Origin of the sequence: Microcoleus sp. BROC3 (assembly GCF_036702515.1) — a bacterium.
GTDB lineage: Bacteria > Cyanobacteriota > Cyanobacteriia > Cyanobacteriales > Microcoleaceae > Microcoleus.
The window spans coordinates 57,672-173,014 of the sequence record NZ_JAUBTQ010000003.1 but is presented as its reverse complement, the minus strand read 5'-3'; the positions used below and the strand labels follow the sequence as shown (position 1 = coordinate 173,014).

At 46.2% G+C, this 115,343-nt stretch carries 81 protein-coding genes, 1 pseudogene and 1 CRISPR repeat array (2 of these 83 cut by a window edge); of the genes and pseudogenes, 24 read left to right on the top strand and 58 right to left on the bottom strand.

The annotated features are described in order from the left end of the window. Both QUB30_RS03195 and QUB30_RS03190 read left to right on the top strand, forming a co-directional pair. Window positions 1–661, top strand: the 3' portion of a protein-coding gene (locus QUB30_RS03195) for a DUF262 domain-containing protein (RefSeq protein ID WP_333328959.1). Its footprint begins 587 nt before the window's first position; only the last 661 of its 1,248 coding nucleotides appear in the window; its start codon lies off the left edge, out of view; the stop codon is at window positions 659–661. A 13-nt stretch (window positions 662–674) separates the two neighbouring features. Next, window positions 675–1,316 carry a HEPN domain-containing protein gene (locus QUB30_RS03190; RefSeq protein ID WP_333328955.1) on the top strand — a complete coding sequence of 214 codons (642 nt, stop codon included), beginning with the start codon at window positions 675–677 and terminating at the stop codon, window positions 1,314–1,316. Between the two features lie 157 nt (window positions 1,317–1,473). Here the strand turns inward: QUB30_RS03190 and QUB30_RS03185 are convergent, their stop codons facing one another. Together QUB30_RS03185 and QUB30_RS03180 are read right to left on the bottom strand one after the other, a co-directional pair. Then, window positions 1,474–2,679 carry a DUF4336 domain-containing protein gene (locus QUB30_RS03185; protein WP_333328952.1) on the bottom strand — a complete coding sequence of 402 codons (1,206 nt, stop codon included), beginning with the start codon at window positions 2,677–2,679 and terminating at the stop codon, window positions 1,474–1,476. A gap of 125 nt (window positions 2,680–2,804) precedes the next feature. Beyond that, window positions 2,805–3,626 carry a Uma2 family endonuclease gene (locus tag QUB30_RS03180; RefSeq protein ID WP_333328949.1) on the bottom strand — a complete coding sequence of 274 codons (822 nt, stop codon included), beginning with the start codon at window positions 3,624–3,626 and terminating at the stop codon, window positions 2,805–2,807. Between the two features lie 119 nt (window positions 3,627–3,745). Between QUB30_RS03180 and leuB the strand changes: the two genes are divergently transcribed. Next, on the top strand, window positions 3,746–4,831 hold the full coding sequence (leuB, locus tag QUB30_RS03175; protein WP_333328946.1) for a 3-isopropylmalate dehydrogenase: 1,086 nt from the start codon (window positions 3,746–3,748) through the stop codon (window positions 4,829–4,831). 207 nt (window positions 4,832–5,038) lie between these two features. Here leuB and QUB30_RS03170 read toward each other — a convergent pair whose 3' ends face one another. Beyond that, window positions 5,039–6,517, bottom strand: coding sequence for a bifunctional orotidine-5'-phosphate decarboxylase/orotate phosphoribosyltransferase (locus tag QUB30_RS03170; protein ID WP_333328943.1), 1,479 nt, complete (start codon window positions 6,515–6,517; stop codon window positions 5,039–5,041). 239 nt (window positions 6,518–6,756) lie between these two features. Here QUB30_RS03170 and QUB30_RS03165 point away from each other — a divergent pair, with 239 nt between their 5' ends. The 5 genes from QUB30_RS03165 (at window position 6,757) to QUB30_RS03145 (ending at window position 13,414) form a co-directional block, all read left to right on the top strand. Further along, entirely contained in the window at window positions 6,757–6,969 is a 213-nt protein-coding gene (locus QUB30_RS03165) for a pentapeptide repeat-containing protein (RefSeq protein WP_333328940.1), read from the top strand. A 97-nt stretch (window positions 6,970–7,066) separates the two neighbouring features. Further along, the gene (locus QUB30_RS03160) at window positions 7,067–7,777 is read left to right on the top strand and encodes a DUF547 domain-containing protein (protein ID WP_333328936.1); all 711 of its coding nucleotides are present in this window, start codon (window positions 7,067–7,069) and stop codon (window positions 7,775–7,777) included. A 244-nt stretch (window positions 7,778–8,021) separates the two neighbouring features. Beyond that, window positions 8,022–9,500: direct repeats of the CRISPR family, unit length 37 nt; unit sequence GTTGCAATCAACCTAAATCCCTATCAGGGATTGAAAC. Window positions 9,501–9,623: 123 nt separating this feature from the next. Further along, the gene (locus QUB30_RS03155) at window positions 9,624–11,024 is read left to right on the top strand and encodes a DUF2157 domain-containing protein (RefSeq protein WP_333328932.1); all 1,401 of its coding nucleotides are present in this window, start codon (window positions 9,624–9,626) and stop codon (window positions 11,022–11,024) included. A 98-nt stretch (window positions 11,025–11,122) separates the two neighbouring features. Beyond that, window positions 11,123–11,821 carry a GDYXXLXY domain-containing protein gene (locus tag QUB30_RS03150; RefSeq protein WP_333328929.1) on the top strand — a complete coding sequence of 233 codons (699 nt, stop codon included), beginning with the start codon at window positions 11,123–11,125 and terminating at the stop codon, window positions 11,819–11,821. A 471-nt stretch (window positions 11,822–12,292) separates the two neighbouring features. Next, the gene (locus QUB30_RS03145) at window positions 12,293–13,414 is read left to right on the top strand and encodes a hypothetical protein (RefSeq protein ID WP_333328925.1); all 1,122 of its coding nucleotides are present in this window, start codon (window positions 12,293–12,295) and stop codon (window positions 13,412–13,414) included. 129 nt (window positions 13,415–13,543) lie between these two features. Here the strand turns inward: QUB30_RS03145 and QUB30_RS03140 are convergent, their stop codons facing one another. After that, entirely contained in the window at window positions 13,544–14,134 is a 591-nt protein-coding gene (locus QUB30_RS03140; RefSeq protein WP_333328922.1) for a methyltransferase domain-containing protein, read from the bottom strand. A gap of 172 nt (window positions 14,135–14,306) precedes the next feature. On the opposite strand from QUB30_RS03140, the gene hemH reads away from it, so the two are divergent. Next, window positions 14,307–15,470, top strand: a complete 1,164-nt coding sequence (gene hemH, locus QUB30_RS03135; RefSeq protein ID WP_333328918.1) for a ferrochelatase — start codon at window positions 14,307–14,309, stop codon at window positions 15,468–15,470. Between the two features lie 314 nt (window positions 15,471–15,784). Here the strand turns inward: hemH and QUB30_RS03130 are convergent, their stop codons facing one another. Beyond that, window positions 15,785–16,396 carry a DUF4126 domain-containing protein gene (locus QUB30_RS03130; RefSeq protein ID WP_333328914.1) on the bottom strand — a complete coding sequence of 204 codons (612 nt, stop codon included), beginning with the start codon at window positions 16,394–16,396 and terminating at the stop codon, window positions 15,785–15,787. A 330-nt stretch (window positions 16,397–16,726) separates the two neighbouring features. Here QUB30_RS03130 and QUB30_RS03125 point away from each other — a divergent pair, with 330 nt between their 5' ends. Then, the gene (locus QUB30_RS03125) at window positions 16,727–18,013 is read left to right on the top strand and encodes a Glu/Leu/Phe/Val dehydrogenase (RefSeq protein ID WP_333328911.1); all 1,287 of its coding nucleotides are present in this window, start codon (window positions 16,727–16,729) and stop codon (window positions 18,011–18,013) included. Here QUB30_RS03125 and QUB30_RS03120 read toward each other — a convergent pair. From QUB30_RS03120 to QUB30_RS03040, 17 genes and pseudogenes are all read right to left on the bottom strand, one after another. Further along, the gene (locus QUB30_RS03120) at window positions 17,998–18,138 is read right to left on the bottom strand and encodes a hypothetical protein (RefSeq protein WP_333328908.1); all 141 of its coding nucleotides are present in this window, start codon (window positions 18,136–18,138) and stop codon (window positions 17,998–18,000) included. The two genes, QUB30_RS03125 and QUB30_RS03120, sit on opposite strands and share 16 nt — an antisense overlap. A 33-nt stretch (window positions 18,139–18,171) precedes the next feature. Next, window positions 18,172–18,654: a hypothetical protein gene (locus QUB30_RS03115; protein WP_333328905.1), complete on the bottom strand. Its 483-nt coding sequence runs from the start codon at window positions 18,652–18,654 to the stop codon at window positions 18,172–18,174. A gap of 12 nt (window positions 18,655–18,666) precedes the next feature. Continuing rightward, complete coding sequence (locus QUB30_RS03110) at window positions 18,667–18,975, bottom strand: hypothetical protein (RefSeq protein ID WP_333328902.1); 309 nt, start codon at window positions 18,973–18,975, stop codon at window positions 18,667–18,669. A 30-nt stretch (window positions 18,976–19,005) separates the two neighbouring features. Further along, window positions 19,006–19,206: a helix-turn-helix transcriptional regulator gene (locus QUB30_RS03105; protein ID WP_333287255.1), complete on the bottom strand. Its 201-nt coding sequence runs from the start codon at window positions 19,204–19,206 to the stop codon at window positions 19,006–19,008. Window positions 19,207–19,523: 317 nt separating this feature from the next. Continuing rightward, entirely contained in the window at window positions 19,524–19,769 is a 246-nt protein-coding gene (locus tag QUB30_RS03100) for a hypothetical protein (RefSeq protein WP_333328898.1), read from the bottom strand. A gap of 60 nt (window positions 19,770–19,829) precedes the next feature. Next, window positions 19,830–23,117, bottom strand: coding sequence for a ribonucleoside-triphosphate reductase, adenosylcobalamin-dependent (gene nrdJ / locus QUB30_RS03095; RefSeq protein WP_333328895.1), 3,288 nt, complete (start codon window positions 23,115–23,117; stop codon window positions 19,830–19,832). Between the two features lie 208 nt (window positions 23,118–23,325). After that, complete coding sequence (locus tag QUB30_RS03090; protein ID WP_333182683.1) at window positions 23,326–23,613, bottom strand: hypothetical protein; 288 nt, start codon at window positions 23,611–23,613, stop codon at window positions 23,326–23,328. A gap of 163 nt (window positions 23,614–23,776) precedes the next feature. Beyond that, window positions 23,777–25,939, bottom strand: a complete 2,163-nt coding sequence (locus QUB30_RS03085; protein WP_333328892.1) for a DUF4394 domain-containing protein — start codon at window positions 25,937–25,939, stop codon at window positions 23,777–23,779. A gap of 575 nt (window positions 25,940–26,514) precedes the next feature. After that, window positions 26,515–28,188 (bottom strand): hypothetical protein, encoded by a 1,674-nt coding sequence (locus QUB30_RS03080; protein WP_333328889.1) that lies wholly within the window; start codon window positions 28,186–28,188, stop codon window positions 26,515–26,517. Between the two features lie 77 nt (window positions 28,189–28,265). Next, window positions 28,266–29,219 (bottom strand): ABC transporter ATP-binding protein, encoded by a 954-nt coding sequence (locus tag QUB30_RS03075; protein ID WP_333328886.1) that lies wholly within the window; start codon window positions 29,217–29,219, stop codon window positions 28,266–28,268. A gap of 498 nt (window positions 29,220–29,717) precedes the next feature. Beyond that, window positions 29,718–30,680, bottom strand: a complete 963-nt coding sequence (locus QUB30_RS03070) for a leucine-rich repeat domain-containing protein (protein ID WP_333328882.1) — start codon at window positions 30,678–30,680, stop codon at window positions 29,718–29,720. Window positions 30,681–30,752: 72 nt separating this feature from the next. Then, window positions 30,753–30,851 (bottom strand): annotated as a pseudogene (locus tag QUB30_RS03065) (ABC transporter ATP-binding protein); the annotation flags it as partial. 145 nt (window positions 30,852–30,996) lie between these two features. Next, window positions 30,997–31,569, bottom strand: a complete 573-nt coding sequence (locus tag QUB30_RS03060; RefSeq protein WP_333328879.1) for a hypothetical protein — start codon at window positions 31,567–31,569, stop codon at window positions 30,997–30,999. A gap of 7 nt (window positions 31,570–31,576) precedes the next feature. After that, window positions 31,577–31,750, bottom strand: coding sequence for a hypothetical protein (locus QUB30_RS03055; RefSeq protein WP_333142514.1), 174 nt, complete (start codon window positions 31,748–31,750; stop codon window positions 31,577–31,579). Window positions 31,751–31,801: 51 nt separating this feature from the next. Beyond that, window positions 31,802–32,011, bottom strand: a complete 210-nt coding sequence (locus tag QUB30_RS03050; RefSeq protein ID WP_333328875.1) for a hypothetical protein — start codon at window positions 32,009–32,011, stop codon at window positions 31,802–31,804. 45 nt (window positions 32,012–32,056) lie between these two features. Continuing rightward, window positions 32,057–33,097 carry an ABC transporter permease gene (locus tag QUB30_RS03045; RefSeq protein WP_333328872.1) on the bottom strand — a complete coding sequence of 347 codons (1,041 nt, stop codon included), beginning with the start codon at window positions 33,095–33,097 and terminating at the stop codon, window positions 32,057–32,059. Between the two features lie 232 nt (window positions 33,098–33,329). Next, complete coding sequence (locus QUB30_RS03040; RefSeq protein WP_333040475.1) at window positions 33,330–33,842, bottom strand: adenine phosphoribosyltransferase; 513 nt, start codon at window positions 33,840–33,842, stop codon at window positions 33,330–33,332. Window positions 33,843–34,079: 237 nt separating this feature from the next. On the opposite strand from QUB30_RS03040, the gene QUB30_RS03035 reads away from it, so the two are divergent. Then, window positions 34,080–35,246 (top strand): pyridoxal phosphate-dependent aminotransferase, encoded by a 1,167-nt coding sequence (locus QUB30_RS03035; RefSeq protein ID WP_333328869.1) that lies wholly within the window; start codon window positions 34,080–34,082, stop codon window positions 35,244–35,246. A 127-nt stretch (window positions 35,247–35,373) separates the two neighbouring features. Here the strand turns inward: QUB30_RS03035 and QUB30_RS03030 are convergent, their stop codons facing one another. Together QUB30_RS03030 and QUB30_RS03025 are read right to left on the bottom strand one after the other, a co-directional pair. Further along, on the bottom strand, window positions 35,374–36,147 hold the full coding sequence (locus QUB30_RS03030) for an RNA polymerase sigma factor SigF (protein WP_333328866.1): 774 nt from the start codon (window positions 36,145–36,147) through the stop codon (window positions 35,374–35,376). Between the two features lie 462 nt (window positions 36,148–36,609). Further along, window positions 36,610–37,452 carry a photosystem II manganese-stabilizing polypeptide gene (locus tag QUB30_RS03025; RefSeq protein ID WP_333328863.1) on the bottom strand — a complete coding sequence of 281 codons (843 nt, stop codon included), beginning with the start codon at window positions 37,450–37,452 and terminating at the stop codon, window positions 36,610–36,612. A 401-nt stretch (window positions 37,453–37,853) separates the two neighbouring features. On the opposite strand from QUB30_RS03025, the gene QUB30_RS03020 reads away from it, so the two are divergent. Further along, window positions 37,854–38,216, top strand: a complete 363-nt coding sequence (locus tag QUB30_RS03020) for a hypothetical protein (RefSeq protein ID WP_333328860.1) — start codon at window positions 37,854–37,856, stop codon at window positions 38,214–38,216. 160 nt (window positions 38,217–38,376) lie between these two features. On the opposite strand, the gene QUB30_RS03015 is transcribed toward QUB30_RS03020, so the two are convergent. The 3 genes from QUB30_RS03015 to QUB30_RS03005 form a co-directional block, all read right to left on the bottom strand. Further along, the gene (locus tag QUB30_RS03015; RefSeq protein ID WP_333328857.1) at window positions 38,377–40,059 is read right to left on the bottom strand and encodes a calcium-binding protein; all 1,683 of its coding nucleotides are present in this window, start codon (window positions 40,057–40,059) and stop codon (window positions 38,377–38,379) included. 1,334 nt (window positions 40,060–41,393) lie between these two features. Next, window positions 41,394–41,555: a hypothetical protein gene (locus QUB30_RS03010; protein WP_242728623.1), complete on the bottom strand. Its 162-nt coding sequence runs from the start codon at window positions 41,553–41,555 to the stop codon at window positions 41,394–41,396. A 7-nt stretch (window positions 41,556–41,562) separates the two neighbouring features. Continuing rightward, window positions 41,563–42,561, bottom strand: coding sequence for a hypothetical protein (locus tag QUB30_RS03005; protein WP_333061938.1), 999 nt, complete (start codon window positions 42,559–42,561; stop codon window positions 41,563–41,565). 361 nt (window positions 42,562–42,922) lie between these two features. On the opposite strand from QUB30_RS03005, the gene QUB30_RS03000 reads away from it, so the two are divergent. Both QUB30_RS03000 and QUB30_RS02995 read left to right on the top strand, forming a co-directional pair. Further along, window positions 42,923–43,204, top strand: a complete 282-nt coding sequence (locus QUB30_RS03000) for a helix-turn-helix transcriptional regulator (protein ID WP_333288626.1) — start codon at window positions 42,923–42,925, stop codon at window positions 43,202–43,204. A 314-nt stretch (window positions 43,205–43,518) separates the two neighbouring features. Continuing rightward, window positions 43,519–44,109 carry a helix-turn-helix transcriptional regulator gene (locus tag QUB30_RS02995; RefSeq protein ID WP_333328852.1) on the top strand — a complete coding sequence of 197 codons (591 nt, stop codon included), beginning with the start codon at window positions 43,519–43,521 and terminating at the stop codon, window positions 44,107–44,109. A 111-nt stretch (window positions 44,110–44,220) separates the two neighbouring features. On the opposite strand, the gene arfB is transcribed toward QUB30_RS02995, so the two are convergent. Continuing rightward, entirely contained in the window at window positions 44,221–44,634 is a 414-nt protein-coding gene (gene arfB / locus QUB30_RS02990; protein WP_333102661.1) for an alternative ribosome rescue aminoacyl-tRNA hydrolase ArfB, read from the bottom strand. Window positions 44,635–44,706: 72 nt separating this feature from the next. Next, window positions 44,707–45,177, bottom strand: a complete 471-nt coding sequence (locus QUB30_RS02985) for a restriction endonuclease (protein ID WP_333328849.1) — start codon at window positions 45,175–45,177, stop codon at window positions 44,707–44,709. A 346-nt stretch (window positions 45,178–45,523) separates the two neighbouring features. Between QUB30_RS02985 and QUB30_RS02980 the strand changes: the two genes are divergently transcribed. After that, window positions 45,524–47,008: an alpha-amylase gene (locus QUB30_RS02980; RefSeq protein ID WP_333328845.1), complete on the top strand. Its 1,485-nt coding sequence runs from the start codon at window positions 45,524–45,526 to the stop codon at window positions 47,006–47,008. Window positions 47,009–47,068: 60 nt separating this feature from the next. Here QUB30_RS02980 and gnd read toward each other — a convergent pair whose 3' ends face one another. Further along, window positions 47,069–48,523, bottom strand: coding sequence for a decarboxylating NADP(+)-dependent phosphogluconate dehydrogenase (gnd, locus tag QUB30_RS02975; protein WP_333328841.1), 1,455 nt, complete (start codon window positions 48,521–48,523; stop codon window positions 47,069–47,071). A gap of 293 nt (window positions 48,524–48,816) precedes the next feature. Here gnd and QUB30_RS02970 point away from each other — a divergent pair, with 293 nt between their 5' ends. After that, the gene (locus tag QUB30_RS02970) at window positions 48,817–49,239 is read left to right on the top strand and encodes a hypothetical protein (RefSeq protein WP_333328838.1); all 423 of its coding nucleotides are present in this window, start codon (window positions 48,817–48,819) and stop codon (window positions 49,237–49,239) included. Window positions 49,240–49,452: 213 nt separating this feature from the next. On the opposite strand, the gene QUB30_RS02965 is transcribed toward QUB30_RS02970, so the two are convergent. The 10 genes from QUB30_RS02965 to QUB30_RS02920 form a co-directional block, all read right to left on the bottom strand. Further along, window positions 49,453–50,049 carry a Uma2 family endonuclease gene (locus QUB30_RS02965; protein WP_333328835.1) on the bottom strand — a complete coding sequence of 199 codons (597 nt, stop codon included), beginning with the start codon at window positions 50,047–50,049 and terminating at the stop codon, window positions 49,453–49,455. A gap of 473 nt (window positions 50,050–50,522) precedes the next feature. After that, on the bottom strand, window positions 50,523–52,388 hold the full coding sequence (locus tag QUB30_RS02960) for an ABC transporter ATP-binding protein (protein ID WP_333328832.1): 1,866 nt from the start codon (window positions 52,386–52,388) through the stop codon (window positions 50,523–50,525). Between the two features lie 106 nt (window positions 52,389–52,494). Further along, the gene (locus QUB30_RS02955) at window positions 52,495–53,106 is read right to left on the bottom strand and encodes a hypothetical protein (RefSeq protein WP_333328829.1); all 612 of its coding nucleotides are present in this window, start codon (window positions 53,104–53,106) and stop codon (window positions 52,495–52,497) included. Next, window positions 53,103–54,251 (bottom strand): AAA family ATPase, encoded by a 1,149-nt coding sequence (locus QUB30_RS02950; protein ID WP_333328827.1) that lies wholly within the window; start codon window positions 54,249–54,251, stop codon window positions 53,103–53,105. The genes QUB30_RS02955 and QUB30_RS02950 overlap by 4 nt, the downstream gene beginning before the upstream one ends. Before the next feature lie 160 nt (window positions 54,252–54,411). Further along, a complete protein-coding gene (locus tag QUB30_RS02945) occupies window positions 54,412–55,020 on the bottom strand; it encodes a Uma2 family endonuclease (RefSeq protein WP_333328824.1) in 609 nt (202 codons plus the stop codon). Beyond that, window positions 55,020–55,376, bottom strand: a complete 357-nt coding sequence (locus QUB30_RS02940) for a hypothetical protein (RefSeq protein WP_333328820.1) — start codon at window positions 55,374–55,376, stop codon at window positions 55,020–55,022. The genes QUB30_RS02945 and QUB30_RS02940 overlap by 1 nt, the downstream gene beginning before the upstream one ends. After that, window positions 55,369–55,713 (bottom strand): DUF433 domain-containing protein, encoded by a 345-nt coding sequence (locus QUB30_RS02935; protein ID WP_333328817.1) that lies wholly within the window; start codon window positions 55,711–55,713, stop codon window positions 55,369–55,371. Before QUB30_RS02935 ends, QUB30_RS02940 begins: the two co-directional genes overlap by 8 nt. Before the next feature lie 339 nt (window positions 55,714–56,052). Beyond that, on the bottom strand, window positions 56,053–58,422 hold the full coding sequence (locus QUB30_RS02930; protein ID WP_333328814.1) for a glycoside hydrolase family 31 protein: 2,370 nt from the start codon (window positions 58,420–58,422) through the stop codon (window positions 56,053–56,055). A gap of 688 nt (window positions 58,423–59,110) precedes the next feature. Further along, window positions 59,111–59,470 (bottom strand): group 1 truncated hemoglobin, encoded by a 360-nt coding sequence (locus QUB30_RS02925; RefSeq protein ID WP_333328811.1) that lies wholly within the window; start codon window positions 59,468–59,470, stop codon window positions 59,111–59,113. A 176-nt stretch (window positions 59,471–59,646) separates the two neighbouring features. Then, window positions 59,647–59,868: a hypothetical protein gene (locus tag QUB30_RS02920; RefSeq protein ID WP_333328809.1), complete on the bottom strand. Its 222-nt coding sequence runs from the start codon at window positions 59,866–59,868 to the stop codon at window positions 59,647–59,649. Window positions 59,869–60,231: 363 nt separating this feature from the next. On the opposite strand from QUB30_RS02920, the gene QUB30_RS02915 reads away from it, so the two are divergent. After that, a complete protein-coding gene (locus tag QUB30_RS02915) occupies window positions 60,232–60,834 on the top strand; it encodes a 2OG-Fe(II) oxygenase (RefSeq protein ID WP_333328806.1) in 603 nt (200 codons plus the stop codon). Window positions 60,835–61,300: 466 nt separating this feature from the next. Here the strand turns inward: QUB30_RS02915 and QUB30_RS02910 are convergent, their stop codons facing one another. Both QUB30_RS02910 and QUB30_RS02905 read right to left on the bottom strand, forming a co-directional pair. Next, the gene (locus QUB30_RS02910) at window positions 61,301–61,702 is read right to left on the bottom strand and encodes a biopolymer transporter ExbD (RefSeq protein ID WP_333328803.1); all 402 of its coding nucleotides are present in this window, start codon (window positions 61,700–61,702) and stop codon (window positions 61,301–61,303) included. Further along, the gene (locus QUB30_RS02905; RefSeq protein WP_333328801.1) at window positions 61,686–62,345 is read right to left on the bottom strand and encodes a MotA/TolQ/ExbB proton channel family protein; all 660 of its coding nucleotides are present in this window, start codon (window positions 62,343–62,345) and stop codon (window positions 61,686–61,688) included. The genes QUB30_RS02910 and QUB30_RS02905 overlap by 17 nt, the downstream gene beginning before the upstream one ends. Before the next feature lie 750 nt (window positions 62,346–63,095). Here QUB30_RS02905 and QUB30_RS02900 point away from each other — a divergent pair. Together QUB30_RS02900 and QUB30_RS02895 are read left to right on the top strand one after the other, a co-directional pair. Further along, window positions 63,096–64,766, top strand: coding sequence for a TonB family protein (locus QUB30_RS02900; RefSeq protein ID WP_333328798.1), 1,671 nt, complete (start codon window positions 63,096–63,098; stop codon window positions 64,764–64,766). 54 nt (window positions 64,767–64,820) lie between these two features. Next, window positions 64,821–65,939, top strand: coding sequence for a hypothetical protein (locus QUB30_RS02895; protein ID WP_333328795.1), 1,119 nt, complete (start codon window positions 64,821–64,823; stop codon window positions 65,937–65,939). A 360-nt stretch (window positions 65,940–66,299) separates the two neighbouring features. On the opposite strand, the gene QUB30_RS02890 is transcribed toward QUB30_RS02895, so the two are convergent. The 16 genes from QUB30_RS02890 to QUB30_RS02815 form a co-directional block, all read right to left on the bottom strand. Then, entirely contained in the window at window positions 66,300–67,442 is a 1,143-nt protein-coding gene (locus QUB30_RS02890) for an aldo/keto reductase (protein ID WP_333328792.1), read from the bottom strand. A gap of 73 nt (window positions 67,443–67,515) precedes the next feature. Further along, on the bottom strand, window positions 67,516–71,922 hold the full coding sequence (locus QUB30_RS02885; protein WP_333328788.1) for an amino acid adenylation domain-containing protein: 4,407 nt from the start codon (window positions 71,920–71,922) through the stop codon (window positions 67,516–67,518). A gap of 128 nt (window positions 71,923–72,050) precedes the next feature. Further along, entirely contained in the window at window positions 72,051–77,675 is a 5,625-nt protein-coding gene (locus QUB30_RS02880) for an amino acid adenylation domain-containing protein (protein ID WP_333328785.1), read from the bottom strand. Then, window positions 77,675–83,695, bottom strand: coding sequence for an SDR family oxidoreductase (locus QUB30_RS02875; RefSeq protein ID WP_333328782.1), 6,021 nt, complete (start codon window positions 83,693–83,695; stop codon window positions 77,675–77,677). The genes QUB30_RS02880 and QUB30_RS02875 overlap by 1 nt, the downstream gene beginning before the upstream one ends. Window positions 83,696–83,716: 21 nt before the next feature. Then, complete coding sequence (locus QUB30_RS02870; RefSeq protein ID WP_333328779.1) at window positions 83,717–86,968, bottom strand: amino acid adenylation domain-containing protein; 3,252 nt, start codon at window positions 86,966–86,968, stop codon at window positions 83,717–83,719. 29 nt (window positions 86,969–86,997) lie between these two features. Continuing rightward, the gene (locus tag QUB30_RS02865; protein WP_333328776.1) at window positions 86,998–88,041 is read right to left on the bottom strand and encodes a TauD/TfdA family dioxygenase; all 1,044 of its coding nucleotides are present in this window, start codon (window positions 88,039–88,041) and stop codon (window positions 86,998–87,000) included. 11 nt (window positions 88,042–88,052) lie between these two features. Beyond that, window positions 88,053–89,630: a condensation domain-containing protein gene (locus tag QUB30_RS02860; RefSeq protein WP_333328773.1), complete on the bottom strand. Its 1,578-nt coding sequence runs from the start codon at window positions 89,628–89,630 to the stop codon at window positions 88,053–88,055. Between the two features lie 59 nt (window positions 89,631–89,689). Then, complete coding sequence (locus QUB30_RS02855; RefSeq protein WP_333328770.1) at window positions 89,690–90,760, bottom strand: HAD-IIIC family phosphatase; 1,071 nt, start codon at window positions 90,758–90,760, stop codon at window positions 89,690–89,692. A 4-nt stretch (window positions 90,761–90,764) separates the two neighbouring features. Beyond that, a complete protein-coding gene (locus tag QUB30_RS02850; protein WP_333328767.1) occupies window positions 90,765–91,949 on the bottom strand; it encodes an acyl-CoA dehydrogenase family protein in 1,185 nt (394 codons plus the stop codon). A 13-nt stretch (window positions 91,950–91,962) separates the two neighbouring features. Continuing rightward, complete coding sequence (locus QUB30_RS02845) at window positions 91,963–92,214, bottom strand: acyl carrier protein (protein ID WP_333328764.1); 252 nt, start codon at window positions 92,212–92,214, stop codon at window positions 91,963–91,965. A 10-nt stretch (window positions 92,215–92,224) separates the two neighbouring features. Beyond that, window positions 92,225–93,079 carry a 3-hydroxyacyl-CoA dehydrogenase NAD-binding domain-containing protein gene (locus QUB30_RS02840; RefSeq protein WP_333328761.1) on the bottom strand — a complete coding sequence of 285 codons (855 nt, stop codon included), beginning with the start codon at window positions 93,077–93,079 and terminating at the stop codon, window positions 92,225–92,227. A 36-nt stretch (window positions 93,080–93,115) separates the two neighbouring features. After that, window positions 93,116–96,271 (bottom strand): beta-ketoacyl synthase N-terminal-like domain-containing protein, encoded by a 3,156-nt coding sequence (locus QUB30_RS02835; protein ID WP_333328758.1) that lies wholly within the window; start codon window positions 96,269–96,271, stop codon window positions 93,116–93,118. A gap of 14 nt (window positions 96,272–96,285) precedes the next feature. Beyond that, window positions 96,286–97,569 (bottom strand): class I SAM-dependent methyltransferase, encoded by a 1,284-nt coding sequence (locus tag QUB30_RS02830; protein WP_333328755.1) that lies wholly within the window; start codon window positions 97,567–97,569, stop codon window positions 96,286–96,288. Between the two features lie 144 nt (window positions 97,570–97,713). Then, window positions 97,714–100,953 carry an amino acid adenylation domain-containing protein gene (locus QUB30_RS02825; RefSeq protein WP_333328752.1) on the bottom strand — a complete coding sequence of 1,080 codons (3,240 nt, stop codon included), beginning with the start codon at window positions 100,951–100,953 and terminating at the stop codon, window positions 97,714–97,716. 316 nt (window positions 100,954–101,269) lie between these two features. Then, complete coding sequence (locus tag QUB30_RS02820; RefSeq protein WP_333328749.1) at window positions 101,270–102,355, bottom strand: TauD/TfdA family dioxygenase; 1,086 nt, start codon at window positions 102,353–102,355, stop codon at window positions 101,270–101,272. Then, entirely contained in the window at window positions 102,352–105,948 is a 3,597-nt protein-coding gene (locus QUB30_RS02815) for a condensation domain-containing protein (protein WP_333328746.1), read from the bottom strand. Before QUB30_RS02815 ends, QUB30_RS02820 begins: the two co-directional genes overlap by 4 nt. Before the next feature lie 596 nt (window positions 105,949–106,544). Between QUB30_RS02815 and QUB30_RS02810 the strand changes: the two genes are divergently transcribed. The 5 genes from QUB30_RS02810 to QUB30_RS02790 form a co-directional block, all read left to right on the top strand. Then, the gene (locus tag QUB30_RS02810) at window positions 106,545–109,499 is read left to right on the top strand and encodes a TonB-dependent receptor domain-containing protein (RefSeq protein WP_333328743.1); all 2,955 of its coding nucleotides are present in this window, start codon (window positions 106,545–106,547) and stop codon (window positions 109,497–109,499) included. Window positions 109,500–109,820: 321 nt separating this feature from the next. Then, window positions 109,821–110,678, top strand: coding sequence for a TauD/TfdA family dioxygenase (locus tag QUB30_RS02805; protein ID WP_333328739.1), 858 nt, complete (start codon window positions 109,821–109,823; stop codon window positions 110,676–110,678). 120 nt (window positions 110,679–110,798) lie between these two features. Beyond that, entirely contained in the window at window positions 110,799–113,000 is a 2,202-nt protein-coding gene (locus tag QUB30_RS02800; RefSeq protein ID WP_333328736.1) for an acylase, read from the top strand. A 7-nt stretch (window positions 113,001–113,007) separates the two neighbouring features. Next, window positions 113,008–114,168, top strand: coding sequence for a PepSY-associated TM helix domain-containing protein (locus tag QUB30_RS02795; protein WP_333328733.1), 1,161 nt, complete (start codon window positions 113,008–113,010; stop codon window positions 114,166–114,168). Window positions 114,169–114,688: 520 nt separating this feature from the next. Then, window positions 114,689–115,343, top strand: partial view of an MFS transporter gene (locus QUB30_RS02790; RefSeq protein ID WP_333328730.1) — the start only. The gene runs 671 nt beyond the window's last position; only the first 655 of its 1,326 coding nucleotides appear in the window; the start codon lies at window positions 114,689–114,691; the stop codon falls past the right edge of the window.

Sequence of the window (115,343 nt, the reverse complement as noted above, 5' to 3'; positions counted from 1 at the left end):
TACTCCGCTATCTCCCCAAGAACTCAGGCAAGCATTGCATCCAGGTGATTTCATCAATTTTTTAGATGACGAATCAATTAAAAATCAGGCTTTAAGAAAAATACTTAAATCCCAAAATCCCGATCCTCGGATGCGCGATGTCGAATTATTACTGCGATATGTAGGATTCCATCATTTTTTATCCGATTATCGCGGTAATCTTAAAGTGTTCCTAGATATGACTTGCAAAAAGCTCAACAAGGATTGGAAAGAGAAAGAAACTGAGGTCAGATATACAGTTAGCCAATTTGAAAAGGCAGTGCAAACAACCACTACAATATTTGGAGAAGAAAATATATTTCGCGTGTGGTTGAGTAGTTATAATACTTACCGAGGCAAGTTTAATCGAGCTATTTTAGATGTAATGGTTTTTTATTTTTCAGATCCAGTTATTAGTGAAGCTGCTGAGAAGAATCCGGCGGGTGTGGAAAAAGCTTTTAAAGAGTTATGTTCATCATCTAATAGCGAATTCAGAGAAGCTGTTGAGAAAAGCACAACTAGCATTCGCGAAACTCATACTCGTCTCTCACTGTGGGGCAAAGCTTTGTTAAAGGTTTTGGATGTAGAGTTTAATGTACCTGAACTCGTAGATAACCATATTATCTTTAACGGTTTGAGGTAAGTTATTGAGAGGTATGCCAAAATCAGTTAGATTTCGTACTCTAACCCAGCAGTTAAATAGGTTAAAAAAACAATTTTTTCCTAAGATTAATCCTCTAGGTTCATATTCCGATCGGCAGCTAGCCTTAACTCTTGCCTACAGAGTTTTAGTTCATGCCGAAATTGAGGCTTATTTTGAGGACAGAGTTTGGGAAGTAGCCCTTAATGCTAAAAATAATTGGGATAGTCAGGGTAAGACTTGCCGTACTTTAATCTGCTTGCTTGGCTTTTCTGGTCAAATGATGGAAGCACCACCAGATACACTGAGTCCAACTAAGGGAAGTAAAGCTTTGCCACCGGAAAAAATAAAAGTCAACAAAAAAATAGATTTAGCTATTAAGAGTTTTAAGCGAAGCATTGACTCGAATCATGGAATCAAAGAAGCTAATCTTCTGGCGTTGCTTTTGCCAATAGGAATAGATACCGATGATTTAGATCCTGCTTGGCTGGCTACCATGAATACGTTTGGGGAAGAAAGAGGTGTTGCGGCACATACTTCAGCTACATCCCCGAAAACTATTAGAAGTCTAAATCCTATAAATGAACTGCGGAGGGTAGAGCAAATTATTCAAGAACTTTTGAGGGTGGATGAGCTGATTGATAATTTAATGAGATAAATGAATAAACCGACACCAATTGTCAAGAGTTTAATCTTTTTGGTAGGCTTCTAGCCGGAACGGGCATCTTGCCCGTTCCACAATACTTTATTTTTTTGTGGCACAGGCAAGATGCCTGTGCTCAAACAGCTTATTCAGAATGGTGCAAAATTTCAGATTAAACTTTCTCTTTCGCAGGCGGAACCAAACCAGTTTTATTCAAACCCGCATCAATCTGCCTGAGCAATTTAAAATCGTCTTCGGGTAAGGAATTAACAGGCGAGTGTTTTTCCAGAAACGAGAATGCTTGCCGAAATTCACGCGGCCGGGAGTCGATCGCACTATCGAAGTGACAAGGTACAATTTTTTCAAAGTCCCAACTCGCCACTTTATCCACCCAATCGAGAGTTTCCCTCGGCGCGCGGTTGAGAATCAAAGTCTGCAAAATCGGCGCGACAAACAACCGCCCTCCTCCCCGCAAAGCCTCAAACGATCGCTCCCAATCTGTTTTCCACTTGAATGGATACAACCCGAAATAAGCTTTCCTAGAGCGTTCTGGCGCGAGGCGCGCGCTGGCAAATACCTCCGACCACGGCGGCACTTCCAGCACGCTGGGGCTAAAATACATGGCAAATAAGGCGATTCTCTGCCACCCTTTGCGCCGATTTTCGTGGGTGTCTGCCACCGTGTCCGAGGCGCTGTCTTTGGCGTGAAATAGCAGCGGGTACGAGTCGAGTTGGACGATCGCCGGCGGATTTTCGGGAATGGAAACCACGGAATCTGTTAACATCAGCGTGCGCGATCGCCTGTGAAATAACGCAACTTCAGCAAATCTGCCCAAACCGAGGTCGAGGGGGCCGAGAATTGCCCAGTCAAATTGATCGGCTAAGGGGGTGTTGCTGCTGTCTTGGGGCAGTACAGAGGTGCGTTTGGCGGGCAAACCCAGCCAACTCAGCGGCAAATTCACGGGGAAACTCCACTGCTGCGGGGCGACAAACACCTGCGCTTCGGGAAAACTCCTCGCAAAGGGGCCGACAAAAACTTTGTGCTCGATGCCGGAAACCGTTGTCAGCAGGATGTACTTAACCTCGCCGTGCTCTGCTACTAACTCTTTTACCAAGCGGATGCACTCACGAGTCGGTGCAACGGGGGCGTAGACGAGAAGGCCTTCGGGTTCTAATTTAATTACTGTCATCCGAATCGGGACGACAACGTAGAAAATGCCTTGTACTTGGTCGAAAGTCCAGATTGTGTCCTTGACTATTTCCTTGCGGATGGTGCGCCGCTTGCTGTAGGGATAGAGGGGGACAACTGGCCAAAAGGCCCAAGAATAGTCCCGAGAATCAATCTGTGCTGATGTTGGTATGCCTTCGCCCTCTGCCACTGCGCGACTCCTTGCCGATTTTTTTGTACGTGCGTGCGATCGAACTGTTTTTATTTTATTTCACTCCTGTTGCGCCGATTCGAGGAGTTGAAAAGGGGTTTCACCAGGCCTGAGTGCGAGAACTATTAAACCAACTGTTCAGGATCAATGCCTAGTTCCCGCAACCGCGCCGCTAGTCTTTCCTCTCGCTGTTGAGATTCTGTCAGTTGCTGTTGAGATTCTAGAACTTGCTGTTGAGCTTCTATCAGTTGCCGTTCCGCCGCCGTTGCTCTTTCACCCGGACTCAAAATCAACCCTCCTTGGGCCGTAAACCACCGCAACCACAACCGATTCATACTCTTATAACTGCCTTGCCACCAACCTAAACTCAACTGCAACTCAGGAATAAATAACCGCCCATCAATTAATTCTGCAGGTTCATAGTGGCCTCCTACAAGATGAAAAGCTTGCAATTCATCCGTGTAGCGACTGAACACAAAATAGTAAGGAATCCGCAAAATTTGTTCATAAACTTGCCACTTAGTCGGAGGTTCCCCAGCTTGCTGAACAGTCCGCCCTAAATCTTCATCTTCAGTGCCCGGCGATAGCAATTCCACCACCACAAACGGATTTACCCGTTCTTGCCAAACTACATAACTCAAACGCATATCGCGCCCTTGATAAAGCCTTGGCACACCCACCGCAGCAAACCAATCCGGGCGTTTATGCCAGCGCGGTTGTGTTGCATCGTAATACAAATTTAGGTCACTCGCTGTAAAGACTTGTTCCGCATCCCATCCCGGCGGCAAAAACGTGAATTCCAAGAGTTGCGGCTGATCTAAATGAAATGTATCTGGCAAACCGGGCTCCTTTGGGTCTTCGCTAGGTAAATCATACATTGTTGGCAAACTCTGCCGGGGGTCTAAAGGCGGTTCAGCTTGAGCAGGCGGGTAAGTCGGGAATGTCATAATGAATTCTGAGGTTGCTTATCCTGATATGATTATAGCCTTGTGAGAATGTCTGGCATTTCCAAAGAATTCCCATTAACTCTCAATCCCAAATCTCAAATCAAAACTCCTAAATCGATATGACTCAAAACTACCGCATCACTCTTTTACCAGGAGACGGCATCGGCCCTGAAATTATCGCTGTGGCGGTAGATGTCCTGAAACTTGTCGGTCAACAATTGGACATCGGCTTTGAATTTCAAGAAGCTTTAATGGGCGGCGCTGCTATTGACGCAACAGGCAATCCGCTACCCGAAGAAACACTCTTAAAATGCCGCAACGGCGATGCAGTATTGTTAGCAGCAATTGGCGGTTACAAGTGGGATAATTTGCCCCGCGAACAGCGCCCGGAAACGGGATTATTAGGACTGCGCGCCGGATTAGGATTGTTTGCAAATTTGCGTCCGGCGACTATTTTACCGCAATTGGTTGATGCTTCTAGTTTGAAACGGGAAGTTGTCGAAGGCGTGGATATTATGGTCATCCGCGAACTCACAGGCGGCATTTATTTTGGCAAACCGAAAGGTATTTTTGAGACGGAAACAGGCGAAAAACGCGGTGTCAATACGATGGCTTATACCGAGTCGGAAATTGACAGAATCGGGCGAGTCGCTTTTGAGACTGCCAGGAAGCGCGGGAAAAGGCTGTGTTCCGTTGATAAAGCGAATGTTTTGGACGTTTCCCAACTCTGGCGCGATCGTATTATTGCCCTTTCTTCAGAATACCCGGATGTCGAACTTTCTCACCTCTACGTTGACAACGCAGCCATGCAGTTAATTCGCTGGCCGAAACAGTTCGATACAATTGTCACCGGCAATTTATTCGGCGACATTCTTTCCGATGCGGCGGCGATGCTAACTGGTAGTATTGGGATGCTGCCTTCTGCTAGTTTGGGAGCAACCGGGCCGGGAGTTTTTGAACCCGTGCACGGTTCCGCACCAGACATCGCTGGACAAGATAAAGCAAATCCCATCGCCCAAGTTTTAAGTGCGGCAATGATGCTGCGCTACGCATTAAATCAGCCGGAAGCTGCTAATAAAATTGAGCAAGCAGTTGTCGAAGTTTTGGATCGAGGTTATCGCACTGGTGATATCATGTCGGAAGGCATGAAACTCGTCGGCTGTCGGGCAATGGGCGATGCTTTAATGGAAGTTTTGCAAGGTTGATATATTTACCGGGTAGGGGCGGGTTTTACCAATAATATTCGACGCACACGCACAATCTCATAAACCCGCCCCCACACAACTAATAACCTATATCAACCTTGACTTTGAACGAAGGGAAAAAATGTACATTGAGTGGGGGCGGGTTTACAAAATTATTAATTTTTAGCCCAGATGGTTGGTAAAACCCGCCCCTACAGGAATTGGGGTTTAATGTTCCGCTGTCAAAAGATTGAATTGCTCGGTATCGATGCGATTTGCTTGATACAAAGTTTGAGCAATTTCCGAAAGCGCTAACACTGAATGGGCGCGATAACCGTTGGCCTGCATCTTATCTTTAACTCCCTGTTCGTGGTCGATTAATACCACGATATCTTCCACATTCAAGCCAGCCGATTTTAACTTAGCCGCGCCTTCCATCACGCTTTTGCCACTAATCAAAATATCATCCACTACGACAATCGTTTCTCCTGCCTGAAAATGCCCCTCAATTAATTTGCCCGCACCGTAAGTTTTCACCTCCTTGCGCGGGAAAATCATCGGGCGTTCCATCCGCAATGCTAAACCGGTTGCTGTGGGTAAAGAACCGTAGGGAATTCCCGCAATGCGATCGAATTTTAAATCCTTGAGAATGTCTGCATAAGCGCTGACAATTTGGTGGAAAATCTGCGGAATAGAGATAATTTTCCGCAAGTCGATGTAATATGGAAATACGGCGCCCGATGCTTGTACGTGGTCGCCAAAAACTACGCAGCCGATGTCATAAAGTTGCAAGATTAAATCGCGGTGAGGTTCGGGTTGCAAAAAGCAAACATCGGGCAGCCACAATTCGCAGGTGGGACTACCTTCGATCGCCCGCAGCCTCTGTTGATTAATATTATCCCGCAATTTCTCAATTTCTCGGCGCGGCTCTTTCTCCGCTAATAAACTCGGGGGGACTGGCAGCAATAAACCTTCACCATTCTTGCTTAAACCGGCCGCCAGCAGTTGTGCGAGGTCGTTTCCTTCTGCAATGCCATTTTCTTCGGCGATGTCTCCTTCGACTAAAATTAGGCGTTCAGGAGCAGCTTGGCGGATGCGCGCCAACATATCCGGCATTACTCCTACTTCTAAACCGACTTTTTCGGGAGTTCCCCAAGTTTGAGAGAGTCGGACTAATTGCAAGTACAAAGGATTTTCTGGCGTCGGGTATTCTTGCACAGCCTCGGCTGAGGGGTTGGCGGTGGCACAGAGTACAAAAACAGTTTTTCCGGCGTATAACAAAAAAGGCGCTACTTGGTCGAATCCGGCATAGGGACTTAAGGTAATAGCGTCAACTCGCCAGTCTTGAAATACAATTTTGGCAAAGACTGTGCTGGTATTTAAATCGCAGTGTTTGGCATCTAAAATTACTGGCAGGTGAGGGGGAATAATTGTTAAAATTTCTTGCAGCAATGCCCAACCGGGAATACCGAGAGATTGGTAAAAACCGAGGGTGATTTTGCAAGCACAAATTAAATCGGCTGTTTGGTCGATCGCACTTTTTAGCTTTGCCAACAAATCAGTTACAAAACTTTGAGTTTCCTCCCCAGTCATAGAAACCAGCGGGGCCAAGGTTTCCGGGTCTGGATCGAGGGCTAAATACAGCAAACTTTGATTTTTTTCAACAGCCGCTAACAGTTTATCGAAAAAGTCGGTTCGTTCCGTCATAATTTGTTAGGAAGGTAAGGGGGAATTAAAAAATTGCAGATCAAAGTGAAAGGGGTGTTGTGCCGGAAGAAACCGATCCCCGTTGAAATTGAAATTAAGAATCTTTTAAGATTGTAGAATGTAAAGAGCAGGAAATCTGTAACTTTGCGAGCAGTTTCATGGGGAATGATTTTCGGCTTGGCTACACCGGTGATTGCACCTAACCCCCAGCACGTCAATTAGTTGCGGTAAACTAACCAGTGTCCGGGCGGCGATTTTATCGGCATTCCCTGCCGCACGCGAGTTTAGCAAATGCCCATTTGCAAGCGGCAGATTTGAGAGAAGCAAATTTTAGGGAAGCTAATTTATCGGGGGCAAATTTGAGCGGGGCTTGTTTGTGGCAAGCTAATTTACAAGGCGCTAATTTGACTCAAGTTAATTTAACCAGAGTTCGTTTAACGGGGCTAATCTAAAAAATACTACCGTTGCAGGTGTTATTTCGGTTGACAGTAGTATTAAATAGAAGCAGAAGTTAAAGCAATGCCCGCCTTATCATAGGGATAGTAATAAATGATCGCTACGATCGACTTTAGGATTTGGGACGAGTTGCTGCAACGCTACGTTGACGATTTCGGCCGCGTCAATTATCGGGGCTGGAAAGCTGAGGGGGCGGATGTTTTGAGGGCGTGGCTGGAAAGTTTGGCGGATTTGGATTTGGCGGATTTTACTGATGCGGATGCGCGGCTGGCGTTGTGGCTGAATGCGTACAATGCGATCGCAATTTCTCAAGTTCTGGAAGTATATCCGATCGCGTCGATCCGTCCCAAAGTTTTGGGAATTCCCAACTGGCTGAGTTTTTTGGATTTTTTCACTCGTTCAAATGTGATTATTGGCTGCAAAAAGTACAGTCTCAATCAAATCGAACACGCAATTTTGCGGCCGGAATTTGCCGAACCCCGCATCCATTTTGCATTAGTTTGCGCTTCTGTCGGGTGCCCGCTGCTGCGCCGGGGGGCTTATTTCCCGGAGTCGGTACGGACTCAACTAGAAGCGGATGCCAGCCGTTTTATTCACAATCCTGATAAGGTGCGATATGATGCCCAGAAAAAGACGCTTTATTTGAGCAAGATTTTTAAGTGGTACGGCGAGGATTTTGTAAAGGCGGCGGGTTCGGTGGCTGAGTATGTGGGCGGTTATTTAGGGCCGGAGGCGGCTGTGGGTGATGGATGGGCGATCGTTTTTTTGCCTTACGACTGGAATTTGAATCGGGTTGATGGATAAAATTTGCGCCTAGGGGTAGGTGTTTTTTTGAGGGGGTAATTTTTTTCGGCTGTATCAGTTGCGTAGTATGGGTTTAAGGCACTTTATGAAAAATCCGACGCAAATGCTGTATTGCTTGCTGTCAAAGGTTTTGAGGTTTGTTTAAAATTTTGCCTCTTGACAGGTCGGTATTGAAAAGGTACTTTTAGTACAGACGCAAACGAACCTTGAAAACTAAATACAGTAAGAGTGTCAGAAACCAACTGTTGCAATCAACCTAAATCCCTATCAGGGATTGAAACCTGTGCTTGCACCGATTATTGATAATGCTCACAATGTTGCAATCAACCTAAATCCCTATCAGGGATTGAAACATCCGGTTGAATCGGTTTTGATTTTGCAGATCACGTTGCAATCAACCTAAATCCCTATCAGGGATTGAAACCTGGCAACCGTGTTATTCGGGGGAACCTCGGTTAAAAAAGTTGCAATCAACCTAAATCCCTATCAGGGATTGAAACACTGGAACAGAAGCGCAATTGTACGCTCCGATATAGTTGCAATCAACCTAAATCCCTATCAGGGATTGAAACACGTATCCTTTAGCTATGAACGGCGACTCTTTGAGTTGCAATCAACCTAAATCCCTATTAGGGATTGAAACACAGCTTCCGCCCAACCAGTTGCTGAAAGATACGTTGCAATCAACCTAAATCCCTATTAGGGATTGAAACATACTATCGCTTATATATCTGTAATAATAATCATGTTGCAATCAACCTAAATCCCTATCAGGGATTGAAACCCATCGTATAACACTGAGAAAGATTCATACGATACACAGTTGCAATCAACCTAAATCCCTATCAGGGATTGAAACTTTTATTCGGGATATCTGCATTATCTGAGAAGAGTTGCAATTAACCTAAATCCCTATCAGGGATTGAAACGGCTGCACAATGTCGATCGGGAATTTTTGCGAAACTGTTGCAATCAACCTAAATCCCTATCAGGGATTGAAACTAAAAAAGCTCTATGCCACGCTTTCTACACTGATTAAAGCCGCAATCAAACTAAAACCCTATTAGGGATTGAAACGCAACCTCACCCGGCTCAAAATAATAAGGCAGTCTGGTTGCAATCCAGCTAAATCCCTATCCGGGATTGAAACTCCCTATGCGGCTATTGATAAACCCCTCTACGGTTGCAATCAACCTAAATCCCTATCAGGGATTGAAACTCGGTGGAGTGTGGGCGATCGTAAGTGGTCGCTAGTTGCAATCAACCTAAATCCCTATCAGGGATTGAAACCAGTTGTAATAATCTGCGATTTATGGGCAGCTTTTGTTGCAATCAACCTAAATCCCTATCAGGGATTGAAACATCAATCGGCTAACAACTTGAATGAAATAATTGATAGCGTTGCAATCAACCTAAATCCCTATCAGGGATTGAAACGACGATTTCCAGGATACGATCAATACAATGGATGTTGCAATCAACCTAAATCCCTATTAGGGATTGAAACACGCCAGCAGTTACGCTCAGCGTTTAGCGTCTCGTGTTGCAATCAACCTAAATCCCTATCAGGGATTGAAACAATTTCCCAATCCCAGAACCCTTACATTTTCCCGGTGGCAATCAACCTAAATCCCTATCAGGGATTGAAACAAAGATTTTACACGCACCATCAAAAATAAATCAATCGTTGCAATCAAACTAAACCCCTATTAGGGATTGAAACTAACCTCAAAACCCAAAAAAGACTTTTGTGCTAGTTCAGCAGGTGTCCCAGCCTCCATCGACAATCAACCCACAAGTGACATATTAAAAACTATCACAGTTCAAATCCTCTGGAATATAAACAATGATTTCAGATAAATTTCGACGGGAGTTGCGCGAACAAGCCAAACTCTGGCAAGCAGAAGGACTCATCGATACTTCATTCTACCAACAACTTTCCGAACGCTACCAATTCAACACACTCGAAACCGCCTCCCGCAACCGTTTCCTCAGCATTCTGATGAGTCTCGGCGGCATTCTCCTCGGTATAGGAGTCATCACCTTTGTAGCTGCAAACTGGCAAGTTTGGTCGCGAGAAGTGAGAGTTGCGCTGCTGCTAAGTCTTTTCGTAGCAGTCAATGCAGCAGGTTTCTATCTGTGGCGCATACCCCCATCCCGAAGCCAAAACTCCAATCTAAATTTGCCCATAACAATAGGGCGAAACAAACTCCTAGGTCAAGGATTGTTGCTGTTAGGAGCTCTGATTTTAGGAGCAAATATGGCTTTGATGGCGCAAATGTTTCACATTGGCGGTTCTTCCTACGGACTTTACCTCACTTGGGGAATCGGCGTGCTCGGAATGGCTTACAGTTTGCGGTTGACTTCCTTGGGCGTTTTGTCCGCACTTTTAGTCGGTTTAGGCTATTGGATTGCCGTGTTAGATTGGTCTTCCAAAGTCGAGTTTTCTTGGCTGGAAGTTTTGGTGCGGCAAATGCCGATCGCAGCCAGTATAATGTTTGTGCCGCTGGCTTATTGGTGTCGATCGCGTGCTATTTTTGCCATAAGTGCGATCGCGATAATTTTTTCCTTACAAGTTTCTATCGTCCAAGGGTTAAATCCAACCTGGGGTGCAGCAATTTTTTGCGCCCTACCGCCCGCTTTGCTGTGGGGATACGACGATGCAATGTGGCCGAAGGTACACAGCAGGCTGTTTCAACCTACCGCCCGCAGTTTAGCACTGCTGTTTCTCGCCGGTGTATTTTATGTTCTTTCTTTCTACGGCTTTTGGCAAGATTCGCCGACTCCTGCACCAACTGAACTCGATTGGATTTTGCTGGCAAATGTGGTTGTTTTGGGCGGTTTCACAGTGTTTGAGTGGCTGCGTTTGGGACGTTTGGAACTGCGGCGACCAAAACAAAAAGCAGTGGATTTGACTACAAGTGCGATCGGCATTTTCATCCTAGCCAGCGCCTTAATACCGCTTTTTCACCTCAATTTTACTCCCATTCCGCAATTAGCGACCTTTCTGTTCAATGTTTTATCATTTCTGCTCGCTGTCGGCTTAATCCGAGAAGGTTTAGCATTAGGAAACCGCAAGACTTTTTGGGGAGGCATGGTATTAATCACCCTGCAAATTCTCAGCCGAGTATTTGAATATAACACAGGATTGTTGCTCAAATCTTTTGTCTTTGTTTTGTGCGGAATTGGCGTAATTGCTGCGGGTTTGTGGTTCGAGCGCCACTTCGCAAAAATCCCCGATGAATAGAAATTATTCATCTCTCTCTTCTCTCACTCAGCGCCCTCTGCGTTCTCTGTGGTTTAATCATTCCGAAACAACCGCAAACAATATAACCCATAAATAACATGAACACCAACAACATTGACTTATTAGTTAAAAATCCAGATACAACAAATCTGTTTCAGCTTCCCCCCGAAGCAAAACGCCTTCCCGCGTGGCGAATGTGGGTTCCTTTGCTCCTGCAAATCGGACTAATTGCCGCCGTACCCGCGACCGCAGTTTACACTTTTATTACTGGCAAAACAGTTGTCCTGCAAACAGTACCCGTAGACCCTTACGACTTTTTGCGCGGATATTACCAAGTTTTGAGCTATAATATTTCCGATCGCACAAATCTCCAAAAACTCCCCGGCTGGAAAGATTTACCCGGTGAAAAAACACCTTGTCCGCCCGGGGTTGCTTGTCCACAAAATACATACAATGTCAAGCCACAAACCAGTTTTTATGTAATCTTAGAAGCGCCAAAATCCGCGACTAATCCCGGCCGCCCCCAAGCTTGGAAACCCGTCCGCGTCAGTCTGGAAAATCCCGTTAATTTGCCCGCCAATCAAATCGCAATTAAGGGTAAATATAACGGTTTCCTGATGGAATACGGCTTAGAAACTTATTATATGCCAGAGGATGAAAGGGAAAAACTCAATCAGGAGATTAGGCAAGCTCAAACGAACCAGCGACAATCTTTTGTGGTAGAAGTAAAGGTTGACAAAACAGGCCATGCTGTGCCTGTGAGTTTGTGGGTGCGCGATCGCAATTATCGATTTTAGCTGATATCTTGCACCATTGTCAGCAACAGGCAAGATGCCTGTTCCACAAAATATAAATTTTCTTGTGGAACAGGCATCTTGCCTGTTCCTAAACAACTAATTGAGAATGGTGCAACATATGAGTTTTAGCCAATCATGCCAAAAGGTCGATCGGGCTTTTGGTCTAGCTTTGAGTATTTTATACCAATTTAAAAAAAGAATGCAACAGTATTCTTGTTCCCCCCCTTGGCAAGGGGGGGCTAGGGGGGGTCGAAGAGTGTTGCACGATTTTAGAGAAATGGTATTAGCTTAGGGATGGGGCTGCTGGTGGGCGATTCCCTACCGCAACAGGCCCGCACCCGCGTTCGGGATAGCTTCGCTAGCGCGGACATTTCAATTGCCGACAACCTAGGAGAATCTATTAAGATATATAAGACTTGTGCAAATCTTGCCAATTCAAGGGCGCAAGTCATGACTCTACTGGAGCTTCTCATGTTAGCCGAGCTAATCTCTGCCAGACGAATACTCAAGACCAAACTCCTCGACTTCTTAGGACTTCCCGAAAATTGCCAAGACAAAACAGATCATCTCGTCAACCGAATTGTATCCCTGCTGGAAGCAAATCCAGCCGAACAAGAAAGATTTTGGGAGACATTCAAAAGTGAATTAGCCGTCGATCCCGTAGAATTAGAAACAATACTCAAGTGTTCGCCAGCAGAACGCCAGCAGTGGATAGAACAAGACAAACTCCCTGTTCTAGAATACCGCTCTTTCCGCAAATCAGGAATCCATTTAGAATATCCCGTTCACGACAGAAGATTCATCTTAAGTCTAACGCCAACCGATATTAATAATTGGCGCAAAGAACCCAAAGGACTGATTAAAAATAATCGCCAAATACCCACCCCAATCAGTACAGAAAAGCCCGAAGAAAACGAACAATCACGAGTAGCTTTTAGTTCAGCTTGGGAAAAAATCATAGCCGACTGGAAAGAACAAGGTTCGGAAGAAATTTCAGCAACCTTCCAGCTAGCTTACTGGACTATTTGGGCGTCGCGGTGGGCCAAAGAAAATCAGCTCAACAGCTTTAAAGCAATTAAATATAAGGAAGTATACGAAACTCACCAGCAGGAATGGTACCAGCGAAAAAATCAAGCTGTCAAGTTACTGATTGAAATGCCTTACGCCATGCTTTACTTCTACCGTCCGGCGGATGCTGACAAATTATATCTAGAACTGTGCGACGACCACCAGGAAATGATGAAAGATGGCTACTATTGGGACAAGTGGGATTTTTTCTATCAGAACCGCAAATGGGTAAATAAGTGCCGCGAATGCGTGTACTCAGAAACCAAAGATTATTACTCGCTTTACTATCTCGAAATCAAAAGCGACAAGTTTCCCGATTTTAGTTTTTCTTTCCACACGCCGTACCCAATCGGCAGAAAATTTTTGCCGCATCCAGAAACGCTGCCTTATGTAGACCACGTAGAGCAAGACGGCATTTTTCGCTTTGGCCGCCCGCTGCTGGAACAAGAGAAAGCTATTCACACAGAAAAGGATGTGTTGCTCAAGTTTGAGGCGGCTTTGGCAGCAGCGAAAAAGTTTGTTTAGTTATGAGTCATTAGTCATTAGTTGACAAGTATAGTAAGATGCGCGCGCCGACCTCAGAAACCGGGTTTCTGCCGAGATTTATCGTCACTCAACCCAAAATTCGTAGAAACCCGGTTTCTTCCCCGCGCACTAATGACAACTGTCAACTGTCAACTGACAACTGTCAACTGACTTTTGAACTTGGATTACTTGAATGCTGCCGCCAGCATAAATTTTGGGTTGTTGAGCTTCTTCGGAATTGTACGATCGCCATCCCACCTCTGCCAACAAACTCCCCAATTCAGTTTCAGTCTCAAATAACCACAAAAATACAGCCAACCCAGGCAAAAATACCGGATTTGTATGCCGATGAAAATCTACCAAAATGAATAGACCACCGGACTTGACCGCGCGGTATACTTCCTGAAAGATTGTCGCAATTGCGCCCGTTGCACTTCGTGCATCGCAACGCTGCTGTGTACTCGTGTCAAACTGACAGTCGGGAAAAGGCATCGACTCGGCAAAAGCTTCTAAATAATAATTGGCTGATGGTACATTTTTCCTTGCCCCTTGCAGAGATAATGGCGAAGCGTCAAGCCCTGTGACATCCTGGGAATATTGCACCATAAATGGCTTAGTTTGACCGCTACCGCAGCAACGGTCTAAAACTTTAGTTTCGGCGCTGACGGTCAAATTTTCCCAGGCTAGTTGACCCAAACGAGCATCGCCACCTACGCTCAAAGCAGCAAGACGCGCGATCGCATCGTAGAGTCACTGATACCGATAACTTAAATCTCTAAAAATTGTTGCCACAGTCAAAATTATGTATACCTTGCTATCGACTTAAGATATTATTAAGTTATATGATAAAGATAAGTAACAGAACTGAGATATTGGGAGAGCTGTAACCGCTATGGGTCGTGTGGGAGTATTGCTATTAAACTTGGGCGGGCCAGATCAAATCGAGGATGTCCGTCCTTTCCTGTTCAACTTGTTTGCTGACCCGGAAATCATTCGCATTCCGTTTCCGTGGATGCAAAAACCGCTCGCCTGGTTGATTTCGACCCTGCGCTTTCAAAAATCCCAGGAAAACTACCGCCAAATCGGTGGCGGCTCTCCTTTACGGCGGATTACCGAGGAACAAGCCGCTTCGCTGCAAGAACTCTTGCAGTCTAAGGGACAGGATGCTCGAGTATACGTGGGGATGCGCTACTGGCATCCTTTTACTGAAGAGGCACTCGCCAAAATTAAGCGCGATCGCATCGAACATTTGACCATTTTGCCGCTGTATCCTCAATTTTCCATCAGCACCAGCGGTTCAAGCTTCCGGCAGCTAGAAGAAATGTGGGGCAAAGATCCAGCCCTCAAAGATATCGAATATACCGCGATTCCTTCTTGGTATCAGCGGCCAGGCTACATTCAGGCAATGTCGGAACTGATAGCCCAAGAACTAGACCACAATCCTCATCCCGATCGAGTTCACATCTTTTTCAGCGCCCACGGCGTCCCCCTCAGCTACGTAGAAGAGGCTGGAGACCCCTATCAGCGCGAGATAGAAGATTGCACTCGTCTGATTATGGAACATTTGAACCGATCGAACGAACACACTCTAGCTTATCAAAGTCGGGTTGGCCCGGTGGAATGGCTCAAACCTTACACCGAAGACGCGATTACCGAATTGGCAGAAAATGGAGTCCAAGATTTGTTGGTAGTTCCGATTAGTTTTGTTTCCGAGCACATCGAGACTCTGCAAGAAATTGACATGGAGTATCGAGAATTAGCAGAAGAATCGGGGATTAAAAATTTCTACCGAGTGCCCGCCCTGAATACTCATCCGGTGTTTATTGAAGCCTTGGCCGATTTAGTCATCGAGTCGATCGAATCTCCCAGCGTTAAATTCTCTGATGTTATACGCCCTTCCAAGATAGTGAAAATGTACCCTCAAGAGCAGTGGGAGTGGGGTTTGACCACGGGGGCGGAAGTGTGGAACGGTCGTGTGGCGATGATTGGTTTTGTGGCACTATTGCTGGAGTTAATTACGGGTCAGGGCCCGCTACACTCGATCGGACTGCTTTAAATTGACAGTTGACAGTTGGCTGTTGACAGTTGACTGTTGACTGTTGACTGTTGACTGTTGTTACAAAGGACTGATGATATCAAATCGGTTGGTATCGGAATTATTCATCTCTCTCTTCTCTTCCTGGGCGCCCTCTGCGGTCTCTGCGGTTAAATAATTCCGAAACAACCGTAAACGATATACAGCGGTTCTTAAAAAAGTGAGGTATGCCCTATGCCCTATGCCCTATGCCCTATGCCCTATGTCCTATGCCCTATAGTACCTCATATGAGAGCTCGAAAGGCTATAACTAATTACCAATAACTAATCAATAATTAATCAGGATCGCGCTTGCTGCGGCGGGGATTTCCCCTATCGCCCGGTATTCCCTGACTTTTGTACCAGCGATACCACTCTTTAGAACTGCGAATTGCCAGCCACAGCAGCATCATCGCAACTAACCCTCCCTGCCGTGGTGCGTCAAAGGCAAACAAAACCAAGGAAATGGACAGAACATCTTGGAGGAAAATCACCCAAATCGGCAAACCCCGCAGCCGATAAAACCATCCTGCTTGTACCAGTTGCAGCACTAAAGCCAACAAACCTCCGACAATACCAATTATCCACAGCATCCAAGGGTGAGCAATAATTTCATCGATCGAACTTACTTGAGCGATCGCAATTCCCATAATTGCTCCTACAAAGGGGCTGAAAATAATTTGCACAATTTGCAGTACCCGCTGTCCCACAAAAGTTTTAGAAGCAAATAACTCTAACAGCGACCAACTCACCAAGATGGTGATAGCCACCTGGGGGGGAACCCCCGACAGTAAGGGTATTTCCGACCAAAGTTTGTCAATCCGCAACAAACCAATTAACAGCAGGGGCAGGGCAATTCTCATACCCCCTGCCGCAGACGCTGAGAGTGCGGCTAGGAGTCCAACCATAATAATAATTCAGTTTCTAACGTCAGCGAAAGCCTCGATCTATTTCAGAATTTAATTTCCCTGATGGCTGGCTGTGATTTGAGCGATCGAACTCAAATTGCGGCTTGAGGTTAAATATCACCTTCTATTGTAAGTGTATCTGCTTAATCGCTGCTTGGCACGGCGAGATTGTCGATCGACACAAGGTAGTTGACTGTTAACTGTTGACTGTTGTCAGAAGAAAAGAGGCAGCATTCAACCAGGATTGTGATTAAATTAGCTTAAGCACCCAAAGCCTTCTTCTCTCTGACAACAGTCAACTAACAACAGTCAACAGTCAACTAACTTCTTATGTCTGATTCATTATTTGCCGATGCCAGCCGCCGATTAGAACGAGCCTTAAAATATGTGTCCCTTTCCGAGGATACGATTGAAAGGCTGAAACACCCCAAATCCAGTTTAGTTGTATCGATTCCCGTGCGGATGGATGACGGTTCCCTGCGAATTTTTCAAGGTTATCGGGTGCGCTACGACAATACCAGAGGCCCCTCTAAAGGAGGAGTTCGCTATCATCCGGGAGTATCCCTTGATGAAGTGCAATCCTTAGCATTTTGGATGACTTTTAAATGTGCAGTTTTGAACTTGCCTTTTGGAGGAGCCAAGGGCGGAATTACTCTCAATCCCAAGGAATTGTCCAAACTAGAATTGGAACGGTTGAGCCGGGGCTATGTCGATGCGATCGCAGATTTCATCGGCCCGGATGTCGATATTCCCGCGCCGGATGTTTACACCAATCCCATGATTATGGGTTGGATGATGGATCAATACAATATTATTAAGCGGCAGCTTTCTCCAGCGGTTGTGACTGGAAAACCAGTGACAATCGGCGGCAGCTTGGGCCGAGATACGGCAACAGCAATGGGTGCTTTTTTTGTAGTACAAACTATTTTACCCAAATTTGATCTAAATCCTCAAGATACAACTGTAGCAGTACAAGGTTTTGGTAATGCAGGTGCAGAAATAGCAGAACTGCTATGGAAAGCAGGTTACAAAGTTGTTGCTGTCAGCGATTCCCAAGGGGGAATTTATGCTAAACAAGGGCTGGACATCCCCAGTATTCGAGGCTTTAAAGACTCTAACAAAGGTATCAAAGCTCTTTACTGCGAAGGTTCAGTTTGCAATATTGTCGAACACGAAATCTTGACAAATGAGCAACTTTTAGCATTAGATGTAGACGTGCTGGTTCCAGCAGCTTTGGAGAATCAAATAACGGAAGCCAATGTTAATGATGTTAAGGCTAAGTTTATTTTTGAAGTAGCTAACGGGCCGATTGATTCTGCTGCTGATTTAATTTTAGAAGCGAGGGGAATTCAAGTAATCCCTGATATTTTAGTCAATGCCGGAGGTGTAACGGTTAGTTATTTTGAGTGGGTGCAAAATCGCAGCGGACTTTATTGGACGCTGGAGGAAGTCAACGAGCGGTTGAAGCATAAAATGGTCGAAGAAACTGAAGCAATTTGGAAAAAATCTCAGGAATTGTCAGTTTCCATGAGAACTGCTGCTTACGTGTACGGGTTAAATCGACTCGGAGAAGCGATGAATGCGAAGGGAACGCGGGATTATTATGTGAAGGGTTGAGAAAAGTGCGATCGCACAATTTCAATCTTTTCTCCTCGTCCAGTAGGAGTAGACTTCGTTTGTGTAGTTTGACCTCGAATTCGCATTCCAGGGGCGATCAAAGCCAGATACGAATTTGAGGTCAAAAGCCATTTCCAATCGGCGAATAATCTATTCTTTCAACCAGGGACTTTTGCTAGTTGATCCGGCTGCAATGGAGGCATCGCGAGCAATTCTTCAACTGAGAAAGGTTGGGGTTGAGGAATTGCAGCTTCAGCGTCCATGAGTTCTTTCATTTTCTCAAAAATCAAAACAGCTTCTGCTTCTGAGTCAGTTAGTTTATCGTAAAAACAAGGTATGGAAAACCAATGCTCAAAAGCAATCTCTAACAAACCGTTAGTTGCTAATTGCACTTGCCAATATCGAGAATATCTGGCATCTACTATCTCAAATAACGGGGCTGGATTGTGTATGGGATAATAAGTATAGCGTTCGTCGCAAATATAATATGATAAATTACCTTGCCATTCAGAGATAGCATAGACAATATACTCTTTACCTACTATCAGTTTAAATTCAGTTTCTTTGGTGATATCTAACGGTGGGTTTAGGTAATTTTCCGGCAAATAAGCCCCTTCGTTGGCAATGCAGCGAATCTTCATAGTATATTAACCTCACTGGTTTTTAGGTGCTATTTTGGGGTATGTACGTTTAATTTTGTACTCAACATTTAGGAGAGTGCGGGCATTTCTATACCAATGGATTTCAACGACAGCTCCTTCGATAATCGCGGTTTGGTTACTAGCCATTTTATACCAATCTTCAGGCTGACCGCCATAGTTGGCAACCAATCTGGGAGCATCTCCTAGCGGTCTCATGGAGCCACCTTGAATCATGATGGCAGGTTGAGCCTTAGCGTCTTGCAGGAGTATTTGCTCTTGTAAATTATGGGGAATATCATCGGGAATTGCACCTCTTATCATGTTGCTATTAGTTACCAAAATTAAAAAAATTTAATCTACCAAATCGTCTAAGGAAAGCTTCAGGAGGTCGCACAATGCTTTCGTCTGTTCGAGATAGAGTTTTGGAATATGTCTGCCCGCTTCCCAATTTTTCACAGTGGTTACACTCACGCCCAATTCATCAGCAACTTGCTGCTGCGTCAAAGAAAGCGATTGGCGTCGCTGTTTGAGTTTTTCCCCCACACTACTCATTAACTATCCAATTTCAGAATTCCTCTGGTTAAGTTGACTTAACCACAATTTGTCCGTAGTATGAGAGGAGAACATCACATTCGTCAGAAAGCCAGTGCGTCCCGGCTACCAACCTATCAGCACTGGCTCTGGCTCCCATACGTATGGAGACAAGTTTATTATGCCTTACAAAGAACGACTTTACCCTTAGGTGCTGGTTCGTTTGCTGCCCAAAATGCAGCGGTTGACAGTTGGTCAGTTCCGCACTCGATCGGATGCGGACGGTTCTCTAGAGATTCTCCGTCGCTTGGTTCCTGGCGGGAAATTCGCGGTGATATTTAACCCCGACCTGCTAGAGTCCCAGCAAGCTGACACTTGCTACAGAACATTCGATCGGTAATTCTCAAAGAACCCCTTCCCGGACATGGGGAGGGAGTCAGATTGTTTTTTTTGGGGATAAACAATTTTGGCTGTAAGAGCGATCGCACTCTCACCCCTGAAAAGCGATCGCCCGTCTCACGACCAAACAGCGATCGCCTCTTCTCCAGAACAGCCTCAATCAAGGCTTTAGCATTGTTGTGCAACTCAAAAAAAAGAAATCCCCAAAGTCAGGGGATTTCTCATACTTAAGCCGATCGCTAAATCTATTTAGTCTCCGGCATCAGACACTTATCGGAATCGCAGCCCGCCGGCCCCGAATCCATCATTTCACCTAAGTCATAGCGACTTAGTGCCGCATGAAAAACATCAATTTCGCGGCGCGCTAAAGTCTCTTCCACCATCTTGGTGTAAATTTCCTTGCTCACCGGTTCAAACGGTAGACGCGGGAAAGTTTCAAGAGCATCAAACCGAGCCAAAAGCGCTGCGGAAATGTAGCCTTCATCATCGCGAATCGCTTCATAAATCCGAGTGCCCAAACTTTCAACTTCATTTTCGCGCAGTTCAATTGTGGCTGAAGTGTTATGTCTGACATAGAACTTTTGCACCTGCATATAAAAGTCCATTTGTGCCGCCGCTGAGAACTTGTTAATGTCAATTTCATCAGCACCGGGCAAGTCAGCCCAACTTACCGCAACAGGTATTTCTACCAGCCATTCTGTACAGCGTTCGTCGAAGGGATTGTTCAGCAAATTGCCGTTTTCATCTTTGTCAGATTGAGACGGAATCACGTTGTATCCGTAGTCGATGCAGGCGAGGGCTACGGGGTCGTTTTTGCCGAAAGTGATTCGGCGAATGAAACGCTGGGCTTTCGGCGGGTGCCACCCCGGCGAAGCACCTGTCAGCAGAGATTTAGTACCCGATGGTTGAACCGTTGTGCAGCGATTTGGGCGTTTTAAGGAATGGCGATCGCAATAATCCCATACTACCCGATTCACAATCTCGCGCCAACCACTCAAATACTCTTCTTCCCGCTGTTTAAAAGCGATTCCTTGCGGAGTTTGCGGGCGGCCTTCCACCCACCAGCGCAGCCACTCAACGCCAAAAGCATGAACGAAGAAATCGAACAATCCCGTGAAAGATACGCCGACAATCGGGTCTAGTTCGCGGCTGTATTGATAGCGGGGTTCAAGAAATGTGTGATTGAGAAGTACCGCGACAGATAGAGCTCCGGCGGTGAAAGCTTCCTCCTGTTCTTTGAAATTGTAAGGATCAATTTGATTGAGGTGAACCTCCGCCAAATTACAGTTTCCCGCTAGGGTATTGCCGAAAACTCCCTTATGAAACTCTGGTTCGTTGAAGCAGTAAGTATCGTGCAATCCTGGTAATTCTTCGACACTTCTGACCACTTGCCATTTACCTTTGTGTTTAGCATTCGTCCCTTTGCTCACATCTAACCGCTGACAAGGAATTTCACCACAGTCAGTAATTTGCAAGTAGTACAAATCCCGACTTCGGACACCGTAATTAGTAATTGATCCTTGATGAGCGCAAAGATTTAGCGACGAACGAATACCACATTTGGTCAAAAGTAACTGAACTCTGAAAGCGCGAGCGCGGTCAGAAATATAAATTCTGATACCATTACTGTGGGTATTCGAGCCGTCCGTATCGGCTAATCCAGCAATAAAATGTAAAATTGCTTGCCGATTCCAGCTCGCAATTACATTTAGTGCTTCTGGGTTAACTTTCAAACTTTTCAGCAACTCTCCAGAAAAGCTCAAGTTAGTTACATCGGTAAAAGCAGGTAAATAGTCATAGCTTCTTTCAGGAAACTTATTTCCTGCTACTGATAATGCCATTTTTTGTTCGTAAAGTCGAACTTTCGCATTGTCATTTTTGTCGGTAGTTCCATCTCCTACAGCCACTCCCAAAGTGTAAGCATAACTTGAATCGATATTCAACCCATCTTCATACTGAATTGTAAAAGGTTCAGTATGAATGCTATATCGACTTGTATCCATCAAGTCTTTGGTTTGAACTTCTCTGTAAACTTTACCAAAGCGATCCTTGACAAAAAAGCGATGATATTCTGTGGCATCCAGATAAGTACCATCACCAAACTTTACACGATAAAGTTTGCGTCGCCCGCCACAAGTATCACTCGCTGTCTTAAATGGTGTGACGCAGCTCCATCTTTTACCATTCCAAATTTCGATTTCAGTTCCAACAACGTCCTTTATTTTATGCAGTCCGTCTCTAGTAATTAGCAGAGTGTCGCCACTGACACAATGAAAATTAGAGCCGATGATTTCACCACACGGGTTTAAGCCCATGCGGACTAACCGATGCTCTAATTCTTCCGCAGTCATATTAGGATAGCGTTCCTGCAACCAATCTTTAGCTTTTCCTTCGTCGTAAGCTTTCAAAAACTCAAGTTTAAGACTCGGTGTTGAAAGTAAATCAACGTTAGATCGAGCTACAGCTTCGCCGGCCCATTGAATCGCACCTTCGCCGCTGTAATACTGTTTGCGGACAGCATCAATACATTCTTCTAGTGTAGGTTTGGTATGGAAAACTCGCGTATGGTTGGCCATTCGAAGGGCATCGCGTTCTGGATCTATTCTCCAGTTGCCTTTATCATCTTGTTGCCACAAATTATTTTTAGCATTTGCCCCTAGTTCGTCATCGAAAGAAAACTGACGAATTCCCGCGCTTCGCCTAATATTGCCGGCAACAATTGTGACCGCTGCTTCATCAATCAACACGCAGCATTCAACTGAATTTAACTGCCGCCCTAAAGCTTTATTCAAAATAGCGGCGCAGCGCTGATAAAGATCGGGCAATTTCACCGGATTTGCTACTCCGCCAAAACCTTTTAAAGGTTCTCCCACCGGGCGAACATCGCTCAAATCGATGAATACTTGAACTTCTCCGGCCAATCTTTCATCTGTGGATAATTCCAGCAAACTTTGATAGGATTTTACCCAACCTTGGCGAGAATCTCCGACATAAATAGTTGCGGTTTTTTCGGCTATTTTTACTTCTGTTTCTTCACGGCGCGACTGGGCGGGTGTAGAGCCGATTTCGCCTTGCATGGTTAGGGTTAAACGGTTGCGAATCGGCGGCAGTTGGTTGATATATTGTGGTTCCAAGACTGCCCCAGTGCCGCAGCCCATCATTGCCAAATCCATCAACAAACCAAACGAACGCCAGTCGAGAATATTTGTTGAGGAGCAATTATATGCGCCGGAAAAATTCTCTGGTTGTTCGATCCATTTGCTGCCACCTACCCACAGCCAGCGGCCTGAAGCGAGGGTTTTGAGCTGGTTTTGCATCCGGTGCAGCAGTTGTGTTTCTTCGGGGGTGAGGTTTCCCAGCTTTTGCAACCCCTTGACTGTTCGATCGCACACTTCGGCCCAAGTCTCCCTTCCCGTCTCGGTACGGCGGCTGTACGTCCTGAAAAATACTGGATTGGCTGCGGGTGCTGTTTCGGGGAAATCGGACAGGTTGCGTTTCTCGCTGGCACTCGATCGCTCTAATTCTCGAACCATAGGTTGTGTACTGACGTGTCGGAATATATCAACAGACTACGAATATACAACAGGATTCAGATTTAGGGTAAAAGGTTAATATATTTGACAATTTGCACTAGATATGGGGCACAGAAGTGTACAAGCTCGATCGGGCGATCGGCTCAAAACTTGACAAAAAAACCCGATTTCTTCCTGAAACCGGGTGAATGGCAAATCTTGTCAATTGTCAATCCTTTGTCAATAAAAACTCAATATTGGGTAACAGCGGGTCTTGAACAACGCCCACACCGTTAAATCCCCAACGTTCGAGTAGCTTTTTTACCTGAGAACCGGAAATCGATTCTACTCCGAATCGATCGGCAACATCAGCAGCGTGGGCGTTGAGATAGCTCAAAGCCTCATAGTCTTCGCGAAACATCAGCAGGTAACTCACTGCCGCATCTGGATTGGGATTCGCGGACAGATATTTGCCGTCACTGCGGGAACGTAGCAAGTAAAAAACTTGAGATAACATATTATCTTGGTTGGCAAAATAATATGTTACCTCAAATTGGGAATTTGGAATTGCCCAAACGATTTTAGACTGACAATTTCAGATTGTAGAAAAGTTGAGTTTCTTTCAAGTTTCTACCTAAAAAGTACATAATTGATGCCTAAAATCGCTGGGAATCTAGCAGTTAAATCAAAGTCAGTGCCAAACCTTTAAATCCCCTGCCGTCGCCAATTTGAGCGACGATCGAAGCCTGACCAGTCGTCAAATTAATATTGTACAGGCTGGAAACTCCGGCAACATCGATCGCAGCCAAAGCTGTCTCGTTACCGTTAACACTCCTGATATCAAAGCCGAGAACAGTCCCAGCATCAATTCCCAAAGACCCGATCGTATTCAACACTCCATTATTCGGCGGATCTTGACGCACCAAAACATCTAAATTGGTGTCAATTGCAAACAGCGTTGTCGAAGTTGCCCCGGCAAAGTTATTCACATACGCAGCCCCTCCAGCCGCGCCGGGATTGCCAAAATTGCGATCGCCAGTCCGGTAAGCCAAATTCCCGTCGAGTTGAACTCCCCCCGTCAGCGTGTCAAAATCCACAAGTGCCCCAGTATCAGGGTTGAGGCGGGCGTTTTGACCGGCTTGATTGACAAACCGAATTCGATCGACTGTCGGATTGAAATCAAAACCCGCAGCCCCCGGAGTTAGGGGAACAGCAAACTGTCCGCTACCGACTGAACTTGCTTGCCCAGTCACCGGGTCGATCGCGTACAAGCGATTGCTAGAACCCACACCGTATAACACACCGTTAGCGGGGCGAAAATCAATTCCCAGCAAACTCTCTCCCGGCTGCAACCCTGTAACTGCCACGTCGCTGAGAATTGCCCGCGGTGCCGCCTCGTTAAAACCGACAATTGTTTCAGCGCCATTTCTGACAGTTAAAGCGTAAGCTGTAGGCAAAGGCAAAGCCAAACCGTTAATCTGTCTCCCGTCGGCAATTTGACCCGCGAAAGAAGCTTGACCGGTACTTAAATTGATATTGTACAAGCCCGAAACGCCCCCAACTTCCAGCGCCGCCACTGCCACCTCGCGGCCGCCAATACTCCTGACATCAAAGCCGAGAACGCTAGTAGCATCAACTCCCAAAGATCCGATCGTATTCAACACCCCATTATTCGGCGGATCTTGGCGCACCAAAACATCCAAATCGCTGTCAATTACAAACAGGGTTGTCGAAGTTCCCCCTGCAAAGTTATTCACATACGCAGCCCCAGCGGCAGCCGGAGAACTGCCAAAATTGCGATCGCCAGCCCGGTAAGCCAAATTCCCGTCGAGTTGAATTCCCCCCGCCAGCGTGTCAAAATCCACAATTGCCCCGGTATCCGGGTTGAGGCGGGCGTTTTGATCGGCTTGATTGACAAACCGAATTCGATCGACCGTCGGATTGAAATCAAAACCTGCAGCCCCCGGAGTTAGGGGAACAGCAAACTGCCCGCTACCGACTTGACTGGCTTCCCCGGTTCTCGGATTGATAGTATACAAGCGATTGCTAGAACCCACACCGTAAAGCAAACCGTTAGCCGGCCGATAATCAATTCCCAGTAAACTTTCTCCCTGCTGCAATCCAGTCACGGGCAAATCTGAGATCACACTTCCGGGATTGGAAAGACTAAAACCGACAATCCGATTAGCAGGAGTTAAAGCATAAGCCGTTGTCCGCGCTGGAGGCGGGGGATTGGGAACAACGCTGCTAATAGTATTAGTGAAATTTGCCTGGTTAATCGCACTTTGTCTCACCCCTCTGAGAGTAGCGAGAAATTCTCCAGTCACCCGGTCTTGAATAACAGTATCGTTTCCAGCTTCGAGAATATTTAAGTCGCTAAAACTGAGACCTTCCCCCAAACCGATTAAATCTGTACCGGGTGCAAAATCGGCGATCGCGTCCGCATTTGCCAAATTAACACCGCCGCTGGTACGGAAAGGGTCAGCCTCTGCGTAGCGCCTCAAAACAAATACGTCTGCCCCGTCTCCCCCTATCAGGATATCAGTATCTCTATCCCCTGACAAAACATCATTGCCGGAGTTTCCCGATATAGAATCGCTGCCTTTTCCGCCCACTAAAAAGTCGTTATCTTCACCGCCGTTAATAGTGTCGTTATCTAAATCTCCAAACAGCGAATCTTGACCTAAATTGCCCTCAATTAAATCGCTTTGTTTTCCTCCATAAATGCTGTCATTTCCAGAGTTTGCCGCAATAGTGTCATTTGCCATCAAACCAAAAATCAGGTCATTTTCAGGAGTTCCTGCTAGCAAGTCTGCTTGTGCGGTGCCTCTAATGTCTGCCATGCTCTAATCACCCTCTAAATTTTATACTTCCGTGGCCTAACGGCGGCGGTATTCTCAGTTAAAATATCACAAATTCGCACTTTTAGGATAGTTTTTATTATTTTCAGCTTTAGGGGTGGGTTGCAATAAAAGTATTACACGCAACTAAAATGATATATAAACCCGCCCCCCGATTCAAATAAACCCACTCCTAAATACAGATCACTTAACCGTATTTTATAGTTGGCTGTGTAGCCAAGGGCGATCGCAGCTCAACTGCAAACAGGCAAGCTGAAATTTTTAGCGGTGCGAACCTATGAAATTTTGTACTGCGTTCATTAGTAATATACGCTGACTCTATAATTTTGGATCTGTACAGTCAGAAATTATTTTTCAACTTTAATCTTAAAGCCTGCGAAGGTGGGCTTTGTGTGTGTAGCGGCGATCACCATCGCTCAATATAAAGTGGAGTATAAATGCGGAATTGGCATAATAAGTTAGTTGAACAGTCGTTTTCAGACGACTTAAGCTTTCAGGCAGGGGTTTAAACCCCTGCCTGAATCAAAGTTTCACGTTTGAACCCTTCCCCTGCTTTTTCAAGCTTTCAGCAGTGCTTTAGAAGCTGATTCCCCTGCGAGTTTCAGTTGTGACCTCAATTTGAAGTTCAACAAAACCAAGACAGTCCACTGACTGAGTATGGATAGCAAAATCGTATTTCCTGACACGGGTGCCAAAGACGGCAACAACCAAACGCCAAGAAATGTTGAACACAACCACAAAAGAGGAGCTTTTTCTGGGGTGAGCAATAGCATAGATAAAATCACAGATGGCAACAAGATAGCGCTGCCGACTGTCCCGACGGCCCAAATTTCCTGATTTCTGGTTTTTGTAAATAGGAATAGTTGGGTGATGCCTGCGTAAATTAGGATAAGATTCAGGCAGAGGATTAGACCCCAAAATCCATTTTTCTCAGGTTTTTCCAACAGCGCCCAAGGTGTTAAAATTATTACTGAGCTGAGTAAATTGATGGCGATCGCAACTACAGCCGGACTTTTATCGCTCCAAATTAAATCGAGTAGTGGGTAGCGCCGCCACAGCTTCTGATTGCTGGGAACAATTTGTTTCCGATACCTCGCCCAATCGTACAATGATTGTCTGTCAGATGTTAAAGCTGCAATTAAAGCTAAGAACATCAGCAAATTCAAGATAAGTAAACAGAGGAGATTACCGTTGCCTGCTGGGGGGTCTGATTGGAGTGCAAACCCTAAAAATATTACCTGACAGCAGATAACTAGCAAATAACTTTGCCGCTTGCTCAAAACTGTAGCACTGGGATTTGGAAAGCGGCGCTGCCATCCCTGCCACATCCAGTAGGTTCCTGTACCACAAACCAAGAGACACAAAGCAATGCCACTCGCAATATTTGTACCCACTGGCGAGTAAAACCATTGCAACTTGTCTAAGTTTTCAACTAACGAATCGAAATCAGTTTTATCAACTCGAAAAAGCGGATATCTCAGGATAGCAAGGGGAGACAAAAAATGTAACACATCCCAAGCAGCTCGCGTGAGCGGGAGCCAAGAAATCCCAAACACCACAAAAACCGTAGCGCTAGCCAACCAAGGTTGAAATCCTCCCAACCAACTGGTTGTCAATCCAAATAGCATCGCACCGCTGTAAAATAAAGCACAGCTAGCTGCAACTGCTATGTAGAAACATAAAATTTCATTCAGGGGTATTTGACCGGCTAATCCAGCGTACAAATGCAGCGGTACTGTCAGAATTGCTGCTAGATACAGTAAAATAGGGACGCCCATAATTTTGCCGAGAAAAATTGTTTTGGCAGACTGGGGACTGAGGCGAATAAAGTTGAGGGTGCCGCGGCGTTCCTCCTTGTCTAAGTCGCTGACCAGCAGATAAGTCCCTGCTACTAATAGGGCTAACACGCTCAATATGCTCAGCCAAATGAATATCTCTAACCACCACTGCGACCAGTCAATGGCAAAGTTGCCCAAGGCATCTCTGACGCACTGTTTCTCATAGGAACTGGCATTTTTGAAAATGCAAAATCTGTGATAGATGGGGTAAGTGTACTCCCCATTAGCAGGGGGAACGGGTATCTGGGCGCTGAAATACATGAACAGCAGCAGTTGACCGCTTAGGGAAAGGGCAGAGACGATCGCCATATTGCCAATATTCAAGCGACCTTTGATTTCTCGAAATAACTGGGGATTCCAGTTGCCTATTTTGTCTAGTAAGTGGAGTGTCATTGGTTATTGGTGATTAGGAATGGGTGACGACTCAGTTATAACTCACTGTTTATTCTGGTAAACCGGAAACGAGCAAATTATGATGCTTGCTGGTGTCCCATCTTGAGGAAGATGGTTTCTAAGTCTTCTTGAGTGCAGTGGAATTCGGTTAGGGGAATGTTGGCGGCGACGAGTTCGCGTAATAAATTTGCCGCATCTTCCGGGCTTCCTGAAAAATCAACGCACACCTGTTGAGTTTCCGGGATTATTGCCCAATTTTCCACCCAAGGAAAGTTTTTTAATGCCGATGTTAGCGCTTCTAATTTATTTCCTAAAACCGACATGAAAATTTGCTGGCGGCTGAGGCGTTTGTAAAGTTCTTGTAAAGGTGCGCTTTCGACCAGATATCCGAGTTCCATGATACCCACCCAGCTACAAAGTTCGGCTAAGTCGCTGAGGACGTGAGATGATATGACTACGGTCATGCCGGCTTCTTGCAAAACTTTGATAATTTCGCGGAACTGCATTCGGGCGATCGGATCTAAGCCGGAAACGGGTTCGTCTAACAACAGCAACAGCGGTTCGTGGATAATAGTTCTCCCCAAACTCAGGCGCTGTTTCATCCCCCGCGAGAGGGTGGAAATTAAGCTGTTGCGCTTGTTGGTGAGTTGCACGAGTTCTAACACGGAGTTGATTCGCTCTCGGCGGCGCGGTTGCTGGAGGTTGTAGAGTCGGGCAAAATAGTCTAAATAATCCCAAACAGTCAAGTCGTCGTAGAGGGGAAAGTCGTCGGGAAGAAAGCCGATGCGCTGTTTGAGAATTGGGTGAGATCGATCGCGCAACAACCTATCTCCATTGATATAAATTTCCCCTGTAGTCGGTTCCTCAGCCGCCGCCAACATCCGCAGCAAAGTAGTTTTGCCGGCACCGTTGGGGCCGATCAGTCCGCATACTTCGCCTGCTGCTACTTGCAAATCGATGTCATTGACGGCTATATGGCGATCGAATTGTTTCGTGAGCCCGCGAGTTTCTATTGCTAGTTGTTTTGCCATGTTTGGAGGGTAAGAGAAATTTGATCGGGTAATCTCTGGCATGAACAGTCCTAGACGCATCAAAACCAAAGAAACCGGGTTTTTGTCGTTTTTACGGGCTATAACGCGTCTTCTCACAAAAAACCCGGTTTCTGGCCACCCGTGCGTAAATCTCGATCGAAATAGATGTCTACAGCTAGCCTAGCTCGTTCTTCCAGGAATTGTCATCTCGTTTCTGAAATTAAAACAAGGACATTCTCGATAGCTGAAATCCTTGGTAATATTAAGTCTTCCTTCTTCCAGATAGCTGATTAGGTATGACATCTGATACGCGCACCCTTTAATCCGTGTATCCGTGTTGATCCGTGTAGTGCCTTCCTTCTTTTTTCTGCCGGTTTTTAAATGCTTGAAATTATGCTCCTAAAGCAGTGTTAATCTGTGTAGTGCCTTCCTTCTTCCTTCTGCTATATCAAGTCTTCACGGAAAATTCATGGGGATTGATGTTATCAGATTAGTGAGCTAGCCAAGGGAGCTGATGTCAGTAATTTTACCGTTGAGATGCAGTGTTGTCAGATTGGTGAGCGATCGCAACGCGCTGATGTCGGTAATTTCATTCTTGTCCAGATGCAGTGTTGTTAGATTGGTGAGCGAGCCGAGAAAGCTGATGTCGGTAATTTGATTGAACCTGAGATCCAGTGTTGTCAGATTGGTGAGCGAGCCGAGAAAGCTGATGTCGGTAATTTGATTGCCGTAGAGATTCAGTGTTGTCAGATTGGTGAGCGAGCCGAGAAAGCTGATGTCGGTAATTTGATTGTGGTTGAGATACAGTGTTGTCAGATTGGTGAGCGAGCCGAGAGAGCTGATGTCGGTAATTTGATTGTAGCCGAGATCCAGTTCTGTCAGATTGGTGAGCGAGCCGAGAAAGCTGATGTCGGTAATTGGATTGAACCCGAGATACAGTTCTGTCAGATTGGTGAGCGAGCCGAGAAAGCTGATGTCGGTAATTTGATTGAACCCGAGATGCAGTGTTGTCAGATTGGTGAGCGAGCCGAGAAAGCTGATGTCGGTAATTTGAGTGTTGTAGAGATGCAGTTCTGTCAGATTGGTGAGCGAGCCGAGAGAGCTGATGTCCGTAATTCCAGTCTCGCCGAGATCCAGTGTTGTCAGATTGGTGAGCGAGCCGAGGGAGCTGATGTCGGTAATTTGATTGTTGTTGAGATGCAGTGTTGTCAGATTGGTGAGCGAGCCGAGGGAGCTGATGTCGGTAATTTGATTGCTGAAGTCGGTAAGTTCATTGCCGCTGAGATCCAGTTCTGTCATGCTTGAAAGTATCTGCTCCGCTTCTTCAGCGTCATCAGTACTAGCCTTTTTTAACAACACTTTAACTGTGTGTCTTGCCCCTTCTGAAAGACTGTCCATATGCCTGCACCAGTCTGCAAAGCGGCTAAAAATCATTGGCTCGTTTGATTGTTGTTCTGACATAAAACACTCCTAGATGGGGAATGGGGCATGGGGAATGGGGCATGGGGCATGGGAATACCGTTAACTGTTGGCTTCGCCTACGACTACTTGCAAATCGATGTCATTGACTGCTATATGGCGATCGAATTGTTTCGCGCTCCCGCGAGTTTCTATTGCTAGTTGTTGTGCCATGTTTTGAGGGGTGAGAGAATTTTTATCGGTGCATCTCTGGCAGGAACAGGACTATAGTGATTTCCTCCCTTTTGCATAATTCCCCGATCGTATTATGGCCGGCGCGATGAGAAGTTGTTGGGTGATGGTGCGATCGATCGCACTTTTAGGGTAGTTTATCGCGTAGTAAAAGCCAAGTGTTGAGTTTTTCATCTAAAACATATTTATCAGTATCAGAAAGTGCTGCAATAACTTTCAATCGATTTTTAAGTTTTCTTAACTCGCGAATTTCTGCAATAGGTAGCGTTTTCCAATTAGCAGCCTTTTTTTCGACATCTTCCTGCGACTCTTTGATGTGATCCCAAAACCATTCTAAAATTAAGTTAACATCGAGAACAGGATGATCGGAAATTACTTCCTGTTTTTCTATCATCGCAGCCCGCAACATCATTGAGGAAATCGTAAAAGACTCGCCACTACCTGGTTTTTTCCGATCGGCATCATCGGCTTTGCGATCGTAAATTGCGATTGCTACTTCTGCCCATTTGCGATCGCACAAACCGGAACCATTTTGACCTTTTCGAGCCTTAGCCGAGGCAACATCGGCTAATAATAGCCAGTTAAACCCTTGTGGTTCGGTGGTTTGACCTGAAAATATGTTGTTCGCCCAAATCAGTACAGATTCGGCATTTTGTTCGAGAATGCGATCGAGGGATATTGTCGTAGGAGATTGAGTCATAATTTATCTACTCCACATATTCGATATCAGCATTATTTGTATCAACTCCTTGCTGCCTAAAGGCTGCAATTCCTAGTTCTAAGCTCTCTGAATTGGGTCTAAAATGCCCGCTGTGATTGCTGATTGTTAGCAAAATATACAAACCGTTGGTGCCGACAATCTCGGCTTCTCCCGCCGCCAAAACAGGCTGACCGCGAGTTATAACCGTATGGTAAATTTCATTGTTAACATCTCAAAATTTCGGAATTATAAGGAGTTCTAGGTTGGTTGTCACTGCCCATTTGACAGTACCTTCATTAATTATATCGTCAAATCCTGCTTCTCCCACTTTAATGGGTCTGATACCTAACTCATCTGCCGATCGAATTTCATCATTTAGCGTCGCGGGGGACTGATTGGAAAAGCGAGGGCTAGGAAAATTATTTGAAAATGATTGTGTCACAACCGAATTTAACGAGAATCAAATTTATAGTCAAATATGATTCTATCACTTCAAATCTTCCAGCTTGATCCGAGGATCGACAGCTTTCAGCAGCAAATCCGCCAACAAATTTCCCACAATCAACATCGTCGCACCCATCATCAAACTCGCCATTACTAAATACAAATCTTGATTGTTCACCGCCTCCAAAGTCAGCTTTCCCAAACCCGGCCAATTAAAGAAAAATTCCGCAATAAACGCACCGCTCAACAAACTAGCAAACTCAAAACCCAACAGCGTAATCAACGGATTAACAGCATTCCGCAAAGCGTGAACGTAAATTACTCGATCGTCCGGCAAACCTTTAGCCCGTGCTGTTCGGATATAATCTTGACGCAGCACGTCCAAAAATTGTCCGCGCATCAATCTTTGCAAACCAGCAAAACCAGTAAGGCTGAGGGCGACAGTTGGCAAAATTAAGTGCCAGCCGTAATCGAGGATTTGACCCCACCAAGGTAAGTCTGCGTGGTCAATGCTCGTCATTCCTCCGACGGGAAAAAGAGGCGAAGTATTTTGAGCAAAAAATAGCAGCAGCAACGCTGTGATAAAACTCGGAAATCCTTGTCCGGTGTAGCTGACTACTTGCAGAACTCGATCGACTGTGCGGTTTTGATTGACGGCGGCGACAATTCCCAAGGGAATCGCGATCGCCCAAGTTACAATCAAAGATGCGATCGCCATCAACAGCGTCGCCGGTACTCGTTCCCACAGCAGCGAAGCTACGGATCGCTGATACACAAAACTCGTGCCAAAATTCCCCCGCGTCACAATTTGTTGCAGCCACAGCCAATACTGCACAATAGCTGGTTTATCTAAGCCGAACTGCTGTTCGAGTTGCTTGAGTGTCTCCGGCGAAATCTTCGGATTTTGGCTCAAAGTATCCAAGTAATTTCCCGGTGCTAGCTCAATAATTGCAAAACAAAGAGCCGATGCCAAAAATAGGGTTAAAAGTGCCTGCAAAAGTCGCTTTAAAACATAAGTAAATGTTTCGCCACCAAACAGAGAATTCAACTTTCGCCAATTTCGATTCAATTTAATAGAAGTCATAGGATTTTAGATTTTAGATTTTAGATTTTAGAGTTGAAGAATTGTGAATGATATTAATTCCGGTTGCATCGGAATGATTTAACCACAGAGAACGCAGAGATAGCAGAGAAAGAGAAGAGAGAGATGAATAATTCCGATGCAAAGGTCAAGGATATTATTTGTCAGTAGTTTTTACTCAGCAGTCAACAGTCAACTGTCAACAGTCAACTGTCAACAGTCAACAGTTAACTAACTAATACTCCACTAGCGTGACGATCGGCACATCCGGCAATTTCTGCCTGCCGCCCAAAGCCTGCAATTCAATGATAAAAGCAAAACCGACAAGCTCGCAGCCAGCTTGCTCTAACAATTTAGCCGTCGCCGCCGCTGTTCCGCCAGTGGCGATTAAATCGTCCACAATCAGCACCCGGCTGCCGGATGTCATCGCATCTCGGTGCATCTCCAGCCGATCGACACCGTACTCCAACTCGTACTCAGCAAAATGAACCGCACCGGGCAGTTTCCCTGGTTTGCGGACAGGAATAAAGCCTATTCCCATTTTATAAGCCAACGGCGCGCCAAAGATGAAGCCCCGCGATTCCATGCCCACCACATAGTCAACAGACATTGCAGAGCATTTTTCGGCTAAGCTGTCAATGGTGTAGCTGAGCCCTTGCGGGTCGCGTAACAAAGTTGTAATGTCTCGAAACAGAATTCCCGGCTTGGGGAAATCAGGAATGTCGCGAATCAGAGATTTGAGATCCATAAGCTTGCAGATCGGCGTTGAGGGTAACGAGGCATCAAAAATGGTACAATAATAACGTCAAAAATTAAAAATTAAAGAATAAAAATTAAAACTAAGAGCTTCTTTAATTTTTATTCTTTAATTGCTTAATCCTTTACGTACTATGTAAACAAATGTCATAATTCCCTAACAACAGGGTTGAATATCAACATTTGTCACCCTATGATCGAAAGTCAAAAATCTAATATCTAAAATCCAATGATTAAGTTGGCAGCACGAGTGGGTGAGGTTTCTCCTTCCATAACCTTGGCGATCGCCGCTAAGGCTAAAGCCATGAAGGCCGAAGGGATTGATGTCTGTAGTTTGAGTACGGGAGAACCCGACTTTGATACCCCCGAACACATTAAAGCAGCGGCAAAACAAGCTTTAGACGCGGGCAAGACTAAGTACGGCCCTGTGGCTGGGGAACCGCAGTTAAAAGCTGCGATCGCGCGCAAACTCCAATCCGACAACAATCTCAACTATCAACCAGAAAATATCATTGTCACCAACGGCGGCAAGCATTCCCTCTACAATCTGATGATGGCTCTGATCGAGCCTGGAGAGGAAGTAATTATTCCGGCTCCCTACTGGCTAAGCTACCCTGAAATGGTCAAACTCGCTAGCGGCAAGCCAGTAATTGTACGGACTGATGCTTCTACAGGATATAAAATTACACCGGAACAACTGAGTCGAGCGATTAATCCCAAAACCAAGTTATTTGTACTGAATTCGCCTTCTAACCCGACGGGAATGGTGTATACTACGGCGGAAATCAAAGCGTTGGCTGAGGTGATAGTCGATCGAGATATTTTAGTCGTTGCTGACGAGATTTACGAAAAAATTATATATGACGACGCCCAACACGTCAGCATCGGTTCCCTAGGCCAAGAAATCTTCGATCGCACCCTGATCAGCAGCGGTTTTGCTAAAGCTTACTCGATGACAGGCTGGCGAGTCGGTTATTTGGCCGGGCCGAGCGAATTAATTAAAGCCACCAGCACCATTCAAGGTCACAGTACATCAAATGTGTGTACTTTTGCACAGTACGGCGCGATCGCAGCTTTGGAAAGCAGTCAAGAGTCTGTCGAAACAATGCGTCTAGCTTTTGCCGAAAGGCGTCAGGTAATATTTGAATTACTCGATGCTGTCCCTGGAATTAGCTGTATTAAACCAGACGGTGCTTTCTATATGTTTGTCAACATCAGCAAGACTGGAATGAATTCTTTGGAATTTTGCGACGCTTTCTTAGAACAGCAGCAAGTAGCAGTTATTCCGGGGATTGCGTTTGGTGCAGACGACCATATTCGCTTGTCTTACGCCACCGATTTAGGCACAATTAAAAAAGCCGTAGAAAGGCTCGATAAATTTGTCCGCAGCATCTAAAAATTAGTTAGTAGTCTGTTGACTGTTGACTGTTGACTGTTAACTGTTAACGGTTAACTGTTAACGGTTGACTGTTAACTGTTCACAACTGACAACTGACAACTGACAACCAACAACTGACTAATCACTAAAGCTGTTTAGTCATAATCTCTTTGAGCAAATCCAGCCCCTTCTTAACTCGCCGAGAAACAGTCACCGCACTGATACCCAAGCGTTCGGCCGTTTCCTTCTGCGTCAAATCGTAGAGAAAAACAAACTCCAATATCTCGCGAGTCCGTTTTTCCAACATAGCCAAAGCTTGCTGTACGCGAATTTGATCCTCTTGCGCCAACTGAAAACTCCGATACTTGCTATCGGGCACCAATTCTCCCAGACAAGTAGCCCCCTCATCTTCATCTTGCACCGGCGCGTCCAAACTCAGAGGCGATCTGTTGAGATGGGCCAGTTTAATTTCTTGCCATTCTTCTACAGAAACCTCAAGCACTGCTGCTACTTCAGCATCCGTAGGTTTGCGGTTGAACTGCACCTGCAAATCCTTGATCGCTGCGACAGATTTGCGTTCCAAGGACTGCCAGTGGCGGGGAAATCGCACAGAAGGGCTTTTGTCCCGCAAGTAGTGCTGAATTTCGCCCCGTATGTAGGGAATTGCAAAGGAACTAAAAGCGTGCCCCTTCGCGATATCAAACCGCTCGATTGCCCTGATCAACCCAATACACCCGACTTGCAGCAAATCGTCGTAGCTTTCACCGCACTGGTTGATCCAGTGGTAAACTTCTTTTCTGACCAGTCCAATATTCAGTTTAACTAACTGATTGCGGATTTCATTAGATCCAGAAAGTTGGTACTCGCGCAACAATTGCAAATTTTCGCTTTTTAGCTCGTTCGGCACTGTGGTAGACATGGCGGCATAAGGTTTGGTAGAGCAGAGGACTGAGATTGCTTTAGATCGAGTTTCCAATATAGTCTAAAATAATTTACCTTTAGGTAGTGTAATCCTAGCACTTAATAGGTGTGATAGCGGACACACCTGTTGAATTTTGGGAAGACGCAGCGATTTGGCGGGGTCCTCTCAAGCTATGCGGCAGAAGGTATAATTTTACCAGGTAGAAGGTATTCGGCACAATCCCGAATTTAACCGGGATTTTTTAACTCTAAATTATAATCTGAAAGCTGTTTGAAAACAATACTTTAACTAATTAAAAATCATAACTTAATAACTGGCAAGTGATAATAATTTTATCATAATTTTAGTCATCAGTCAACAGTCCTAAGTTATGTTGCTCAAGACTGTTGGCTAATGAAGGGCGAGCAGTACCTTTAAGGAAAAAAACTACTCAAGTTCGATCGATCCAGAAAGCCAATTTTACGAGACAGAAGGCTCAATGCGAGCGTAAAACAAACCCCGAATTTTCACGTCCAGAGCCGGTCTAGCTCCCAAATCAGTATCAGAAGGCTGCGTACTCTCAAAAATCCCGCCAATTTCGCCAGTGGCGTTGTTAACTTTAGCAACTTGGAGAGAAATTTTACCCGCCTTGGTGCGAGTGTCAGCCACCTTAACATTAGCCCGCACCCGTTTGGAATTGTCACTAGCCGGAAGCGCTACAGCATTGTCGTAGCCAGTCGATACCCCGCGAGCTTTAGGGTCTAAAAAGCCTGCGCTGCGGTAAGAAGGAACGTTAAACTCCCCTCGCAAATCGGTGGAAGTATTGATAGCAACCACTCCCGGTTCTGAACTGGCCACTAGCTGTTTAATGGTAAACAAGAAAGGTACTTGCTCTCCGCCCGGTAACTGAATCGTAATAGCTTGAAAATCCAAGCCGTCTTCTTCTGTGAAAGTCAGAGTTCCGTCAGTACCGACCTTGAGCGTACCTTGAACTTGGTCAATGCTAGACGTGAACCGGGTCAGCAATTTACCAGGCACAAATTCCGCTTCTTGGCGTTTGTTTGCTGGTTCTTCCTTCACAAAATAAGTTGTGGGCTGCAAACACAAACCAGTCAGTTTATAGGTGCCGCCCGCTTCGATGGGGATCGATCCCCGAGAAGTTTCTGCCAAGCTAGGGCAGTTATTAGCCAATCCAGTACCTCTAATCTGGTCGTAGGTGAGCAACTCGGTAGTCGCCACCGTCGTGTCAGGAGCAGAAGAACAAGCAACCAGCGCACTCATGCAAAATGCTAAAAGTGCAACAATTAAAGCACGATATTTCATTGCAAACCTCAATATCCAAGATCGGATTATATTAAGAAAAAGCCCTACTTCGAGCAAAATATAATTGCCCGCCGGCAGGCTAGGCCAGCGCTTCGGGCAGCATTTAGATCCCGATCCCTCGCTTCACCGACACCGGCATTGACTTAAACAATCAAGCTAGTGCGCCGTGAAAATAAGCAAGAACTTATGATTTCTCAATCATGTTCCGATCGCAGCCCAATACACATGGTACGACGGGTTGTGCTCTTTTCCTGACTTGGACTGCAAATTAATATTGCTTAAGTCAACCTACTTAAGTTACTTTGCTTATGACCCCGAATGGCGATCGCCACTAGCTCGATTAGTCGGCTGACCAAAAGGCTGGGGACAAAGGCCTTGTAGATTTCAAAGGAAGCAGCAGTATGGACAACGGCAAAGATTTAGAGTCAGAAAAGTTGCAGTCTCAAATGCAATCGCTGACAGAGGCGATTCGGACTTTAGCCGAAAGTTGTCATGGAGACAGTCTGCTGCTTTTGGCCCTGCTGCGGACGCTGGAAGCTTCGCACCGGGAAATTCGGGACGGTTTATTTCAAGCGTCTTTTCCCGACAACCGCCAAGCACTTTACAAACTGCTCAGGAATATTGAAGCCAATGGCGGCTGGCCTTACATCCACCGCATGAAACTTAGATCGCTCTTGGGGTACACCCAACAATTATCTCCCCTAGAAGATTCTCCAGCCGAGTCGCCAGAAGACTCGGCCGATACTCCGCAAGACATTAAATAGTCAGCACTTACGCACAGACTCTACCTGTAGGGTGCGCACTTCGCACCTTACCACTACAGATAGTGTAAAAAATGATTCCTGGCGTAAGTCCTCATAGTTTTGAGTTATGAGTTTGTGAGTTTATGTAAAACTCAAAACTCATAACTGAGCTGCGCGGCATCTAGAACCCAAATGGTGTAGGAAAAGGTGTAGGAGCTAAGGGTATCGGGGTCGGCACCGGCGTCGGGAACGGCGTCTGGTCGAGCAGGGGCAATAGTCCGCGAGTCGGCGTTGCAGCAAGAGAACTCATTGACACCAGAGGCGAATCCTCAGGCGCGCTAACTGTAGGTGCAGTAGGAATCCTCGAAGCAGTCGGCGTCGGAGTCGGTGCTGCTGTGGGAGTCGGAGTCGGCGTCGGAGTCGGCGTCGGAGTCGGTGCTGCTGTGGGAGTCGGAGTCGGCGTCGGAGTCGGTGCTGCTGTGGGAGTCGGCGTCGGAGTCGGCGTCGGAGTCGGCGTCGGAGTCTCAGTCGGAGTGGGAGTCGGTGTGGGAGTCGGTGTGGGAGTCGGCGTGGGAGTCGGAGTTGGAGTCGGAGTCGGAGTTGGAGTTGGAGTTGGAGTCGGCGTCGGAGTTGGAGTCGGCGTCGGAGTCGGAGTTAGAGTTGGATCTGTAGTTGTAGTTGTAGTCGTAGTCGTAGTTGTAGTTGTAATGGTGGTTGGCCTGGGGCTAACTGTCCCAGTCACAGCGATAAAATCATTGGCATCGATCAGCGCCGCCGGAGTGTCTGTCAAAATTGCTAACAGCTTGCCGTCGAGCGTAATGACTGTATCCCTTAGATTTGCACCGTTACCTTGCCGAACTTGCAGTTGACTGAAAGATAAATTGCTCGGCAGTCCAAAGAAATCCTCTGCCTCATTGTAATCAGTAATTAAAACCAAACTGCCAGGCCCGGCTCCCAATCCAAAGACATCGCTGCCGCTGCCCCCAGTCAGAGTATCCGAACCCTCACCTCCGATCAGAGAATCATTACCCTCTGCCCCAAATAAATTGTCATTGCCGAAACTGCCCAAAATTGTATCGTCGCCGAGACCTCCAGCCAAGGAGTCATCGTTAAAACCGCCGTCGAGAACATCATTACCTTTGCCACCAAACAGGAAGTCATTGTCTTCATCTCCCTGTACCGAGTCGTCGCCTTCATCGCCGCGAATCGTATCGGAACCGATGCCCCCAAAAGCTGTATCGTCAGCCTTGCCGCCGAATAATTGGTCGTTGCCGAAGTCTCCGAAGAGCGAATCGTTGTTGGCATTGCCGTACAAAGTGTCGTCGCCGTCGCTGGCGGTCAAATAATCGTTGCCGTCACCGCCGAACAGTTGATCCCTACCGAGACCGCCGTTGAGAGAATCGTTCCCAAAATTCCCGTAGAGAAAGTCGTCATCACCATTCCCGAATACGGAATCGTCGCCGTCATTCCCTGTGAGGGTGTCGTTACCAGTACCGCCGGCAATCACATCAAAGCCTGCGTTGCCACTAATTAAGTCGTCCCCTGCATCTCCCAACACGCTGTCTATCCCGTCGTTGCCGTCGAGGATGTCGTTGCCCAAACCGCCGCGAATCGAGTCGTCGCCGTTCCCGCCGGAAGCAAAATCGCGCCCTTGGTTGCCAATGAGTTCGTCATTTCCTTCACCGCCAATCAGCGAATCTGCTCCGTCACCTCCAAGAAGCTGGTCGTTGCCGGCATCGCCGTCTAGGGTGTCATCTCCTCCGGCACCCAGGGGCGTATCATCGCCATCTAAGCCTCGAATTCGATCGCTCAGCGGAGTTCCTAGAATAAAGTCGTTGCTGTCTGTGCCGATCAGGTTTGCCATACGGGATACACCGCTCCTCAATCAAATAAATTGTTTGAAATTATGTTAATCGCCTTCGTGACAAGGGATTGCTGCTTGCCTACGTTAGCATAGTTGAGATTTTGGCAATCTGGCGAAGGGGCGCGGGAAGTTGTGTGAGAGTCCGGAGTTGCGATCGTGGCTGGTATAATGCCCGATCGGCAATCTAATTTAGTTATTACGGATTTTTTCAAATAAAAATTAGTCGATCGGACTCAAGGAACTCAAACTAGACAAACGAAATGATGAATAATGAAAAATGAATAACCTTTTTGATTCTTCCTCGTCCTCAAATTTTTTCTTCTGATACCAAATCTGGCTTAGCTACCCCCCTCTATTATGAGAGAAATAAACTCCAAGCAATCTCGTTATTTTTACCTCAGCACGAGTCTCAGCTTCCCGCAGTCAAACAACCAGCAAACCCTTCTGCCTCATAACATATGCACAAAGGTCATTTTTTAAGTTAATAAGTGAAGAAATATCGATATTATTATACTAATATTGGGAATGTATTACTTGTTTCGGAGTGCGTTTTATGATAACCACTAATAAGAACAGGTAGGTAATAGATGCAATTTTATATTTAATTATTGTAGCTTAAAATTGACTACAATCATCTCATTATTTATAATAATTAATTTTGATAAATATATTTACTAATCGTTCAGCGATCCGAAACCACAGCCTTTATGCTGCTTGAGGTTCAAGAGAATAAGCTCGCAAATGGTCAGCGAAAAAATCGTTATAACAACTTTTTTATACTGTGCTATCCTGCTCTATTAACTGCTAAAAACATAATGCGGAACATTACTAACCAAACTCCGAACCTTACGCGCGTCAGAGAAAGATTGCTACACCGATACGCGACAAAGTTAACACCAGCAAAGAACTTGTCGAGTCGGTTATTTTATAACTTTAGTCCGAACATTACTTACAACTCCGAACATTTACTGACTTATTGAGTCGTGCGCCCAAAAGTGTAAGGAACCACTATGTAAATCGGATGTTAAAGCAGGGTTTGCTAGAGGCACAATACCTTGACGAACCAACTCATCCTCCGCAAGCATACAGAACCTTGTTGTCTCCAGCAATCAGCAAAATTTCTGATACTCCGTCATCTCGCCAAACCCCATAAAACATCGTTGACACCAACCATCCGCCCACAATGCCGCAACTTTAAACTTTGCCCCACATTTGGGAATTCCGATCGCAATCGCAACTAATGTCGATCGCCCCCCTGCATCTCCAAATCCTATCAAATCCGATCGCCCGCGATATCTTTAGGGACACGGCAATGCCGTGTCCTTAGCCGTAACTTACCTGCGACAGCCTTGGGCGATCGCCCTTAACACCGCTAGCCGCACTTCTGGATGAGATTTCTCAAGCCCGTTAGCCCGAAAAATCCAGTGTCCGCCGCCCGCGTGCTCGATCGCAATCTTCTGTCCGTCAGGCAAAACTATTTGCCACCAATTCAACACTGTGGCTTTAATAAGGTGGCACTGAATTTCGTTCAGTTGAACCTCCATTAATTTCAGTTGACGCATGATTGGATTTTGGGCAGATGACTTCATGATTTTTCTCATTAAATGAATTCGACTGTTTCTCGGCTTTGATTTCACTTTGCCGATTTTTGAACTTAACTTCACCTTCCGAAGTTTTTGCCTTAACTTCCCTTTCCGAAGTTTTCGCCTTAACTTCCCTTTTACCACCTTTAGGGCCAACTTTGACTCCAAAACCTTTAGACTTAACTTTTCCTGGGGCAGAAGTTGAAGTCTGTTCCGTTGCCGGCTTCTTAAACTCCGCGTCTAATTGGTCTAAAATCTCCTCTTGTTCGGGAGTATGTTCCGCTGGCTGATCTAAATTTCTGGGATTGTATTCGCCAACCAACCTTGCCAAAAATTCCGAAATTGACAGTCCGGCTGCGGCTGCTTTTTTGGTTAAAAGGGCGTAAGTGTCGGTTTTAATCCGAATTTGTTTGAGCCGGAGGTTGGGATTGTTGTCAACTGTTTCGGCAATAGTTACTGCGGTAATCCTTTCTTTTGGTATGACATCGACAACTTCTTGCCACTTTTCCTGTAAACGACAGTCGCCATATTGGTCGGTAATCGCGTGTTTGAACAAAGGAACAACTTGAGCGACGCAGCTAGGCAAAATCTCAAATCCGGCTTTAATCAAGCGCAGGCAAATGCCAGCAGCTTTGATAATTTGCGTGCAGTAAAAATACTGCCTGCCTAAAGCTTGTTCGCAGTAACTTTTAAAAGTTTTGAACTTGTCTTTGTACAATCGCAGTTTTCGGATCGCGTCCAGCATGATTCCTTGACGCACGTAGTCTAGGAATCCCCTTTTAATTTCGCCTGTCAGGTAGTCTAAATCGTGAAAGGGAGATTGATTCTGGATTTCTTCTTCAAAGTCTAGCAGCGGGCCTGCAAAGTGAAAGTTGGAGGCGACATCGCCTAGGTAGAAGTTGTCAATTGATGTGGACATGATCTGGAATGGTTCGAGAAAGGGCACGATAGCACGGAAGTTGTGCGATCGCAAAGGAGAAGTTTTGGTCTGGATCTTTGATACAATTTTGAGTTGTGTTGTCCTGTGAGGTCGATCGACCTTTTACATGGCATCACCTCCTCGGAGTTGAGGAAAAGAGGCTTGAGGTATGCGCCCAAGCCGCAAAAATACGCTTGGGTATGCAGGCACAATTGATAGACACGAAAAATCCGGCGGTTCTTCAAACCTGCATTTTGACGAAAGGAGCCTCGTTGAGCGGCCTTTGTTGTGCCTACCAACATGAAGTTTACGTCTTATCAAAGTCTTTGTCAAGACGTTTGCATCATGAATATTTCGTCCTATGATAGAAGAAGATTTACAAGAAAAGGAGAAGTCTCGATTGAGACTACTCAGAGAACAAGCTGGACTAACACGCCCTCAAGTCAAAGAAAAAATCGGAATTTCCGAGCGAAGACAAGCTGACTGGGAATTAGGCAAGGCTCTACCTAATGCTGAAAACATACTTGCTATGGCTAACCTGTACCAGGTTTCTCTAAAAACTATGTTTGAGGTTTTAGGATTAGACGTAACCAAAATTCCCGATGACTTACCAAGTCGAGCGCCCTCACCGAACGACAACTAACAAGCACAGCTAAATCATGGTGTTGACATTTGATACAATTTTGAGTCAGGCTGTGAGGTCGATCGACCTTTTACATGGCATCACCTCCTCGGCGTTGAGGAAAAGAGGCTTGAGGTATGCGCCCAAGCCGCAAAAATACGCTTGGGTATGCAGGCACAATTGATAGACACGAAAAATCCGGCGGTTCTTCAAACCTGCATTTTGACGAAAGGAGGCTCGCCCGGCCACCCTTCCTTTTCCTATCTACTAGCAGTTTAGTGCCAGATTGCCATTGTGTCAAGCACTATTTTGCTAGCAATTAACTGCTACAATTGATGGAAGCTAAAGATCAAGAAACCATAACCTTGAAAAACCTTAGAGAAAGTGCAAATTTGACCCAACCCGAACTTAGTCGTCGAATGGGGGTAGGAATTCGCATTATTGGCGATTGGGAACGAGGGGAATCCATTCCTCGCTTCGATCGTGTCATTGCTCTGGCGCGCGAGCTAGGCGTACCTCTAAAAACACTTGCTAGATGTATGGGATTAGACGTAGCCAAAATTCCCGATGACCTACAAGCATTAAGTGTACTTCATCTTTCGGCGGAGGTCAAGAAGCTAGAAGCCGTGAAACAAGCTTCATGTATTGTGGCAGAAAATTCGCAAGAAAAGGAAAAGTCTCCATTAAGGCTTCTCAGAGAACAAGCTGGGCTAACCCGCCCTCAAGTCAAACAACATATCGGCGTTTCTGAGCGGATGCAAGTTGACTGGGAATCAGGAAAGTCTATGCCAACTGTTGAAAACGTAGCTGCACTGGCTAACCTGTACCAGGTTTCTCTAAAAACTATGTTTGAGGTTTTAGGATTAGACGTAACCAAAATTCCCGATGACTTGCCAAGTCGTGAGTCCTCGCCTAACGACAACTAACCTGCAGGGGTTCGGAAATGTCTAGGGAAAGGCGCTTGAGTCATGCACCCAAGCCCGGAAAATACTAAGGCTATAACTAAAAACTCAGAAGCCCGATCGACCTTTCATCGCTCAATCCGTGACTTTCCCTCTCAGAGCTTTAATCTGCCCTCGCTTGGTTTTGCTGTCGAGACGCTTGCGCTGGGAACTACGAGTTGCTTTGCTGGGTTTGCGCCTTTTCGGTATGACGATCGCACTTTTAATCAGTTCTTGCAACCGTCTCAAAGCCTCCTCCCGGTTTTGTTCCTGGCTGCGGTGTTCCTGAGCCTTGATGACAATCACACCTTCGGAGGTGATGCGCTGGTCGTTGATTTGCAACAAACGCTCCTTGTAGCGATCGGGCAATGAGGAAGCTGGGATATCAAAGCGCAAGTGAATCGCACTCGCCACCTTATTTACATTTTGCCCCCCCGCGCCTTGAGAGCGAATCGCACTAATCTCGATTTCGCCATCAGGAATGAACACAGTATTAGAAATTTGTAACATGATGAATAAGTGAAATTAAAGATACTGAGAAAGCAGTGCATCTTTTATATATAACTTACTTTGGTAGATAAGTTATTTACAATTCTTAGCGGTCAGGATGAATTCGATTAGTTTTTTTCTATCCCATAACTCTACGTCGTTAGATTTAGCAAGATTGTAAGCATTTTCTGTAAATCTGTTGTTCGTAATTACTCTTCCTTTATTTCCTTTGTAATGTCTGACGGCTCCTGCTACTTCTTGAACTGCTTTAATCCCAACTGGATTTTTGCTTCTTTTCGCTTGAACCACGGTTTTGGAGCCATCTTTGTATAAAATCAAATCCGCCCCATAATCTTGACTATCTTGAGTTAAAGTCACAGTATAACCAAAGTTTATAAAATGAACCTCTAGAAATCTTTCAAACTCTTTTCCCGTCATTTCATCCACTTGCAGAATACCACTGTCTAATAAACGCTTTTTTTCCTCTTCTTCTGTCCATGTATCCAATACCGATGTCGCAATCACACCCAAAACGGCAGCGGCTCTTCCAATAAAAGATTTCATAAAATTACATTTTTTTAAAAGGAGTAATTATGATGGTAGCAGATTTGCTCAGTATAGTTATCTACTAAGATAACAAGCAAGATCACAAGCACATTGTGATCTTACTTACTGATTCTTTTAGATTCCCGATGTTGGAATGGGGCTTTTTGTCTGCACTCAAGTTCAAGTATGGTTCAAAGAGTCAGGCGAAAGTCAAGGGATGTTATAGTTTAGAGCTGTAACAAAACTTTAATCACACCCCAACCGGAGTTTTAGAAAAAATTAATGTGGATACCGTGACAATGGGCAATGCTGTAGCCTAAGATCGCCTTAAATTGTCAGTATCATCTCAAGGCAAGGGTGCAAAATGGCAGATATCAACGGCACGATGATGCAATATTTCCACTGGTACATTCCCGATCGAGGAACCCTGTGGGATGAGGTGAAAAACCAAGCGAAAGAATTGGCTGATGCGGGTTTTACGGCACTGTGGCTGCCCCCAGCTTACAAAGGAATTGGGGGGCAAAGCGACGTTGGATATGGGGTTTACGACTTATTTGATTTGGGAGAATTCGACCAGAAAGGTTCAATTCGCACCAAATATGGTACTAAGCAGCAATACTTGAATGCGATCGCAGCCCTGCACAAATCTCAGATCCAAGTCTATGGCGATGTAGTTATCAACCACAAAATGGGTGCAGATACAGCAGAGATATTTAAGGCAACTCCTTATCCTTACCACGATCGGCTAAATCCCAAAGGTGGGTTGCAAGAAATCAAAAGCTACACTCATTTTAACTTTCCCGGACGCAAAGGTAAATATTCCCAATTTGAATGGCACTGGTGGCATTTTGACGCAGTAGACTACAACGAATACAATAAAGACGATCGCGGCACAGTCTATTTGGTAGAAGGCAGAATGTTTGATGACTATGTTGCCCTAGAAAATGGCAATTTTGCATATTTAATGGGGTGCGATCTGGATTTCCAGGATCAATGGGTACGAGATGAAATTACACGCTGGGGTAAGTGGTATCTCGACACAACAGGTGCCGACGGTTTCCGTATAGATGCAATCAAGCACATATCGTCTTGGTTTTTTTCGGAATGGTTGGATGAAATGGAGCGATATGTCGGCAAAGATTTGTTTGTTGTCGGTGAGTATTGGGCACCAAATATCGATATCCTGCACTGGTATGTCGGTTCAGTTAAGGGCAAAATGTCCGTTTTTGACGTGCCGCTGCATTACAACTTTCATTACGCCAGCCAACAGGGCGGTAACTACGATATGCGGCGCATTTTAGACGGTACAATGATGCAGCAGCAACCGACTCATGCAGTAACCTTTGTCGAAAACCACGACTCCCAACCGCTGCAAGCACTTGAATCTGTTGTAGAACCGTGGTTTAAACCTCTTGCGTATGCGATTATTCTATTGCGAAGAGAAGGTTATCCCTGCGTTTTCTACGGCGATTATTACGGTGCAGAATATGAAGATTGGGGGCGTGATGGCAATCGGTATAAAATTTTTATGCCGTCTCATCGATCGCTAATTGACAAGTTTCTCCATGCTCGCAAACACTTCGCCTACGGCCCTCAATATGACTATTTCGATCATTGGAATACAATTGGCTGGACGAGATTGGGCAATGGGAAACATCCACAGGCAATGGCAGTAATTATGAGTGACGGCCCGGAGGGTTTCAAGTGGATGGAAGTTGGTAAACCTCATGCTAAGTTTGTGGACTTAACAGGGCATATTAAGGAACCTGTGTCTACTAACGAGTGGGGTTGGGGGGAGTTTCGCTGTCAAGGCGGTTCAGTATCCGTGTGGGTTCAGGAAAAAGATTAGTTGGCAGTAATCTCATGTTCTATCTGTAAGGTGCGCCGAAACGCACCCTACAAAAATTAATTAATCGGTAGTACCGGTTTGCAGCGATTCTTTAGCAGTCTGCGTCCACTCAGAGTGGAAGAATTCGCCGCGCGGTTTGTCGGTGCGCTCGTAGGTGTGAGCCCCGAAATAATCCCGCTGCGCTTGCGTGAGGTTTTGCGGCAATCTTTCGCGGCGGTAGCTGTCGAAATAGTCCAGCGAGGCGCTAAATGCTGGCACTGCAATCCCCAGTTGGCAAGCAGTAGCTAACACGTCTCGCCAAGCCGATTGGCGATCGAGAATGCTCTGTTTGAACTCCGGCGCTAACAGCAAATTCGGCAGCGTGGGGTCGTCTTTGAAAGCTGTTTTAATCTTGTCCAAAAAGCCAGCCCGAATGATACAGCCACCTTTCCAAATTCGGGAAATTTCGCTCAAACTCAAGTCGTAATTGTAGGACTTCGAGGCCGCGCTCAACAGCGCCATGCCTTGCGCGTAGGAGCAAATCTTCGAGCAGTAAAGCGCATCCCGGACTTTGTTCACAAACTCTTTAGTATCGCCTTCGTACTTGCCGCTAGGCCCGGTCAGTGCTTGGGAAGCTTTAACGCGCTCGTCTTTGTAAGAAGACATGATTCTGGCATTCACAGCAGCGATAATTGTGGGAATGCTCACGCCCAATTCCAAAGCACTCATAACAGTCCAGCGGCCGGTGCCTTTTTGACCGGCTGCGTCCATAATTACCTCAACTAAGGGTTGCTTAGTTTCCGGGTCGTTGTACTTGAAAATATTAGCCGTAATTTCAATCAAAAACGAGTTGAGTTCGTCTGTGGTATTCCATTCGGCAAAAACTTCCTGCAACTGCTTGCCGTCCAATCCACCAACGTTTTTGAGCAAATCGTAGGCTTCAGCAATGAGCTGCATATCCCCGTACTCAATACCGTTGTGAACCATCTTCACGTAGTGACCAGCACCACCGGGGCCGATGAATGTGACGCAGGGGCCGTCATCTACTTGAGCCGCAATTTTGGTGAGAATTGGCTCTAGTAGACCGTAAGCAGTACGGGTGCCGCCGGGCATCAAACTAGCACCGTTGAGCGCGCCTTCTTCGCCGCCGCTGATGCCCATGCCGACAAATCCCAGTCCGATCGATTCTAAATCTTTGGTGCGGCGTTCGGTGTCGTCGTAGAGCGAGTTGCCGCCGTCAATAATCATGTCGCCCGGTGACAGCATGGGTTTAAGCTGGTCGATGACCGCATCTACGGGTTTGCCAGCTTGCACCATCACTAAGATTCGGCGCGGGGTTTCTAGGGCATCGACGAATTCTGTCAGAGTCTTGGTGCCTACAATGTTCTTGCCGGGGGCGCGTAGGGCCATGAAGTCGTCGGTTTTGGCTGCTGTGCGGTTGTACACAGCCACGGAGAAGCCTCTGCTTTCGACGTTGAGCGCTAGGTTTTCGCCCATCACCGCTAGACCGATTAAACCAAAATTTTGCTTTGTCATGCTAATAACCCGCTTGTTGTTCCCGCTTGAGGATTGATTTGCGAGAGAGGAAAGCGAGGCGGGGTGTAGCGCTTTCCGGTGGACTAAAAGTATTGGACAATAGACCTAGGAGGTTTAGGTTTATTTTTATATTCTCAGAATTGATGTTTGGTGAATCAGTAGGGTTTTTTTAAGATTTAAGGGATATTAATGACGCGGGCAGGTGATGATAAGGCAGGTATTATGTCGATCGCAGTAACGGTAGATACAAACAAGCGGACATTTTAAGGACAATTGAGGAGACTGTTGTAACTATGGAAGATTTGCAGTATCTCGCGGCCTGGGTGAAGGAGCAACACGCTCGCGAGTATATTTTGACTTGGCTGCTGAGTCAACAGGGGCTGTGGTGGTCTGATGGGGATATTTATCAGGCCGTTTTGCAAAAGTCGGGAAAGCTTTTGAAAGCTTATGTTCAAAAAAGGCAAGCGGGAGAGTTATTTGAGGGAATTTCTGAGAAGTTGGGAGGAGATGATAATTGGGATGATTTGGCGGCGAGTTTAGGGCGGATTGTTGCGGTTTATCAAGAGGAATTATCGCATTTGCAAGAGCGCGATCGCAAGGGGGATGGGGTAAAAAAAAATTTGATTAGCCAACCGTTGACTGGAGATTCTTTGTCGCTTTTGGAAGTGCAGCAAGCTTTGCCAGATCCTTATGCGGATACGCTGACGGGGAGATAATTTGCGATCGACTTTTTGGAGGCACAAGAATCTCAGAAACCCGGTTTCTTCCTATATCTCTCGTACTCAACCAAAAATTGTCGCAGAAACCCGGTTTCTCGCCACGCAGTGAATCCCAAAAACCGGGTTTCTTCCTATATCTCTCGTACTCAACCAAAAATTGTCGCAGAAACCCGGTTTCTCGCCAGCCAACTAAAGAAAATGGATCGAGATTCAAGGGTTGAGAATAGGTGTAATATCTAGAAGAAATCCGGGAAGTACATCTTCACCCGAAAGTGTAGGCGGTTGGTCAAAAGAGAAATTAATAACTTCTGCTACCTCTTCAGACAACCGATAGATTTCTACTAAAGGCGTTTGGGGGTCAATTAGCCAACCTAAGCGACAGCCGTTAGTTCGATAATACCGCATTTTAGCCCGCAATGTTTCTAGGGAATCACTTTGCGATCGCAATTCAATTACAAAGTCCGGGCACAGGGGAGGAAACCTGCGCTTATCTTCTGCGGATAATGCTTCCCAGCGTTCTCGGAGTACCCAAGCAGCATCAGGGGAACGCTTCGCACCGTTGGGTAATTGAAAGACAGTGGAAGAGTCAAAGACTTTTCCCAATCGAGTCTGACGATTCCACAAATTTAGGTCTGTAGTCAAATCGGAATTTCTGATCCCGCTTTCGCCGCCTGTTGGAGGCATAATAATTAGTTCTCCTTCGGGGGTTTGTTCTAATCGCCACTCTTCATTAGCGATGGACAATTGATAAAATTGTTCGTCGGTCAAAGCGACGGCGGCAGGTAGGTTGAGAGTTATAGTTTCCATCGTTGATATTATCGCCAACTAGGTTGGTTTTATTATAGCTCGCACTTTCTGACAATTTTCTCAAAAATATCGCCTTCGAGGTAAAACAGGTATCTCTGCTTTACCTCGAAGGCTAGATCCCCCTAAATCCCCCTTAAGAAGGGGGACTTTGAATCGAACTTTTGTCCCCTCGTTAAGAAGCGGGAATTTGTATTTGACTTTTGTCCCCCCCTTTTTAAGGGGGGCTAGGGGGGAGCGAGACTTTGCCACAAAACAAATGAGATTAATCTCTCATAAATCTATCTCGCACAATCATCCCAGGAACCGGGTTTCTTCCGATATTTCTCGTACTCAACCCAAATTATTCGCAGAAACTCGGTTTCTCGCCACGCAGCGACACAAATGCGAGCGTTAGGGCTGGTTTATATAGATTGTTTGTGGGAATTCAAGATGGTTGATGAACCCGCCCCTCCGGTAATTATGTTGATTTCACTCTAAATATAGCTGCTAGCTTGACGGGTGAACATTGAGCAGTAAATTCCGTTTGATGCTATCAATTCCTCGTGAGTTCCTATTTCTGCTATTTTACCGTTTTCCATGACGGCGATACGATCGGCAATTTTGGCCAATCCCAACCTGTGACTGATGACTATCGTGGTTTTCCCAGCGGCAATTTGACGGAATATGCTGTAAATTTCGTGTTCTGTCTTGGGGTCGAGGGCGGCGGTTGGTTCGTCAAAAATGAGCACTTCGGCTGTAGAAAGCCGCATTAAGGCGCGGGCGATCGCAATTCTTTGCCACTGTCCCCCCGATAAGTCGATGCCGTCTTCTAATTGTTTCCCCAACGGAGTCTCTAAACCTTGCTCTAAACTGTTGACTTTAGCTGCAATTCCTGCTTCGGAAATAGCTTCATTAATTGCGGTGTCATCCGAGAGGGAAAGCAAGTCGCCGAAACCGACGTTTTCGCGGACTGTGGAGGGGAAACGGGCGTAATCTTGCATGACTACGGCGATGCGCGATCGCACGTATGCTAGAGAGTACGATCGCAAATCTTTGCCGTTCCAGGCGATCGTACCACTTGTCGGGTCGTACAGGCGACCGAGGAGTTTGCCAAGAGTTGTTTTACCCGCGCCATTTTCACCAACAAGCACTAGCATTTCACCCGGATTAATCGTTAAGTTGATATCTTCAACCGTGCTTTTATTGCTACCGGGATAGCAAAAAGATAGATGCTTAATCTCGATGCCAATTTTATCTTTTGTGGGGCGGGAATCTTGCCCGCCATCTGGTAAACTAGGCAGGCGAGATGCCACATCAACAAGCGGAGACTGCAATTCTGGTTTGAGTTCTAACAGTTGAAAAATCGGACTAACACCGAGAGAGATATCGTACAAATTAGCATAATTGCCTATAAGTAATTGCAAACTTTGCTCCACCTGAACAATCAAACCCGAATAAAGCGCCAAATCTCCCAAAGTATAGCGACCACCCAAAGCTCCAATTACCACATAAACAAATGGCAAAGCTACTCCTACTCTACTAAAGACTGACCACAAAAGTAAAACAATTGCTCCTTTTTTTCGGATTTGCTGCATCTCGCTAAAAAACTGCAAAAACTGACCCTGCCAGCGTTTGAGCCAAAGTTCCTGCAACCCAAACAAACGCAATTCTTTAGCGTATTCTTCCCCCGTCAAGACTCTAGCGGATAAGTTCATTTCACGAGTTATTTTAGCTTGCTTTCTTTGAACTCTCCAGATGATTTTGCTATATTTTCTTTGGATGTAAATTGAGGGGCAGGATGAAATCAACATCAGCACTGGCACCCACCAAGCTATCGCAGCAGCAAGGCCTATCGATGGAATAAATATAAAAATTCCGGTGACTGTCATGCTGATGGTAAAGGCTAGTTGCTGTATTTTGAATACTCCCGTTTTGGCTAGTTCTACTATATTTAATAGTTCGGGGTTTTCAAAGAGGGCAATATCGTCGAAATTGGCGACTTTTTCGATGACTTTTCCTTCGACAAAGCCTTGAACGCGATCGCGCAAAGATGTCGAGACAAAAGAGCCCATTGTGTCTAGGGCATCGCCGACTAACCTGAGACTTAAGACTCCGGCAATACTCCACAGCAATATTGGCCGGGAAAGCATCAAAGCAAAGGGCTGTGCTGTTTGGGTTTGCGATAGCAACCGAGATACTTCATCAATGATTAATTTATCTAAAAAAAGCACGGCAGATGGGGCAGCACCGCCGATGATGTTGAGTATTATTAAATTTCGGAGTTCTATTGGTGCGGCTTTGATTATCAGGCCCAGGCTGCGCCACAAAGCTTGGAATGTGGTAATTTGGATGGGTTGCATAGTTTGTGGGTAGGTGTCGGGTCTACTCATCCCCGGACGGTATATTATAACAGTAGTTATTAACTGTTTGCCCAGCATTGAGAGGGTACAGGATTGGTTTTTCTCCTCAAGTTTCCCAAGTTGGTTGAAAATTCATGAGTGCATTCATAGCTCGTTCCAAACTGGGGGAATTAGTCTGTGCTGACGCAACCTGCCAACTTTGATTGACAAAGTGGATCAGTTGACCATTGTAGTCTTTACCAATTTTTGCCGTACTATTACGATCGGGGACGATCGCCTCCCGCAGATTTCGCTTCTTTGACTTTTTAGCCAGATTGATTAAAAGCTGCTTGGGGTCAGGAATTCGATCCGCGTCGCCAGGAATCAAGTCTACTGAAATACCCAGAAATTGGGCAAAGCCCTCTCGATGTGCAAGTAACCACGCTTCCACTTCTTTAACAGCAATCCGAAACAGCAGATTAGGATGTTTTGGTTGAGTTAACCACTCCGAAATAATTACTAACGGGCATTCTGCATTATCCAAATCAGTTAATACTAAGTATGGCATTCCCTTAGCCGCATAATTTAATCCAGAAATAATCTTTTTAATTTTGCCATATCCTCTCTGATTCAAGCACTGTCCCACTGAAAAAGGACGTTGAGACTGTTTGAGCATTTGTTTAAGAACTGCTTCACTCAGTGCATCCTCAAACACTAAATTGATGGGAATATCCGTCATTTGAATAAACTCAGTTTTTCAATCGCGGGCGGTGCTGTAAGAGGAAGTGCAGCATCAGCTATGCTTAAACCTCCTTCTAATAGCATTTTGATTTGTTCATTACTTGAAGCAAGTTTTACCTGAGTTCCTTCAGGAGTCGGTGTCATTAGCAGCACCTCTTCGCCACCAATGCCTTTATCAGAGAGCAAATCAGCACTATGGGTACTAAGAATAACCTGTCGCTTTCTCGGGCGCTGAAGGCGATAAATCAGAGACGGTAAATTGCTAACAATCGCCGAATTTAAGGAAAGTTCTGGTTCTTCTAGTAACAATAATGAATCGGTTTCTAAAAGAGACCAAAGCAAACCAATTAATCGTAAAGTTCCGTCAGAAAATTGGTCTTCCCGTTGTTTTCCCGCTCCTGGCCGCCAATGTTCATAAACAGCTTCCAAATGAGGAACCCCCATCACATCTTTGGTATCTGTGAGGTTTTTCAATTGTGGGACAGCCAACTTTAAAGCATCTTCAATTTTTCTTAATCGCGATCTTCGAGTTTTTTCGGGAGTTTTAGCAACTCGCTCTAAAAAAGTTCTCCCAAAAGGATCTTCGGAAAGTCCAGGGGTAGCAAAAGCTTCGGGATGGCGAACTAACTGAGGAATTAAATGTAAATATAAAATCGCTTCTAAAAATTTAGCAATTTCTCTGAATTCTGCATTGGCATTAATTTGCTCTAAATAAGTCTGGGTGAGACGTAGCTCATCGTTGTCATCCTCTTGAGTAGGGCGATTGACAATTTGCTCATCGCCTTTCCAAACTCGTTCGTAGGCAACAATAGGCTCATTTTTTCCACCTTTTCTCTGTTTAATTCCCAGCCCATACCTCCATAATGGCTGTTGGGCATTAGATTCTGAAAGCTGAATTTCTATTTCTACATCTGGATATCGGCGTGCATAAAGACTGCGAATTTTTGATACGCCACCTCGATCGCTCACGGCTTTCTGCAATCCGCCTCCTGCTTTAGCCAGATCCCGCAAAAAGCGCAATGAATCGAGAAAGTTTGACTTACCACAAGCATTAGGGCCTACCACAAAAACGCGATCGCGCAAATCAACATTCACTGACTGAAAATTTCGCCAATTTTTCAGAGCTATATGGGAGATAATCATTATTTTAACCTAATCCATAAATAGTGGAGCATAAATTTAACAGTCCTGGACGCATTCCGATCGAAGAAACCGGGTTTTTTACCGAATCTGCCGGTCACAACAAGTATTTTGGTGAAAAACCCGGTTTCACCAGCCCCCGTGCGTAAGTCCTATTTAATTTTTACCCACCGTTAAAAATTTGCTTTGCGGTCCAATTCCACTCGGGAAACACTGCCGATTCAACCCTTTCATCCCCTCGGAACAGCTTAATTTGATACTCACCATCTACTAACTGATAAACCGATAAAGTAGGCTGTTTCGGAGAACCAATATAACGGCTACCACCTAAACCCAAATAATCTACAATCCAATATTCAAAAATGCCTAATGCTTCATAATCAATCATTTTGTGGGCATAATCATCCCGCCAATTTGTGCTGACAACTTCAACAACTAATTTGACGGAATTTCCCTGAGTAATAACTGATTCTCTTTCCCATCGAGACTCATGGGCTGCTACGGCTTGTTTATCTAATACAATTACATCGGGATCGTAGCCAGAGCGATCGCTAAATTTAATTGTACATTCCTTGGGAATAAAGTAAGGAAGCTGTAGTCGCCTGATTTCTAACCCAAACTCGATCGCCTGAAAACCGGCGCTGGCTGAATGTTTACCAGTGGGATTTGGCATTTCAACAATAACTCCGTTATGTAATTCATAATGTCCGTTTTCTGGCTTCCATTCCAGGAAGTCATCAAAAGTTATTAACTTGGGTATAGTTTGAGTCATCAGGAAACCTCTTTAGTGATAGGTAAATGAATAATTTGATCTTGATATTCATTGAGAAAAGAACATTCTGCAATCAAAATTAATTCATCTATGTTTTGCCCAACGCTTAAATTCGCATTTAAAATAAATATCCCAGGAATATGACGATTGGCTTGCAAATGAGCGTTTAAGTGAACAGGCATAGATTTACGGTTATTCGTGACTAGGATAAAGTCATATTTTTCACACCATTCTAAAATTTCCGGGTCTTTAGTTCCTTTGGCTGGTATAAAAGGTTCGCCAATGACCCGAATAATTAATTCTACTTGTTTCATCCGAATTTGAGTAGGATAAACCGGGTCAATATTTTCATCCATCAGATACTTGAGGGCCATGGTTTTTATTTCTTTCTTCCTTAATTTTTTGGAGTCTTATCGAAGCTGGATGAGGGTTTAATTCTTGGGCTTTTCTTTGTTGGTGCGACCATTCTAGCCAGTCTTCGATATATTTATCTAAGACGGCTCTATTGTTTAAATAATACAGGATTGTTGCATAAATTTGATCCAGGGTCAAAGTATAAAAGTGTTTGATAATTTCCTCTGGTGAACGTTGATGATAAATATATTCATAGAGGATGCTTTCTATTCCTACTCTTGTCCCTTTTACTCGAATGTCATCATCGGCTAAAAATTCAAAATATTCTTCTATTAGCATGGTTTATTCCTCCATTTGTTGAGTCAGGTTTGAATTGGCGAAAATAAAAATCATGGCTGCAATCGAATAATTTTCAAACTTTCAATTCCTCGATCGTCCACAATCTTGACAGGTAGACACTTTATCCAACCCCTTTGCCGAATTTGTTGGCTGTTTTTTGGGGATTTCTCTACCCCGCTAACATCTTTGCTATCGGCTGATGAATTCGATCGCACCACACCGGAATCACAGGCTGACCAGATTTTCAGGATGCGATCGCCCTTTCCATCTCAAACTCTGCCAGATCGAGCGATCGCCCTGAATGAATCCCACCATAGCATAAACCGCTTTATGCCAAAGTTATCCAAATGTCAAACGCCGCACCGTACCATCATCTATAAATCGCTGTTCGCCAACGCCAACAACTTCCACAATAACTTCGCGTTCAGAAATCGAAAATTGACCCTCGCGCGCGGCAATTTCAACGATGATTTTTTCCTCTTCCAAATACACCTTGTAATTAGTCGTAGCCCAGACACCTTTTTCATGTTCAAAACTCTGTCCATCGTCCTCATAAAGCGTCCATTCACCAGTTCCGGGCCAAATTCGCATTTTTAATGACTCAAGCGGTTCTTCGCTGACAAATTGCCTCACAGGTGCGATCGCAATTATGCCCCCGCCCCGCACGTAAAGCGGCATTCTCTCCAAAGGTGCACAAGCTAAAATGTGCGTCGGGCCGTGATAGCATTCGCCCGTCCACCAATCGTACCAAGTCCCCTCCGGCAAATACACGGCGCGGTGCTCAACTCCCGGGCGGTAAACGGGTGCAGCCATCAGCGACGGGCCGAGCAATACTTGATCGTAAAGGTGATAAGTTGCCCGATCGCGCGGAAAGTGATACAGTAACGGTCGCAAAATCGGCGTTCCCGCCGTCGCCGCTTCCCAAAACAACGTGTAAATGTAAGGCAACAACTGATAGCGCAAATTCATGTATTCGCGGCAAATCTTCTCAGTGCGAGATCCAAAAACCCACGGTTCGTGCTGCGCCGTACTCATCGCCGAATGACCGCGCATCAAGGGATACAGCATCCCCACCTGCATCCACCGCGCGAACAGTTCAGCCGTTGCATTCCCCGCAAAACCGCCGATGTCGCAACCGACAAACGCCACGCCGGAAAGCCCCATATTGCAAAGCATTGGTAGCGACATTTCTAAGTGTTCCCACTGCGATTGATTGTCGCCCATCCATACCGAGGAGTAACGCTGAATGCCGGCAAAACCCGATCGCGTCAGCACAAAAGATCGCTCGCCCGATCGCACTTTTTGCAACCCCTCAGCACAAGCTTTCGCCATCATCAACCCATACAAATTGTGCGTTTCCGCGTGGGTAGCGCGATCGGATTCCGGGCCTTGCGGTGCATCTAGGGGAAAGCTGATGTGTTCGCCGCCGTCGCCAAAAGGCCGTTCTGCGATCGCAGGTTCGTTCATGTCGTTCCAAATCCCCGAAATCCCAATATCTGTCAGAGTTTTGTGCAATTCGCCCCACCATTCGCGCACCTCCGGCCTCATGAAGTCGGGAAACACCGCTTTGTCCGGCCAAACGTAACCGTGGAATAGCTTTCCCTCTGCGGTGCGAACGAAATAGTCATTCTCCACACCCCGATCGAATATTTCATAATCTGCTTCCGGTTCGTACTTGACACCGGGATCGACTATCGTGACAACCTTAAAACCCGCTGCTTTCAAGTCTGCGATCAGTTTCGCGGGATCGGGGAAACGCTTCGGGCTCCAGGTAAAAACGCGGTAGCCGCGCATATAGTCGATGTCGAGGTGGATGACATCGCAGGGAATCGCCCGATCGCGAAATTCCTTCGCCAACTCCCGCACAATGTCCTCTGATTCGTAGCTCCAGCGGCATTGGTGGTATCCCAGCGCCCATTTTGGCGGAAGCGGCATCCGGCCGGTTAACTGGGTGTAGGTGGCGATAATTTGGGCGGGTTCCGGGCCGTAAATGATGTAGTAGTCGAGTTCCGTGTCTCTGGTTTCCATCCGCAAAACCCCGGGTTTTTCCGCGCCGATATCGAATTGACTCCAAAATGTCGTGTTGAAGAAAATGCCGTAAGCGCGATCGGGATTCAGGGCGATGTAAAATGCGATCGCCTGGTACATTTCATCGGTGAGGGAATTGTAGTCGAGGGAGTCGGTTGTCCAGTTTGTCTTGACTTCGGAGAGTTTGTCGAGAAAGCCGGTGCGTTCGCCGAAACCGTAGAAGTGCTCGTCTGCTTCGATGCGCTTCCAGCCCGCAGTTGCACCTGCGCGCCATCCCATACTGCGATCGCAGTCGCTAGCAAAGGGTTTTCCCGATTTGTCAAAGCATTCGATTGCAGCGCGCGATCGCTTGACTGAAATCGTTATTTGTGATGTTTCAATTTCTATTTTTTCGTCTGTTTCTCGCACTTCAAATGGTGTGATTTCCCACTCTTCGTCAGGGACAGTTATTGAGTGCGATCGGCTTTCTACCCCCCCTTGCCCCCCCTTACTAAGGGGGGGTTGGGGGGGGTTTGGGGACATTCGCACTCGGATTAAATTCGGTGCGAGGATGCTGATATTTAGGGAGATCTCGCCGCAATTAAAGTGAATTGTGCGATCGGTTTTATTTATGGATTCTACCGAACCGATTGTTGACCAAGGCTGTTCAGTAGTTTGGAGTTTTCCGAAGTATTGCGGCATATACGATTTGGTAATTTGTAATTGGTAATTGGCAATTAGTAAACCGATCGTGCAAGCCGCACTTGACTGGCGTCATCTAGCTAAAGGAGGAATATAACTTGTCAGCATTTCAAGTAAATGAACAAATGCGGGAAAATATACTTCAGCAATACCGTGATCGGCCGAATAAGCTACTATAAAAAATGAAACAGGTATCCATAAATTAAGTGAAAAATAACTGATGCCTTGCACTATTTTTCATAGTAAATCAGACTTTATGAACAGGCAAGATGCCTGTTCTACCATAAAATTTAGTCTTTGTGGAACAGGCATCTTGCCTGTTCTTAATAACGGTGCCAGATGTCAGAAATAACTTAAATCCGCTACTATAGCAATCCTTGCAGGAGTTGTAAATTTTGTACCCCACCCCAACCCTCCCCGAACCCGTGGGGAGAAAGTAAGAAATTCACAAATGATTCAAGGATTGCTATATATCTATCGCGCGATTGCTTCCCATAACTCATACGGGATATCAGTTAAACAACTCTAGCAATCCTCGCATCAATTATGAACTCTTCTCTTCCTTCGCGTCTTCGCGGTTCATTATATCCGGCAAAAAACAAAGTGAATCTTTCGCTGCCTAATTACGAAATCTCCACTTTTATCACTATTCTAGTGGCTGCAAAAACCATGTTGCATTCACTCGATCTTACTTGTACAAAACAGCCTCTTTCAAAGTCGCGATCTTACCTAGCGCTTCATCGAGATCCTCTTGGGATGCACCGTGGGCAATGATGGCATCGGTCAAATGCTTCACAATCGCATCAAAGTGTTCTGGCTGTAAATTCAAACCTGCGTGTGCTTTCTCCATTGAACGGCCTGAGTATTGCTTGGGGCCGCCAAGGGCATAAGAGATAAAAGCAGTTTGATGGCGGCGCTGCTTTTCCATATCTGTATGATCGAAGAAGTGGCTCACTATCTCGTCAGCCAAAACATCGCGGTAAAAATCATCAACCATCTCTTTAATAGCTGGCTCTCCACCCATTTTCTCGTACAATGTTGTTGCCATATCGTTTCAGCGAGTTGTTTTTTTTCACTTACTCTTTAATTTTAGCTGGCAGCTTTGCTTTTTTCACCCTGTGAAATATTAATTTTATCTAAAATAATTACTTAGTAACTGTTGCGACTGCTGGTATTTTTTAGACCACCCTCTATTGGTAAACTTTATTAACGTTCTATCGCCAGTTAGATATTGTCGATCGCCCTCCCAGCATTTTGACCTAATGCACAGATTGCTTTTTTTAGCAAGATGTTTCCTATACAGCGCCAACACCCATCGGTTTTCCAGCTAGCAAACTCAAGAAATCGGTGATAAAACAGAGGCCGGATGCGATCGCAATTTCCGCGATCGCCTCTGCAATTCCACAAGTTAAAATAAATGGGCGATCGGCTGCTGAGCGGCATCATGTATAATCGAATTGCAAATATAGCAATCCTAAATCATTTGTGAATCTCTTACTCCCTCCCCGCGGCTTCGGGGAGGGTTGGGGTGGGGTAAAAAATTTACGACTCCTGCAAGAATTGCCCATATAATCGAATCACAACGACGAGCGGCGAAAGTCGATCGCCTGTATACTGATATTCTGCCGTTTCTAGTCGGTTGCGACACTTCCGGGCGATCGCCCGCAGTTAAGAAAAACCTTTGATTTAATTACGCGGACTTAAATCAACATTATGATGCCATCCGCGAGGAACGAAGCAATCCCAAGTCTGAGCGATTGCTGCATTTCTATCTGCTGTTTCCTTAAACTTTGATGATTTTTGAGTGCCTTGAAATACTATAGCCAACATCCTAACGCTTTCTCGATCGACTACCTCAACGACTTGCGAGGAGCAATTCTAGCCTCCCCTTATCTAGCAATCAACAACCTCAACCGCGATTTCATTGGCACAAAAGGGTTTTCCGTGGTGTTTCAACGTGCGGAAATCGCCGAAGTAGAACGGCGGTTTCCCTTGTTTAAACCCTATCTAGACCAAGCATTACAGCCTGAATGCAATGCTTTTTACCTCAACCCTTTGTTGCTGGGTGAAGGTTCCCGCGTCGATCCGCATATCGATCGATCTTTGCGATCGTACTGCAAAACGGTTGAACCTCCCGCAGCCGTCAGCGTTTTGTACGTACAAGTACCGCCGAACTTGCAAGGGGGAGAGTTGATACTGCGGCGCAACAAACAGCAAGTCGGGCAGATTAAGCCGCAAGCCAACTCGCTGGTCTATTTTCAAGGAGATTTGACTCACTCTGTCAACGCTGTTAAAACTACCGGAACTCGTTTGAGTTTGGTTTGCGAACAGTACAGTTTGAGCGAAACAGAATTGCAAGATATTCCAGGATTCACAGTGGAATCTAGGGCCGTGAAAGCCAAAAGCAAGTAAGGTCTATTCGATAAAAAGAATCTCCTTATTGCAAGGTCAATATAGTAGCCAAAAACACATATATTTACCAAACATATGATTTATTAATTGTGTAGATATCAACCGGGCTATCCACCAATTCTGGGTAATAAATTACCGGATTTATGCTGCACTATTAGGACGGTAACAGCAAGCAATAATACCTTGCTCATCAAATCAAATATGTGAGTCAATTGTCAACAACTCCCTTTTTCCAGTCCTGGACGCAAAAACCCGGTTTCTTCACGTGACAACGAGAAACCGGGTTTTTTGGTTAGCCTGCGTCCAGGACTGATAATCTGAAATTACAGAGGTACTAAAACCCGGGTAGTAAAGCCTGTATTCATTTTTGAATCAGGCTTACAGGCTTTTTTAGCAGTACATATGCACGAGGTAATTTCAGTTTAAAGGTATGAGGGAATTACAAATGAGTAATTATAGGAACTCTCTACTTGGTGGTAGCAATCCCTAACTTAGCTCCCTTAATTCGGCGTAATTTATCCATAACTTCCACAACATTTCCGTGATTGACGCTTGTATCCGCATTCAGCACAATTAATGAGGTCTGATTTGAACCCATCACCTGTCGCACCGTACTCTCAATCTGCTCTAAGTTGACTAACTTTTTATCAACCATTAACTTTCCATTAGCATCAATGGTGACGGTGATTTTAGCAGGTGCTTCCTGAGTCTGAGAGGTTGCTGCTTTCGGTAAATTTACGGGTAGACCCTCGGATTTGGATAAAGACAAAGAGGAAACAATGAAAAACGTCAATATGGCGAAGGTTACATCAATCAGTGGCACGATGTTGATCTGGGGAATACTATCAGGTTCATCGGGTAGGCGCATAATTAGATTCTCTTAGTAGTTGTTCGTAGCGGTGACGGTACAGTAACTCTAGCTGACCTCCGGCTTCCTGAATAAAAGCTATTTGCTGTAAGTAAAACCCGCGAAACATATTGGCAAATACGAGCGTAAAGATTGCCACCACTAACCCCATTGCCGTAGAAACCAGGGCTTCGCTAATCCCCCCGGTAACGCCTGCGGCATTGGTGCCTGCAGCATCTCCCAGTTTGAGGGAGTCAAAGGTGGTAATTAAGCCCAAAACTGTTCCGAGCAACCCAAATAGCGGGGAGAGGGTGATAATGGTGTCAAATATTGTATTGAATCGCTTCAAAACGGGGATTTCTGCCTGAGCTGCACTCTCTAAGACCAAACGAAATTCTTCGATGTTGGGCGAGTCTAATTCTAATGCTTCCAAAAAAATTCTGGCTAACGGCAAATCAGCGTTTACTTGTAACTTTTTGATGGCGGAATCCGGGTTTTGACTGTAAAGTTTTAGCACTTCCCGGACGACACGCCGCTGTCGCCGATTCACTTTAAACCAAAAAACAAGACGCTCTAAAATCAGTGCGACTGCTGCGATTGACGAGGCAAGCAGCGGCCAAGAAACAATGCCCCCAGCGCGAAAAATGTAAATGAAATTATCCATTAGTTTGTATTCTCGTTATCTGTGTTGAGCGATCGCAAGCTGCCTAATGCTGCAATTAGCCCGATCGAAGGCTGGTAGAGTTTCTGCGTCAAGTCGGCATAAGTGATTCAGACTGCGAATTGTTTCACTCAAGCGCGATCGCGATCGCACAAACGCACTACCTGTATGTGACTATCTTCGTCTGTACCCAAAATGCTGCTACTGTTATCCCGACCGATTTTTCTGCCAGTGCTTCCTTGCTAACTATTAGCGTTAGAACTTGAAAATAATCTTCAATAATTTAAAAGATTCTCAACTAGGTTTCCACAAAATTCCGTCCGTGTCAAGGCATGACCAACAATTTTTGATAAAATCTACTTATTATTTAAATTAAATTGATTAGAAATTTTTATTTAAAAATTCTCTAAAAAGCTTGAGAATGTTGAAATTTATTGGTATATTCCCGGCTGGAGTATTGCATTTAAGGCATTTTGGAAGCTTGCCCTGCCAGAATCCGAACATTGACAGCGCCCATGAGAGCAACGTCGGGCCACCCAAAGGAAATGCTGCATGGTGGCGTCTACTCGCTCTATCAAAATTAAATAAATGAAAATTAATAGCAAGAGTCTTGAACAGGTGACAGTCTTCTTATAGGATGGGTAAGTTCATCATTGATAGCAAGCTCAACCCGCAGTTGGTAAGTTGTTTCGGGTTATGTGGGGGAGCCAGCAAGGATGTTGCCAACCCATCCATAAAGGAGTTTCACAAGGCATGAGTTTTTCAAATGTTTCGGCGACGCAAAGACAACAACAAGAAGAAGCTCTCAAAAAAGTTCTGGCGATCAGTCTGTTAGCCTCAACCTTCCTGCACGGTGTCGCGCTGCCGTTGAGCCTCAACTTGGTCAAACCTGCTGAATTTTCACAGGATTCTATTGAAGTTGTGATGCTTGATGAGCCTAAAGTAGAGGAAATCCAGCCAGAGCCGGCTATTGAAGAAAAGGTATCTCCCCCGCCTGAGACGTTAAAACCAGAACCGCCACCAGAGCCAACTCCCCCAGAGGAGTCACCCGTAGCCGCAACGCCCCCGCCGATTCCAGAGGAGCCACCCGTAGCGGCAGAGCCCCCGCCGATTCCAGAGGAGCCACCCGCAGCGGCAGAGCCCCCGCCGATTCCAGAGGAGCCACCCGCAGCGGCAGAGCCCCCACCGATTCCCAAGGAGCCACCGGTAGCGGCAGAGCCCCCACCGATTCCCAAGGAGCCACCGGTAGCGGTAACGCCACCACCAGAGATTAAGAAAGAGTTGCCCTTAACGGAAACTCCGCCACCAACTCCTGTGGAACCTTCCCCCGCACCTCAACAGGATTTCAATTCCCCAGAAACTCCTAAAACCCCGATCGCCAACGAACCCAAAAACCCCTTGCCCGCTCCAAAAATTGATAGCCCCAGCACAACGGCGAGCCAGGAATCCCCTCCCAGCGAACCACCCGTTACCGCTTCCCGCCCCAAGGGCGCTGGGAGTTCCGCAGACTTGACAAAAGATGCTGGAAATCCCAAGTCCTCCGACAGTCCTGAAAAAAATAACCCGCTATCGCCATCTGCTTCGGCTGGTGGTAACGGGGAGCCTTCGTCAGAGGGATTAAATCCTTCTTCCGGGCCCATCCAGCGATCGCCCGGGGCTGGATCGCCCGTCACAGCTACTAGGCCAGGAGGCGGTGGCAATTCTGGAAATGCGATCGGGGATGCAGGAAACCTCGCCTCTTCTGGTGGCCCTGGAGGCGGAAGCCCTGGAGGCGGAAGCCCCGGAGGAAGTGGGTCGAACTCACCCTCTGGTGCCAGCGAAAATGGCGACATACCTTCCTCAGAGCCATTTGGGGATGGTTCGGGCCGATTGGGGGGATCGTCAACGGCTGGCTCACCAGTCACGGGCGGAAGCCCTGGAGGCAGAGGCCCCGGAGGCAGAGGACCTGGAGGCGGAGGCCCGGGAGTCGGAGGCCCTGGAGGCGGAGGCCCTGGAGGCGGAAGCCCGGAAGGCGGAAGCCCGGGAGGACGCGGCTCGAACTCGTCACGCGGTGGAGGTGGAAATGGCAGCGGGGGTTCGTCAGAGCCATTTGGCAGCGGTTCGGGCTCGGTGCCAAAACCGACAAATCCAGGAGGAGGGGGAGGTTCTTCGCGCCCTTCGGGCCCGCCTCCAGGTACTTGCATTAGCTGCGGTAAACCTGATTATCCGAGCGCAGCCAGACAACAAGGGCGGCAAGGCCGAGTGCAAGTCAAGTTTGACGTTGACCCCAACGGCAAGGCATTCAACATCGCAATCTTGGTTTCTAGCAACTACGATGACTTCGATCGCGCAGCGATTAAAACAGTAGAAAAATGGAAATTCGCCTCATCAGAGACTGGCATTCAAGGAAAAACAGCGTCCATTACCTTCCGGCTCAATGATTAGGGAATTGCTGGAAACATCAGTAATTTGCCGGGAAATTCAGTACCGGAAACGGAAGTGCAAACTGAAAAATTTAATTTTTTGTCAATTATGAATTTGGGAATATCGCCAGCCAAATTAAGTAAACTTCCGCGAATTGGACTCGCTTTATTACTTGGTTCCAACTTGGGAATGATTCACTTATTTGCGAACCCTGACAGCGCAATGGCAGCAGTGATTACTTTACCCGATGGCGGACGTTGCGAGGGAGAATTGAGTGACGGAAAACTCAGCGGTTCAGCCACCTGTCAATATGCCAACGGCGATCGCTACGAAGGTCAATTTCTCAACGGCAAACCTCACGGTCGAGGCATCTATACCTTTAAAGAAGAAGGTCGATACCAAGGAGAATTTGCCTCGGGTGAATTCAACGGTCAAGGTGTCCGCGAATTTGCTAACGGCAACCGCTACGAAGGGAGTTTTAAAAACGGTGAGTTTGAGGGTACAGGAACTTTTACCTCAACTAACGGCATTCGTTATGAAGGCACTTTTACGAGTGGTTCTCCCAGCGGTAGAGGGGCTTTTACATTCAGTAACGGCACTCGTTGCGAAGGAGATATTAAAGAAGGAAAAGTTAACGGCAAAGGCGTTTGTCAATATGCTAATAAGAACCGCTACGAAGGAGAGTTGCTCAATAACGCGCCTCACGGGCAGGGAATCTATACCTTTGCAGAAGAAGGCCGTTACGAGGGGCAATTTAGTGAAGGACAATTTCACGGTAAAGGGGTTCGCGAATATCCGAACGGGAACCGCTATGAAGGAGAGTTTGTGAAGGGCAACCCTCAAGGTCAGGGATTGTTTACTTTTAAAGAAGGGGGACGTTATCAAGGGCCGTTCGACAATGGAGAATTTAGTGGTGAAGGTGTCCGTGAGTTCGCCAATGGAAATAGCTATAAAGGCACCTTTGTCAATGGTAAGATGAGCGGGAAAGGAGTTTACGTTTTTGCGAATGGCGATCGCTGCGAAGGCGAATTTAGGGAGGGTCAGTTCAACGGGAAAGGTACCTGCATTTACGCCAATGGCGATCGCTATGAAGGTGAATTCCTCGACGGCAAGAAACACGGTCAAGGTTCCTACATTTATAAAGATGGAACTAAGCTAGAAGGAAATTGGCAACAAGGTCAACTTCAAAAATAATCATTTTTATTTTTCCGCGCCTTCTAAAAAAGCAGCGAACAAATTTTAACACAATTGGGCTAGGTTTTTAGGCAATTTGGGTCTCAGGCGGAGTTAGATACTCCGCTAGTCCTTGGACTGAGATTCAACGAAGTTTTGATACCAAGTCCGGTAGCATCGGAATTAATATTACCCGCAGTCAGGACACGGCCCCCTGTCCTCGGTATCATTCCGATGCTACCGGAAACGATATGATACCAAATTCGGCGATCGAACCCGGATATAAAGTTACGGTGCGTAACTCAAAAAGCCTTCAACACAAGCCAAAATCTATTCACAGTCACGCACCCTAATATATCGCTAAATTTGATGAGGTGTACTTCAGTTTCGCTTTAACTCTTTCGCAATTAAATGAGTAAGTTTATGAAAGTTTGCCTTCTCAAGCTGCGGGATAGCAGCAATAGCTAGATTTTCTCTAATATGTTTTGGTGTTTTCATCCCGACTAGAGCACTCAGAAGGCCAGGGGCGCTGCGGGTATATTGGAGTGCCCGCTGGCAGTCCGTCTGCAGGCGATCGTCCCCAAAGGCAGAAGCAATGTTTTCTGGGATCTTACCAGCAACCTGTGCTTGACAGATCGACTTGCTGGCGATCGCAGCAATCCCTAAGCGATCGGCTGCTTCCACCGTCGAAATTTGTTCTCCTTCAAGCGTCTGAGTTGGAGACAGTAGCGCTTCTGGCATCGCCATATTCAAAGGAAACTGAATGAACCGGAAGCGATCTTCTCTATTGCCAGCAACCTCACGGGCAATCGATTTTGCCCGCGACAGATCGATACGGTCACTTTGAGTCGGAGGTACGCGAAAAGCATTCCAAGTTGCTAAACCGTAATTGGCAATTTTTCCAACTAAAACGGCGTCTTCCATTACCTCAAAAATTGTTCGCAACTGATTGTAAAAAATATCAGGCTCGACTTTGGAAAGTTGCTTTTCGGGATTGTGAATATAGTAAACATCGATTGTCTGAATCCCGAGGTTGGCAAGGCTCCTGTCAAGCTGATCTTGAATGTATTCTGGGTGGATGCAGTAACGTTCCTCAGCCAAATCATCCATACTGACAGTAGAGTTATTTGGCTCGACATACTGCCGATAAAACCAGTCTGCTTGGTTCGGATTTGGGCAAGGCAGAACCCCTCCTTTCGTACAGATAATTAATTCATCTCTTGAAACATCTCCCGATGCCACGAGTTGCCGAATAGCCTTTCCTACACTGAGCTCTCCATGCTGATACCGATAGTTGATTGCTGAGTCGATTAGATTTGCACCCTGCTGAACGGATTCAATTACCGCTGCCGTGACAAGGGTGTCAGTACACTCATCCGGTTCGCCAAGATAAGTCCCAATTCCAATAGAACTCGCTACAAGTGAATTTGCTTCTCGAAAATAATCGGCTGCACAGTTTTGATTGTGCCTTTGCTTGTAACGCTGTGTTCCTTCTGCGGTAGCTCTACCTGCGATCGCGCTCATCGTACTTTACCTATATCAGAATATGCTGGTTTCTTCTCAATTCAATTTCTGGTTTCACCGACTAACGATCGATCTAACTCGATTCCAAAGCATCTAGAAAACCACTCCGAATCAAATACGAGAAATAGGTACTAAACAATTGCCTATCTACAGGCGGACAAGCGATAGAAGTTCCTGCGAGTCCAGTCAGCGTGTTTTGGCAGTCAAAATGTTGCGCTGCTAAGTTAGATATTGGTTTTGGCGATTCAGTTGGATTGGCGCTAGTAGATGCCTGTTGAGTAAAAATTGGCACAAGTGGAGTCAATGCGTTTTCTTGCGATCGCCCAGCAGCATCAAGGAGTTTTGCTCGCCAAATATCATAGGAAACTGGTTCTAGCGGGTAGCCAAATGAGTGAATCCAGGTGATGATTTCACTCCAATGCGCCGGGTGCGAATTAACTAAGTGAAATACCTTTCCTAAAGATTCTTTTTGCCTTGATAAATGAACGATCGCTTGGCTAGTATAGTCCACAGGGATTAGATTCACCATCGAGTTGCGATCGGGAACGCTTTTTAGTTGGATACAGCCTCGAATCGTTCTGAATGTATGATCGTCTGGGTTGCAAACTCCCGTCTTACTGTCTCCTGATATCCGTCCCGGTCTGTAAATAGTGATAGGAAAACCGCGATCGCGAGCAATTGTTACTAGCTTTTCGGCAACCCATTTACTCTGAGTATAGCCACTTGAGAGTTCGTCGGCGCGAGGCAGGCTATCCTGTTCTTTAATGATTTTAACCTCAGAACCATCCACAGATGCGATAACGCCAGTCGTCGATCCAACAACACCAATTGTGGAAATGAAATGTACCGGCTTTAGTTTAATTTGACTAGCCAACCTCAAGACTTCTTGAGTGCCCAAAACGTTAGCTGCCTTGAGGGCAGCGTAGGGATAAGTAAAGTTAACCAGCGCACCATTATGATAAATAGTGTCAACCTTACTAGCGAGCGATCCAAACTCTTCCTCGGAAAGCCCTAAAAGAGGCATTGACAAATCTCCTAAAACGGGAATAATCCTAGTGGCAAAAGATTCATTCCAAAGTAAATAAGCTTCAAGACTATTTTGCAGCTTCTTTTTACCTACTTCAATATTTGGCGATCGCACTAAGCAGTAAATATCAGCAGCAGTTTTCTGCAACAGTTCATCAAGTAAAAAAGCTCCTAAAAATCCTGTTGCTCCTGTCAAGAAAATAGCATTTTCTGAAACCGGAAAATTACAACTAGCAGCATTAGGGTTAATTTCTGGATCTAAGACAGCTTCAGCATTTAGATCGAAAGTTTCTACCCCAGTTTTGACAGGAGAGATTTTTGTTCCCAAAGTAGTCTCAAGGGTTTCAGCTAAGCCGGCGACAGTGGGCATTTCAAATAAGCTCCGCAAAGGTAAATCCACCTCAAAAGCACTTCGCACTAGGGCAAGAAGCTGAGTTACGAGCAAGGAATGACCGCCCAATTCAAAAAAGTTGTCATGAATGCCTACCTGTTCAATATCAAGGACTTTTCTCCAAATCTCAGCCAGTTTTTCCTCTATCGGGGTACGCGCTGCTACATAGACAGCTTCGAGTTCCGGGCGAGATTGATCGGGGGCTGGTAGTGACTGGCGATCGACCTTTCCGTTGGGAGTCAGAGGCAGAGATTTCAAGATCGTAAAAGCTGAAGGAAGCATATATTCAGGCAGCTTTTCTTTCAAGAAAATTCGCAGTTCATTGGAGTTGAGTGCTAGTTTGTTGTTGGGAACAACATAGGCGACTAAGCGTTTGTTTCCTGGCTCATTTTCCCAAGCTGAAACCGCAGACTGCCACACTCCATGATGTTGATTTAGTAATGCTTCAATTTCTCCCAGTTCAATGCGAAAACCTCTAATTTTTACCTGATGGTCGGTGCGTCCTAAAAACTCAAGGTTTCCATCCGGTAAATAGCAGGCTAAATCCCCGGTTTTGTACAGCATTGTTCCGGTAATAAAAGGGTTATTAATAAAACGCTCTCTTTGTTCTTCGGGTCGGTTTAAATAGCCCCTAGTTAACCCCGCTCCGCCGATATACAATTCCCCCGGTATATTTATTGGTACGGGTTGCAGTTGTTCATCTAGTACGTAGATTTGCGTATTAGGTAGAGGTAGTCCGAGGGGTACTGTTTTGGCAAGAGAGGCTAATTTTTTAACTGAATAAGTGAGTACGCCTACAGTTGTTTCTGTAGGGCCATAGTGATTGAAAATTTGGCAGTTAGGTACTTGCTGGTGGAGAGTTTCAATTAAGTCCCAGGTAGCAGCTTCACCGCCAAGGATGAGGTGAGTCTGGGGCAAGATAAACTGAGTTGGGGAAGAGGCTAAAAGAGCGGCGAGGTGGGAGGGAACAATCTTGATACAGTCAATAGGATTGCGGTTAAAGTAATCTGCTAGTGCCACTGGGTCGGATGCCCGCTCCTGAGATATTATATGCAAGCATCCCCCCGTACATAAAGCTGGGAAAATTACCGTGTTTCCCAAGTCAGCAGCGAAGGTAGAAACGGTAGCAAAACTGTTAGCAATCCGCAAGTCTAATCTGTCTAAAATACCGTACAAGTAGTTGAGGAGTTGTCGATGTTCAACGGCGACACCTTTGGGTTTGCCTGTAGAACCAGAGGTAAACAGTAAATAAACTAAGTTTTCGCATTTTACCTCGCTAGCTGGAGTGGCGTTGCTTTCTCGATTAATTATTTCCCAATCTGCATCTAAGCAGACTACTTTTGCCGGGGAATTTGGTAGCGTCTGAACAAGCGAATGCTGTGTTAAAAGTATCGAGGCCTGGGCATCTTGCAATCGGTTTGCTAAACTTTCTGCTGGTAATGCGGGATCTATAGGCAGATAAGCTCCACCTGATTTTAGAATACCGAGTAAGGCGATGATAATATCGAGCGATCGCTCTGCATATATCCCCACTGGCATATCTGGGACAACACCTAATTTTTGTAGGTAATGAGCTAATTGATTGGCGCGTGCATTGAGTTCAGCATAAGTCAATTGTTTGTCTTCAAACACGACAGCAATCTTGTCGGGTGTTTGTTGTACTTGTTCTTCAAAAAGCTGGTGGATGCACTTATCTTGCGGGTAATCAGTCTGAGTATTGTTAAACTCGACAAGTAGTTGATGGCGATCGCGATCGCTCAAAATCTCTAATTCGCTGACTTTAGCTTCTGGGTTACTCACAGCACTTTCTACCAAAGTCTGAAAGTGTCCTGCTAAACGTTTGATATCTGCTATCGAGAATAAGTTGGCATCGTAGTGAAACTCTGCGATCGTAAATTGTTCTCTTTGCAAGCAGGTTAGCTTAACTTTGAATGGCTCAAAGCAGGCGTATTGTTTATCAACGGAAAACACAATACCGCCAGCTTCATATTTATTCGCGCATTCTTCAAACTCAAAACTAATTGGGAAGTTAACACCATTAACATTTGTTTCTTGCTCTTCTTCCCCTACGAAATATTCTTCCCATTTGCGGTTATTGCCGATTGTTTCGGTAACTTGCCCCAAGATTTTAGTGAATTTAAAGTCTCGCTCAAAAGAACAACGAACAGGCAGGAATTTCGCAAGCAATCCCAGCATCTCATGCAGTTCATCATATTTTCTGCCATTACAGACAGTGTTAACGATAATGTCTGACTGTTTTGTGAATCGCCAGATTAAAGTCTGCCAACAAGCGAACAAAAATTCAGCAACTGTGGCATGATGTAAAGCTGCGACCGCTTCCATATTTGCCACTAAATCTGGCTCAATATTCAAAGCAAAAACATCAGGATCAAAAATGCTTTGATCGTTTAGCTTGGTCTCAAAAGGAAGGGTCAGCGGTGGAAAATTGCAGACAGCTTGCTGACTCCAATAAGCTTTTCCCTGCTCTGTATCCTCTCCCTCTAGCAATTCATTCTGCCATTCGGAAAACTGGACATATTGTATCGGTTCCTCAGATAGCTCTTTGCCTTCCAAGCAAGCAGCATAGGCATTACCGATTTGGTAAAATAAATTCTTGAGCGTCCAACTATCTGCACAGAGTGATGGCACAGTCACTAGCAAAATGTGCTTGTTAGCTGACAAATAAACTAGGGTTAAACGTAACAGCGGCCCCGTCTCCAACTTGAAAATAAAATGCCTTTCTTCCTGAAACAATTCTGCAATTCTGATTGATTGTTCATTTTGGGATAAATGGGTGAGATTAACCTCATGCCAGGAAAGGTTACTGCGCTCGGTTACTACTTGAAGAGGAATTTTGATTCCCGGTCGTCTGTAAAAAATCGTGCGAAATATTTCATGCAGATTAACAACTTTCTGTAAAGCTGTTTTTAGGACTGCAATATTCAGCGAACCCTCAAGCAGGATAGCAGACTGGGCCCGATAAACACAACTCTCTTTTTGCCACAGCCAAAGACGTTTTTGTTGGGGTGAAATCCGAAATCCTTCGACAATTGTGTTTTGCATTGTTGCTAGTTTAAGTTTATAAAATGGACTCAATTATTGAACAGAAAAAACCAGGTAACAGCTTAGCGATATCCTAAATTTTATTTAAAAAAAGGACTCATAGAGTTTCTAGTTTTTTCCATTTGACATTAGATGTTTTGGCTGCAAATCATTTCTCCCATTGCTACTAAAATTTTGCGATCGCCCGCGTAAGGATTCCGACCGTGTGCTGCTAGCATATTGTCCAGCATCAGCACATCTCCTTGCTGCCAAGGAAAACTGATTTTAGCTTTCTCATAAACGGCTCCAACTTCTTCCATGACAGAATCTTCAATGGGAGAACCGTCTCCGTAATAAACATTCCGCGGCAGATTTTGCTCGCCAAATACTGACAGCATTGATTGGCGGCTATCTAAGTCTAGACAGGAGATGTGGTGTAACTGAAGCTGATTAAAAAATACCCACTCTCCGGTTTTAGGATGCTTAGCGATCGCTGCTCGCAATTTGCGAGTTTTTAAGCTATTATCTTCCCGCCACTCAAAGTCAATATCTGCTTGCCGACAATAATCTTCAACCTCTTTTTTATCATTGGTACGAAAGAACTCTTGCCAACTGACATCTAAACCTTCAGTGTAGTTGCGGACATACATTAATTGCTTTTGCTCAAATCTTTCTCGCAACTTCGGATCGAGAAGTTGGTACATTTGCCGACAGTCAACAATTGGTGTTTCTCCGCCTGCTTGAGCGGGTTGTACGCAGAAAAACCAAATTTTTAGCGGCCATCGGTGTAAGTGGGAACTTTCATTATGAAACAAAATTGCGCGATCGGACGGATAAGGAGTAGAACCGTAAACTTTACCACTAGCAACTTGCCGAGGTAAATCGCCATATTCGCTAAACAACTCTGGGCAAATCGCTAAAGCAAGGTTTTCAAAGTCTACTACTGACTTAATATGAAAGCCTCGAAACAGAATTGCTCCGTGTTTTAACAATTTTGTTTCAATAAGTTCCCGCTCGTTTTTAGCCCAGTCAGCTAAGTCCAGTTCAGGGACATCAGGTTGAATGACTAAGGGAAATGTTTGCCCGGGATTGAGGTAATCAGTTTTGATTAATTGTCCTTGGGGCAAACTTGTAGCCTTGGGTTTAGCCTGAAGAAATTTTTTGAACTTAGTCTCCTCGCGTTTAACTGTTTCCGCAAGTTGTTTTTCCTTTTCAGTGTTCATAGGTATTTCCAGGGTATCGATTCCGGCGTCAGGCTGCCCGACAATGCTATTCAGCAGCGCTTCTAAATTGTTTGACAAGTGAGCGATCGCTTGAGAGGAAAAAATCTCGGGATTATATTTCCATTTAGCGACAACTCCTTGCTTTGTTTCCTCCATAAATAAAACCAAATCAAACTTTGCTTTTCCGGTGTCAAACTCTAAGGGAGTCAAGGTTAGGTCGGAAAATTCCCAAGCCGGCATCGGGGTATTTTGGAGGACAAATAATACTTGAAATAGCGGCGTTGTGCTCGCAGTGCGATCGGGTCGCACAGCTTCTACTAACTTGGCGAAGGGTAAGTCTTGATGAGCATAAGCATCTAAAGCAACTTGGCGCACCCGTCGCAACAATTCCCGAAAACTAGGGTTGCCTGAGAAGCTGGTACGCAAAACTAAGAGGTTGACAAAAAAACCGATTAGCGGTTCAGTTTCAGCTCGGTTGCGATTAGCAACATCCGTGCCAACTACAATATCATCTTGATTTGTGTAGCGGTACAATAGCGTCTGAAAAGCAGCCAACAGCGTCATAAATAAAGTGACTTCCTCTTGTCTGCTCAAGGCCTTGAGTTTTTCAGATAATTTGGCGGGAAGTACGAAGGAATCGCCTGTATTTTTTTCTGGCAAATTCGGCAATTTTGTTGCTATCGTTTTGAGGTTCAAAACAGGAGGAGCGCCGGCTAACTGTTGCTGCCAATAAGACAACTGAGTTTGCAATACTTCTCCCTGCAGCCATCGGTGCTGCCAGTCGGCAAAGTCGGCGTACTGGATCGGAAGTTCCGGTAACGGCGAAGGTTTATTGTTAGAAAAGGCTTCATAAAGCGTCGCTATTTCTCGGAGGAGTACGCCAGCAGACCAACCATCGGAAATAATGTGGTGCATTGCGAACAGTACCACATATTCGGCTGCGCTTAATTTCAGCAATGTTGCTCGCAATAGTGGGCCTTGGGCTAAGTCAAAAGGCTGCTGAGCTTCAACTTCTGCTAGTCGCAAAACTTCAGCGTTTCGCTGTGTTTCGGGGAGATTTTGCAAGTCGAGTACAGGTAACTTTAAGGTCAAAGTTGGGGCAATGATTGCGATGGGTTTGCCATCTATGGCTGTAAAGGTAGTTCGCAAGATTTCGTGACGCTGCACGATTTCGTTGAGAGATTGTAAGAGTACCGCCACGCTGAGGTTGCCGGCGATACGCACCGCTGCAGGAATGTTGTAAGTGGCGCTGTTGGGTTCCAATTGATCCAAGAACCACAGCCGTTGTTGAGCAAAGGAGAGGGGTAGATGGCGATCGCGCGAAACCCTTTCAATCGGCAGGATTTCCAAGCCAGCTTTTGCTTTCAGTGCCGCCTCAATCCGATCGCTCAACGAAGCAACAGTCGGCGACTCAAACAGCCAGCGCATCGCGACATCCACCTGAAAAGCCGATCGCAGGCGAGAGATGACTTGGGTAGCCAGCAGTGAATGGCCGCCCAACTCGAAAAAGCTATCGTATATGCCCAGTTGGTCTAATCCTAAAATGTCCAGCCAGATAGCCGCTAACACTTCTTCTACAGGGGTGCGGGGCGCGACAAAAGCTTTTTCTAACTCAGGTCTAGCTGTATCGGGCGCTGGTAGGGCACGGCGGTCAACTTTACCGTTGGGTGTCAGGGGTAAGGTAGACAGCATTACGAAAGTCGAGGGTATGGTGTATTCTGGCAGTTTCTGTTTGAGAAAGTTCCGCAGTTCGGTAACGGTAGGCGGACGTTTGTAGTCAGGGACGATGTAAGCAACTAAGCGCTTGTTGCCGGCTTCGTCTTCTCTCGCTAAAACTGCGATCGCACTTACTCCTGGATGTTGGTTCAAAACTGCTTCAATTTCTGCCAACTCAATGCGGAAGCCTCGGATTTTCACCTGATGGTCAAGCCGGCCCAGATATTCAATGTTACCGTCGGGTCTGTAGCGAACGAGATCGCCGGTTTTGTAGAGAAAGTTTTGAGTTGCAGCTTCTTTTAATTCAGAACTCAAAACTGAGAACTCATAACTTTCAGTAAAAGGGTGAGGAATGAATTTTTCAGCAGTTAGATCGGGACGGTTGAGGTAGCCGCGCGCTAGTCCGTCACCACCGATGTGCAGTTCGCCTGCAACACCGATGGGGACGGGTTGGAGATGGCGATCGAGAATATAAACTTGGGTATTGGCGATCGCGCGTCCAATCGAAATCGGTTTATCCTCAGAGTCAATCGGTTGAATCATCGACCAAATTGTGGTTTCTGTAGGGCCGTACAAATTCCACACAGCAGAGCCTTTTTGGTACAATTGACCGGCCAATTTCTGAGAGAGAGCTTCACCGCCACAGAGGATTTTTAATTGTTTGTTACCTTGCCATCCAGCGTCATGCAACATCTGCCAAGTCGCCGGCGTTGCTTGCATAAAAGTAGCGCCAGATTTAACCAGTTGTTCTGCTAAAAGAGTTCCTGAAGCAGCGACTTCCCGGCTGGCTACAACGGTGGAAGCGCCTGTAATAATTGGTAAGAAAAGTTCTAAGGCTGCAATGTCAAAAGACAAAGTAGTGACGGATAGAAGAATATCTCGCTCTGTCACTTCCAAAGAATGGCGCATCGAAGTGAGAAAGTTGACGACAGCGCGGTGCGGAATTTGAACGCCTTTGGGCTTACCAGTCGAGCCGGAAGTATAGATTGTGTAAGCCAAGTGAGAAGAATTCGCCTCGCTAAACGAATTCAAATCGTTCTCACAAGCGAAAGTTTCCCAGTCAGCGTCTAGATACACGATCGCCAAAGGTAAGATTTCAGTCAAATTAGTAAATTCGGCTAACTGCTTCTGAGTCAGCAACACTTTAACTTGAGCGTCTTCTAGCATGAAAGCTAGGCGCTCTTGGGGATAGGCGGGATCTAAGGGAACGTAAGCACCGCCGGCTTTGAGAACGCCCAGCACTGCTACTAACATTGAGAGCGATCGCTCCACGCAGATGCCGACAAGTACATCGGGGCCAACACCCAATTTTCGCAAGCGGTGCGCTAACTGATTCGATCGCCGATTTAGTTCTTTGTAACTGAGGCGATCCTCTTCAAAGATTACCGCAGTTGCATCGGGCGATCGCTCCACCTGTTCCTCAAACAGTTGGTGGATGCACTTATCTTTCGGGTAATCTTTGTGAGTGTTATTCCATTCCACCAACTGTTGATGCAATTCTGCTGCTGTCAACAGCGGAATCTCCGCTAAGCGCTGATTTTGATTAGCGGCCATACCTTCGAGCAAAGTCTGAAAATGCCCTAGCATCCGAGCGATCGCAGCAGCATCAAAGCGGCGGGTATCGTAGGCAATCTCCAGCTTTAACTGCGAACCTGGCTCTACCAAAACCGTCAGCGGATAGTTCGTTTTTTCATAAGTCCGATAATTGCTAGCCCCAATGCTTTCGCTCAATTGCCATTTTGAAGCATCCATCGGATAGTTATTAAAAACTAGAATGCTCTCAAATAAAGGCTGACCGCTAGGAATCTCGCTCACTTGATGGATTTGTACCAGCGTACTGTATTCGTACTGTCGCGCCTCTACTTGTTGAGATTGAAGTTGCTTCAACCACGCCACAACAGAAAGATCCGGAAGCACTTGCACTCGCAGCGGTAGCGCATTCAGGAACAAGCCCACCATCGATTCTACCCCCGCCAGTTCCGCCGGCCGGCCAGAGGTTGCCACTCCAAAAACAACATCTTCCTCACCGCTGTAGCGACTCAAAAGCAGCGCCCAAGCGCCCTGGACGACGGCGTTTAAGGTAAGCTGATGCTGTCGCGCGAGGGATTGTAAGGCTGCTGTCGCACTTGCTGACAGGGAGATCCGCTGTTTATCATCTTCGCCCACCTCGGGCAAGCTGTCGGAATCTCGATCGGCTATCAGCGGCGTGGGTGCAGCGAATCCTTTGAGCTTTTGGCGCCAGAATATCTCAGTTTTAGAGAAGTCTTGCTCCTGTAACCAAGCAATATACTCTCTATAAGGTCGGGGTTGTTCCAAGTTTAAATCCCGATTTTGGGAGAAAGCTTGATAGAAAGCGTGAACTTCTTTCCAAAGCAAAGACCAAGACCAGCCATCAAGCAGGATGTGATGGTGGCTGCGGACAAATTGATAGGTATCGTCAGCCAGCCGAATTAAAGCTAAACGCATGAGCGGTGCTTGGGAAAGTTCAAAACCCCGATCGCGATCGCTTTGCAAGAAAACTTCTAGCCGCTGTTGTTGCTCGATCGCCGATAGTTCCCGCCAGTCTTGCTGGGCGATCGGCAAATCAACTTGTCGGTACACTACTTGATACGGGCGATCGAGATCCTGCCAATAAAAAGCAGTCCGCAAAATCGGATGCCTTTCTACAACTTTCTGCCAAGCGCTCAAAAAGGCGGCAATATCAAGATTGCCTTGTAAAGTGCAGCTTAGCTGCTCGAAATACACCCCCGAATTTGGGGCAGCAAGCGTGTGGAAAAGCAGGCCGTGCTGCATCGGTGAAAGTTCGTAAATATCTTCAATATTTTCGCCGTTCATTAATAATTCCTCCGATCGAGTTGAGTGACTTGAGCAAGTAACTTACTAAAATCTTTTTGGCTGATTCTGGCTGCGGGAAAATCTGAAGGAGTGTAGCCGCCGACATCTTTTGACTGGCAGCCGGCGATGAGTTCCCGTGCAGCTTCCAGAAAAGCCTCAGCCAAGTTCAGGACTGTATCGCGCTGATGTACGTTCTCGCTGTACGTCCACTCCAGGCGCATTTGACCGCCAGTAACAAAGGCGGATATCTGTAGGAGGTGGGGGCGAGTACCGCGCGGACTGCGATCGCCAACCTTAAACTCGCGGTTAAGCTTAAACAAAGAAGAGGTCGGCAAACTATCTTCAAATTGACCGAGATAAAGGAAAACTACTTCCGCTTGGGGAAGCGCTGCCAATTTCGAGGTGATTGCCAAATCCCCGCTCAAGTAGCGCAGCGCCCCGCAGCCAATGCCCTCATTGGGAATCCGCCGCAGTTCCTCCTTAACCGCCTTCAGCGTCTCTCCCGGACTGTCAGATTCCCGTAACTCCAAAACTACCGGAGAAATAGTAGTAAACCAACCCACAGTCCGCGATAAATCAACGCCTTCAAAAATTACCTCCCGCCCGCGCCCTTCCAAATCGAGCAGCAGCGACGGTACGCCTGTCCATCGGGCAAAAGCCTTTACCACAGCAGCAAGCAGCACGTCTTGAACCTGAGCGCGGTAAACTGTCGGCACCTCCTGCAAAAGTGCCTGAGTCTCTGCGGCGCCCAGCACAGCCGACACGGTTTGAGCCGATGCTACAGTATTCGCGCCATCGGCATAGTCCACCGGCAAAGGTAATACCTGAGAGCGGTCTGCTAGCCAGTAGTCCAACTCTCCTTGTAATTTTTCTGACTGAACCCAGTTTTTTAATTGTTCTGCCCATTGTTTGAAGGCAGTTGTCTTAGGTGGAAGGTGAACCGATTTACCGTGCGCGAGTTGGTGATAAGCCGTTTGGAAGTCTTCGAGCAAAATCCGCCAAGATGCAGCATCTATGGCTAGATGGTGGATAACAATTAGCAGGAGATGAGGCCGATTCCTACCTCGATCGAACAAACCAACCCGTACCAGCGGTCCGGTTGTCAAATTTAAGCTGGCTTGCAATTCTGCGGAGGCTGCCTCCAGAGCTAATTTTTGGTCACTTTCTGACAGCGCCGACAGATCCCGCCGCGTCAATTTCACAACTAAATCATCAGCGCAACTGATTTGTTGCCAACCTGATTTAGAAGGCGTAAATCTCAGGCGCAGGGCATCATGGTGGATTGACAATTGCTGGAAAGTCTGCTCTAACAAGCTGGGATCGAGAGGTTGGATCGCTTCCAACAAAACTGACTGATTCCAGTGATGCGGATCGGGCTGGTTTTGTCCGAAGAACCAGTGCTGAATCGGTGTCAGAGGGAGCGCTCCAGTCACTAAACCTTGTTCGGCTTGACTAATATTTGTGCCGGCGACTGCTGCTAACTCCGCGATCGTTTGGCGCTCAAAAATTAGTTTGCTACTCAGTTGAATACCAGCTTTACTCGCTCTAGCAATCAACTGAATGCTGAGAACTGAATCCCCGCCCAAGTCAAAAAAGTTATCGTCGATGCCTACTTCTTCAATACCAAGCAATTGTTGCCAGATTTCTGCAAGTATTTGCTCAATTTGATTTCTGGGAGCAACATAACTATTGCTCAGTTGAGGTCGCGGGTGCGTTGGCTGAGAGCGGCGAGAATTCTCTACTTTTTCTAGGAAACTAGACACTGTAGATGCAGCATTTTCGTACTCAATTCGTGCGTGAAAGTCTTCCGGCGATACTATTACTTGAGGCAGAGAGTTTCCAAGTATGCGACTGAAGGCATCAACACCTTCCTCAGATGACATTCCTTCTTTTAAGGCTGTTTCTGGTTGGAGATTAAGTCGGCGCAATGTGTCTACTGACATCCCCACTTCTCGCCAAGTCCCCCAGTTAATCGATACGGTGAACGTACCATTTCTGGAATTATTTTTGTGAGCGACAGCATCCAGAAAAGCATTGGCCGCGCAATAGTCTACCCGTCCCGGGCCGCCTAAAAGCGATCGGCATGACGAACAGAGTACAAAAAAGTCTAGCTGGCTCTCTTTGAAGATTGCCTCTAGCACTTGGGTTCCTTTGATTTTGGATGCAAAACTATTGGCTACCATTTCTGGGGTTTGCCGTTGAATTAATCCGCCGCCGGCAATTCCTGCTGCATGAATTACACCGTGAATATTGCCAAAATGCTCGACCGCTTGTGCGATCGCCGCCCGCATTTCTCCTTCATTAGCTATATCGGCGCTGCCAACAAAAACTTCTGCACCTAATTCTTCTAATGCCTGAATTTTGCGGATTTTGCAGCTAATCTTATCCTCATCGCTGTGAGCAATCAGCCATTGCTCCCACTCTTCTCGATCGGGAATATTAGAACGCCCTATCAAAATTAGTTTTGCCCGTACCGCCTCAGCGAGATATTCTGCCAGCACCCCGCCAATCCCTCCAAGTCCGCCCAATATTAGATAAACTCCTCCTTCCCTCAACCGCGTTTTCCCAACATTTGCTTCCTCTAAGCGGACTGCTTCAAATGTCTGCAGCCAGCGATGTTTGCCCCGGTAAGCAATACACAAATCAGGGGATTTTGCAATAATTTCAGCGAAAATTTGGTCTGTTAGTTTCTCTTCGGGCGCAGTTTTGGGAGTAGGAGGAATAACAATATCAACGGTGCGGCAAGTGATATTAGGGTATTCTTGGGGAATAACTTTGCACGGCCCTAAAACAGTGACTTGTTCGGGAAATAATTCCTCATCTCCGGTCACGTCGTGTATGTTACTTGTGACGACTAAGAGATCGACAGGATTGCTAATCTCGTGTTTTTCTAAAGCTTGTGCTAGGAATAGCAGGCTGTAAAAACCTATATTTTGAGTTGCTTCCGTTCGCGTTTGCTCGTAAGGCGCGAGGCTCCAAAAATGGGCAATATGCCAAGAGTGTTTGGCGATCGCATTTGGGATCTGATGCTGCGCCTGGATTTCTGCAACTAAAGTGTCGTAGTCCTCCCGCTGTTGGGGATTAATTGCGTAGGCCCGATCGCCCAAAATAGCAAACTTTTTGCCAGCAGTTACAGTAATGACATTTTTGCCCTGAAGTTGCAAGCGTTTCACCACTTCGGCTGCGATCGCCCAAGCATCAATAAAAACTAGCCAGCACGACTCTTGTTCTGCTTCCGACGCCATAGATAGCCCCTTTTCAGGGAGAGGAGAACGCTTCCAAGAAGGCAGATAAAACCAATCTGCAAGATCCGGTTTTTTCTCTAAGTTAGTTTGAATATCGCTGGCATTTCCGCCTTTCAAATGAGGTTCGATCCAGTAACGCTGACGCTCAAACGGATAAGTCGGTAGGGGGATGCGGAAGCGCTGTTCGCGGGCATAAAAACTCGGCCAGTCAATCTCAACTCCTGTTAGCCAAAGCCGCCCCAGCGCCTTCAGCAAGAATGCGATATCTGATTGTTGCTCGTTTGGGTGGCGCATTGAAGTCACGATCGCGCGCTCGCGATCGCCAACCTGATGCCGTTTAGCGAAGGTACTCAAAACCCTGCCCGGCCCGACTTCCAGCAGAATTCGCCCTGACTCTTGCAGCAGTTCGGCAATGCCATCACTAAAGCGCACTGTTTGCCGCAGATGCCTCACCCAATAATTCGGATCGGTGGCTTCTGCATCTGCGATCCAAGTGCCGGTGACGTTGGAAATAAAAGGAATCTGGGGCGGTGTCAGTTTGACTTTTTTTACTTCCTCTGCAAACAGTTCCAAAATCGGATCGGTCATCTGGGAATGAAAGGCATGAGAGGTATGCAAGCGCCGATAGTCTAAACCTCGCTCTGCTAAACGATTTTCTAGGGCATTTACAGCGCTGAACGAACCTGACACCACGCAGGAAGACGGTGCATTGCTGGCAGCCAGAGATAGTTCTGCATTCAGTAGCGATCGCACTTCGGCTTCTGGAAGCAAAACGGAGATCATTGCACCAGCGGGTAGTTGCTGCATCAGCCGGCCTCGAATTGCTACCAGTTCCAATGCTGCTTCTAGGGAAAAGACACCGGCAAGACAGGCAGCTACATACTCGCCGATGCTGTGACCGATCGCAGCCACTGGCCGCACGCCCCACGCCATCCACAATTGAGCCAAGGCGTATTCAATAACAAACAAAGCCGGCTGAGCAAGATAAGTTTGTTTAAGCTGTTCCGCAGCCGTTTCCGCTTCTGCTTCACTGGGATAAAGCAGCGATCGCAAATCGAAATCGAGGTGAGGTTTGAGCAGTTGCGAACACCGATCGACTTGCTCGCGAAATATCGGTTCGGTTTGATAAAGTTCCCGACCCATGTTGATATACTGAGATCCTTGACCGGGAAACATAAACGCGATCGCGGGGTTGCACGGTTCTTGGTAGTGGGTCAAAACTTGTTGCGGTTCCAGGGTTTCCAGCGTTTTCACTGCACCGCTGAGGTTCTGGCAAATAGCAATTCGGCGGTGGTTAAAAGTGCGCCGGCCAACTTGTAGGGTGTAAGCGACATCAGCGAGAGTGCGATCGGGCTTTTGTTTGAGGTACAAAGTGAGATTGGCTGTAGCCGCATCCAGTGCGGATGCTGTTTTGGCAGACAGTAACAACAACTGCCAAGGGCGGGAAACTTCCGATACTTCGACTGTTGGCGCTTCTTTGAGAATAACGTGAGCATTTGTGCCACCAATGCCGAAGGAACTGACACCCGCAAGGCGCGATCGATCTGCTTTCCACTCGGACAGGGAACTGTTGACGTAGAAGGGGCTGTTGGCGAAATCAATTTCGGGATTGGGCTGCTGGAAATGCAAGCTGGGTGGTATCAGCTTGTGTTTGAGAGCTAAAACCGTCTTAATTAACCCGGCAACGCCTGCTGCTGCGCCTAGATGCCCGATATTGGTTTTGACTGAACCGATCGCGCAAAAGCCTTTTTTGTTGGTACGAAGTGAGAACGCTTGCGTGAGAGCGGCGATTTCCACTGGATCGCCTAAAGCAGTGCCGGTGCCGTGAGCTTCGATGTAACTGATTGTTTCAGGATCGATGCCTGCTATGGCTTGAGCTTCTGCGATCGCTTTCGCTTGACCCTCAACGCTAGGGGCCGTGTAACCAATTTTTAAAGCTCCGTCATTATTGATGGCAGAACCGAGGATGGTTGCATGAATGCGATCGCCATCTTCTAAAGCATCCTTTAATCGCTTTAAAACTACAATTCCGACACCGCTACCGCCAACAGTTCCTCTAGCTTGAGCATCAAAAGCTCGGCAATGTCCGTCGGGAGATAAAATCCCCCCTTCTTGATATAAATAGCCTGCTTTCTGCGGTACAGAAACGGAAACGCCGCCGGCCAATACCATATCGCATTCGCCAAACAGCAAGCTTTGGCAAGCTAAGTGGACTGCAACTAATGAAGTGGAACAAGCAGTTTGAATGGTGATGCCTGAGCCTTGGAGGTTAAGTTTATAGGCGGCTCGCGTAGTCAGCAAATCTTGATGATTGCCGAATTTAATTTGGTCGAGTCCGACTGTTGCTAACAAGTCAGGGTTAGCAAAAAGATTGAATAATAAGTAGGTGTTGACACTTGCACCGGCGTAAATACCAATCCGACCTTGATAAGTGTCAGTATTGTAGCCGGCATTTTCCAGAGCTTCCCAAGCAGACTCTAAGAAAATCCGGGATTGCGGGTCCATAATTTCGGCTTCTCTGGGAGAGTAGCCGAAGAATGAAGCATCAAAGGATTCAATGTCTTCGAGTACGGCTGTTGCTTTAACGTAATTGGGATTGTTCAGCAGATTTTTGTCTATATTTTGCAATTCTGCATCTGAAAAAAATGAGATGGACTCAATGCCGTTTTGCAGATTTTGCCAATATTCATCGAGATTTTTGGCTTGGGGGAAACGGCCTGCCATGCCAACAATGGCTATTTCATTAATATTGTCAGTTGCTTCTAAGTTAGTCATTATTTTTGTTTTAATTGCAGATTAACGCAGGTGTTTTCTAGATTGCATTTGTTGTTTGATTAATTGTCTTCGCAAATCGGCTCTGTCTTGGCTTTGCTCGTCGAAAGCAGGCTGTGTGTTTTGGTCTTGATTGAGATATTTAGCGAGAGAGTTGATGGTGGGATATTTGAAGATGTCGGTGATTGAGATAGTGCGGTTAAAGACTCCTTGCAATTTGCTGTAAAGTTGGACGATGAGTAATGAATGACCGCCGAGATCGAAGAAGTTGTCGTGGATGCCAACGCGATCGAGGTGAAGCATTTCTTGCCAGATGGTCGCGATCGCGCGTTCTATTTCTGTCTGGGGTGCGACGTAAGCGGCTGCTAGTTCTGGGCGCAGACAATCGGGAACCGGGAGCGATCGCCGATCGATTTTGCCGTTAGCTGTTAGCGGTAAACTTTTCAACAGCACGAAGGCTGATGGCATCATATATTCGGGCAACCGCTCTCGCAGAAAGCTTTGCAGGTCATTCGCAGCGAGGGATGCAGAGCGATCGCTATCGGGGACGGCGTAAGCGACTAGGCGCTGGTTGCCCGGTTCATCCTCTCTAAGTGAGACGATCGCCTGTCTCACTTGTGGATGTTGGCTCAGCAATGTCTCAATTTCTCCTAATTCGATGCGGAAGCCGCGAATTTTGACTTGGTGGTCAACTCGCCCCAAGAATTCTAGATTGCCGTCGGGTAAGTAGCAGGCTAAGTCGCCGGTTTTATACAACCGCTCTCCGCTGACAAAGGGGTTGGCAATGAAGCGCTCCGCTTGTTCTGCGGGTCGGTTCAGATAGCCCCGCGCTAACCCGCCCCCGCCGATGTATAACTCACCTGGTATACCGATGGGTACGGGTTGGTGATGCCGATCTAGCACGTAGGTGTAGCAGTTGGGCAGCGCGCGTCCCAGGGGAACCGTCTGGGAAGTCGGTCGATTCTGGACTGTAAAGGTTGTTGTGCCTACGGTGGCTTCTGTAGGCCCGTAGTGATTGAGGATGCGACAGTTGGGCGCGTGCTGCTGGATCTGCGAAATCAATTCCCAACTGGCTGCCTCACCGCCGAGAACTAAGCACTGGCGGGGCAGAATTTGCTCGGGAGGGGCAGCGGCGAGAAGGGCGGCGAGGTGGGAAGGTACAATTTTGAGGCAGTCGATCGCATGGCGGTTAAAGTATTCTGCCAGGGCCGCGGGGTCTGTTGTGCGATTGGAGGATACTACGTGCAAGCATCCTCCGCCACATAGAGAGGGAAAGATCGCTGTGTTGCCCAAGTCGGCAGCCAAGGTGGAAACAGTGGCGAAACTAGCGCCCGCTGGCAGTTCTAGTTTTTCCCAAATGCCGTTGAGGTAGTTGAGGAGTTGCCGGTGTTCGACGGCTACGCCTTTGGGTTTGCCGGTGGAACCGGAGGTAAATAGCACATATACTAAGTTTTTGGTTGTTACCTCGCTGTTGGGATTTCGATCGCAAAGCTTTCCAATCGCCTCCCAGTCTGCGTCAAGACAGATTACTTGCGGCGGGCGATCGCTCAAGTTGGCCGCGAGGTGCGTTTGGGTAAGCAACACTGGCGATCGCGCATCCTGCCACCGGAAAGCTAAGCTGGCTGCTGGTAATGCCGTGTCTAGAGGTAAGTAGGCGCCACCGGCTTTGAGGATGGCCAGCAAGCCGACGATCGCATCCAGAGAGCGATCGGTGTAAAGTGCTACCACAACTTCTGGTCCTACGCCCAGCTTTTGCAAGTGATGAGCCAGACAATTAGCTTTTTTGTTTAACTCCTGGTAAGTTAGTTGCTGATTTTCAAAGACAATTGCTATGCGATCGGGTGTTTGTTCTGCCTGTTTTTCAAATAGTTGGTGAATGCACGAGTCCTGTGGGAATTTAGGATTGGAGATTGAAGATTGGTTAAACTCGACTAGAAGTTGGTGGCGATCGCGATCGCTCAAAATTTCTAACTCGCTAATGGCCGTTTCTGGTTCACTAACCGTGCTTTCTAATAAAATCTGAAATTGTCCGGCCAAGCGCGAAATATCTTCGATCGCAAATAAGTTTGAATCGTAGTGGAACTCTGCGGTTATCGAGTCATTTTGGTGAATGCAAGACAGTTTCAATTTGAACGGCTCCAAACAAATGTATCGCTTGTCAATAGAAAAAGATAAGTTTGCCTCAGAAAAATCTGCCTGCTGTTCCTCAAAATCAAAACAAACAGGAAAGAAGCATCCCCGATTTTTCTCGGTTAATTCTGTTACTTGTTCCCAAGTAAAAGACTCTTGCCATTTGAAAGCTTCGCGTACCGACTCGCTAACCTGCTTCAGGTTCTCAGAGAATTTAAGTTTTTCTTCAAAATGACTGTAAACAGGTAAGTATTTGGCAAACAGACCTAAAGCTGACTCCAACTGTTCATAACTCCGGCCCTCGCAATATGTGCCAACAACAATATCTGAGTTGCCAGTGAGCCGCCACAGTAGAACTAGCCAGCAAGTCAGAATAAATACAGAAGTAGAAGTGTTATATTTTTGAGCTATCTTTTCAATTTTACTTACAACTTGATTGTCGAATTTGACTGCAACAAATTCTGGCTTAAATTCTACCTTTACATCATTTTTTTTCTCATTGGGCAATGATAAATCTACAAAGTTTAAAATATTATTTTTGCGCCAATACTCTTTACCTATTTCTGCATCTGCTCCTTCAAAAAGTTCATTTTGCCATTCGGCAATATCTGCATACTGCAAGGGTTGGTCAGATATTTCTTTGCCCTGCAAATGGGTGGCATAAAAACGGCTGATTTCCTGCACAAAATTCTTGACAGTAACCCGATCTGCAACCAAAGCAGGCATCCCAACCAGCAAGAGGTGCAAATCTTGGGAAAGAATAACCAGACAAATATCTAAAACATGACCGTATTGTAAGTCAAAAACCCGACTACTTACTTCAGCAAAAAGTGTCTTAATTTGAGCTGCTTGTGCTTCAGAATCTATACCGCTTAAGTTGTGGCAAACAATCGCCGGCACGCTGTGATTATTAATGATTTGCAGCGGCAGCGCCATTCCCTGTAAACATTGAAAGTTCGTGCGAAGAATTTCATAGTTGCCGACCAGGTTTTGCAAAGCTGCTTCTAAGACTTTTAGATTGAGATTGCCTGCAATTTTAACAGCGAAAGTAGCGCGATAAGGTTGGTTAGATGCAGATTGTTGCAACATCCAAAGGCGCTTCTGCTGAGGTGAAATCCGAAATCCTTCTAAAGACTGTTCTTGCATATTTTTTACTCCATCGATCGGGTTTTATTTTATTGAGCAATAAAAGGTTCTGCCATGCCAACTACAACCTTCCGCAAGCCGGAAAAGGGCATTCGCCCATGGGCAGTTAGCATATTATCTAGCATTAATACATCTCCCTCTTGCCAAGGAAAGATAACTGCTTCCTGCTGATACAAGTCCCGAATTTCATCTAACACAGACTTTTCAATCTCAGACCCATCACCGTAATAGGCATTGCGCGGCAAATATTCCTCTGGAAGGGCTGAAAGCAGTATTTGACTTGTCTCCTGTTCTAAACTCGATACGTGAAATAAATGAGCTTGATTGAACCACACTTTTTCACCAGTTTTAGGATGTGTAGCAACAGCTTGACAGACTTGGCGAGTTCTTAAATAACTGTTATCTTTCCACTCAAATTCAATGCCAGCTTTTCGGCAATAATTTTCTACTTCTAATTTATTGTCTGTCTGAAAAACATTTTGCCATGTTAAGTCGAGTTGAGTGCCATAGTTTCGGACATACATAACCTGCTTTTGTATAAACTTCTCTTTGATTTTTGGATTGAGGCGCTGAAAAATTTTCCGGCTGTCGGCAATGGGTGTTTCTCCACCTGTTTCTGCTGACTTAACGCAGAAAAATCCTATCTTCATCGGCCAACTGCGAGAATAGGCCATTTCGTTGTGCAAAGGAATAGATTGATCTGCTGGATATTCAGTTGAGGTATAGATTTTGCCACTCACTTGACTGCGTGGCGTTGAACGATAGGAATAGTCTAGTAAGTCGCCAGAAATTGCCTTGACTAACTGCTCAAATTCGCTTATTTCTCTAATGTCGAAATCACGAAATAAAATACCGCCGTTTTGACAGAGCCATTTTTCGATTTGTTCTCGATTATTAGTCGCCCAATCAACTAATTTTACACCTTCTACTGCAGGTTGAACTACTAAAGGCAGTGGCTGTCCTGCTTGAAGTAAATCGGTTTTAACTAGCTGAGCATTCGATAGCTTGACTGCTTTTCGCCTAATAGTCGTTAGCTGGCTGTTATTGGTTGCTTTTGACTCTACATTGCTCATGTTTTTGCTGTTTAACTGATTTCTTGAATAGAGTTTGTAACTACCTTGCGCTGGATATTGCCGAGCTTTTGGCGGCGTGTTTCCTGAAACTCTTTTTCTTTAGACAACTGCTGTTGTTTTTCTGCGATCGCCAATGTTTCTGCTAGTGCATTCAACTCAATCTCGGGCTGTTCAACAATTCGAGCGAGCAGAATTTCAAACAAATCTGCCATTCGCGCGATCGTCGCTGGTTCAAACAAGTCTGTTTTGTATTCAAAAAAGCCTTTAATCCCCTCCGGCGTTTCCGTTAAATCCAGCTTTAAATCGTTGCGGGCTTCCCCAATATCGAGTTCTGAGAGAGTCAAAGTCACGCCCGGAAGTTTGAGGGCTGGGACGGGTGAATTTTGGAGCACAAACCAGACTGGAAATAAGAGAGGATGACCGAGATTCCGCTCTGGCTGCATTTCTTGCACTAGCTTTTCAAAGGGTAAATCTTGGTGAGCGTAAGCACCTAAACACAACTCTCGCACTCGCTGCAAAATTTCCCGAAAACTCGGATTACCTGATAAGTTAGTCCGCAAAACTAGCGTATTAACTAAAAATCCAATTAACCCTTCTGTTTCAGCTCGATTCCGATTGGCAATAGGCGAACCGACTACAATATCTTCTTGACCTTTATAGCGGAAAAGTAGGGCTTTAAAAGCCGCTAATAAAGTCATAAACAGTGTGACACCTTCTTGCTGGGATAGTGTTTTAAGCGCCTCAGTCAAAGCTGGAGATAGTGCTAATAATTGTTTGGCACTGCGTGTTGTTTGGGTAGCAGAGCGCGGTCGATCTGTGGGTAATTCTAGGACGGGGGGAGTGCTGCCTAATTGCTGCTTCCAGTAAGCTAGTTGTGTTTCTAAAATTTCCCCTTGCAACCACTGTCGCTGCCAAATTGCAAAATCTGCATATTGGATGGGAAGTTCTGGCAGGGGGGACGGTTGATTTTGAGAAAAAGCATTGTAAAGTGTGGCAATTTCTCGGATCAATACTCCGGCAGACCAACCATCAGAAATAATGTGATGAATGACAAATAGTAGCAGGTGTTCTTGGTCGCCTAATTGTAATAACTTCGCTCGCATTAAGGGGCCAGCAGCTAAGTCAAAAAGCTGTTGACATTCCTCAGTTACTAAGTGTTGAACTTCGCGATCGCGCGCTGTTTCTGGCAACTGTCGCAGGTTCACTACAGGTAGCTTCATTGCTAGCGCTGGGGCGATGTCTTGAACTGGTTTCCCATCCACTATTTTGAAAGTAGTACGCAGGATTTCGTGACGGCGCACGATCTCGTTAAATGTTTGCTCCAAGGCAGTTGCGTCGATCGCACCTGTGAGGCGCACAGATACGGGTATGTTGTAACAAACGCTGTCGGGATCCAACTGGTGAAGAAACCACAGCCGCTGCTGGGCAAAGGATACTGGTACTGGGCCAGCGTTGGAACGGCGAGGAATACTTTGCAATGAGTGCGTTTCTATTTTAAATTTACCGCTCAACCGCTGTTGGAGAAGGGCTTTTTTTGCGGGTGAAAGCTGAGACTGTCGCTGCAAAATTTCGTCTTTTTTACTATTCATGATGCCGTTTTCTAGTAATGGTTATCTGAAAAAGAAGTTACGATAAAAAATGTTGTTCTTCAATCGATGACCTGTACTTTCATATAGTTAGGTGGGGGTTGAATCCGCATGAGATTATTTTCCAAAATCACCAAATCGCCTCTCTTTTCAATTTCCTTAAAACCCGCAAACTTATAAGTGATATACATCATGCGATTTCTCTCAGTTGAAACAAAGTCAGCCAACAAGCGCACGTTTCGATCTTTCGCAAGACTCGTAATATAATTAAGCAAGACTGCGCCTACACCTCTGGACATCACACGACAAGACATTAGCAATAGTTTTAGCGTCCATACACCCTCATCGCATTCCACAAGTGCTAACCCGATTTTTCCATAACTTCCATATTTATCATCCAAGCCTGCAATTAGCAGTTTGTGCTGGTTGGAGAGCCGAAACTGATTGAGTTCGCTGTAAGAGTAGGTGTAACCAGTTGCATTCAGTTGATTTGTCCGTACTGTTAATTCTTCGGCTCGCTGCAAATCCTCTTCTTTTGCATAGGAAATAGTCAAAGTCATGTTGAGTGTGGCTAAAAACTCTTCTTGAGCTCCGACAAATTCTTTCTCGGCATTTTGGCGTTCTATATCGTTAATATACATTAGCCTTCTCAGTTGTGAATCTTCTGTAATAAAACGGGGATTCATTTCCGGCATATCTAGCACGTCGTCTAGTTTTGCTGCATCAATACATAACACTTCTGGCAATGAAAAGTTGACTTCTTCTAGCTCAAACTGCCCATCGTCAATAAAGGCGATCGCGTCGAGACTGATATTGAGCGATTGAGCGATTTCCTTAATAGAAGCAGCCTTGGAGTTCCAGTTGATTTGGGGATATAAAAAATACTCGTCCAATCCCATCTCTCGGAGTTTTGCCATTGCTAAACTGCGTTCATTCTTGCTAGCAATAGATTGTAAAATGCCTCGACTGTCTAAGGTAGTGATGATGCTGATTGCATGGCTGTGCAGGGAAATTTGGTCATTTTCTAAGAGTATACCATTCCACAGGGTATTATCCAGATCCCAAACTACACATTTGATAGTTTTTTGATCTTGTTCTTGGCTCTCTATTCGTTCGGATGTTAGGTTGACCATAGCTTTATATTCTTGCCACTAAATTTTGCTGCGTAACGTTGCGTTCCGGTAATACTCCGTACTCTTGATAACCAGATTCGGCGATGGTAATTTGTTGAATTTGGGTACTGCCTTCAATAATTTCCATAATTTTTGCATCTCGGAAATACCGTTCCACAGGGTAGTCACTACTGCAACCGTTCCCGCCGTGAATCTGTACGGCATCGCTTGCTACTTTAACTGCCATTGTGGATGCAAAATATTTAGCAATTGAGGTTTCTGAAATCGATCGCGGATCGCCAATTTCTTGGAGATAGCCGGCTTGATAGCATAGCAATCTGGCTGCTTTCACGTTAACGATTGCATCGGAAATCATTTGTCTAATTATCTGGTGTTCTTTCAGATAAACGCCAAATTGCTGGCGTTGGCTGGTGTATTGAATGCACGCTTCTAAACAAGCTTGACCGATCCCTACACAGCCCCACGCTACGCTGTACCTGCCGCGATCTAGGGCCGAGGAAGCGACATGAGAGAAACCAAAACCCTGCCGGCAAACGAGATTTTCCTGGGGAATTTGGCAGTTATCTAGGTGAAGTTCTGCTAGCATGGAAGCTCTCGTTCCCAAGATTCCCACAATGGGTTTTATGGAGAGTCCCGGTCTATTTTTTTCAACCAAGAAAGCAGTAGATTTTCCTTCACACTGGGTGAAAACTAAGAATAAATCTGCTATTTGTCCGTAAGTAATCCATTTTTTTTTCCCATTTAATATGTAGAAATTGCCTGAAGGAGTTGCAGTTGTTTCTACACTTTTAGCATCGCTACCGGCGTTAGGTTCGCTCAGTGCAAAAGCTGCGATCGCTTCACCTGATGCTAACTTGGGAATCCAATGTTCTTTTTGATATTGACTTCCCCACTTACAAAGAACGTGAGCAACCATACTGTGAACTGTTAGCAAGCTCCGCAATGAAGAACACCCCCGCCCAATTTCTTCGTTAAGCAAGCCATAGGCGATCGCATCCATACCGCTTCCGCCGTTCTTTTCGGGTATTGCAGCACCCAAAAAGCCTCGCAGAGCTAGCTTTTTAATGAGCTGTGGGGGGGTATGCTCTTCGCGATCGCACTGGCTAGCATAAGGTATTATTTCCTCATTTACAAAAGCTCTGAATTCAGATTGAGCGTCTTTTTGTTTGGCGGTTAATTCGAGTTTCATTGCATTCCCTAACTCAATTGCTTGTAAGTACAGCAGTTTTGCGTTCGACTAGATTAACCAGAGCATTTACGGTATTGAAATTATCAATTTCCAAATCTTCATTTTCAATGGAAATTTTAAACTCTTGCTCCACAAATAAAACCAGTTGCATTGCAAACATTGAATTGACAAAGCCCAGACCAAAAATATCTTCATTGTCCTGCAGATCGTAATCTCCGACAACGCGCGCCAAGAATGCTTTGATTTTTTCTCGATTTTCTTTCATCTTAAACAACTCACTGATAAACGTAGAAACCTTGTTTGCTTTTCTGACCGTATAACCCCGCCTCTACCATCTGCTTTAACAGAGGACACGGCCTATATTTGCTATCTTTGAAGCTTTCATACAAAACTTCGATAGACAGTAGAATCGTATCTAGTCCGATCAAATCGGCCGTTTCTAGCGGCCCCATTTTGTGACCAAAGCAGGTTTTGAAAATTTTATCCACGTCAGACGCTGAAGCTACTCGCTCTTGCAATAAGAAAATCGCTTCATTAATTGTCAACATCAACACGCGGTTAGAAACAAATCCCGGTGAATCGTTGACAATAATACATTCTTTACCCATTTGGGCTAAAAAACTTTTGGCTATCTCAATTGTTGCGTCAGAGGTGTGATACCCGCGAATCACTTCTACCATTGACTTCATGGGCACTGGGTTCATAAAGTGCATCCCAATCACATTTTTATGTCGCTTGGTCGCTGAAGCAATGCGGGTAATGGGAATGGCAGATGTATTAGCTGCAAAAACAGTTCTCTCTGGGCAAATGGCATCTAACTGCGCGTACACCTCCTTTTTAATATCCCATTTTTCGGTGACATTTTCAACCACAAAGTCTGCACTATCTAGCAATTTGTAATTAGTGGAAAATGTAATTTTTTTTACGCTCTCGTCGGGACTGCCAGTCTTTTTTTCTTTGTTGAAAAGAGTTTGAAACCGGATATTCTTCTTGATTTCCTGTTCGGCACTTTCTAGAATCGCTTCCGAAATATCTACAAGAATTACCTGATAACCAGTTTGGGCGAGGTTTTGCGAAACCCCAATTCCCATAACCCCTGCTCCCACAACACCGACTACTTGAATGTTCATAATTGATGCTTTATCCTTTGCAATTTCAGATGAAGTTTACCTTTCTCCAACTAAGACAAGCTTTTTAGCTTCCTCTTCTGTTAATTCTTCTAACTCTGCTACAATTGCTTCTTCGATCGCTAAGGCGAATTCAGCAACAGTGGGTGCTGCAAATAGGTAGCGGAGAGAGAGTTCAATTTGAAATAATTTGCGAATCTGGGAAAGTAACTGAATACCGATTAGAGAATTTCCTCCCATTTCAAAAAAGTTGTCATGGATGCCGACTTGCCCAATTCCTAATAGTTCTTGGTAGATATCGGCAATTGTCAGCTCGATTTCTCTACTGGGAGCAATGTAGGCATTTCGGAGGTTGGGTCGAGCAAAGTTCTGAATTTTTGACTCGACAATTTTGGAATTTTCCTGTTGCTGTTCTGTGCCTGTTTCCGGAGAAGCTAATACTTGTTTTTGTGGCTCAATCCAGTAACGCTGTCGCTCAAATGGATAGGTGGGTAAAGGGACGCGATGCCGGCGTTCGGAAGCATAAAAACCTTGCCAATTTATCTGTACTCCCGCTAGCCAAAGTTGACCTACTGTATTGAGCAAAAATGCTACATCGGATTGCCGATCGCAGGAATTTCGCAGCGTTGGCAGCACAGTCCAATCTACGGTTAAATCGCTCGGCTTACATTGCACGGCCAAGCTGCTCAACGTTTGTCCGGGACCAACTTCTAACAGAATTAAATTCTGTTTTTTCCACAACTCTTGCACGCCATTTGCAAATAGCACCGGCTGGCATAAATGCTTGGCCCAATAACTCGGATCGGTGGCTTGACTAGCGGTAATCCAAGTTCCCGTAACGTTGGATAAATAGGGAATTTTGGGCGGCTGAAGATTGAAGGTTTTAACTAATTCGATAAATGGTAGCGCGATCGCATCCATCATCTGAGAATGAAAGGCGTGAGAAGTTGGAATCGGCCGGCAAGCCAAACCGCTTTCAGTTAACTGCCGTTCCAATTCATCCACAGCATCAGGAACACCCGCGATCGCACACAGGTACGGCCCGTTAACTGCTGACAAAGAAAGACCTTTTCCTAAAAGCGGTCGCACTTCCGCTTCTGAAAGCGGAACAGCAAGCATTTTCCCAGCCGGCAAACTTTGAATCATCAACGCTCTTTTGGCAACGAGAGCGATCGCATCTTCCAGAGAAAACACCCCCGCCAGACACGCGGCCACATATTCCCCGATGCTGTAGCCGATCGCCGCCCCAGGGCGAATTCCCCAGGAGATCAGCAACTGAGCCAAAGCGTACTCGATCGCGAAAATAGCCGGCTGAGTGAGAAAGGTTTGATTCAGTTTTTCCGCAGCAGGATCGGGCTGTTCTTGGCTGCGGCCGAGCATTTTTCGCAAGTCGAGGCCGGATTTAGAAGCTGCATTTGTCTCAGGCTGACTGGGATACAGCACCGATCGCAAATCCAGATCGAGGTAAGGTTGGAAGAGTTGGCAGCAGCGATCGAGTTGTTCTCGAAATACCGGCTCCACTTGGTAAAGTTCGCGAGCCATGTTGGGGTAATGAGTTCCCAGGCCCGGGAACATAAAGGCGACAGTGCGATCGCCCGTCTCGCGGTACAAAGTGAGAACTCGTTTCGGATCGGAAAGCGCGATCGCAGCATCTTGAATGTCTTTGCAAACAACCGCCCGCCGGTGGTCAAAAACTCGCCGGCCAACTTGCAGGGTGTAAGCAACATCCGCGAGATTGAGATCGGGATTTTGCTTGAGGCGATCGCTCAGATTTACTGCAGCCGCATCCAGTGCCGATTCCGTTTTGGCAGACAGTACCAACAACTGCCAAGGGCGAGAAGGCCCTGAAATTTCGACTGTTGGCGCTTCTTCCAAAATCGCGTGAGCGTTAGTACCGCCAAGGCCAAAAGAACTGACTCCCGCGCGACGCGGCGTGCCGTTTGCGGGCCATTCGGACAAAGCGGTATTGACGTAGAAAGGGCTGTTGGCCAAATCAATTTCCGGGTTGGGCTGCTGGAAGTGCAAGCTGGGCGGTATCAGCTTGTGTTTGAGAGCCAGAACAGTTTTGAGCAAGCCTGCGATCCCAGAAGCAACATCCAGATGGCCGATATTGGTCTTGACTGAACCGATCGCACAATGTGCAGGTGGCGCGATCGCAGTTTTTCTCTGAGTGCTAGCGCGAAACGCTTTTGTCAAGGCCTTAAATTCGATCGGATCGCCCAAAGCCGTTGCAGTTCCGTGAGTTTCTACATAAGTCACTGTTTCCGGCTCGATGTCGGCGATGGCAAAGGCTTCCGCGATTGCCTTTGCTTGCCCCTCCAAGCTGGGCGCTGTGTAACCAACTTTCCCAGAACCGTCATTATTTATAGCCGAACTTTTGATAACAGCATGAATGCAATCGCCATCGGCGATCGCCTCTTCTAACCGCTTCAAAACTACAATTCCTAAACCGCCCCCCGGTACAGTTCCTTTCGCCCCAGCATCAAAAGCACGGCATTGACCGTTAGGAGATAAAACCCCTCCTTCTTGATACAAATAGCCAGCTTTTTGCAAGGCATTGACCGTCACGCCTCCGGCTAAAGCCATATCGCACTGGTAACTTAACAAACTTTGGCAAGCTAAGTGAACGGCAACTAATGATGTCGAACAATTCGTTTGCACGCTAATGCTCGGGCCTCTTAAATTTAATTTATAAGAAGTGCGTGGAGCTAAATGATCTTTCTCGTTCCCAATCAGAGTTTGGTAATCAATAACAGTGCCTAGAAAGCCCCGATTTGAAGCTAAATTGAATAACAAATAGCTATTCCAACCTACACCCGCGTAAACCCCAATTTGACCTCGGTATCTTTCTGAATCATAGCCGGCATTTTCCAGGGCTGACCACGCCTCCTCCAAAAATAAGCGGTGTTGGGGGTCTGTAATCGCTGCTTCTCGGGGATTAAAACCGAAGAATGAAGCATCGAATAAATCCATGTCTTCTAATATAGCGCCAGCTTTGACGTGATTGGCACTATGAAACATAGTAGGGTCAATCCCTGAAGAAAGCAATTGTGCTTCACTAAGAACAGAGATTGACTCCACTCCCTCTCGCAGATTTTGCCAAAATTCATCCAGATTTTTGGCTTGAGGAAAGCGGCCGGCCATGCCAATAATCGCAATTCCTTCTATAGAGTTGTCTGTTTCTGAATTACTCATTAACCTTTCCCCTTTTATACTGCATGAATTGCCTTCAAATAAGGGAAGGCTGACGTAGTAAGTTTAAGCCGAAGTTTATTAACTTTCTGAAACTCAGTCTTTATGCCTTGCTGCTGAAAATTTATCCGCATCGATACTTCGCTGTCGAAGGAAGCGAGAAAATTTTTGACAGCAGTATCTAAGGAAGATTTGGGAAAATGGGAATTAGGCGAAAGTTTATATTGGCCATTGCTTCCCATCAAATAACTTTGCTGTGTGGTACTGTTTTTTTCAAATTTAGTGTCTAGAAACTCTTCACATATCTGCTGTTCCGATTTAATTGGGCGATCGCAGTCTTTGCGCTGGACGTAGAACCACAGCATCGGGGATCTTTCAAGCTGCAAAAGGTTTGACAATTGCCAGCGAGATAAATCGGGCAGCGAATCGTAGCGTTCTTGCAAGTCAGGTTCGCTAAATTCTGTATTCCAAGAAAAGGTATCATTCGCCATATCAAATATATTAATGCGAGGTGATACTAACTCTAAGCCACACTCGTTTGTTAATTCAGACAAAGATTCAACTGTATAGCTGTGTTCTACAGGTTGAATCAAAGTATCTGCTAACTTAGATTCCGAGCCATCTCTGTATTCATTTAAAAAACTCGTCATTAAACTTTTTGTAGAAAATCCCCCATTGACCAATTTAAGCGCCAGTGCTAGTTCCGACTCAAAATCCCCCAATGAATCCGTGCTTTTGCTAAAAATTCTCACAGCTTTTTGAAAGCTAGAGGTGATGATTCTGTGAAACCGATTGTAAACCATTAACTCCATAATTCCCTGCGGTTTCAGAGCAGTGACTAATTTAGCTAAAGTTTCTTGAGGATATGCGTTGTGGTGGATAACCCCCGTACAGATTATATAGTCAAACTGCTCTTTGTAAGTAATTTGATTGAGGCTTTCTTGTTTGAGCTGCAAGTTAGAGATTCCTAGCTCTTCAGCAGTCTGAGAGGTTATTTCTAGCGATTGAGCTGACAAGTCTGAACCTAATACAGTGGCATTGGGAAATTTCAATGCGGTGAAAACTGCTTGGTTAGTTCCGCATCCCGCTACCCAAATTTTCGGCTGCTTAGGAAGAGTGTTGTGCTGCCAGTTACCGAGGTCTTGATTGAGCATGATGGTTTCAAAATCTGGATCGGAGAGCCGATCGAGTTTTAAAGGCCGCCAAGGATAAGGAAACCTGCCGTAGAATTGAGCATTTAAGTCATCTACTGACTCTGTTGATGTTGCGAGAATTAGATTTTCATCATCTGTTTTAATCATGTCATCCTCAAGTTGGTAGTTGGGCTTGATAGCAGAAGTAGGAAGAGGGATTGATTGAGAGGATATTCAGAGCAGAAGCCGGGTTTCTTTGTAGATATCTAGTTGAGAGTCAGGGATTTTTCTAAGAAACCCGGTTTCTTTGCGTCACTTCTGCATTCGGAGTTGTTTTTGCCGATTGGCAACCGATTTTTGCTTGTCAACTCTGTCGCGAACAGACTGAAATTCAAGTTCTGGCTCTTGCTGCTCAGTTAAATGTTTTGCTAAGGAGTAGATGGTGGGGTATTCCAATAGCTCAATCAGTGATAAATCTGCCTTATTCAAAATTTCCCGGAGTTGACGGTGAACTTCGGCAAGCAGTAATGAATGACCGCCAATATCGAAAAAGTTGTCGTGAATGCTTACACTTTCTACTTGCAGCACCTCTTGCCAAACATTGGCGATCGCGCTTTCGACAGAGTTAGTAGGCAAAACCGGCGCAACTTCCGATCGCAGCGAGACGGCTTCCATTGCTAAAAGCGATCGCCGATCGACCTTACCGTTAGCAGTCAGCGGTAGCAGGGGTACTGTCAGGAAAACTGACGGGATCATGTATTCCGGCAATTTTTCTTTCAAAAATTCACTCAGTTCGCCGATCGCAGCCGGTGACTCCTGGTTTAAAACGATGTAGGCGGCTAAACGGCGATCGCTACCATCTTCTTGAACCAAAACTACAGCCTCCTGCACCCCTGAGTGTTCTAGGAGAACCGCTTCAATTTCCCCTAGTTCGATCCGGTAGCCGCGAATTTTCACCTGATCGTCTAGGCGGCCGAGGAATTCCAGAGTTCCGTCTGGCCGATAGCGTGCGCGATCGCCCGTTTTGTACAGTCGGCTTCCAGGCTCGTCGCTGAACGGATTCGCGATAAACTTTTCAGTGGTGAGATCAGGTCTGTTCAGATAGCCTCTTGCCACTCCTAAACCGCCGATATGCAGTTCGCCCGCAACACCGATGGGTACCGGTTGCAAGTGCCGATCGAGCACGTAAAGCTGAGTATTCGCGATCGGGCGACCGATCGGAATTGACCCTGAAAGCTTTTCGCCTCCTGGAACCTGATAAACGCAGCAGCCAACTACCGTTTCCGTTGGCCCGTATTCGTTCACCAGCAACGTATCGGGAGCATTTTCCTGCCAAAAAGCGACGCTGCTAGCCAGCAGATTTTCGCCACCGATAATGAAAGCGCGGGTCAAACCGGCGGCGGCTTGGGGTGGTATTTGCTGGGCCAGTAACTCCAAGTGCGCGGGGGTAATTTTGACTAAACTTAAGTTAGAACTGCGGCGCAAGGCAGTGCAAAGCGTCTCTATGCCTTGGTTTTCCGGTAGCAGTTCTACTCGACCTCCCACCAGCAACGGTGAAAACAAGCTGGTAACAGTTAGGTCAAATCCCAGCGGCGAGTGAACTAGCGTCCCCGTTCCTGCCTCGACTGCATAGGCTTGCGTACACCAAGTGAGATAATTTGTGAGTCCTTGGTGCAGAATCAACGTTCCCTTGGGCTTTCCAGTTGAGCCGGAAGTATAGATAGAGTAGGCGAGATTGTGAGAATTGGCTTCACAGGTTGGATTTTCTGTAGGTTCAGAGGCGATGATTTCCCAATCCGCATCCAGGCAAATTACTTGAATTTCGCTTGTTGCCAAATCAGCGGCTAAGTGCTGCTGAGTCAACAGTATCGGCACCTGAGAGTCTGTGAGAATGAAGGCTTGGCGATCGCGCGGTATGGTTGAATCAATGGGAACGTAAGCGCCGCCGGCTTTGAGAATGCCCAAAACTCCGACAAGCATTGAAAGCGATCGCGCTACGCAAATCCCCACCAATACCTCTGGCCCTACTCCCTGTTGCTGTAGGTAACGGGCGAGTTGATTTGCCTGGGCGTTGAGTTCAGCGTAGGTTAGTTGCTGGCTTTCAAACACAGCGGCGGTGCGATCGGGTGTCCGTTTTACTTGTTCTTCAAATAACTGGTGAACGCATTTATCAATTGTGCCAGCCGTTTTTGTATTGTTAAACTCAACTAGCAGTTGTTGGCGATCGCGATCGCTCAAAATTGCTAACTCGCTAATTGTCGCTTTCGGATTATTGGCAGCACTTGCTAACAAAGTTTGAAATTGCTCCGCCAAGTTGCGGATATCAGCTACTCGGAATAAGTTAGCATCATAGTGAAACTCGCAAATCAAAGCATCATCTTGACAAAGGCAAGAAAGTTTTACTTTGAATCTACTGATATAGGCGGAACGCTTAGCAATTGACCAGGATAAACCACCACCCGAATACTTGGGCAGCGGTGGCTCAAACTCGAAACAAAACGGAATGAAAGATTCAGTTGCGCCCTTGCCAGTTGCGGCTGTAATTTGTTCGGGCGTAAAATACTCCTGCCATTCATAATTAGTGCCAATTAATTCGCTAACCTGCTGTAAAAATTCGCTAAATTCTAAGCTATCTGACGGCTGGCAAGTTAGGGGTAAATATTTGGCGAATAGCCCCAAGGATGACTCTAAACCTTCATAGGTTCGACCGTCGCAATAAGTGCCGACGATCGCGTTTGATACTCCTGTCAGCCGACTGAGGAGAATCTGCCAGCAAGTTAGCAAGAATGTAGGAACAGAAGTATCAGAGTTTTGAGCGATCGCTTCAATTTTTGCTGTCAAGTCCTGCGGAATTTTAACCGCGAGTTTTTTTGGCGTAAATCCGCTTTTTCGATCTAACTCTTTTTCTCCTACTAGCTGACCGGCAAACAGGTCAGAAATCTCCAACTTATGCCAATAATGTTTTCCGGCTTTTGTATCCTCAGACTCAATTAAATCATTGAAAATTTCCGAGATATCAGCATATTGAATCTCTGCCTCAAATAAGCTATTTTTCTGCCCAATAGCAGCATAGGCTTCGCTAATTTTACGCACCAAGTTATCTAGCGTTAACGTATCCGCCCCGAGAGCAGACAAACTAACAATTAGCTGGTATTTTTCAAAAGCAAGCTCAATTAAAACTATCTGCAATAGCTGCCCTTCCTCATCAAAAGGCTGTTGACTTATCTCCTCAAAAATCTCCTCAATTTTAGCCTCTTGTTCTGGCGGACTTAGCTCGCTCAAAGAATATTGAGAAATTGATGGAATGGTGCGATCGCTTATTACTTGCAAAGGAAGATCCATTCCCGGCAAGCAGCGAAAAGTAGTCCGCAATATCTCATGGCGATGCCACACATTCTCCAAAGCTGCCTCGAAAATTTCCCTGTTAAGATTTCCCTGAATTTCCACAGCGCACTGAGCGCGATAAGGCAACTTAGACTCAACTTGTTGCAACAACCATAGATGTTTTTGTTGCGGTGAAAGTCGAAACCCTGTAATAATTTCTTTTTGCATATCTGCACCTCTGCACCTAAGTATTTCAATCAATAGTTATGTACGCTGAACCTTGAATTTTCTACTAAATCCGGCTTCAATACCCCCTTTATATCAAGTTCGATTAATTGCTTATAAGAACCGGCAGGGCGGGTTTATGAGATTGTCTGTTTTCGGCAATTATTATTAGTGAACCCGCCCCTACAGGAATTATATCTATTGAACCGAACCTGATATTATTCTTTAGTCAGCGTAGGCTGACTTTGTTTGTGTAGTTGCGGTTTTAACCGCCGAAAGACAAAGGGTATAGCTATCTTTTAGTCGGTTAAAACCGACTTTAGCTATGAGGCAGGGGTTTCAACCCCTGTCGGACTGTCGGACTATAGCTGTATGTTTCAGACATTCCTACCGCAATTTTGCGAGAACCAACAAAAGGCGATCGCCCGTGAGCTACTAACATATTATCTAGCATTAAAATATCCCCTTCCTGCCAGGGAAAAGTTACAGTTTCCTGCCGATATGCTTCGCGCACTTCGTCTAAAACAGAAAGCTCAATAGGAGAACCATCTCCGTAATAAGTATTGTTAGGAAGATCCGATTCTTTAAAGTCTGCCAGCAATGACTCTCGGAGTCCCGGCTCTAAAGTTGATATGTGAAAAAAAGCAGCGTGATTAAACCAAACTTTTTCACCCGTTTTAGGGTGCTTGAGAATAGCGTGGCGAACTTGTCTAGTCCTCAAGCAATTACCATCTTTCCATTCTACCTCAATGTCACGATTTTGACAATACTCTTCTACCTTTAATTTATCAGTTGTTTGAAAAACATCATGCCAATGCAGCCCCAAGCCACTGCCAAAATTGCGGACATACATCACCTGTTTTTGTGCGAAGATATCGACAATTTTAGGGTCAATGCGCTGTAATACTTTCCTGACATCAGCCAGTGGCGTTTCTCCTCCTGCAGTCGCACTTTTCAGGCAAAAAAAGAAAATTTTCATCGGCCATGCGTGTTGGTAGGAATTCTCATTGTGCAAGAAAATACTTTGCTCTGCCGGAAAATCTGTGGAAGTATAAATATTGCCCCTGACGCGACTGCGCGGCGAGGAACGTTCTCGATACTCCAACAATTCCCCGGAAACAGCCGTAATAAATTCTTCAAACTGGGTTACATCACTGACTTTAAAATTGCGAAAAAGTAGACCTCCCCATTTCCCTAACTCTGTTTCTATAAAATCCCGATTTTGCGTCGCCCAAACTACAAGATTTACTTCTTCTAAAGTCGGGCTGACTACTAGAGGTAGAAATTGGTGTGACTGAAGAAACTTAGCCTCAGCCAACTCTTCTGAAGAGGCGCTAATAGCTCGGCGCGATCGCAGCGGGGGCAGTTTACTCTTAAATTTATCAGATGCAAAAGTTTTCATCATACCAATTGTTCAATTGCTTTGCGCTTAACATTTTTAAACTTGAGAAGGCGAGCTTCTTTAAGTTCTTGTTCTTTAGCAATTTGCCACTGTTTGTCAGCAGTATTTAGCATTTCTTTGAGAACGCTCAGCTTCACCTCGGATTGAACCGCGATCGCATTCAGAAGCGTTTCAAAAAGCGACAGCATCCGCGCGATGCTAGCAGTTGCGAACAAATCCGTGCTGTACTCCATCCACCCAGTCAAACCGATCTCGCTATCGGTCAGATTTAGCAGCAAGTCATACTTGGCGGTTTGGCTGTCCACCTCGCAGACGGTCGCACTCACACCCGAAAGCGCCAAAGGCGGTAGCGGTGCTTGCAGCACCAGCTTGACCTGAAATAAGGGTGTACGGCTTAAAGTCCGTTCAGGGTTCAAAACCTCGACCAACTTGTCGAAAGGCAGATCCTGATGTGCGTAGGCTGCCAAGGTGCGATCGCGCACGCGGTGCAGTAACTCATCAAATGTGGGATTCCCAGATAAATTAGTACGCAATACCAATTGGTTGACAAAAAATCCAATCAGTTGCCGAGTCTCCGCTTGGTTGCGGTTAGCAATATCCGTGCCTACAGTAATGTCGTCTTGAGCGCTATACCAGTGCAGCAAAGTTGTAAAACTTGCTAGCAGCGTCATAAACAGCGATACTTCCTGCTGCTGCGATCGCACTTTCAGGGCATCCGTTAAAGATTTTGACAGTGAGAACGGCAGCCGCAAACCTTGGAACGTCTGAATAGCTGGGATCGCATTGTCTGTCGGCAGTTGCAGTACAGGCAGGTTGCTTAATTCTTGCTTCCAGTACGAGAGTTGAGACTCTAGCACTTCTCCCTGCAACCATTGGCGCTGCCAGATCCCAAAGTCAGCATACTGAACCGGCAAAGGGGTTAACGGGGAAGGCTGACCGCTGGAAAAGGCCCTGTAGAGTGCTGTCAGTTCTTGAATGAAGACTCCCATAGACCAGCCATCAGCGACAATGTGGTGCACTGTCAGCAGCACGGTGTATTCGGCTTCGGCTAGCTGTAGCAGCGTGACTCGCAGCAGCGGCCCTGCTGTCAAGTCGAAAGGTTGCTGAGCTTCTTGAGTGGCGAGGCGTTGCGCTTCCGCTTCCCGGCTGGTTTCTGGGAACGATCGCAAATCTATGACTGGCAGCGATAAAGTTAAAGTTGGGGAGATATCTTGCACCGGTTGACCCGACACAGCGCTAAAAGTTGTTCGCAAAGCGGCGTGTCGCTGCAAGATTTCGTTAAAGCTTTGGTTGAGTGCAGTTACATTCAGCGGCCCTTTGAGCTTTACAGCGACAGCAATATTGTAAAAAGGGTTTCCAGGCTGCAAGCTATTGAGAAACCACAGCCTTTGCTGGGCAAAGGATAGGGGCAATTCTGCTTGTCTGGGTGCAGGCAGCAGCGGCGGCACGCTAGGGGTAGCGGTAGCGAGGCGATCGCACAATTGTGCTGCTAAGTGAGACAGGCTGGAACTCTCGAAGAGTTCGGCTGCGGACACTGTTGTCGCGAGATCGGTTTCAATTCGGTTTTGTAATTCAAAGACTTTTAAGGAATCGAGTCCTAATGCGATTGCCGACTGCTGCGGATTTACCTGCGATCGGGGAACTCTTAGCACCTGAGCGATCTGCTGCTGGAGGTAAGATGTTAGCAGCGGTACTCTGTCAGTTGGCGGTGCTGCGATCGCCTGTTCGCGAGTTAGACGCACCTCGCTTTCAACTGTCTGAAAATCCTCTAAAATGCTGCTGCCAATGACTTTCAGATTGCCTGAGAGAAAATCGGCACGGCAAGCGCGGCGCTGAATCTTACCGCTGGAAGTTTTGGGAATAGTGCCGGCGGCGATCGTCACGACAGCATAAACTTGGATACCGTGGATTTGCGCGAGCGCACTTCTGATGGCTGCGGTGACTTCCTCCACATTCGGTTTCTGCCGAAATTCCACCTCTTGAACGACTACTAACTGTTCCTCATCTTCTACATCCACCGAAAATGCTGCACCGCCACCGGATCGCAGTGCCGGATGGCTGCGTTCTGCCGTTAGTTCAATGTCTTGAGGGTAAAGATTTCGACCTCTAATGATAATTAAATCCTTAGCCCTACCCGCGATAAAGAGTTCTCCATCTTGCAAGAAGCCTAAGTCGCCTGTTCGCAAAAACGGCCCTTCACCTGTGTCTGACAGATAGGCGCGAAATGTCCGTTCTGTTTCCTCGGTGCGATTCCAGTAACCGACACCCACACTCGGCCCTGATACCCAAATTTCGCCAACTTCGTCAGGTTGACAGCGGGTTAAGGTTTCAGGGTTCGCGATCGCAATTTTTTGGTCTGGCAAAGTTTGACCGCAACCTACTAATGTGCGGTCGTTCTCACTTTGTGTACTCGCGGCGATCGCGCGATCGCTCTCAAGTGCTTCTCCCTGAACTGTTTTGATGACCGGCGGTGCTGTGTGCAGACCCCCAGAAATCATCAAAGCTGCTTCTGCCATCCCGTAACAGGGATAGAATGCCTCCCAGCGGAAGCCACAGGGTGCAAAGGCTGCAGCAAAGCGCTCTAAGGTATCGCGCCGAATCGGTTCAGCACCGTTAAATGCAACCTTCCAACTGCTTAAATCGAGGGTTTCTCGCTGCTGCTGGCTAATTTTCTGAACGCACAATTCGTAAGCAAAGTTAGGGCCGCCGCTGGTCGTGGCTTGGTAGTGAGAAATAGCTTTCAGCCAGCGGTAGGGACTTTGTAGAAAAGATGCGGGGGGCATCATGATACAAGGGAAGCCGCCGTACAGGGGTTGGAGTACGCCGCCAATCAGTCCCATGTCGTGGTAAATCGGCAGCCACGAGACAAATTTGCTGGTGTGGGAATGTCCCATCAGGCGTTGGGTCATGCGGGCGTTGTGCAGCAAGTTGCGGTGGCTGAGCATTGCGCCTTTGGGGGTGCCTGTGGAACCCGATGTATATTGCAGAAATGCTAAGGTTTCTGCGTTAATTGAGGGTTTTTGCCAAGTGTCTTCGATTCCGGGGGGGATGGTATCGGTAGTGAGCCAGTGTATAGTTCCTATTTTGTCTGCCAGCAAGGATTGCACTTGGGGCAAAATTGCTGTTGTCGTGAGGGCGATCGCGGCTTGGGAATCGGTTGCAACTGATACCGCCGTCTGAAGTCGGGCTGCGTGGCGCTGATTGCGGGGCGGGTAAGCCGGGACTGCGATCGCCCCAGCGTACAAGCATCCGAAAAAAGCCGCAATATAGTCTAGTCCTGGCGGATAAAGCAATAAGGCGCGTTCGCCGCTAGCACCTAAAGCTTGAAGTTGAGCTGCGATCGCTCGGCTGCGACGATCTAATTCGCTGTAAGTCAGGCGATCGCTTTCTGTTTCTCCGTCTTCCAGAAAGGTAAAAGCTAGTTGGTCAGGCTGGTGCAGACACCTGTAGCGCAACAAGTCTACACCTGTCGAACTGTTACTAGAGATTTCTCGAAAGTCCTTGAAAAGTTGAGCCATTCTACTTTTTGCACTCATTGCAACCCGAAAATCTTGAGTTTTGCGATCGCAAAGCCGATGACCGCGATCTTCTCTCAAAAGGTGATTCTTTAGCTACTGCTAGAACTTATTGACATTAGTTCTTGATTAGCTTCCACACTGTAAGTCTAAAATATCGATTTTGCAAGTAGTAATTGATAATTATTTTTGAAGTAATTCCTCAACAGTCATAAGTTAGCTGGCAGTACCCAAAGCGGAACGATCCAGTCAATCGGCCAATTTTAGGGTGTTGGCAGCTTGGAGTGAGGCGCGCAAACGGCAGTGCGCCCAATCTCGCCAGCACAGACCAGCGTGCAGCTTGATAAAACTTGATAAAAATTAGCAATAAACAAATTTGACTTATTGCTTGACATTAGCAGCACCCTTATTTTATTTTGATGAGGCTACTGCAAATGATTAGTGATAAATCCCTGGGTTGTTGACCGCGATCCGAGTGTATCGCCGCTCGTGTCAAGAAACTGGATTCAAACTGCGACCACAGATAGCTGCGCCTGTTACTGACAGGCTTAGTTTTTTTCGTGTTTGCTTGGGTAGGTTTTCAGCAGAGCACAAGTCGGGAGTGCAGCTCAATCGGTGCATTCACTCTTACAGATGGTGTAGCAGCTCAAGTTTTTAAGTGTGTGGTGTGAATGAAAATGAAACTGCGTGTACCTTTTTTATGTGTTGCACTGCTGAGCGTTGGTATCATGCCAGTAGCAGCGGCAGGGCCAAGAAGTTTCTCTGACAGCGCTAACTCCGACTCTGCTGAAGCTGCGCCCGCGATCGCCCCCGATCCGAGTTCAGTAAATCCCTCAACAGCCGACGATCGCACTCAATGGTGGGCGATCGCTTCCGTCATCCCGTCCCAAAAACCGATCGCAGAAAAGCCCTCATCTGAAAGCGAGGAGTTAGAAGTCAAGCTACCTGTAGAAAACCGATCCCAAAAACTCAATTCCGACTTGACAGTTGCTTCAGAAGACAATAGAAATATCCAAAAAAGCTCCTCAAAAGCAGGCAGGATGCCCGATCCACAAGGTTTATTGGAGATATCTCATAGCGATCGGGCTTCTCCTAATCCTGATATTGAACCAATAGCAGACATACCAAAACTCAACGACATCGATCGTCCTAGCACCAGTGTTGAGGGATTACTTCAGCAATCGCCGTCAAGTTTTATTGTTTCTGATGCTGTGCGAATCTCTCAATCAGTCGTACAAGTAACAGGTGTAAGGCTTAACCCTACTGGGGCTGGTTTGGAAGTCATCTTAGAAACTGAAGCGGGTCAATTGCTGCAAGCTGTTACCAGAACAGAAGGCAAAAGTGCGATCGCCGACATCGAAAATGCTCAACTAGCTTTACCGTCGGGTGGGGAATTTCGCGCTCAAAATCCCAATCGAGGAATTGCTGAGGTGACAGTAACTCAGCTTGAAGGTTCGCGCATCCGAGTCACCGTTACCGGAGAGAAAGCAGCACCGCCCGCGCAAGTAGTGAAAAGCGATCGCGGTTTAGTTCTGGGCGTGACTCCTGAAAATTCTGACCAAATTGAAATCGTCGTTACCGCCACGCGCACCGAAGAACTTATACAAAATATACCGCGCTCGGTGACAGTAGTTACCCGTGCTGAGGTTGAGGAGCAAACTCCCGTGTCGCGAAACCTGCAAGATATTATCGGTCGGGAGGTTCCAGGCTTAGGGGCTTCGACTCAATCGAGAAATCAATTTGGGCAAAACTTGCGCGGTCGCAATATTTCTGTCTTAATTGACGGCGTACCCCTGACCACAAATACTCAACCCCGGGGGCTGCAAACTCTTGCTCCCAATGCGATCGAGCGAATTGAGGTTGTTCGCGGCCCCAATGCGATCTACGGAAGTCAGGCCACAGGCGGGACGATCAACATCATTACCCGCAGGCCGAGCGAAAATCGGCTGGAGCAACAGTCAGAAGTAGGTCTGACTGCTGCAGGCGGCAACCGACGTTTCCTAGAAAGTGGCAGTTTTGGCAACTACATCGCGCATTCCCTATCGGGTACAGAGGGCGCTTACAACTACGCCTTTTCCTTCTCGCGAGAAAGCACCGGCACTTTTTATGATGCTGAAGGCGATCGCATTTTTAACGATCGGCCCTTAGATCAAAGCGTTACCTTCAATGTATTAGCTAAGGCAGGAGTAAACCTAGATTCTAAACAGCGCTTACAGCTAACATTCAATCACTACCTTTCTAGCCAAGTCGGCAACCAGTATATCAACGATTTGAGCGTCAACAGCCGCCCCGCCGGAACCGAAAAAGCCCGCGCTTTGAAAGTAGGAGAACTGGAATTTATTGACTCTACCCCCCCAAGAGATCAAAATACTCTGCTTAACTTCACCTACACCAACGATCGGATTTTTGGCAGCAGTCTTCAGGCTCAAGCTTACTATCGGTACAATACTCTAAATTTTTTCCCAGGAGATTTTCGAGAGGCTTTTTTTGAAAATATTACTTTTGGACAAGTAGAACATCAAAATTGGGGCGGTCGCTTGCAAATTGAAACTCCTATATTTACAGCAGCTAATTTACTGTGGGGAGTTGATTATGACAGAGAGTACAACACTGTCGTGCAAGATATTTTCGATCCTGTGGCTTTCGACGAAAGCGGCGGTCGAGTTTACCGTAAAATTAACGAGCGCGTTGAAATCCCGGGTTATGACCTCAACCAGCTAGGTTTGTTTGCTCAGGTGAAATGGGATATTAGCGATAACTTTTTAGTCACTGGCGGATTGCGCCACCAGCGGGTCGGTTTCAGTGTTGACGACTACACTACCTTCCCAGGCAATGCAGATATTGAAGGTGGAGAGTTGAACTTTAATAGCACCGTATTTAATGCCGGTGCTGTCTATAAAATTACAGACACATTTAATGTGTTTGGTAACTTTGCTCAAGGTTTTAGCATACCCGATTTTGGAAATCTCCTGCGCCGTCCGCCAGAAGGATTTTCGATTGGGGGCGATTTTCAACAATTAGAAGCGGTAAGAGTTGACAACTACGAAATTGGGGTGCGCGGCAACTGGGAACAAGTACAAGCGTCTATTTCTGGTTTTTACAATACCTCCGAATTGGGTGAAAGTTTTGTATTAGACAATCGCGGTTTTCCCATAGGAATTAACCGCGCGCCACAGCGGATATACGGTGTTGAGGGGACTCTAGACTGGCAGCCGGGAGGGGGATGGCAATTCGGCGGCACTGCAACTTGGCAAGAAGGTGAAAATGATGTCAATCAAGATGGAGACTATTTGCCTCTCAATAGCAGCATTATCTCACCGCTGAAGCTGACGACTTATATTGAACACCAAACTACCCCAGGCTGGCGCAACCGACTGCAACTGGTTTATATCGGGAATCGCGATCGGGCTTTTGATGACGGAGTTGACCCTGTGGACATCGATAACTATTTGGTGGTGGACTATATCGGCAGTGTTAAGGTTGGACCGGGCACGTTAAATATTGGCATCGAAAACTTGTTGGACACCCAATATTTTGCAGTCCAGCTTCAACGTTCCGGCGGTTTTGATAATTCCGAAAGATTTGCGTCTAGGGGTCGCAGCCTTAGCCTCCGCTACGTTCTCAATTGGTAACGGCGGCCTAGAAACCGGGTTTGACGGAATAAAATACTTCTTTGCACCCGCAAATTTAGTAAAAAACCCGGTTTCCTTGGTATTGCGAAAAGACACGTGATATCATGTCCGGTCGATTACCGGAAATCAGGTAGGGGCGGGTTCACCAACAATATCTGCCAACAATCTCCAATCTCAAAAACCCCCCGGCCGGGATATTATGGTCAATCGCTCGGACATGATATGACCGCACACAAATTCAGTAAAAAATAGGTTTCTTTGGTATTGCGAAAATACTTTAAAGTAACTGACAGTAATTTCAGAAAAAAGGTATTAATTCAAATGAATTCACTGGGAACAGATACAGGAAAAATCGTTGAGAGTGGCGACAGTTGCTCAGATATTTTTCAACTTTCAATAACAGAAATTAGGGAACTGTTTAAATCATGCGGTCTAATTCTTTTTCGAGGATTTGCCGTTCACCAGCAACAGTTTAAAAAATTTGCCGAACAATTTAGCTCTAAATTCGTTCGCGATGATGTCAAAATTCGGGCCGATTCGAGCGACGGAGCCATCCATCTTGTAAACGAAGGAATGGGATATATCGCTCCTCATGCTGAAGGGGCAACTACTCCTTTACGACCCGATGCCGTTTGGTTTTGTTGTGATGTGCCGGCCGCCGATGGTGGCGAAACTTTATTTTGGGACGGCGTACAAGTCTGGTCAGAATTAAGTGAAGAATTAAAGCAGTTGTTTTTGACTCAAAAAAACAAGTTTGTTCACAATATACCTGTTGCTAACTGGAAGCATTTTTTAGGAGAAAATGCTACGCTAGCTGATGTCAAAAAAGCGCTGAACAGTTTTGAAGGTGTCCAATACACAATCAATGACGACCAGTCTGTGACTCTAGCTTATGTTTGTTCTGCTGTCGTTAAAACAAAGTACGGTAATGACGACTCTTTTGCTAACGGTATTATCAACGAACAAAGAACTAGAAAAGTAATTTTTGAAGATGATTCCCCGATTCCCGATGCAGCCATCGATGAAATCAAGGAAGTTATGGATAGACTGACAGTTGCAATTTCGTGGCAACCGGGTGATTTAGTGATGATTGACAATTCAAGATTTTTGCACGGCAGACAGGCTTTTACCGACAGTCGGCGCAAGATTTTATTTGCCAACAGTATGCTGAATTTTTGAGTTTCACTTTTTTTCAAAAATGGCTAGGTAAAAATGTTTTTCAATGTCTCAAAATCAGCTATTTTTATTAAAAGTAGATCCTCCCTACTTTTACCGTTTATTCTCGGCCTGATCCTTGTCTTGTTCGCAAGTCAATATAGTTTTGCCGCCGCTCCGACTCGTGCTGAAATTCTCTGGGACACTTATGGAATTCCTCATGTTTATGCCAAAGATACCAAAAGCCTTTTCCGCGCCTTTGGTTGGGCACAGATGCAAAGTCACGGCAACCTGATTTTGCGCCTCTACGGACAGGCGAGAGGCAAAGCAGCAGAATACTGGGGAGAAAAATATTTAGAATCAGATCGGTGGGTACGAACTATGGGAATTCCTATTCGCGCTCGCTCTTGGTACGATGCACAAAATCCAACTTTTCGCAGCTATCTCGATGCTTTTGCTGCTGGAATTAATAGTTATGCCGCAGAACATGGCGATGCGATCGACAATGAAGTTAAAGCCGTGCTGCCAATTGATGGGGTAGACTTGCTGGCTCACACTCAGCGGGTGCTGAACTTCACGTTTGTGGTTAATCCTCAGCAAGTCAAGGGCGTTACATCAAATCCGGTAGCATCGGAATTAATATTACCCACAGCCAGGACACAGCAGTGCCGTGTCCCTACAATTAATCCGGGTAGGGACACGGCACTGCCGTGTCCTCTAGATAATTCCGGTGCAACCGAAAACGATATTAATGATAGTTCTCTCGGATCTAACGGCTGGGCGATCGCACCTTCCCATTCTGCCAGTGGCAACGCGATGCTGCTGGCTAATCCGCACCTCCCGTGGTCAGACTTATTTCTCTGGTTTGAATCACAGCTAACAGCACCGGGCATCAATGCTTATGGGGCTTCGTTGGTTGGCATCCCGGTACTGACAATTGCCTTCAATGACTCCCTCGGCTGGACTCACACGGTGAACCGGCATGATGGCTGGGATACTTACGAACTGACGCTGGCAGATGGTGGCTACCGCTTAGACGGTAAAATTCAAGCCTTTGAAACAGAACAACAAATCGTTGAAGTCAAGCAGGATGGCGGTTCTCGGCGCTCGGAACCCTTGACGGTGCGAAGTTCTATTTACGGGCCGGTTGTTGCCCAGAAAGAGGGTAAGGCTGTGGCGCTGCGCGTTGTTGGCCTCGATCGACCCTTAGCACTCGAGCAGTGGTGGAATATGGCGCGATCGCACAATTTAACTCAATTTGAGGCGGCGATCGCACCTTTGCAGATTCCCATGTTCACGGTGCTGTACGCAGATCGAGACGGACACATTATGCACCTGTTCAACGGTCAAGTTCCAAAACGGTCTGGCGGAGACTTTAAATACTGGCAGGGCACGATCCCTGGCGACACGTCGAGTACGCTGTGGACGAAAATTCATCCCTATCAAGATTTGCCGCGCGCGATCGATCCCCCTAGCGGCTGGTTGCAAAATGCGAACGATCCGCCTTGGACAACCACATTTCCGCAGGCGATCGATCCCGATGATTACCCACCCTATATGTCGTCTCGCGGCCCGATGTCTTTTCGAGCTCAGCGTTCTGCCAGGATGCTGATGGCAGATCAAAAAATCTCGTTTGAAGAAATGATTGAGTACAAACACTCAACACGCATGGAATTAGCCGATCGCTTGCTTGACGATCTGATCGCGGCTACCCAGCAGCAGGAAAATAAATTAGCCCGCCGTGCCGCTGACGTGCTGGCTGTCTGGGATCGCAAGGCGGACGCGGATAGTCGCGGCGCGGTACTTTTTGCTGCTTGGGTTCAAGAGATGGGTTCCCCTATCTCGTTTGCTACTCCTTGGAATGAAGACTTGCCAATGACTACGCCCGACGGTTTGGCAGATCCCGCTGCTGCTGCGGGGGCCCTTGCTGCTGCTGCCACCAAGGTAGAAGCTGCTTATGGAGCCCTGGACGTGCCTTGGGGAGATGTTTTCCGGTTGCGCTACGGCGCTGCGGATTTGCCCGCAAGTGGAGGGCCTAACAACTTGGGTATTTTTCGGGAACTCAGTTTTGCTCCCACCCAAGATAATCGGTTTCGAGCTGTTGAAGGCGATAGTTACGTGGCGGCGGTCGAGTTTTCCAATCCAGTACGGGCAATGGTACTCACCAGCTACGGCAACTCGACGATGCTTGGTTCACCGCAAGGTGGCGATCAGTTGCAGCTATTGGCGAGTCAACGTTTGCGACCGGTTTGGCGATCGCGCACAGAAATTGAATCTCACTTAGCAAAACGCGAGGTGTTTTCTGGGCCGGATCGAGCCGTTCAAAGTATCAATAATGCACCGTGAGGTACTTATGAAATTGCGCCCGATCGCATTAGTTTTGCACCGCTATGTAGGTGCGATGGTGGGAATCCTGCTGGCGATCGTCAGCTTAACTGGCAGTTCATTGGTTTTCTGGAAAGAGATCGACGTTTTCCTCAATCCCCAGATGTTCCGAGTTATCCCGCAGGGCGATCGGGTATCTGTACAGTTTGCGATCGATACAATCCGCTCAGCTTATCCCCATTGGCAGCTTAATTTCCTCGAGCTACCTCGCGCGTTAGATAGTGTCTATACAGCGAGAATGCTGTTAAACAGCGGCGACTTTGCCTACGTCTATCTCAACCCTTACACGGGAGAAGTTCTGGGTTTTCAGCAGTGGGGCCGGACTGTTATGAGTTTCATTTATAACTTCCATGTCAGCCTTCTGGGAGGCAAATTTGGCGAAACACTTGTTGGTATCTGCGGACTGCTGTTGCTGCTGCTGAGTGTAACTGGAATCATTTTGTGGCCTGGTTGGAAAAAGCTGGTAGCCGGCTTCGCAATCCGGTGGCGTTCTGCGCCTCAGCTAATCAACTACGATCTTCACAAAGTCGGGGGGATTTTATCTTGTGTCTTTCTGATTGCGATCGCCTCCACCGGCACAGCCATGATTTTTCACACCCAGTTTAAGGGCGTGATTTACTCGCTCGCCGGCACGCCAAAAACCCCCGAGTTAACATCAACTATGCTGGCAAATTTGCCACCAGTTACAGCAGATATTATTTTAAAAAAAGCGGACTTGGCGTTACCCGGAAAAACCATTTACATTACCTTTCCCAGCAAACCGCAGGGGACATTCGCAGTGCGTAAAAAACTGGTCGGAGAGATCCATCCGAACGGTAGCAGCAACGTCTATCTCGATCGGTACAGCGGAGAAGTTTTGCGGGTAGAAAATGGTTTTACAGCCCCTGTGGCCTCCCAGATTATAAATTTGTTGTTCCCGGTACATATCGGTGCTTTCGGCGGGTTGACAACACGCATCCTCTACGTTTTCATCGGGTTGACGCCGACATTGCTATCAATCACTGGTCTCGTGCTCTGGCGCAGGCGACAGTGGAGATTAGCTCAGCGGCGCGAAGCAAGCCGACAAATTACCGCGATCGTAGCTGAACCTCAAAAATTTTCTCCGATCGCAGAATGGCCTTGGTTTTGAGAAGAGTTTCTGAGGATTAAAGTGAAAAGTATAATTTTCACATGACTTAAGCTGTTGCGGCATTTAAATTGTCTGTCAAAAAAAATCAAAGTCTTGTGGGGTGGGCGTCCCGCCCGCCCTGAACAGACAATTTAAATGCGCGACAGCTTACGCAAAGAAACCGGGTTTCTTAGAAAAATTGTTAGTGTCTCAACTAAAAATCTACGAAAAACCAGAGTTTCTAGCCTAGACCTGCGTAAGTCATATTTCAGTTCGCAGTTACTATTTTTATACCGAATAAATAGTAGCTCTGTGAAACAAAGTGAAACCAAACATCAGAACTGTAACAGTTTTTTCATTAATTACCAATTACCAAGCACAAAATTTATTTGGCTCAATATAAGGATCGCGAATTAAATAATTTACACTCTTGAAAGTGGGGTGGGCGTCCCGCCCGCCCTTTCTGGACGGGCGGGACGCCCATCCCACAAGAACATCACGCATTGTAAGTTATTTAATTCTCATTCCTAACTAAAAAATAATGTTCCAAAAATTTCGTTCAAATAGCCTCCGAACTTTCCTGCTGATCTGGAGCGGTCAAACAGTTTCTCTAATTGGCTCTAGCATGACCGGCTTCGCTTTCACTATTTGGGTATGGGAACTCACGGGTCAGGCAACAGCATTAGCCTTATTTGGTTTCTTTGCACAAATGCCACAATTATTGACTGCTCCCTTTATGGGGGTAATTGTAGATCGCTGGAATCGTAAATTATTGATGGCAGTTGGTGACACGGTGGCTGGTCTATTAACTATTACTATCTTACTGCTTTATCTAGGGAGCAATCTGCAAGTATGGCATTTATATCTGGCTGTAGCTGTCAACGGTATTTTTCAGCAACTCCAAGAGCTTGCCTACAAAGCATCGATATCAATGATAGTGCCAGAGTCGCAGTACAGTCGCGCTAGTAGTATGGGATCTCTAGCAATTTATAGTTCTAAGATTGTTGCACCGGCGCTGGCTGGTACTCTCTACTATGTAATGGGTTTGAGAGGGATTTTGATTGTTGATATCGCTACTTTTGCGATCGCGATCGGCACGTTACTGCTCGCACACATTCCGCAACCCACCCTCACAGAAACGCCCCCTTTTAGTTTCAAAAATATCCAACAGGAAATCGGTTTTGGCTTCCGCTACA

Bases quoted from the DNA above. Each gene is read 5' to 3' on its own strand.
- QUB30_RS03190 (WP_333328955.1), top strand. From the start codon at position 675: ATGCCAAAATCAGTTAGATTTCGTACTCTAACCCAGCAGTTAAATAGG.
- QUB30_RS03180 (WP_333328949.1), bottom strand. From the start codon at position 3,626: ATGACATTCCCGACTTACCCGCCTGCTCAAGCTGAACCGCCTTTAGAC.
- leuB (WP_333328946.1), top strand. From the start codon at position 3,746: ATGACTCAAAACTACCGCATCACTCTTTTACCAGGAGACGGCATCGGC.
- QUB30_RS03170 (WP_333328943.1), bottom strand. From the start codon at position 6,517: ATGACGGAACGAACCGACTTTTTCGATAAACTGTTAGCGGCTGTTGAA.
- QUB30_RS03160 (WP_333328936.1), top strand. From the start codon at position 7,067: ATGATCGCTACGATCGACTTTAGGATTTGGGACGAGTTGCTGCAACGC.
- QUB30_RS03155 (WP_333328932.1), top strand. From the start codon at position 9,624: ATGATTTCAGATAAATTTCGACGGGAGTTGCGCGAACAAGCCAAACTC.
- QUB30_RS03150 (WP_333328929.1), top strand. From the start codon at position 11,123: ATGAACACCAACAACATTGACTTATTAGTTAAAAATCCAGATACAACA.
- QUB30_RS03145 (WP_333328925.1), top strand. From the start codon at position 12,293: ATGTTAGCCGAGCTAATCTCTGCCAGACGAATACTCAAGACCAAACTC.
- hemH (WP_333328918.1), top strand. From the start codon at position 14,307: ATGGGTCGTGTGGGAGTATTGCTATTAAACTTGGGCGGGCCAGATCAA.
- QUB30_RS03130 (WP_333328914.1), bottom strand. From the start codon at position 16,396: ATGGTTGGACTCCTAGCCGCACTCTCAGCGTCTGCGGCAGGGGGTATG.
- QUB30_RS03125 (WP_333328911.1), top strand. From the start codon at position 16,727: ATGTCTGATTCATTATTTGCCGATGCCAGCCGCCGATTAGAACGAGCC.
- QUB30_RS03115 (WP_333328905.1), bottom strand. From the start codon at position 18,654: ATGAAGATTCGCTGCATTGCCAACGAAGGGGCTTATTTGCCGGAAAAT.
- QUB30_RS03110 (WP_333328902.1), bottom strand. From the start codon at position 18,975: ATGATAAGAGGTGCAATTCCCGATGATATTCCCCATAATTTACAAGAG.
- QUB30_RS03105 (WP_333287255.1), bottom strand. From the start codon at position 19,206: ATGAGTAGTGTGGGGGAAAAACTCAAACAGCGACGCCAATCGCTTTCT.
- nrdJ (WP_333328895.1), bottom strand. From the start codon at position 23,117: ATGGTTCGAGAATTAGAGCGATCGAGTGCCAGCGAGAAACGCAACCTG.
- QUB30_RS03090 (WP_333182683.1), bottom strand. From the start codon at position 23,613: ATGTTATCTCAAGTTTTTTACTTGCTACGTTCCCGCAGTGACGGCAAA.
- QUB30_RS03085 (WP_333328892.1), bottom strand. From the start codon at position 25,939: ATGGCAGACATTAGAGGCACCGCACAAGCAGACTTGCTAGCAGGAACT.
- QUB30_RS03080 (WP_333328889.1), bottom strand. From the start codon at position 28,188: ATGACACTCCACTTACTAGACAAAATAGGCAACTGGAATCCCCAGTTA.
- QUB30_RS03075 (WP_333328886.1), bottom strand. From the start codon at position 29,219: ATGGCAAAACAACTAGCAATAGAAACTCGCGGGCTCACGAAACAATTC.
- QUB30_RS03070 (WP_333328882.1), bottom strand. From the start codon at position 30,680: ATGTCAGAACAACAATCAAACGAGCCAATGATTTTTAGCCGCTTTGCA.
- QUB30_RS03060 (WP_333328879.1), bottom strand. From the start codon at position 31,569: ATGACTCAATCTCCTACGACAATATCCCTCGATCGCATTCTCGAACAA.
- QUB30_RS03045 (WP_333328872.1), bottom strand. From the start codon at position 33,097: ATGACTTCTATTAAATTGAATCGAAATTGGCGAAAGTTGAATTCTCTG.
- QUB30_RS03040 (WP_333040475.1), bottom strand. From the start codon at position 33,842: ATGGATCTCAAATCTCTGATTCGCGACATTCCTGATTTCCCCAAGCCG.
- QUB30_RS03035 (WP_333328869.1), top strand. From the start codon at position 34,080: ATGATTAAGTTGGCAGCACGAGTGGGTGAGGTTTCTCCTTCCATAACC.
- QUB30_RS03030 (WP_333328866.1), bottom strand. From the start codon at position 36,147: ATGTCTACCACAGTGCCGAACGAGCTAAAAAGCGAAAATTTGCAATTG.
- QUB30_RS03025 (WP_333328863.1), bottom strand. From the start codon at position 37,452: ATGAAATATCGTGCTTTAATTGTTGCACTTTTAGCATTTTGCATGAGT.
- QUB30_RS03020 (WP_333328860.1), top strand. From the start codon at position 37,854: ATGGACAACGGCAAAGATTTAGAGTCAGAAAAGTTGCAGTCTCAAATG.
- QUB30_RS03015 (WP_333328857.1), bottom strand. From the start codon at position 40,059: ATGGCAAACCTGATCGGCACAGACAGCAACGACTTTATTCTAGGAACT.
- QUB30_RS03005 (WP_333061938.1), bottom strand. From the start codon at position 42,561: ATGTCCACATCAATTGACAACTTCTACCTAGGCGATGTCGCCTCCAAC.
- QUB30_RS03000 (WP_333288626.1), top strand. From the start codon at position 42,923: ATGATAGAAGAAGATTTACAAGAAAAGGAGAAGTCTCGATTGAGACTA.
- QUB30_RS02995 (WP_333328852.1), top strand. From the start codon at position 43,519: ATGGAAGCTAAAGATCAAGAAACCATAACCTTGAAAAACCTTAGAGAA.
- arfB (WP_333102661.1), bottom strand. From the start codon at position 44,634: ATGTTACAAATTTCTAATACTGTGTTCATTCCTGATGGCGAAATCGAG.
- QUB30_RS02985 (WP_333328849.1), bottom strand. From the start codon at position 45,177: ATGAAATCTTTTATTGGAAGAGCCGCTGCCGTTTTGGGTGTGATTGCG.
- QUB30_RS02980 (WP_333328845.1), top strand. From the start codon at position 45,524: ATGGCAGATATCAACGGCACGATGATGCAATATTTCCACTGGTACATT.
- gnd (WP_333328841.1), bottom strand. From the start codon at position 48,523: ATGACAAAGCAAAATTTTGGTTTAATCGGTCTAGCGGTGATGGGCGAA.
- QUB30_RS02970 (WP_333328838.1), top strand. From the start codon at position 48,817: ATGGAAGATTTGCAGTATCTCGCGGCCTGGGTGAAGGAGCAACACGCT.
- QUB30_RS02965 (WP_333328835.1), bottom strand. From the start codon at position 50,049: ATGGAAACTATAACTCTCAACCTACCTGCCGCCGTCGCTTTGACCGAC.
- QUB30_RS02960 (WP_333328832.1), bottom strand. From the start codon at position 52,388: ATGCAACCCATCCAAATTACCACATTCCAAGCTTTGTGGCGCAGCCTG.
- QUB30_RS02955 (WP_333328829.1), bottom strand. From the start codon at position 53,106: ATGACGGATATTCCCATCAATTTAGTGTTTGAGGATGCACTGAGTGAA.
- QUB30_RS02950 (WP_333328827.1), bottom strand. From the start codon at position 54,251: ATGATTATCTCCCATATAGCTCTGAAAAATTGGCGAAATTTTCAGTCA.
- QUB30_RS02945 (WP_333328824.1), bottom strand. From the start codon at position 55,020: ATGACTCAAACTATACCCAAGTTAATAACTTTTGATGACTTCCTGGAA.
- QUB30_RS02940 (WP_333328820.1), bottom strand. From the start codon at position 55,376: ATGGATGAAAATATTGACCCGGTTTATCCTACTCAAATTCGGATGAAA.
- QUB30_RS02935 (WP_333328817.1), bottom strand. From the start codon at position 55,713: ATGCTAATAGAAGAATATTTTGAATTTTTAGCCGATGATGACATTCGA.
- QUB30_RS02930 (WP_333328814.1), bottom strand. From the start codon at position 58,422: ATGCCGCAATACTTCGGAAAACTCCAAACTACTGAACAGCCTTGGTCA.
- QUB30_RS02925 (WP_333328811.1), bottom strand. From the start codon at position 59,470: ATGGCAACAACATTGTACGAGAAAATGGGTGGAGAGCCAGCTATTAAA.
- QUB30_RS02920 (WP_333328809.1), bottom strand. From the start codon at position 59,868: ATGATGCCGCTCAGCAGCCGATCGCCCATTTATTTTAACTTGTGGAAT.
- QUB30_RS02910 (WP_333328803.1), bottom strand. From the start codon at position 61,702: ATGCGCCTACCCGATGAACCTGATAGTATTCCCCAGATCAACATCGTG.
- QUB30_RS02905 (WP_333328801.1), bottom strand. From the start codon at position 62,345: ATGGATAATTTCATTTACATTTTTCGCGCTGGGGGCATTGTTTCTTGG.
- QUB30_RS02900 (WP_333328798.1), top strand. From the start codon at position 63,096: ATGAGTTTTTCAAATGTTTCGGCGACGCAAAGACAACAACAAGAAGAA.
- QUB30_RS02890 (WP_333328792.1), bottom strand. From the start codon at position 67,442: ATGAGCGCGATCGCAGGTAGAGCTACCGCAGAAGGAACACAGCGTTAC.
- QUB30_RS02885 (WP_333328788.1), bottom strand. From the start codon at position 71,922: ATGCAAAACACAATTGTCGAAGGATTTCGGATTTCACCCCAACAAAAA.
- QUB30_RS02880 (WP_333328785.1), bottom strand. From the start codon at position 77,675: ATGAACGGCGAAAATATTGAAGATATTTACGAACTTTCACCGATGCAG.
- QUB30_RS02875 (WP_333328782.1), bottom strand. From the start codon at position 83,695: ATGACTAACTTAGAAGCAACTGACAATATTAATGAAATAGCCATTGTT.
- QUB30_RS02870 (WP_333328779.1), bottom strand. From the start codon at position 86,968: ATGCAAGAACAGTCTTTAGAAGGATTTCGGATTTCACCTCAGCAGAAG.
- QUB30_RS02865 (WP_333328776.1), bottom strand. From the start codon at position 88,041: ATGAGCAATGTAGAGTCAAAAGCAACCAATAACAGCCAGCTAACGACT.
- QUB30_RS02860 (WP_333328773.1), bottom strand. From the start codon at position 89,630: ATGAATAGTAAAAAAGACGAAATTTTGCAGCGACAGTCTCAGCTTTCA.
- QUB30_RS02855 (WP_333328770.1), bottom strand. From the start codon at position 90,760: ATGGTCAACCTAACATCCGAACGAATAGAGAGCCAAGAACAAGATCAA.
- QUB30_RS02850 (WP_333328767.1), bottom strand. From the start codon at position 91,949: ATGAAACTCGAATTAACCGCCAAACAAAAAGACGCTCAATCTGAATTC.
- QUB30_RS02845 (WP_333328764.1), bottom strand. From the start codon at position 92,214: ATGAAAGAAAATCGAGAAAAAATCAAAGCATTCTTGGCGCGCGTTGTC.
- QUB30_RS02840 (WP_333328761.1), bottom strand. From the start codon at position 93,079: ATGAACATTCAAGTAGTCGGTGTTGTGGGAGCAGGGGTTATGGGAATT.
- QUB30_RS02835 (WP_333328758.1), bottom strand. From the start codon at position 96,271: ATGAGTAATTCAGAAACAGACAACTCTATAGAAGGAATTGCGATTATT.
- QUB30_RS02830 (WP_333328755.1), bottom strand. From the start codon at position 97,569: ATGATTAAAACAGATGATGAAAATCTAATTCTCGCAACATCAACAGAG.
- QUB30_RS02825 (WP_333328752.1), bottom strand. From the start codon at position 100,953: ATGCAAAAAGAAATTATTACAGGGTTTCGACTTTCACCGCAACAAAAA.
- QUB30_RS02820 (WP_333328749.1), bottom strand. From the start codon at position 102,355: ATGATGAAAACTTTTGCATCTGATAAATTTAAGAGTAAACTGCCCCCG.
- QUB30_RS02810 (WP_333328743.1), top strand. From the start codon at position 106,545: ATGAAACTGCGTGTACCTTTTTTATGTGTTGCACTGCTGAGCGTTGGT.
- QUB30_RS02805 (WP_333328739.1), top strand. From the start codon at position 109,821: ATGAATTCACTGGGAACAGATACAGGAAAAATCGTTGAGAGTGGCGAC.
- QUB30_RS02795 (WP_333328733.1), top strand. From the start codon at position 113,008: ATGAAATTGCGCCCGATCGCATTAGTTTTGCACCGCTATGTAGGTGCG.